The sequence below is a fragment of the Metapseudomonas resinovorans genome, from assembly GCF_002003485.1.
GTDB classification, from domain to species: Bacteria; Pseudomonadota; Gammaproteobacteria; order Pseudomonadales; family Pseudomonadaceae; genus Metapseudomonas; species Metapseudomonas resinovorans_D.
In genome coordinates this window covers 1-104,373 of the sequence record NZ_BDMA01000014.1, presented here as the reverse complement: position 1 = coordinate 104,373, position 104,373 = coordinate 1, and the positions used below count along the sequence as shown (strand labels likewise).

General features: G+C 64.4%; 87 protein-coding genes, 1 tRNA gene and 2 pseudogenes. 45 read left to right on the top strand and 45 right to left on the bottom strand.

Annotated elements, in window-relative coordinates:
• Positions 1 to 95 precede the first annotated feature (95 nt).
• Together MnOB_RS04300 and MnOB_RS29500 are read left to right on the top strand one after the other, a co-directional pair.
• Positions 96 to 335 (top strand): annotated as a pseudogene (locus MnOB_RS04300) (SOS response-associated peptidase family protein); the annotation flags it as partial.
• On the top strand, positions 280 to 666 hold the full coding sequence (locus tag MnOB_RS29500) for a DNA cytosine methyltransferase (protein WP_107504025.1): 387 nt from the start codon (positions 280 to 282) through the stop codon (positions 664 to 666). The pseudogene MnOB_RS04300 and the gene MnOB_RS29500, both read left to right, overlap by 56 nt.
• Positions 667 to 747: 81 nt before the next feature.
• On the opposite strand, the gene MnOB_RS04290 is transcribed toward MnOB_RS29500, so the two are convergent.
• A complete protein-coding gene (locus MnOB_RS04290) occupies positions 748 to 978 on the bottom strand; it encodes a hypothetical protein (RefSeq protein ID WP_077522370.1) in 231 nt (76 codons plus the stop codon).
• Positions 979 to 1,516: 538 nt separating this feature from the next.
• Between MnOB_RS04290 and MnOB_RS04280 the strand changes: the two genes are divergently transcribed.
• The gene (locus MnOB_RS04280; protein WP_077522366.1) at positions 1,517 to 1,810 is read left to right on the top strand and encodes a hypothetical protein; all 294 of its coding nucleotides are present in this window, start codon (positions 1,517 to 1,519) and stop codon (positions 1,808 to 1,810) included.
• A 462-nt stretch (positions 1,811 to 2,272) separates the two neighbouring features.
• On the opposite strand, the gene MnOB_RS04275 is transcribed toward MnOB_RS04280, so the two are convergent.
• A complete protein-coding gene (locus MnOB_RS04275; RefSeq protein WP_077522364.1) occupies positions 2,273 to 2,566 on the bottom strand; it encodes a hypothetical protein in 294 nt (97 codons plus the stop codon).
• A gap of 164 nt (positions 2,567 to 2,730) precedes the next feature.
• Here MnOB_RS04275 and MnOB_RS04270 point away from each other — a divergent pair, with 164 nt between their 5' ends.
• The 16 genes and pseudogenes from MnOB_RS04270 to MnOB_RS04200 all read left to right on the top strand — a co-directional run bounded on the left by MnOB_RS04270 (position 2,731) and on the right by MnOB_RS04200 (position 19,561).
• Entirely contained in the window at positions 2,731 to 2,961 is a 231-nt protein-coding gene (locus MnOB_RS04270; RefSeq protein WP_199824463.1) for a hypothetical protein, read from the top strand.
• Positions 2,962 to 3,528: 567 nt separating this feature from the next.
• Positions 3,529 to 3,666 (top strand): annotated as a pseudogene (locus MnOB_RS28985) (DNA-binding protein); the annotation flags it as partial.
• A 23-nt stretch (positions 3,667 to 3,689) separates the two neighbouring features.
• Positions 3,690 to 3,869, top strand: coding sequence for a hypothetical protein (locus MnOB_RS29140; RefSeq protein ID WP_077522358.1), 180 nt, complete (start codon positions 3,690 to 3,692; stop codon positions 3,867 to 3,869).
• A 99-nt stretch (positions 3,870 to 3,968) separates the two neighbouring features.
• Positions 3,969 to 4,799, top strand: coding sequence for a phytanoyl-CoA dioxygenase family protein (locus MnOB_RS04255; protein ID WP_077522356.1), 831 nt, complete (start codon positions 3,969 to 3,971; stop codon positions 4,797 to 4,799).
• A gap of 14 nt (positions 4,800 to 4,813) precedes the next feature.
• A complete protein-coding gene (locus MnOB_RS04250; RefSeq protein ID WP_077522354.1) occupies positions 4,814 to 5,230 on the top strand; it encodes a RidA family protein in 417 nt (138 codons plus the stop codon).
• Positions 5,231 to 5,270: 40 nt separating this feature from the next.
• Positions 5,271 to 5,567, top strand: a complete 297-nt coding sequence (locus MnOB_RS04245; protein WP_077522352.1) for an EthD family reductase — start codon at positions 5,271 to 5,273, stop codon at positions 5,565 to 5,567.
• Positions 5,568 to 5,723: 156 nt separating this feature from the next.
• The gene (locus MnOB_RS04240) at positions 5,724 to 6,428 is read left to right on the top strand and encodes a TetR/AcrR family transcriptional regulator (protein WP_077522350.1); all 705 of its coding nucleotides are present in this window, start codon (positions 5,724 to 5,726) and stop codon (positions 6,426 to 6,428) included.
• Positions 6,429 to 6,698: 270 nt separating this feature from the next.
• Entirely contained in the window at positions 6,699 to 8,186 is a 1,488-nt protein-coding gene (locus MnOB_RS04235) for a flavin monoamine oxidase family protein (protein ID WP_077522348.1), read from the top strand.
• The gene (locus MnOB_RS04230; protein WP_077522376.1) at positions 8,186 to 8,863 is read left to right on the top strand and encodes a c-type cytochrome; all 678 of its coding nucleotides are present in this window, start codon (positions 8,186 to 8,188) and stop codon (positions 8,861 to 8,863) included. The genes MnOB_RS04235 and MnOB_RS04230 overlap by 1 nt, the downstream gene beginning before the upstream one ends.
• 186 nt (positions 8,864 to 9,049) lie before the next feature.
• On the top strand, positions 9,050 to 9,211 hold the full coding sequence (locus tag MnOB_RS28755) for a hypothetical protein (RefSeq protein ID WP_158713767.1): 162 nt from the start codon (positions 9,050 to 9,052) through the stop codon (positions 9,209 to 9,211).
• 53 nt (positions 9,212 to 9,264) lie between these two features.
• The gene (locus MnOB_RS04225) at positions 9,265 to 10,815 is read left to right on the top strand and encodes a flavin-containing monooxygenase (RefSeq protein ID WP_077522346.1); all 1,551 of its coding nucleotides are present in this window, start codon (positions 9,265 to 9,267) and stop codon (positions 10,813 to 10,815) included.
• Between the two features lie 2 nt (positions 10,816 to 10,817).
• Positions 10,818 to 12,455 (top strand): 3-(methylthio)propionyl-CoA ligase, encoded by a 1,638-nt coding sequence (locus MnOB_RS04220; protein WP_077522344.1) that lies wholly within the window; start codon positions 10,818 to 10,820, stop codon positions 12,453 to 12,455.
• A gap of 9 nt (positions 12,456 to 12,464) precedes the next feature.
• Entirely contained in the window at positions 12,465 to 13,418 is a 954-nt protein-coding gene (locus tag MnOB_RS04215) for an alpha/beta hydrolase (RefSeq protein ID WP_077522342.1), read from the top strand.
• Positions 13,419 to 13,476: 58 nt separating this feature from the next.
• Entirely contained in the window at positions 13,477 to 15,057 is a 1,581-nt protein-coding gene (locus MnOB_RS04210) for a GMC family oxidoreductase (RefSeq protein WP_077522340.1), read from the top strand.
• A 314-nt stretch (positions 15,058 to 15,371) separates the two neighbouring features.
• Positions 15,372 to 16,463, top strand: coding sequence for an efflux RND transporter periplasmic adaptor subunit (locus tag MnOB_RS04205; RefSeq protein WP_077522338.1), 1,092 nt, complete (start codon positions 15,372 to 15,374; stop codon positions 16,461 to 16,463).
• The gene (locus MnOB_RS04200; protein ID WP_077522336.1) at positions 16,460 to 19,561 is read left to right on the top strand and encodes an efflux RND transporter permease subunit; all 3,102 of its coding nucleotides are present in this window, start codon (positions 16,460 to 16,462) and stop codon (positions 19,559 to 19,561) included. Before MnOB_RS04205 ends, MnOB_RS04200 begins: the two co-directional genes overlap by 4 nt.
• A 110-nt stretch (positions 19,562 to 19,671) precedes the next feature.
• Here the strand turns inward: MnOB_RS04200 and MnOB_RS04195 are convergent, their stop codons facing one another.
• The 13 genes from MnOB_RS04195 to MnOB_RS04135 all read right to left on the bottom strand — a co-directional run bounded on the left by MnOB_RS04195 (position 19,672) and on the right by MnOB_RS04135 (position 36,402).
• Positions 19,672 to 20,616, bottom strand: coding sequence for a SphA family protein (locus MnOB_RS04195; RefSeq protein ID WP_077522334.1), 945 nt, complete (start codon positions 20,614 to 20,616; stop codon positions 19,672 to 19,674).
• A 395-nt stretch (positions 20,617 to 21,011) separates the two neighbouring features.
• Positions 21,012 to 22,436: a coniferyl aldehyde dehydrogenase gene (locus MnOB_RS04190; RefSeq protein ID WP_077522332.1), complete on the bottom strand. Its 1,425-nt coding sequence runs from the start codon at positions 22,434 to 22,436 to the stop codon at positions 21,012 to 21,014.
• Positions 22,437 to 22,454: 18 nt separating this feature from the next.
• On the bottom strand, positions 22,455 to 23,117 hold the full coding sequence (locus tag MnOB_RS04185) for a hypothetical protein (RefSeq protein ID WP_077522330.1): 663 nt from the start codon (positions 23,115 to 23,117) through the stop codon (positions 22,455 to 22,457).
• Positions 23,118 to 23,138: 21 nt separating this feature from the next.
• Entirely contained in the window at positions 23,139 to 23,792 is a 654-nt protein-coding gene (locus tag MnOB_RS04180; RefSeq protein WP_077522328.1) for a c-type cytochrome, read from the bottom strand.
• Positions 23,793 to 23,801: 9 nt separating this feature from the next.
• Positions 23,802 to 25,295: a flavin monoamine oxidase family protein gene (locus MnOB_RS04175; protein WP_077522326.1), complete on the bottom strand. Its 1,494-nt coding sequence runs from the start codon at positions 25,293 to 25,295 to the stop codon at positions 23,802 to 23,804.
• Positions 25,296 to 25,381: 86 nt separating this feature from the next.
• Entirely contained in the window at positions 25,382 to 26,098 is a 717-nt protein-coding gene (locus MnOB_RS04170; RefSeq protein WP_077522324.1) for a hypothetical protein, read from the bottom strand.
• A gap of 73 nt (positions 26,099 to 26,171) precedes the next feature.
• A complete protein-coding gene (locus tag MnOB_RS04165; protein ID WP_371578908.1) occupies positions 26,172 to 27,497 on the bottom strand; it encodes an NAD(P)/FAD-dependent oxidoreductase in 1,326 nt (441 codons plus the stop codon).
• A gap of 359 nt (positions 27,498 to 27,856) precedes the next feature.
• The gene (locus MnOB_RS04160) at positions 27,857 to 28,732 is read right to left on the bottom strand and encodes a crotonase/enoyl-CoA hydratase family protein (protein ID WP_077522320.1); all 876 of its coding nucleotides are present in this window, start codon (positions 28,730 to 28,732) and stop codon (positions 27,857 to 27,859) included.
• 3 nt (positions 28,733 to 28,735) lie between these two features.
• On the bottom strand, positions 28,736 to 29,707 hold the full coding sequence (locus tag MnOB_RS04155; RefSeq protein WP_077522318.1) for an NAD(P)H-dependent flavin oxidoreductase: 972 nt from the start codon (positions 29,705 to 29,707) through the stop codon (positions 28,736 to 28,738).
• A gap of 201 nt (positions 29,708 to 29,908) precedes the next feature.
• Complete coding sequence (locus MnOB_RS04150; protein WP_077522316.1) at positions 29,909 to 30,874, bottom strand: WD40/YVTN/BNR-like repeat-containing protein; 966 nt, start codon at positions 30,872 to 30,874, stop codon at positions 29,909 to 29,911.
• Between the two features lie 10 nt (positions 30,875 to 30,884).
• Positions 30,885 to 33,299 carry an efflux RND transporter permease subunit gene (locus MnOB_RS04145; RefSeq protein WP_077522314.1) on the bottom strand — a complete coding sequence of 805 codons (2,415 nt, stop codon included), beginning with the start codon at positions 33,297 to 33,299 and terminating at the stop codon, positions 30,885 to 30,887.
• Positions 33,300 to 33,307: 8 nt separating this feature from the next.
• Positions 33,308 to 34,954, bottom strand: a complete 1,647-nt coding sequence (locus MnOB_RS04140) for a DUF1302 domain-containing protein (protein WP_352230887.1) — start codon at positions 34,952 to 34,954, stop codon at positions 33,308 to 33,310.
• Between the two features lie 23 nt (positions 34,955 to 34,977).
• On the bottom strand, positions 34,978 to 36,402 hold the full coding sequence (locus MnOB_RS04135) for a DUF1329 domain-containing protein (RefSeq protein WP_077522310.1): 1,425 nt from the start codon (positions 36,400 to 36,402) through the stop codon (positions 34,978 to 34,980).
• A 417-nt stretch (positions 36,403 to 36,819) separates the two neighbouring features.
• Between MnOB_RS04135 and MnOB_RS04130 the strand changes: the two genes are divergently transcribed.
• Together MnOB_RS04130 and MnOB_RS04125 are read left to right on the top strand one after the other, a co-directional pair.
• Positions 36,820 to 37,419, top strand: coding sequence for a TetR/AcrR family transcriptional regulator (locus MnOB_RS04130; RefSeq protein ID WP_077522308.1), 600 nt, complete (start codon positions 36,820 to 36,822; stop codon positions 37,417 to 37,419).
• A 197-nt stretch (positions 37,420 to 37,616) separates the two neighbouring features.
• Positions 37,617 to 39,797, top strand: a complete 2,181-nt coding sequence (locus MnOB_RS04125) for a putative bifunctional diguanylate cyclase/phosphodiesterase (protein ID WP_077522306.1) — start codon at positions 37,617 to 37,619, stop codon at positions 39,795 to 39,797.
• Positions 39,798 to 39,900: 103 nt separating this feature from the next.
• Here MnOB_RS04125 and MnOB_RS04120 read toward each other — a convergent pair whose 3' ends face one another.
• The 3 genes from MnOB_RS04120 to MnOB_RS04110 are packed head-to-tail and all read right to left on the bottom strand — an operon-like array spanning position 39,901 to position 45,635.
• Positions 39,901 to 41,313, bottom strand: coding sequence for an efflux transporter outer membrane subunit (locus tag MnOB_RS04120; protein WP_077522304.1), 1,413 nt, complete (start codon positions 41,311 to 41,313; stop codon positions 39,901 to 39,903).
• A gap of 5 nt (positions 41,314 to 41,318) precedes the next feature.
• Complete coding sequence (locus tag MnOB_RS04115; protein WP_077522302.1) at positions 41,319 to 44,450, bottom strand: efflux RND transporter permease subunit; 3,132 nt, start codon at positions 44,448 to 44,450, stop codon at positions 41,319 to 41,321.
• A 27-nt stretch (positions 44,451 to 44,477) separates the two neighbouring features.
• A complete protein-coding gene (locus MnOB_RS04110; RefSeq protein ID WP_077522300.1) occupies positions 44,478 to 45,635 on the bottom strand; it encodes a MexC family multidrug efflux RND transporter periplasmic adaptor subunit in 1,158 nt (385 codons plus the stop codon).
• Between the two features lie 167 nt (positions 45,636 to 45,802).
• Between MnOB_RS04110 and MnOB_RS04105 the strand changes: the two genes are divergently transcribed.
• The gene (locus MnOB_RS04105; RefSeq protein WP_077522298.1) at positions 45,803 to 46,354 is read left to right on the top strand and encodes a TetR/AcrR family transcriptional regulator; all 552 of its coding nucleotides are present in this window, start codon (positions 45,803 to 45,805) and stop codon (positions 46,352 to 46,354) included.
• 47 nt (positions 46,355 to 46,401) lie between these two features.
• Here MnOB_RS04105 and MnOB_RS04100 read toward each other — a convergent pair whose 3' ends face one another.
• From MnOB_RS04100 to MnOB_RS28750, 3 genes are all read right to left on the bottom strand, one after another.
• Positions 46,402 to 47,184: an SDR family NAD(P)-dependent oxidoreductase gene (locus MnOB_RS04100; protein ID WP_077522296.1), complete on the bottom strand. Its 783-nt coding sequence runs from the start codon at positions 47,182 to 47,184 to the stop codon at positions 46,402 to 46,404.
• A gap of 209 nt (positions 47,185 to 47,393) precedes the next feature.
• A complete protein-coding gene (locus MnOB_RS04095; protein ID WP_077522294.1) occupies positions 47,394 to 49,505 on the bottom strand; it encodes a 3-hydroxyacyl-CoA dehydrogenase NAD-binding domain-containing protein in 2,112 nt (703 codons plus the stop codon).
• Between the two features lie 61 nt (positions 49,506 to 49,566).
• Positions 49,567 to 49,713 carry a hypothetical protein gene (locus MnOB_RS28750; protein ID WP_158713766.1) on the bottom strand — a complete coding sequence of 49 codons (147 nt, stop codon included), beginning with the start codon at positions 49,711 to 49,713 and terminating at the stop codon, positions 49,567 to 49,569.
• Positions 49,714 to 49,933: 220 nt separating this feature from the next.
• On the opposite strand from MnOB_RS28750, the gene qhpR reads away from it, so the two are divergent.
• On the top strand, positions 49,934 to 50,992 hold the full coding sequence (qhpR, locus tag MnOB_RS04090; protein WP_077522293.1) for an AraC-like transcriptional regulator QhpR: 1,059 nt from the start codon (positions 49,934 to 49,936) through the stop codon (positions 50,990 to 50,992).
• Between the two features lie 6 nt (positions 50,993 to 50,998).
• Positions 50,999 to 52,060, top strand: a complete 1,062-nt coding sequence (locus tag MnOB_RS04085) for an AraC family transcriptional regulator (protein ID WP_077522290.1) — start codon at positions 50,999 to 51,001, stop codon at positions 52,058 to 52,060.
• Between the two features lie 169 nt (positions 52,061 to 52,229).
• Here the strand turns inward: MnOB_RS04085 and MnOB_RS04080 are convergent, their stop codons facing one another.
• The 7 genes from MnOB_RS04080 to MnOB_RS04045 form a co-directional block, all read right to left on the bottom strand.
• The gene (locus MnOB_RS04080) at positions 52,230 to 52,658 is read right to left on the bottom strand and encodes a hypothetical protein (RefSeq protein ID WP_158713765.1); all 429 of its coding nucleotides are present in this window, start codon (positions 52,656 to 52,658) and stop codon (positions 52,230 to 52,232) included.
• Positions 52,659 to 52,940: 282 nt separating this feature from the next.
• Positions 52,941 to 54,896: a methyl-accepting chemotaxis protein gene (locus tag MnOB_RS29765; protein WP_077522286.1), complete on the bottom strand. Its 1,956-nt coding sequence runs from the start codon at positions 54,894 to 54,896 to the stop codon at positions 52,941 to 52,943.
• A gap of 907 nt (positions 54,897 to 55,803) precedes the next feature.
• Positions 55,804 to 56,241: a GlcG/HbpS family heme-binding protein gene (locus tag MnOB_RS04065; RefSeq protein WP_077522374.1), complete on the bottom strand. Its 438-nt coding sequence runs from the start codon at positions 56,239 to 56,241 to the stop codon at positions 55,804 to 55,806.
• A gap of 5 nt (positions 56,242 to 56,246) precedes the next feature.
• On the bottom strand, positions 56,247 to 57,608 hold the full coding sequence (locus MnOB_RS04060) for a metal-dependent hydrolase family protein (protein WP_077522282.1): 1,362 nt from the start codon (positions 57,606 to 57,608) through the stop codon (positions 56,247 to 56,249).
• 109 nt (positions 57,609 to 57,717) lie between these two features.
• Positions 57,718 to 58,641 carry a LysR family transcriptional regulator gene (locus MnOB_RS04055; RefSeq protein WP_077522280.1) on the bottom strand — a complete coding sequence of 308 codons (924 nt, stop codon included), beginning with the start codon at positions 58,639 to 58,641 and terminating at the stop codon, positions 57,718 to 57,720.
• Positions 58,617 to 59,042 carry a Rieske (2Fe-2S) protein gene (locus tag MnOB_RS04050; RefSeq protein ID WP_077522278.1) on the bottom strand — a complete coding sequence of 142 codons (426 nt, stop codon included), beginning with the start codon at positions 59,040 to 59,042 and terminating at the stop codon, positions 58,617 to 58,619. Before MnOB_RS04050 ends, MnOB_RS04055 begins: the two co-directional genes overlap by 25 nt.
• Before the next feature lie 58 nt (positions 59,043 to 59,100).
• Complete coding sequence (locus tag MnOB_RS04045) at positions 59,101 to 60,162, bottom strand: aromatic ring-hydroxylating oxygenase subunit alpha (protein WP_077522276.1); 1,062 nt, start codon at positions 60,160 to 60,162, stop codon at positions 59,101 to 59,103.
• A gap of 181 nt (positions 60,163 to 60,343) precedes the next feature.
• Here MnOB_RS04045 and MnOB_RS04040 point away from each other — a divergent pair, with 181 nt between their 5' ends.
• Entirely contained in the window at positions 60,344 to 60,952 is a 609-nt protein-coding gene (locus MnOB_RS04040) for a TetR/AcrR family transcriptional regulator (RefSeq protein WP_077522274.1), read from the top strand.
• Positions 60,953 to 61,036: 84 nt separating this feature from the next.
• Here MnOB_RS04040 and MnOB_RS04035 read toward each other — a convergent pair whose 3' ends face one another.
• Positions 61,037 to 61,990 (bottom strand): PDR/VanB family oxidoreductase, encoded by a 954-nt coding sequence (locus tag MnOB_RS04035; RefSeq protein ID WP_077522272.1) that lies wholly within the window; start codon positions 61,988 to 61,990, stop codon positions 61,037 to 61,039.
• Positions 61,991 to 62,081: 91 nt separating this feature from the next.
• Positions 62,082 to 63,206, bottom strand: a complete 1,125-nt coding sequence (locus MnOB_RS04030; protein WP_077522270.1) for an FAD-dependent oxidoreductase — start codon at positions 63,204 to 63,206, stop codon at positions 62,082 to 62,084.
• 190 nt (positions 63,207 to 63,396) lie between these two features.
• Here MnOB_RS04030 and MnOB_RS04025 point away from each other — a divergent pair, with 190 nt between their 5' ends.
• A complete protein-coding gene (locus tag MnOB_RS04025) occupies positions 63,397 to 64,320 on the top strand; it encodes a LysR family transcriptional regulator (protein WP_077522268.1) in 924 nt (307 codons plus the stop codon).
• 3 nt (positions 64,321 to 64,323) lie between these two features.
• On the opposite strand, the gene MnOB_RS29760 is transcribed toward MnOB_RS04025, so the two are convergent.
• On the bottom strand, positions 64,324 to 66,306 hold the full coding sequence (locus MnOB_RS29760) for a methyl-accepting chemotaxis protein (protein WP_077522266.1): 1,983 nt from the start codon (positions 66,304 to 66,306) through the stop codon (positions 64,324 to 64,326).
• Between the two features lie 330 nt (positions 66,307 to 66,636).
• Between MnOB_RS29760 and MnOB_RS04015 the strand changes: the two genes are divergently transcribed.
• The 3 genes from MnOB_RS04015 to MnOB_RS04005 all read left to right on the top strand — a co-directional run bounded on the left by MnOB_RS04015 (position 66,637) and on the right by MnOB_RS04005 (position 70,459).
• A complete protein-coding gene (locus tag MnOB_RS04015) occupies positions 66,637 to 67,794 on the top strand; it encodes an alpha/beta hydrolase family protein (protein WP_077522264.1) in 1,158 nt (385 codons plus the stop codon).
• A gap of 22 nt (positions 67,795 to 67,816) precedes the next feature.
• A complete protein-coding gene (locus MnOB_RS04010) occupies positions 67,817 to 68,752 on the top strand; it encodes a VOC family protein (protein ID WP_077522262.1) in 936 nt (311 codons plus the stop codon).
• Positions 68,753 to 69,043: 291 nt separating this feature from the next.
• Positions 69,044 to 70,459: an MFS transporter gene (locus MnOB_RS04005; RefSeq protein WP_077522260.1), complete on the top strand. Its 1,416-nt coding sequence runs from the start codon at positions 69,044 to 69,046 to the stop codon at positions 70,457 to 70,459.
• A 121-nt stretch (positions 70,460 to 70,580) separates the two neighbouring features.
• Here the strand turns inward: MnOB_RS04005 and MnOB_RS04000 are convergent, their stop codons facing one another.
• From MnOB_RS04000 to MnOB_RS03940, 13 genes are all read right to left on the bottom strand, one after another.
• A complete protein-coding gene (locus MnOB_RS04000; protein ID WP_077522258.1) occupies positions 70,581 to 72,218 on the bottom strand; it encodes an arylsulfatase in 1,638 nt (545 codons plus the stop codon).
• A 15-nt stretch (positions 72,219 to 72,233) separates the two neighbouring features.
• Positions 72,234 to 73,022 (bottom strand): cyclase family protein, encoded by a 789-nt coding sequence (locus tag MnOB_RS03995; protein WP_077522256.1) that lies wholly within the window; start codon positions 73,020 to 73,022, stop codon positions 72,234 to 72,236.
• A gap of 11 nt (positions 73,023 to 73,033) precedes the next feature.
• The gene (locus tag MnOB_RS03990) at positions 73,034 to 74,008 is read right to left on the bottom strand and encodes an NAD-dependent epimerase/dehydratase family protein (RefSeq protein ID WP_077522254.1); all 975 of its coding nucleotides are present in this window, start codon (positions 74,006 to 74,008) and stop codon (positions 73,034 to 73,036) included.
• Entirely contained in the window at positions 73,999 to 74,991 is a 993-nt protein-coding gene (locus tag MnOB_RS03985; RefSeq protein ID WP_077522252.1) for a fumarylacetoacetate hydrolase family protein, read from the bottom strand. The genes MnOB_RS03990 and MnOB_RS03985 overlap by 10 nt, the downstream gene beginning before the upstream one ends.
• On the bottom strand, positions 74,988 to 75,560 hold the full coding sequence (locus MnOB_RS03980; protein WP_077522250.1) for a cupin domain-containing protein: 573 nt from the start codon (positions 75,558 to 75,560) through the stop codon (positions 74,988 to 74,990). The genes MnOB_RS03985 and MnOB_RS03980 overlap by 4 nt, the downstream gene beginning before the upstream one ends.
• Before the next feature lie 11 nt (positions 75,561 to 75,571).
• Positions 75,572 to 76,348 (bottom strand): SDR family NAD(P)-dependent oxidoreductase, encoded by a 777-nt coding sequence (locus MnOB_RS03975; RefSeq protein WP_077522248.1) that lies wholly within the window; start codon positions 76,346 to 76,348, stop codon positions 75,572 to 75,574.
• Positions 76,345 to 76,935: a malonic semialdehyde reductase gene (locus MnOB_RS03970; RefSeq protein WP_077522246.1), complete on the bottom strand. Its 591-nt coding sequence runs from the start codon at positions 76,933 to 76,935 to the stop codon at positions 76,345 to 76,347. The genes MnOB_RS03975 and MnOB_RS03970 overlap by 4 nt, the downstream gene beginning before the upstream one ends.
• A gap of 18 nt (positions 76,936 to 76,953) precedes the next feature.
• Complete coding sequence (locus MnOB_RS03965) at positions 76,954 to 78,153, bottom strand: MFS transporter (RefSeq protein ID WP_077522244.1); 1,200 nt, start codon at positions 78,151 to 78,153, stop codon at positions 76,954 to 76,956.
• A gap of 134 nt (positions 78,154 to 78,287) precedes the next feature.
• A complete protein-coding gene (locus MnOB_RS03960) occupies positions 78,288 to 80,747 on the bottom strand; it encodes an efflux RND transporter permease subunit (protein ID WP_077522242.1) in 2,460 nt (819 codons plus the stop codon).
• A 4-nt stretch (positions 80,748 to 80,751) separates the two neighbouring features.
• Complete coding sequence (locus MnOB_RS03955) at positions 80,752 to 81,840, bottom strand: WD40/YVTN/BNR-like repeat-containing protein (protein WP_077522240.1); 1,089 nt, start codon at positions 81,838 to 81,840, stop codon at positions 80,752 to 80,754.
• 56 nt (positions 81,841 to 81,896) lie between these two features.
• On the bottom strand, positions 81,897 to 83,261 hold the full coding sequence (locus MnOB_RS03950) for a DUF1329 domain-containing protein (RefSeq protein WP_077522238.1): 1,365 nt from the start codon (positions 83,259 to 83,261) through the stop codon (positions 81,897 to 81,899).
• Between the two features lie 11 nt (positions 83,262 to 83,272).
• A complete protein-coding gene (locus MnOB_RS03945; RefSeq protein WP_077522236.1) occupies positions 83,273 to 84,952 on the bottom strand; it encodes a DUF1302 domain-containing protein in 1,680 nt (559 codons plus the stop codon).
• A gap of 362 nt (positions 84,953 to 85,314) precedes the next feature.
• Positions 85,315 to 85,785 (bottom strand): MarR family winged helix-turn-helix transcriptional regulator, encoded by a 471-nt coding sequence (locus tag MnOB_RS03940; RefSeq protein WP_077522234.1) that lies wholly within the window; start codon positions 85,783 to 85,785, stop codon positions 85,315 to 85,317.
• Between the two features lie 296 nt (positions 85,786 to 86,081).
• Here MnOB_RS03940 and MnOB_RS03935 point away from each other — a divergent pair, with 296 nt between their 5' ends.
• The 15 genes from MnOB_RS03935 to MnOB_RS03865 all read left to right on the top strand — a co-directional run bounded on the left by MnOB_RS03935 (position 86,082) and on the right by MnOB_RS03865 (position 103,160).
• Entirely contained in the window at positions 86,082 to 87,035 is a 954-nt protein-coding gene (locus tag MnOB_RS03935; RefSeq protein WP_077522232.1) for a PDR/VanB family oxidoreductase, read from the top strand.
• A 41-nt stretch (positions 87,036 to 87,076) separates the two neighbouring features.
• Positions 87,077 to 88,153 carry an aromatic ring-hydroxylating oxygenase subunit alpha gene (locus tag MnOB_RS03930; protein ID WP_077522230.1) on the top strand — a complete coding sequence of 359 codons (1,077 nt, stop codon included), beginning with the start codon at positions 87,077 to 87,079 and terminating at the stop codon, positions 88,151 to 88,153.
• A gap of 85 nt (positions 88,154 to 88,238) precedes the next feature.
• A complete protein-coding gene (gene fdhA / locus MnOB_RS03925) occupies positions 88,239 to 89,438 on the top strand; it encodes a formaldehyde dehydrogenase, glutathione-independent (protein WP_077522228.1) in 1,200 nt (399 codons plus the stop codon).
• Positions 89,439 to 89,648: 210 nt separating this feature from the next.
• Positions 89,649 to 90,983 carry an MFS transporter gene (locus tag MnOB_RS03920; RefSeq protein WP_077522226.1) on the top strand — a complete coding sequence of 445 codons (1,335 nt, stop codon included), beginning with the start codon at positions 89,649 to 89,651 and terminating at the stop codon, positions 90,981 to 90,983.
• A 36-nt stretch (positions 90,984 to 91,019) separates the two neighbouring features.
• Entirely contained in the window at positions 91,020 to 92,297 is a 1,278-nt protein-coding gene (locus MnOB_RS03915) for an OprD family porin (protein WP_077522224.1), read from the top strand.
• A 244-nt stretch (positions 92,298 to 92,541) separates the two neighbouring features.
• Positions 92,542 to 92,916: a hypothetical protein gene (locus MnOB_RS03910; RefSeq protein WP_077522222.1), complete on the top strand. Its 375-nt coding sequence runs from the start codon at positions 92,542 to 92,544 to the stop codon at positions 92,914 to 92,916.
• 402 nt (positions 92,917 to 93,318) lie between these two features.
• Positions 93,319 to 94,533, top strand: a complete 1,215-nt coding sequence (locus MnOB_RS03905; RefSeq protein ID WP_077522220.1) for a CmpA/NrtA family ABC transporter substrate-binding protein — start codon at positions 93,319 to 93,321, stop codon at positions 94,531 to 94,533.
• Positions 94,534 to 94,553: 20 nt separating this feature from the next.
• On the top strand, positions 94,554 to 95,132 hold the full coding sequence (locus MnOB_RS03900) for an ANTAR domain-containing response regulator (RefSeq protein ID WP_077522218.1): 579 nt from the start codon (positions 94,554 to 94,556) through the stop codon (positions 95,130 to 95,132).
• 490 nt (positions 95,133 to 95,622) lie between these two features.
• Complete coding sequence (locus MnOB_RS03895; RefSeq protein ID WP_077522216.1) at positions 95,623 to 96,906, top strand: CmpA/NrtA family ABC transporter substrate-binding protein; 1,284 nt, start codon at positions 95,623 to 95,625, stop codon at positions 96,904 to 96,906.
• A gap of 14 nt (positions 96,907 to 96,920) precedes the next feature.
• Positions 96,921 to 97,778 carry a nitrate ABC transporter permease gene (gene ntrB / locus MnOB_RS03890; protein WP_077522214.1) on the top strand — a complete coding sequence of 286 codons (858 nt, stop codon included), beginning with the start codon at positions 96,921 to 96,923 and terminating at the stop codon, positions 97,776 to 97,778.
• A 79-nt stretch (positions 97,779 to 97,857) separates the two neighbouring features.
• Entirely contained in the window at positions 97,858 to 98,649 is a 792-nt protein-coding gene (locus MnOB_RS03885) for an ABC transporter ATP-binding protein (protein ID WP_077522212.1), read from the top strand.
• 347 nt (positions 98,650 to 98,996) lie between these two features.
• Positions 98,997 to 100,244: an alginate export family protein gene (locus tag MnOB_RS03880; RefSeq protein WP_077522210.1), complete on the top strand. Its 1,248-nt coding sequence runs from the start codon at positions 98,997 to 98,999 to the stop codon at positions 100,242 to 100,244.
• 330 nt (positions 100,245 to 100,574) lie between these two features.
• Positions 100,575 to 101,561, top strand: coding sequence for a methyl-accepting chemotaxis protein (locus MnOB_RS03875; RefSeq protein WP_234358195.1), 987 nt, complete (start codon positions 100,575 to 100,577; stop codon positions 101,559 to 101,561).
• Positions 101,558 to 102,235, top strand: a complete 678-nt coding sequence (locus MnOB_RS03870) for a hypothetical protein (protein WP_234358194.1) — start codon at positions 101,558 to 101,560, stop codon at positions 102,233 to 102,235. Before MnOB_RS03875 ends, MnOB_RS03870 begins: the two co-directional genes overlap by 4 nt.
• Before the next feature lie 310 nt (positions 102,236 to 102,545).
• Positions 102,546 to 103,160, top strand: a complete 615-nt coding sequence (locus tag MnOB_RS03865) for a site-specific integrase (RefSeq protein WP_352230885.1) — start codon at positions 102,546 to 102,548, stop codon at positions 103,158 to 103,160.
• A gap of 109 nt (positions 103,161 to 103,269) precedes the next feature.
• On the opposite strand, the gene MnOB_RS03860 is transcribed toward MnOB_RS03865, so the two are convergent.
• A tRNA-Ser gene (locus MnOB_RS03860) sits at positions 103,270 to 103,359 on the bottom strand.
• 268 nt (positions 103,360 to 103,627) lie between these two features.
• Between MnOB_RS03860 and MnOB_RS03855 the strand changes: the two genes are divergently transcribed.
• Positions 103,628 to 104,317: a crotonase/enoyl-CoA hydratase family protein gene (locus MnOB_RS03855; protein ID WP_077522204.1), complete on the top strand. Its 690-nt coding sequence runs from the start codon at positions 103,628 to 103,630 to the stop codon at positions 104,315 to 104,317.
• Positions 104,318 to 104,373 lie beyond the last annotated feature (56 nt).

Sequence of the window (104,373 nt, the reverse complement as noted above, 5' to 3'; positions counted from 1 at the left end):
AGCGCATGGCCTACGGCTATCGGGACAGCGACTTCTTTTTCATGAAAATCAAAGCCGCCTTCCCCGGTAATCCGTGAAGAACCTTTTTATTCAGGGGCTTCGTGAGCATCACCGCGGACAGCCAGGGCGGCATGGTCGACATCCACGACCGCCGGCCGGTGGTGTTCTCTCCTGCCCTCGCCCGGGAATGGCTCAGCCCCGCCACGCCGAAGGAGCTTGCCGAAGCGATGATCCTGCAGCAGGGTGAGCCGTCCGAGGTGTTCGAGTGGTACCGGGTGGATGTGGCCGTGGGCAACGTGCGGAACGACTACCCCAACCTGGTCGAACCGGCTTGACTCACCAGGCAACAAAAAGCCCGCGATCTGCGGGCTTTGTTGTATTTGGGCGTCTATCCGCCTGCGCATGCTGAAGCCCCGCGAGCTGTACCGCACCCAGGGCTTCCCGGACAGCTACATCATCGACCGGGGGCATGATGGTCGGCGGTTCAGCCCGTCGGAGCAGGTGCATATGTGCGGGAACAGTTTCAGCCCGGGAGCTATGGCGGCGATCGCGCGAGCCACTGATCCATGGAAAGCGCGCCAGCGGCAGGCAATCGCAGCCTGGCCCACCCTGCCCGGCCGCCATTCTTGCCCGATGCGCGGCCGGCGGGTGTTAGGCGAAGCGTAACAAGTCGGTCTCGGGCACCACGTAAAGACTTCATAAACCGAGCCAAGAGTTTCGCCCAGGGCTTGTGCCGATGGTGGCTGTCTAGCCTCCGGCGCCCATTCCGCCACCACTACCACCGGTCAATGACTCCTCGTAGTGCTCTTTCAACGCATCAGCAGCAACAAGTGCTTTGCACTGCAACTCCCAGTAGTCCACCCGGACATCTTCGTCGCTGAGGTCTGGCTCGGAATCAATGAAGTCCACGATCGCTCGGAAAGCGATTTCCGCTTCGCGCGAAAGTCGCCCAGCCTTCTGCCAGTAGGTTTCCGCCATGCTCTGATCCTCCCGCAATAGGGACAAGAGAGTTAGGCACGGTAGAGTGCGGTGCGCCACTCTCCCCGGCCTCGCTGGTTGGAGAGTTAGTCGATTGCCCTATTCCGAGCACATCCTAGAATGCTCTTCAGCCCATCGGTGCAGCACATCCTCCGGGATGCAGTGGGGCGCTTCTACGCGCGCCTTCCACTTCTCCGCGAAGGAGACGGCCGATGCTTGATTGTTGAACGACACTGCCATCCCACAGGCTTCCACTTGCCATACGTCTCGTCCCTGGTCGGTGAGCCGCTGAACCGCTATGTCCATGGACATTCTCCCAGGAGAAAGGCCAATCAGCCTTATGAGCCCCGCTAAACAGCGGGCAAAAAAAAGCCAACCGTTCAGGTTGGCTTGATTCACTCAGTATGGGCACCCACGGTGCATCTGGCACCGCAGATACGACTAAAGTCTGAGCTCGCAACGTGATTCTTTCACGACGGGGAATCTGGACGGAATCGAAGGGCTGCTCAGAATTTTGTTTATTTATCCAGAATTCGCCATGCACTTCGACATCCGCCGCCTCCGCTTCAAGGGCAAGTCCATCGAAGACCGAAAGCTCCGCAACGTCCAGCCCATTCGCGGTGACCTGTACATCCGCATGGCTAACAACTCACCGATGGATAGGCCTTCCCTGATCGCCGAAACCCTGAAGACCACCGGGGACACGAAGACGCTACCGCCCCTGTACGACGTGCAGATACACGGCATGGCCACCCTCGGCATGGTGATCACCGGAATAGAAATCATCGACGGGGTGGCCTATGCGCAGTCGTGGCATTGCAGGGTGGAATAGGGTCTAGATCGGTTCGCCACCAAACAGGCGCTCTCGAGTCACCTTCATGGCTTCTCGATAGAAGCGATGGTCCTGCGCTCTGTGCAATAGCACTCGCCGGATTTCATGGTTATCACCAAGACCAAAAACGCTCAGTGACCAAGAAAAACTCCGCGAATCCTCGTCTTGCTCAAGGTAATAGGTGAAGTCATCGGTCGAGTGACTGTTCCCACGAGTGCCCAGGACGATTCTCAGCGACATAATTTCACCTCAAAGTGCCCAGAAAACATCGAGGTCACTAATCTTCGGAAACTCGTCTGGGCGGGCTTCGCGGCGGCGCTCCAGCCACGCCCTTGTCTGTTTCACGTCGAAACGGCGCCCCTTGTTGGTCGCCAGCAGAGTCCCGGAGATACCTAGTTCGCCACACTCCACGCAGTTGAAGTGCAGGCCATCAAAGCCTCAGCGGTGCCGTGGCGGGATTGGTCAGTCGTTCTTGATCTGGCAGACACCGTTCGCCTTCCCGGGGCCGGTGTAGGAAACGTCGGGCGAGCCATCGGGATTGATGCTCAGTGAGATCGTCACGTCGCTGCCCTTGGCCTCGAAGTAGTTGTCGTTGAACTTCTTCAGTTTGCCCTCCTTCCCGTTGATGTAGATCGGGCCGCCCTGGTCGGCATGAACCTCGATGTTTCCCGGGCAAGTTGCATTCAACAGCGGTATCCCTGCGTTCACCGCGCCAGACGCAGCGAGCAACGCAACTGCCAGCAGTGCCTTCTTCATTTCCTTGATCTCCTGAAACCGGCGAATGCCGAAATTCCAGCAAAGACCAGCTCAACCTGTAGCGCCATTACGGCGAAGGAAGGAATCCCCTATGCCTGAAGAAAACAAATGATCGCGGCTACTGCTGGAAGCTGGAGAGTGCCGGGCGTTACGAGGAGGCGGACGTGCTTGCCCGTCTCGGCTACTACAACAGCGGCTGCTCGAACATCGCTGTGCCACTCAGTCTGGTCGAGAAATTGACTTGCGAGATGGAGTACGACACCAGTGAGTTCGGCATCCGCCTGCCCAACAACGCCACCACCTGGAAGCAGTCGATCGCAGCAATCATCAGGCCGCCCCAGTACAAGCCCGACCCGGAGTACCGCGGCGCGCGGCGGCAGAAGACAGCCACCTGAACCTGTCACTCCTTCCCCGGAAACCTATTAGCCGATTTCGGAAACTCTTTTCCGCTTATCTGGCGAGGGAATTGCTGACGCCAAACTACTTCCCTAAGGGCGACTGGTGCATTGATCCCCTCTTCATCCCCAGCCGGACATACACGCATAGCCATATCCAGAGGAGTACAAAGGCTCCTTTCGCTGTAGCCAGGAGCGCAGCGCGATCCAAGGCAAGAATGCCTTCGGCGAATCTAAGGAAGGAGTGGCCATCAGGCAGGAAGGGTGACCCAATCTGCCACACCAACAAGACAGCCCACCCAATGCTGACCAGCAGCAGAGCCATCCCTAGCGAGCTTTCAACAAACACCAGCTGAGCCTTGTTCATCGCGCAGTCCTTTGCTGTGAGCTTCGGAACAGCTTAGTCCCGAAATCAGAAGCCACCCATGACTCGACCTATCTTCTGTCGCCACACCGGCAAGCCCATGCCCTGTGGCTGCCTGAACTGCATCCCCGCTCCACCCAAGTCCTGGTCCATCCCTTCCCTCCCCACCAGCTGCCGGCGAGATTCGGCGGAGAGGTAATGCCATGTCCGCGGCAGAGAAACTCGATCTCCACATCTCCCCGGGCGCCTGGTTCCGCCAGGAACTGCTCTTCCACACCTTCGGCATCTCCACCGAGGCGGCGCGCAAGTACCGCAGCGGAGGCCTCTGGCTGGAGGGGAGACCATCCGGAAGCAGGACATCACGATGATCTTCTTCGACTGCTGGTCGGGCATGTCGCTTTCGGAGTTGATTGCGCTGGGCTGGGATGATGTGGATCTGGAGGCAGGGACGGCCAAGGCGGTCAATGCAATGCCATCACTCATTCGCTGTACCCACTCCCTATCCGGAAACTACACATCGCTAGCCACTCAAGGAATCGATTGACCAGGCCTCAGATCTTTTAACATAACAATCGTTGCGTTAATTGTTTCGCGTTGCTAGTCTCCGACTCACCCGAGAGCAAACCTCCGAGGAGACAGCACCGTGAACGACTCTCTGCGCAAGGCGTTTCTGGAAGACGGGGCGGTCCTGATCAAGGGCCTGTTGAATGCGGATCAGTTGGCAAGGTGCCGCGAGGCCTTCGATTGGTCCGTGGCGAACCACGGCCCTCACGCTACCCGGATGTTCAACGGAACCGAGCAGCAATCCCACGTCGACAACGCCAACCCATTAGCCAAGGAACGCCTGGAAGAGCTGGTAGCTTCCCTGCCATTGGGCCAGCTGTTCGCGGACATCTGGGGATCGGAGAATGTCTGGTACTTCGCCGAGGAGGTATTCCTCAAGGCCGGCGGCCATGGCTCGCGCACCCTCTGGCACCAGGACACCTCCTACCTCCCCTGGGCCGGTAACCACTGGGGCAATGCCTGGATCAGCTTCGAGTCCGTTCCCCGGAAGAATGCGCTGGAGATCGTTCGTGGCTCCCATCGCGGACCGCGTTACGACGGCACCACCTTCCGCGATCCCAATGACCCGACCCAACCCCTGCATGGCGGCGACCTGCCCCGCCTCCCGGATGTCGAGGCCGAGCGCCGACTGAACCCCGACGCCTACGAGATCCTCTCCTGGGCCACCGAGCCAGGTGACGTACTGCTCATCCACCCAGGTTCGTTGCACGGCGGCGCACCCGTCGATGCGGACTTCCCGGATCGCCACACCTTCGTCTTCCGCTTCTTCGGCGACGACGCCACCTTCCACCCGCTGCCGGAGCACAGCGATTCGGGCTATCCGAAGCAAGGCGTCCTGTTTACCGAGCAGTTGTCGACCCTGAACGCCGGCGAACCCTTCCGCCACCCGACCTTCCGCCAACTCGTTTGAGAGGAGCACCGCCGATGAGTCCCCAGAACCTCAAGCGACAGTCCATCAATCCGCCACCGACCCAGGTGTTCTACGACAACTTCCACTTCTCCCAGGCTACCCGCGTGGGCGACATGATCTGGGTCTCCGGGCAGGTGGGCATCGACGGTGCCATGAAGCCCGGCGAGGGCGTCGAGGAGCAGGCGCAGCTGGCCTTCCAGGCCCTGAAGTCTGTCCTCGAAGCAGCCGGCGCCAGCCTGGCCGATGTGGTGGAGCTGATGACCTTTCACACCGAGATGCAGACCGACATGCCGACCTTCGCCAAGGTCAAGGACCAGTACTTCCCCGACCGCTATCCCTCCTGGACCGCTATCGGCATTTCGCAGCTCGCACTTCCCGAACTGCGAGTGGAGATCCGCGCCGTAGCTGTCGCCGGCTGCGGCGACGCCTGAATCCAGGAACCTACTTCCACAACAAGCACAAGGACCACCTATGGCTACGCTGACCGTGAGTTACCCACTGAGCGCCGGCGCCACCTTCGACCGGGACTACTACCTGTCCACCCACGTGCCACTGGTACAGGCCGCCTGGGCCGAGTTCGGCCTGCAATCGGCGGAGGTCCTGTTTCCCGCTGCGGGCCCCCAGCCCCTGGCCGGCCTGGTGCTCCTGCGTTTTGCCGACCAGGCCGGAGTCGATGCCGCCCTGGCCTCTCCCAGGACGCGCGAAGTCATCGGCGATGTGCTGAATTTCACCAACATTTCACCGGTCATCTTCCGCGCCGACGACTGATGGGCCTTCTGATCGGGAGGACGGAAATGCCCCGTTCCGGAGCCGGCCCATCGTGGGTGCTTTATTCCAACAATTTCCCTATGCTGGGCCGCACCCCGGAGAGCTGCTGCCAGCGGCCCCCCTTTCCAACTGACCTGACGATGTTCCCGAGTCCTCATGCCTGACGCCAAGAACCGCCCGCAATCCACAACCCAGCACGCGAGCGAAACCGAGTCCGAGCCCGTTGCACGCAGGGGGCGTCCCGTCGGTGACCACAATGCCAAACGTGCCGAGCTGCTGGCGGCGGCGATCGCGGTAATCGCCCAGGAGGGCTACGCCGGTGCATCGATGCGCCGGGTAGCGCAGCATGCCGGATGCACGACCGGCGCCGTGACCTACTACTTCGCCAACAAGGAGGAAATGGTCGGCGCTGTCGCGCAAAACCTGTTCGACCGGGTCGACGCACTGCTGGAAACCAATCGCGAACAGTTCGACATCAAGTCGCTCATCCAGCAGTGGCTGGAATGGATCAGCTCCGACGAGCCGGACAATTGGCTGGCCTGGCTGCAACTGCTCACCCACGCCCGCCACGAGCCCGCGTTCGGCGGGGTCATCAAGCAGCGCTATGCACGCTTCCGCCAGGTGTTCACGTCGGTGCTGGAAGAAGGACAGCAACAGGGCAAGATTCGCGACGATATCCCCGCCGAGCTGCTGGCCGACCAGCTCAGCGCCATCAGCGATGGCTGGCTGATGATGCTGCCGGTCGAGCCCGAGCGTTTCAGCGCGGAGCGCGGGCAGGCCCTGATCGATGCGCTGATCATCCTGATTTCCCCGCCCAAGGCCACCAAGCGCCCGTCCAGGGCCAAGGCCGCAGCACAGTAATCCGCCCCCCCCAACAGGCCCGGCACCAGGCCTGTCTTCCCCCCTCACCCCGCCTCTCATTCTTCTTCCATGCGCGTCACAAGCGAGTGCTTCGTGCTGGCAAGTCGGAGCTTCCGTGGGAGCTTGCTCGCGAAAGATCTCGCTCGGGCTGTTCGCGAGCAAGTCCGCTCCTACCTCCCGCCATTCTTCCCTTTGCACGGCGTACATTCTGGAGTAATTTAGATAACGTCAGTTATTTTAATTAAAACAACAGAGTTGACCGAGGCGAAGATGGCATCTGAAAACCATGATTTATCGCTGACTGCACGTCGGCGGCGCCTGCTTCTGCAGGCGATGGGCGGCGCGGCACTGGTGGGCGGGATAGCGCTCAGCGGACGCGTGACAGCCAACGTGCTGCGTGCGGGCGAGGACGATGTCCTGGACGTGGCGATCATCGGCGCGGGCCTGGCGGGACTGACAGCAGCCCGCGACTTGCACAGGGCGGGCTGTGAGTCCTTCGTCGTGCTGGAGGCCCGGGACCGGGTGGGTGGGCGCACCTACAACCATGACCTGGGCAACGGCGTCATCTCCGAGGCCGGCGGCCAATGGATCGGTCCAGGCCAGACCGCCATCTTCGACCTGGCCCGCGAACTGGAGGTCGATACCTTCCCTTCCTACTACCAGGGCAAGAACGTGTACCTGGTGGGCGGCGCCCAGTACGAGGAGGACCTGTCCGATAGCCAGGGCTCAGGCTCTCCGATCACGGAAAAGCTCAACAAGCTGGCGCGCAGTATCCCCAGCAAGGAACCCTGGACCGCGGCGGACGCGGCGGCCATCGACAAGCTGTCGGTCGGCCAGTGGCTGGCCCAGCAAGGAATCGACAACGTAGCCAGGCTCAGCTTCGATTCCTCCATCGGACTGACCACTGGCACGCCTCCTTCGAACCTGGCGCTGTTGCACTACCTGTCGCTGGTCAACTCCGCCGACTGCAGCATGGAAAAGCTCGAGGGGTTCAAGGGCGGCGCCCAGGAAACCCGCTTCGTTGGCGGCTCGCAGATCCTGAGCACGCGGATGGCAGAAGCGCTGGGCGACAAGGTCCGGCTAGCCTGCCCGGTACGCAAGATCGTCGGCTGGGACAGCGAAATCGTCGAAATTCATACCGACCAGGGCATCATCCGCGCCCGCCAGGTCATCGCCGCACTGCACCCGTCGCTGTGCAACCAGATCACCTTCGACCCGCCGCTTCCCGAGGGGCGCGCAGAGCTGAATCGCCTCTGGCCCTCCCATGCCCCCATGCGCAAAACGGTGCATGTCTACCCGCGTCCGTTCTGGCGGGAACAGGGCCTCAACGGCCAGATCACCCAGGCCGACGGGCCTCTGATCCTCTCCTACGACAACTCGCCTCCGGACGGCAGCGTCGGCGTCCTCAGCGCCTTCGTCAGGACCGCACAGCTGCCCCAGGATCCCAAGCGCGCCGAGAGCACCCTGTCGGCCATCTACGCCGAGGTACTGGGCGACGAAGCGCTGCACCCCACCCAGTTCCACGACCATGACTGGGGCAAGGTCGACCCCTGGACCCTGACCTGCGTCGGCTCCATCCCGCCGGGCTTCCTGACGAAATGGGGCAAGTACCTGAAGCCCTCGGTCGGTCGCCTGATCTGGTCGGGCACCGAAACGGCCGATATCTGGGCCAGTGGCATGGACGGCGCAGTGCGCTCCGGCCACCGGGCGGCACTCGAGGCACTCCAGGCGCTGGTAAACGTGCGGAGGGGCGCATGATGAAACGAGCTCTTCTCATCGGCACCGCAGTGGTAGTGGCAGGTCTCACGACGGCGACAGCCATCGTTGGACCGGAACTGCTGGCCGGTTATCGCTTCATGGACGCCCTCGACCGGTACTACGCCAGCTACGAAGCCAATGGCGGCGCCTGGCCGCAGATCCAGGATTCCTGCGCGCTCTGCCATGGCGTCAACGGCCAGCCCCGGGATGCGCAGTACGCAGCCCTTGCCGGTCAGCCAGCGTCCTATATCGAGGCCCAGTTACACGCCTTCGCCGAGGGGCGGCGCCACAGCGCGCAGATGGGGCCGTTAGCGGCGAACCTGAGCGACGTCCAGATCAAGACCCTGGCGGACTACTTCTCCCGCCAGCCGCCGGAAACGACGGAAGCACCTGAGCAGGACGACGCCCTGGCAAAGCGTGGCGAGGCAGTTGTCGCGGCCAGAGGATGCATCGCCTGCCACGGCGAAAGCCTCTCCGGCGGCCCCCTCGGGCCTCGCATCGCCGGCCAGGGTGAAGGTTATCTCTCGGACCAGTTGAAAGCCTTCAAGCACGGCCAACGCCAGGACCCCAGCCAGGCCATGAACGCCATGGCCAGCTCGCTATCGGATGAGGAGCTCAAGGCCACCGCCCACTACCTCTCCGGCCTGGCGCCAGCGCAGCCCCGCAGCGCCCACTGACCCACTGGCGAGCAGGGACGCTCGCCATCGCCCACCAGACCAACACCCCCTGGAAAACTCGCACGCGCCTGCGACCGCAGGTCGGTCTTATTTTACGTAACGTTTTATTTGCATAACATCTGTTGCGTAAATACGTGCAGCGCATTACAGTCCGGCAAAACAACAAAAGCTTCAGGAGCTCAGCTCATGAAAGACGCCGCAAACCTTCTCCATGCCGACGCCGGCATCTCCAACCCCCTTGCCCTACCCAATGCACCTGCCACCACTTGCCCGAACCGTTCGGGCAGTGCGCACCTCGCCATTGGAGCTCATCGAGCATCGCTGTTCATGGGACGCCTCGCGGGCTAAGCCGACTTCATCAATCAATTGCCCTGCTTACCTCGATGAGCACGGAGATGCATATGAGCAACAACCATTTCGACATCCTGATCATTGGCGCCGGCTTGTCGGGCATTGGCACTGCCTGCCATCTCACCAAAGAATTCCCGAACAAGAGCCTGGCCGTTCTGGAGCGCCGCGAGCGTATCGGCGGGACCTGGGATCTCTTCCGCTACCCGGGAATTCGTTCCGATTCGGACATGCTCAGCTACGGCTACAAGTTCCGCCTCTGGAACAGCCCGAAGATACTGGCCGACGGCGCCGAGATTCGCCGTTACATCCAGAACACCGCAGCCGAGTTCGGCATCACCGACAAGATCCAATATGGCCTGAAGGTCACGCGCGCGAACTGGTCCAGCGAACTGCGCCTGTGGCAGCTCACCGCCCTGCATGAGCCCAGCGGCACTGTGCGCACCTACAGCTGCAAGCAGCTGCTGTGCTGTACCGGCTACTACAACCAGGAAGACGGTTTCCTGCCCCAATTCCCCGGGGAGGAAAGCTTCAAAGGCATCAAGATCCACCCGCAGCACTGGCCGGAAAACCTGGACTACAAGGGCAAGAAGGTCGTTGTGATCGGTAGCGGGGCTACCGCCGCGACGCTGATTCCAGCCATGGCGAATAACGCCAGGCACATCACCATGCTGCAACGCTCGCCCTCGTACATCTATGCGCTGCCGTCCAACGACGTACTGACGCTCGCGCTGTCTCGCATCATGCCGAGTGAGTGGGCGCTCAGACTGGCCCGTAAACGCAACATCCTGATGTACCGCGCCATCTACGCGGTCTGCCGGCGCTGGCCCAAGCTGATGCGCAGCTTCCTGCTATCCCACGTGCGCAAGCAGGTCGGCCCGGACGTCGACATGCGCCATTTCACGCCCAAGTACATGCCCTGGGACGAACGCCTTTGCGCCGTGCCCGGTGGGGACATGTTCAAGGCCATTCGCGATGGCAAGGCCTCGGTCGAGACCGACCAGATCGAGCGCTTCACGAAGAAGGGCATCCTGCTGAAATCCGGCAAGGAGCTGGAAGCGGACATCATCATCACCGCGACCGGCCTGCAGCTTCAGTTGCTCGGCGGCATGGAGCTGTCGGTAGACGGCGCACCGCGCGTCATCGGCGACGGGATGACCTACAAGGGCGTGCTGCTGGAAGACCTGCCCAACATTGCCTGGCTGTTCGGCTATACCAACGCGGCCTGGACCCTGAAGGTCAGCGTCTCGGCGCAGTACCTGTGCCGCCTGTTCTCCTACATGGAAGAGAACCGCCTTGAAGTCGTCATCCCGCACGACAACGGCGAGAACTCCACCCCCAACAGCATCATGCACTCGATGAAGTCGGGCTACATCCAGCGCGATCAGCAGTTCCTGCCGCGCCAGGGGAAAACCTATCCCTGGCAGGTCGCCATGAACTACGGCCCTGACAAGAAGATGCTGCTGAAAGACGCCGTCGAGGACAGCCGCCTGGAGTTCCTGCCCGCCAGAAAAGCGAGCACGCCCGCCCCCAATGTCACGCCATTCGCCCTATCGCGAGACGCGAAGCCCGTGATCATCACTCGTGAAGCTCAGGGGGAGTAAACATGCAAGGTCAAATGATGACGCTGCCGCTGATCGTCTCCTCCCTGCTGGAACATGCAGAGCGCTATCACGGCGACACCGAGATCGTCTCCCGCACCGTCGAAGGGACGCTTCACCGCTACACCTATGCCGAGGCCCATCTGCGCGCCAGGAAAGCCGCCAACGCGCTGAAGAAGCTCGGCGTTCAGCAGGGTGATCGGGTCGGCACCCTGGCATGGAACGGCTATCGCCACTTCGAGCTGTACTACGCAATCTCGGGCATGGGTGCGATCACCCACACCATCAATCCACGCCTGTTCCCGGAACAGATCACCTGGATCGCGAACGATGCCGAAGACAGCGTCGTGTTCTTCGACCTGAGCTTTGCGTCACTGGTCGAATCCATCGCAGCGCACTGCCCGAGCGTCAAGTTCTGGGTCGCAATGACCGCCCCTGCGCACATGCCGGCCCTGAGCATCCCGAACCTGCTCTGCTATGAAGACCTGCTGGCCGAAGAGTCAGATGACTTCGCCTGGCCGCAACTCGATGAGCATTCAGCCGCCGCCCTTTGCTACACCTCGGGAACCACGGGCAACCCCAAAGGCGTGCTCTACTCCCACCGATCGACCCTGCTGCACGCCCTGTCCAGCTTGCAGCCGGACGCCCTGGCCCTCTCCGGGCGTGACGTGATCGCACCTGTGGTGCCCATGTTCCATGTCAATGCCTGGGGCCTTCCATACTCGGCGCCGCTGGTGGGCGCCAAGCTGGTGTTTCCGGGGGCAGCGCTGGATGGCGAAAGCGTCTTCGAGCTGTTCGAGAACGAGGGCGTCACCTTCTCCGCTGGCGTACCCACCGTGTGGCTGGCCGTGCTGCAGTACATGCAGAAAAGCGGCTCGGCACTGTCGAGCATCAAGCGCATGGTCGTCGGTGGCGCGGCTTGCCCACCGGCCCTTATGAAGAGTTACGAGAAAGACTTCGGCATCAAGATTCAACATGCCTGGGGCATGACGGAAATGTCGCCGCTCGGCACCGTCAGTACGCTCAAGGAATCGCACCTCAAGCTGAGCGACGAGGCGCGCTTCGCCATTGAGGTCAAGCAGGGCCGCCCGCCGTTTGGCATCGACCTGAAGATTGTCGATGACCATGGCAACGCCCTGCCCCGTGACGGCAAGACTTCCGGTGCGCTGCTGGTCCGTGGCCACTGGGTTCTCAACCAGTATTTCCGCAAGGACGACAGCCCGCTGCTGGACGGCTGGTTCCCGACAGGCGATGTGGCCACCCTGGACCAGGACGGCTTCATGCAGATCACCGACCGCTCCAAGGATGTCATCAAGTCCGGCGGCGAGTGGATCAGCTCCATCGAGCTGGAAAACATCGCCATGGGCCACCCGGCAGTCGCCGAAGCCGCTGCGCTTGGCATCGCTCATCCGAAATGGGATGAGCGTCCGTTGCTGGTGGTCGTGAAGAAAGCGGACCAGGGCGTCAGCCGCGAGGACATCCTGGCCCAGTATCCGGGCAAGGTCGCCAGGTTCTGTATTCCCGATGACGTGGTGTTCGTCGACGAAATCCCGCACACCGCGACCGGCAAGATCAGCAAGGTCCAATTGCGTGAACAACTGCGCGAGTACCGCTGGCCGACCGCCGACCAGGTGCAGGCCTGAGGTGGCGCCATGACGACTCACGTGAAAACCTTCACTCGTGTCATCCATCCAGCGAAGGGCCGCTGGGCAGGCGAGCTGCTCAATCTGCTACTGCGCATTACGGTGAAGTCGCGGCATGGAGTGCAGATCGACATTCCGAAACTGCGTGAAAAATTCCGCCAGCTGAATCGCCAGGCCCCCCGTGTCCTGGCTGACGTGCAACGCGAAAGCGTGGATTGCAACGGCGTTGCTGCCCAGTGGCTGTCGCCCAAGGGTTGCCGCCAGAACCGAGTACTGCTCTATATCCATGGCGGCGCATTTGTGGCTTACACGCCCGATGTGTACGCCGCCATGGTGGCGTCCTGGTGCCAGCCCCTGAAGGCACGGGCGCTGATGCTGGACTACCGCCTGGCTCCCGAGCACCCCTATCCCACTGCACTGGAAGAATGCCTTGCCGCCTACCAGTGGTTGCTGGATCAGGGCATCAAGGCCAAAGACATCGTCATCGCTGGCGATTCCGCTGGTGGCAACCTGGTCATGGCCACGCTGCAGCACCTCAAGGCTGCCAACCAGCCGCTGCCTAGCTGCGCGGTACTTCTCTCGCCCTTCCTGGATTTCACCCTCAGTGGCACGAGCGCGTTGGGAAATGCGCCGCACGATCCGATCTTCAACCTGGCCTTCGCGGTTGGGATCCGTGGTTTCTACGCACCCGCCGAGACCTATTCGCAACCATCGGTATCGCCCCTGTTCGGGGATTTCAGCGGCCTTCCACCGCTGCTGTTCCAGGTGGGCAGCACGGAAATGCTGCTGGATGACTCTGTGCGGGCCGCCGCCAGGGCCGACGCCGCCGGCGTCCCGGTGCAGCTGGAGATCTGGAAGCGGCTTCCCCATGTCTTCCAGATGATCGCTGCCCTGCCCCAGGCCCGTGCAGCGGCCCAGCGCATCCAGCGCTTCGTCAACGACCACACGGACTGGGATGGCTAACGGGCCGGCAATCAAGCTGCCCACCTCCTTCCTGGCCCCCTATTCGAGACCCGCAAAGATGGAATTCGACTACATCATCGTTGGCGCCGGCTCTGCCGGCTGCGTCCTGGCTAATCGTCTGAGCGCCAATCCGGATACCCGCGTCTGCCTGCTGGAAGCCGGCCCCGAAGACAAATCCCCACTGATCCATATCCCGGTCGGCATGGCGGCGATCCTGCCGACCCGCCACGTCAACTGGGCGTTCAAGACCGTCGCGCAACCCGGACTGGGCGGGCGCCTCGGCTACCAGCCGCGCGGCAAGGTACTGGGTGGCAGCAGCTCGATCAACGGCATGATCTATATCCGCGGTCACCAGAGTGACTTCGACGATTGGCAGACGCTGGGCAACGATGGCTGGTCCTTCGCCGATGTGCTGCCCTACTTCCGCAAGAGTGAGATGCACCACAGCGGCAGTAGCGAATACCACGGCGGTGACGGCGAACTCTACGTCAGCCGAGCCCATCGCCACGCCGCCACCGAGGCCTTTGTCGAAGCCGCGATCAACGCCGGCCACCGCTTCAATCCCGACTTCAACGGCACGCAGCAGGAAGGTGTCGGCTACTACGACGTGACCATCCGCGACGGCCGCCGTTGGAGCACCGCCACGGCCTTCCTCAAACCGATCCGTGAACGTAGCAACCTCACCGTGCTTACCGGTGCCCACGCCGAGCGCGTCCTGCTCGAAGGCAAACAGGCCGTCGGTGTGCAGGTCCTGGTCAACGGCGTGCACCTGCAACTGAAGGCGCGCAAGGAAGTCCTGCTGGCCGCCGGTGCCTTTGGCAGCCCGCACCTGCTGATGCTCTCCGGCATCGGTCCGGAGGCGGAACTCAAGCCCCAGGGCATTGCCGTGCAGCATGAGTTGCCGGGCGTCGGCCAGAACCTGCAGGACCACCCGGACGTCGTGCTCTGCTACAAGAGCAGCGACACCTCGCTGCTGGGCGTGTCGGTCAGTGGCACTCCGAAAATGAGCAAGGCGCTGTTCGATTACCTGCGCCGCCGGCGTGGCCCGCTATCCAGCAATTGCGCCGAAGGTGGCGGCTTCCTCAAGACCGATGCGAACCTGGCGCGCCCGGATATCCAGCTGCACTCGGTGATCGGCTCGGTGGACGACCACAACCGCAAGTTCCACTGGGGGCATGGATTCAGTTGCCACGTCTGCGTGCTGCGGCCCAAGAGCATCGGCAACGTGGGACTGGCCTCCGCCGACCCGAGCGCGGCACCGCGTATCGACCCGAACTTCCTCGGCCACGACGATGATGTCCGGACCCTGCTCAAGGGCTATCGCATGGCCCGCGAGATCGTCAGCCAGTCCCCCATGGCGCGCTTCGGCCTCAAGGATATCTACAGCGAGGACCTGCACAGCGACGAGCAACTGATCGAGCTGTTGCGCAAACGTACCGACTCCATCTATCACCCGGTCGGTACCTGCAAGATGGGTCAGGACGAAATGGCTGTGGTCGACAGCCGCTTGCGCGTGAAAGGCATCGAGGGCCTGCGGGTTATCGATGCCTCGGTCATGCCGACGCTGGTCGGCGGCAACACCAACGCCGCGTCCATCATGATCGCCGAGCGCGGCGCCGAGTGGGTCGCCTCGGCTTGAGGCACCGGCAAGGAACCGCGTCATGACGGACTAGGCTGGTTAGTAGCGTGTGCCTTGTTCACGTTCATTAGAGGAGAGCCCATGCCGAGACCAGCCCTCAGCAATGCGCCGCTCTCCCACAGCCGTGGCCGCATCCCCCCGCAAGGGGCGGCCCGGTATCTCTGCGCAGTATCGCGACTGCCCACGGCGGCGACTCACGCAACCCGCATGTTCACCTTCACAGTTCGCAAGTTCGATTTCAGCGGCGCACGCACTCTCGGCCGAGAGTGCGTGCGCCGCTTTGTATTGCTCGTTCCAGAGCGAGGAGACCACACATGAAACCACTCAAGACGCTCCTGCTCTGCGGCTATGCCTGCAGCCTGACGCTGGCCCTCACGGGCTGCCAGGAGGAAACGCAGACGGCGGAACCTCCACGCCCCGTCCGCACGGTTATTGCCAAGCCCGCAGCCATTGGCGAGGAGGTCGCCCAGACAGGCGAGATCCAGGCGAATGTCGAGACCAATCTTGGCTTCCGCATCGACGGCCGCGTCGCGACCCGTACCGCAGAGGTCGGCATGAACGTGGTCAAGGGGCAGGTTCTGGCGACACTCGACCCGAGCGATGTCCAGAACGAGGTGCTGACCGCCGAGGCCGAGGTGAAGAGCGCCGAGGCCGCAGAGGGATTGGCACGCTCGGAGCTCGATCGCCAGCGCACCCTCTTCAAGAAGCAGTTCGTCGCGCGCGCTCGGGTCGAGGAAGCCGAAGCCAACTGGCGCGCCGCGAACGCCAAGCTCAACGTCGCGAAAACGGGGCTGCAGACTGCACGCAACAAGTTGACCTACACAGAGCTGCGTGCGCCCGACGACGCCGTCGTCAGCACTGTCGCGGTCAATGCCGGACAGGTTGTCGATGCCGGCCAGCCAGCGATCACGCTCTCCTCGACCCACGAACGTGACGCCGTCTTCAATGTCTCCGAACGGATCTACACCACCGTGCCGCTCGACGTGCAGGTCGAAGTGGCACTCGTGTCCGACCCCACGATCAAGGTCATCGGCCCGATCCGCGATGCGAGCCCGACAGCGGACCCGGCGACCCGCACCTACCGCGTCCGTATCGCCCTGCCCGGCGCCCCCGACGCCATGACGCTGGGAGCCACTGTGACAGGGCGCATCATTCTGCCCGGCAAATCCCTCATCGTCCTCCCGGCCTCAGCCCTGACGAGCGAGAACGGCAAGCCGGCGGTCTTTGTGGTCCAGCCCGCCACCCAGGAACTCGTCCGCAAGCCCGTCGTGGTCGCCCGCCATACGGCGACGCAGACGCTGATCGAGTCCGGCCTCAGCGAGGGCGATGCGGTGGTCACCGCAGGCGTGAGCAAGCTCAGACCCGGCCAGAAGGTCACCTATAACGCGGCAGAGGTGACCAAATGAGTGCGAACAACGCATCCCCGGACAATCAGGGTGGCTTCAACCTCTCGGCCTGGTCCATCAGCCAGAAGCCGCTGATTTTCTTCCTCATGCTGATCACGCTGATTGGCGGTGCGCTCAGCTACACGAAGCTGAGCCGCAACGAGGACCCGGCCTTCACCATCAAGACCATGGTGGTGGCCGCCCGCTGGCCCGGCGCGAACATCGACGACACCACGAAGCTCCTGACCGACCGCCTGGAGAAGAAGCTGGAGGAGATTCCCTATCTCGACCGGCTCGACAGCTACACACGCCCCGGCGAGACCGTGATCATGGTGAACCTGCGCGACGATGCGCCGGCAAGCATCGTCCCCGACGCCTGGTACCAGGTGCGCAAGAAGATGGCCGACATCGCCACGACGCTCCCGAATGGTGTGCAGGGACCCTTCTTCGACGACGAGTTCGGTGACACCTATGGCCAGATCTACGGGTTCACGGCCGAGGGGTTTTCGGATCGCGAACTGCGCGACTACCTCGAAGGCGTGCGAGCCGAACTGCTGCGCCTCCCGGGCATCGGCAAGGTACAAGTCCTTGGCGTGCAGGAGGAACAGATCGCCGTCGAGTTCTCACCCGGCAAGCTCGCCGCCTTCGGGCTCGACGAAGAGGCCGCACTGCGGGCCCTGAAGGCGCAGAACGCAGTCAGTCCGACCGGCACGGTGCGTTCGGCCGACGACAAGATCGCCCTGCGCGTCAGCGGTGGCTTCGTGTCCGAGGAAAGCCTGCGCAACATGACCCTGCGGGCGAACGATCGTTTCGTGCCGCTGACCGAACTCGCCACGGTGCGGCGCATTCCAGCCGACCCACCGGCCCCGCAGTTCCGGGTCAACGGCGAGAAGGCGCTCGGCCTCGCCATCTCCATGGCCTCGGGCGGTAATCTCCTCGAGTTCGGCCAGGCGGTGCGAGACCGCATGGACGAAGTGAGGATGGCGCTGCCCCACGGTATCGAGATGCTTCAGGTAGCCGACCAATCGACTGTGGTGAAGCAGGCGGTGAGCGGCTTCCTCACGGTACTGGCCGAGGCGATTGCGATCGTGCTCGCGGTCTCGTTCCTCTCACTCGGCGTCCGGGCCGGGCTCGTCGTCAGTATCTCGATCCCCTTCGTCCTGGCATTGACCTTCATCGGCATGGAGCTCACCGGCATCGGCCTCCAGCGCATCTCCCTCGGCGCGCTGATCATTGCCCTCGGCCTGCTCGTCGACGACGCGATGATCACGGTCGAGGCCATGGTCGGGAAACTCGAAGAGGGCTGGAGCCTCGGGCGAGCGGCGAGCTTCGCCTACGATTCGACAGCCTTTCCGATGCTGACGGGCACCCTCGTCATGATCGCCGGCTTCATCCCGGTCGGCTTCGCCGCTTCAAGCGCGGGTGAGTATTGCTACTCGATGTTCATGGTGGTGTTGATCTCGCTGTCGGCGTCCTGGGTCGTCGCCGTCCTGTTCTCGCCACTGCTCGGCACCCTGATCCTGCCGAAATCGCTGCCGAACCACGGCCATGGCGGCGGCCGGATCATGAGTGCCTACGAGCGTGTCCTGGCCTGGGTCCTCGGTCATCGCGCCATCACCCTCACGGTGGCGGTCATGGCCTTCGTGGTATCGCTCAGTACCTCCGCCTACCTCGAGCAACAGTTCTTCCCGCCCTCCGACCGGCCCGAGCTCCTGGTCAGCCTGACGCTGCCGCAGAACGCGTCGCTGGAGGCCACGGATCGGGAGGCACTGAAGCTCGAAAAACTGCTCAAGGACGACCCTAACGTCGAGCGCTTCTCGACCTATGTCGGCTCCGGCGCAATCCGTTTCTACTTGCCGATGGAGGTGCTGCTGCAGAATGACAACGTCACCCAGACGGTGGTGATCGCGAAGGGCATCAAGGAGCGCGACGCTCTGCAGGCCAGGCTCGCCGCAACGTTCAAGACCGAATTCCCGGGCCTCATCGCCCGCGCGACGCCACTGGAACTTGGCCCGCCGGTCGGCTGGCCGCTCAAGTACCGAATCACCGGCCCCGATCAGACCAAGGTGCGCGACATCGCCGGGCAGCTCGCCAACCTCCTCTCGGCCAACCCGGACACGCGGGAGGTGCACCTGCTGTCGGGCGAACCGCAAAGGAGCGTCCTTGTTGCAATCGACCAGACCCAGGCACGAGCGCTGGGGCTTTCGTCCGAGGAGGTGGCGAGCAACATGGCGGCGATCTTCTCAGGCACGACGGTGACGACCGTGCGCGACCAGGACCGGCTCGTCGACGTGATTGTGCGAGCGCAAGTCGGTGAGCGCACCGATCTGGCGACTCTCGCCAATCTGCAGATCCGCACCGCGCAGGGTCATACCATCCCGCTTTCCCAGATAGCCAAACTCAGCTACGGCGTTGAGGATCCGATCGTCTGGCGGCGGCAGCGTCTCCCGCTTGTCACCGTCCAGGGCGATGTCCGCGAGGGCCATGAAGCAGCGACTGTCGTACATGCGCTCGCGCCCGCCGTGGCTCAATTCGCCGCCGGACTGCCCAAAGGCTACAAGGTCGAAACGGGCGGCGCGGTCGAAGAGGCGGCCAAAGGCAGTCACTCGCTCGCTGCCGTCCTGCCGGTGACAGCACTCGTGATGTGCGTGCTGCTGATGGTCCAACTGCGCAGCTTCTCGCGCATGTTCCTCGCCCTCGCGATGGCGCCATTCGGACTGATCGGTGTCGTCCTGGCGATGTTGCCAACCGGAACGCCCATGGGCTTTGTGGCGCAGCTCGGTGTCATTGCCCTGGTCGGCATGATCGTCCGCAACGCGATCATCCTGATCGAGGAAGTGGACATCAATGTCGGTGCGGGCCGGTCGCCACGCGACGCCATCGTGCACGCCGCGATGCACAGGGCACGCCCCATTGTGCTGACGGCATGCGCGGCGATCCTCGGCATGATTCCGATCGCGCCGCAGATCTTCTGGGGGCCGATGGCCTTTGCGGTCGTCGGCGGGCTCGCCGTCGCGACGATCGTGACCCTCACGGTCCTTCCCTGCGCGATCTCCCTCCTGCTGCACTGGGAGAACCGCGAGCGAACGCCGCAGTTGAACACTTTGCCTGGTAACTGATGATCGCTCGAGCCGGCACAGCGACGCCGGCCTGAGTGTGCCCACCCCTGAGCGAGTCGGTGCTGCTGCAGCCTGGTGCCCTGCCCGGGCTGCTGGCCCCTTCCGGAATGTCAGAGCTCGAATGGAATGCTGACTTTGGCCCACAGCATGTCGCCCTCCGGGCGGTTCTCCACATCGAACTCCTTGGCCCAGCGAATCTCGGCGCTGCAGTACTCGAGGAAGGTGTAGTGCAGTGCCGGGCCGACGGCGAAGACCTGGCCACGCATGCCGTCGTCCACATCCTCGCCGAAGAACTGCACGGTCCTTCCATGCTGTTTGTCGTCGGTGGTCTGCTTCAGGTAGTAGCCGTTCAGGCCCAGGCGCAGGTTGTCGGTCACCCCGTAGCTGGCCGAATAGTCGAAATGGAAGATCTGCCCGGAGCGATAGTCGGTGTCGTCGTTCTCCTCGTTGAAGCTGTAGGTAGCCTTCAGCGACAGCTCGGTACGTTCCGTGGGAAGCCAGGTAAAGGAAAACAGCGGCTTGTAGGTGTAGAAGTTGGTGCTGGTGTTGGCCAGCCGGTCGGCATCGTAATGGCCGGTGGGAATGGTGATTTCAAGCGCGGCGCCCAACGTGAGGGTCTTGCCCATGTCCCAGAGGATGATCGGGGCCAGGGTGGTGTCACCGATGCTGTTCCGCTCGTCGTTCAGGCCGAAGGCGGAGACCCGCTGCCGGACGTAGGGTACGGCGATGTAACCCCCCAGTCGCCCGCCGAAGACCCGCAGCGGGCCCACGTAATCCAGACGCGGGGTGATCGAATCCGAGGTGATCTCGGCGCCGGGCACCTTGCCTCCCTGCGAACTGATGTTCAGCTTCTTAGCCTTGTAATGGTTGTAGTAGAGGACGAAGGCGAACAGGTGGTCGGGCAGGTTGTTCACGTCCAGGGGCAGGGTGAAGAAGCCATCGGTTCCCGGCGCGATGTTGTCCACGCCGTTCTCGGTGGCGTGGGCGGAGACGCTGAGGGCCAGGATGAAGCACGCCGCCACGCGCAGTGGCGTATGCGCAAGAGTCGAATTCATGTTTGCGCTCATTATTATTGGATAAGGGGTGGCGGGCTTTGGCCCTGCCTTAGGTATAGGCGAATTGGCTATCGGGGTAAGGGAATTGGCGGTCAGCGAGGGACGATCGGTGGCCCAAAAGGGGACAGACCGAAAAGGCCGAAAAGGCCGAAAAGGCCGAAAAGGCCGAAAAGGGGACAGATTTATTTTCTCTACTCTAAACGCCCGCTCTGGCCGAAAGCCGTCTCTCACAATCGGATGCTCTCGGTCGAAAGCTGCCACTTGTCAGACGGGGCCCCCTGGGCAATTTGGCATCACACTCGGCACTTCTCCCTCACAGAAAAAAGACGCCCCGAAGGGCGCCAAAACGGAGAATCTTGACCGGCTCCTGCGCCGCCGGGCGCAGAGTGGAGGCGTCAGCGCAGCAACAATCGCAGCAATCCCTGGGTCAGCCGCCCATAAGGCGGCTTGAGCAGGAAGCTGCCGTTGAACCGAGCCTGGTAGAAAATCGGCCGCATCTTGCTGAAGGTCTGGAAACCTTCTTCGGCGTGGTAATGGCCCAGCCCCGAATTGCCTACGCCGCCAAACGGCAGGTTTTCCTGCAGCACGTGCAACATCACGCTGTTAACCGAGACACCGCCGGAAAGCGTCTGCCGCAGTACCTGCTGCACACGCCCCGAGTCATCGTCGAACAGGTACAGCGCCAGTGGCCGTTCATGAGCATTGATGTAGTCCACGGCCTCTTCCAGCTGGCGATAGCCGAGCACGGGCAACAAGGGGCCGAAGATTTCCTCCTGCATGATCTGCATGTCGTCGCGCACGTTGAACACCAGGTGAGGCGCCAGCTTGCCAGCACGACGCGCCTCTTCGACATCGGCCAGCGCCACGACCCTGGCGCCCTTCTCGCGGGCATCAGCCAGCAGGGCCTCGACTCGCGTCAGCTGGCGGACGTTGATCATGCAGCTGTAGTCCGGGTTGGCTCCCAGCGGCTGCGGGTAGTAGCGGGCCACGGCAGCTTGGGCATGCTCGATGAATTCGGCCTCGCTGCCTTCGGGCAGGAACAGGTAGTCAGGGGCCACGCAGGTCTGCCCGGAGTTCAGGCACTTGCCCCAGAGAATGGTCTCGGCAGCGCCCTTCAAGGAATATCCCGGCGCCACCAGGGTCGGCGACTTGCCGCCCAGCTCCAGGGTCACCGGCGTCAGGTTCTCGCTGCAATTGCGCATGATCTGCCGGCCGACTTCCGGTGACCCGGTGAAGATCAGGTGATCGAACGGCAGGCGGGAAAACTGGTCGTTGATTCCGGGTCCTGGCTGAATCACGGCCACCAGGTCCTGGCTGAAACGCTGGCCGAGCAGGCGCGCCAGCAGCGCCCCATAACGACTGGAGTCGCTGGCGATCTTGATCATGGCGCGGTTGCCGGCGGCCAGGGCTCCGCAGAGCGGCCCCAGGGTCAGGTAGAGCGGATAGTTCCAGGGCGCGGCAATGCCGATCACCCCGAGCGGCTGGGCGAGCAGCGCGGCGCGTCCGGGCTGGAACCAGATCCCGACCCCACGGCGCTGCGGCTTCATCCAGCGCTTCAGGCACTTGAGCGCATGGTTGATTTCGCTGACCAGGCCAAAGATGTCCAGCAACTTGGTCTCGTGCACGGAGCGGTGGCCGAAATCGGCTGCGATCGCGGCGGCGATTTCATCGGCGTTATCCAGCACCACAGACTTCAGGGCCAATAGATTGGCGCGACGGGTCTGATACGACGGATAGCGTTCACGGGCGAAGGACGCGCGTTGACTGGCAAAGACCTGGCGCACCTGCTCGACGGCCGGCCCGACTTGTTCGATCGACATGGGAAGGACTCCGGCGTTTCAGCGAATGCGGACCGCTTTGGCTCGTTCGAAAGCGAAATAGGAGTAGTACAGCTGGACCATCATGTACGACCAGCTCACCAGGGCAATCGTCAGGAACACCACCTTCGTCTCGTCACCGGGGATCGGGAAGAAGTCATAGATGCAGGCAACCATCAGCCCCAAGGCGCCCCCGAGGGTGACGCCCAGCGCATGCCACTTCTCTCCAACACCCGCCAGCTTCCAGATGAAGTAGGCGAGGTAGAGGGTATATACCCCCCACATGATCACGTAGTAATAGGGAAGCGGCTTGACCATGAAGTCGGCTTTGATCAGGACGAAGGTCGCCGCAAAGGTGACCACGAATATCAAGGCGTCCTTGAATGCCGAGGGTTTGAAGCTGTGGGTGACGGCCATCAGACCGAGGACAGCGACGATGGGGATGCCAAAGCCACGGGAGAAGGCGTCGAGAAAGTACGAGATGCTGTAGTTGATCTTCGCCAGCCCCGGCAGGTCGGTCTGGATCAACATCCAGAGCAACAGATTGGTGCCGGAGAACGCGACGATCATCCACTCGAAGCCGAGCAGGTAATTACCCCGTCTGACGAACTTCGCCCCGTAGATGTATCCGCACAGCACCAGCAGGACGCAGGAAAGCAGCGCCAAAGTCTCTTTGATATCCATGGTAATAGCCTCTGATCTTGGTTACTTCGCCGCTGGAGCGAGTGCTGCCAGGTAGTGGGAAAGTGCCTTGCGATCGTCCGGGGACAGGTTCGCGGTGACGGCCTTCATCGAGCCGGTCGGATCGGTTCGCCGGCCCTCGGCGAAGGCATCCAGCTGCGCCTGGAGGTAGTCGACCCCCTGCCCCGCCAGACGCGGGAACTGCGCTTGCCCCATCAACGTCGCCCCGTGGCAGGCCGTACAGGCCCCGGTCGCCACAAGCGCCTCGCCTTTTTCCCGCAGGGCGGGATCGGGCTGGAACCCGTGGTTCTCGATGGCAGGCTGGCGGGCGAAGTAGTCCGCCAGACGCGAGATCTCGTCCTCGCTCAGGGTCTTTGCAAGCGGCTCCATGTTCGGGAAGCTCCGCTGGCCATTGGCGAAGCTGTGGAGCTGTGCCGTCAGGTAAGCGGCGGGCTGCCCCGCCAGACTCGGATAACGCTGGTGCAGGGAGCTGCCGTTGGCGCCGTGGCAGCCGGTGCAAGCATCGGCCACCTGCGGCCAGGCGCCTTCGGCCTCATAGGCCTTGGTGGTGGTTTCGATATGATCCAGCAGGTAGTAGAGGCCGACCAGGTCGCGCCCGAACAGCGCCAGCAGCGCAACGAGTAGAACGCCAATACCCAGCAGTAGTTTCTTCTTCATCTCCGCCCCCTATGCCTGGCGCAACGAACTGAGCGCCTGCAGCGCGCTCTGGTGACCCGAGCGCACGGCGCCGTCCATGTAGCCCGCCCAGATCTCGGCGGTCTCGGTGCCCGACCAGAAAAGGTTGCCGCAGGACGGCCGCAGGGATTCACCATGGGTGGTCCAGAAACCCGGCGGGATCGCGGAGACGCAGGTAATGCTCCAGGGATCGGCCTGCCCCCAGTCATGCTCGTGATAGGCAACCGGGCTCAACGCCTCGTCGCCGAGGGACCGCGCATAGACCTCCGTCAGAACCCGCTGCGCGGCCTGATGGTCCGAAGGCACCTGGGCATTGACGATGAAGGCATTGATGACGCCGATTTCCCCTCCAGGCGGCGAGTTGTCCCAGGCCCAGAGCACCGGTCCCTTGACCTGGATGGTGTGCCCGTTCAGGCCCTTCTCGCGCCAGAACGGCCGCTTGTAGACCATCGCCGTCTTGCGTGCCGGACTGTGGGCTGGCCAGGCACGCTGCAGGGCTGCGCGCCCTTCCGGTAGCGGCGGATCGAAACGGACCTGATTGCACAGGGCAGGATGGATCGCCACGATCACCCGGCGGGCGCGGATTTCCCCCTGGTCTGTGTGCAGCGTGACTACATCGGTATTCCAGCCGGAAATCTCACGGACCGGGCACGACAGGCGCACCTTGTCGCCAAGCTGCGCAGCCATCCTAGTGCACAGAATCTGCGACCCGCCAACCAGCCGGGTCCCCTGGGCACTGTCCTTGATCGAGTCGAGCTTCATGTAGTCGCAGCTCGCCGAATTGACCATCGACAGGAAATGCAGCAGTCCCATCTTGGCCGGCGGCACGCCACAGGTGAGTGTGAAGCTGGTATCCCAGCCCGAGCGGTCCTCGGGCTTGATGTTCTGCTGCGCCAGCCAATCGCCCGCCGAGAGCTTGTCCAGCTCGGCGGCCCGCGAGGACTTCCAGGGCGAGCCGGAAGGCACGTCGCGGGACAGATCGCTGAGCTTGGCGGCGACAGTCTCATCGGTGCCGAAAGTGCCCTTCAGATCGATCGCCAGGCGCCCTTTCTCGCCACCCAGGATGACGGTTTCCCCCTCGCAGTAGGTCGGGAAGGTGCCCACCTCCAGCTCGCGGGCGAGGTCCGCCACGGCCGTCTGGCCTGGCCCGATCCATTGACCGCCCACTTCGGAGATGTAGCCCGAGCCCAGGTCGTGGTTGAGCACCCGGCCTCCGACCCGGTCCCGCGCTTCCAGGACCACGAAGGAATCGCAGCCCGCCTGTTGCAGGTCGCGAGCCGCAGTCAGCCCGGCGATCCCCGCACCGATGATGGCGATGTCGAGCACGCCATCTGCGTCGTCACGGGCGCCTTGCGGACTCTCGCTGGCGCCCGCCAGCCCCGCGTGCAGGCCAAGACCGCCCACGGCCGCCGTGGCACCGGCGAACTTCAGCAGCTGCCGCCGATTCAAATCGAAGGATGAAGATGAGGTGGGCTTGTCAGCCATACAAGGAGCCTCACGCAATTGTTATTTGGATTCGTCACTCGCCGGAAACGGCAGTGCGGCTTCGGGCAAACAGCGACAAGACTGGTTCAGGCGCCGAGTGGGCTGAGGACCGACCTGCGCCGCAACTGCACGCCGAACATGACCATCCACAGGGGGAAGATCAGCACGACGACAACCAGCAAGGCAGCGGTGAACGCCTCCAACTCCCGGAAGAACCCGGCTACGAAGTAGAGCCCGAAGCACCAGCCGACAATCTTCAGCGGCAGCAGTATCGAAGCTCCCCAGCCCGCTCTCTTCAGGTGGCCACCAACGACGAGCCCCCAGAACAGAACGACAGGCCCTTCGCACCACCACAGGCCCCGTTGGCTGCCGACCGCGATGGTCGTCCAGGCAGTTTCGGCGGCAGCCTTCGCAGCCTCCCCGCCTGCGGCATGGAGTTCCGCAAGCGGATTCAGCACGGCCAATTGCAGCCCCGCCCCGACCACGCCCAGCACGACATAAGTGGTGATCGCCAGAACCGCCATGTCACCCAGGGCGCCCGCCTCGCTGCGGAAGCGGTTCCAGAGGTAGCCGCCGATCGCCAGCAAAGGCAGATAGAAGCCCAGAACGTCGGCGAACATCGACAGCCGGAAGTACTGCCTCGCCTCGGCGGACAAGGTCAGCATCGAGGCGCCGTGCAGCGTCAACGCCATGTCGCCGTGCGTCACCATGACCATGAAGCCCACGTTCAGGTAGGCGAAGATGCCGCCCAGGATCGCGGCCCAGGCCGTCACGCGTACGGCCTCGTTCGAGCAGGTATTCATAGGTACTCCATGAGTTGAAAAAGATGGCCGAAGCCGGGGCCCTGGCCAGGGCAGCGACCGCCGGCGTTGGCGGTCAGTCGATGGCGGTGCCACGCACCCTGCGATTCACGTAGCGGTCCATTGCGTTCGCCCCCATCAGCGCAGCCTTGATGGCGCACCACTGCAGCGGTTCGGGAAGCGCGGAAGGCGTCTTGTGGCGCAACGCCGCGAGCAGCGGGTGTTCGATGCCGCCGATCCGCTCGGCCAGCAGATAGCCAACCAGGGACTGGGTACCGACGCCGTGCCCCGAGCAACCGGCGGTGTAGAGGATGTTTTGCTGCGGCCCGGTTTCACCCACCACTGGCAGGGCGTCGTACGCCAGGCTGATGTAGCCGCTCCAGCACGCACGGATGGAAATGCCCCGCAAGGTCGGGAAACGGTCGTCCAGGGCCTGCACCAAAGCGCCATAGGCCGCCGTGTCCGGCCGGTTCGGCGTTTGCGAGCCATAGGCATAGCCAAGCTGCTTGGTCGTGACGAGCAGCGTGTCGCGCGCCGTCAGGCGGTGGCTTTCCATGGTCCAGTGGGGTGTCACCACGCCCTCTCGTCCCGCCCAGCCGAGGGAGGCCAGTTGCGCATTGGACAGCGGCTCGGTTTCGATCGCAGAGACCCGCAACGGCGCCACCTTGTCGCGGAGCAGGCCAAGCTGCGGCGTATAGGCATTGGTGGCGAGCACCATGAATGGCGCGCTGGCGGTGCCCCGCGCGGTCTTGCAGGTGATGGTCGGGCCTTCGCTGTAAGACAGCAGAGGGGTCCGCTCGTACAGCTTCACGCCGGCCTTCAGCGCCGCGCGCCGCAACCCCATCACGTACTTGCCGGGGTCCAGCGTGCCGCCATGCTGCACGCAGCCGAACAGGAAGGCCGGCGGAATACCCCGTGCACGCATCTCAGCGGAATCCACGAAGCGGGTGACGGAACCCAGCTCCGCACCTTGGGCCATGCTGTGCCGCAGCCTCTTTTCCTGGGACGGATGCACTACCGCGCGGATGAGCCCGCTCGGGTTGTAGTCGCAGTCGATGGCGAGTTCGCGCAGCCGTCTTTCCACATAGGTCACGCCCTCGTCGTAGAACTTGACGATCCCTTTGGCCTGCTCATGGCCCACGCGCTTGAGGAAGAGCTCGAACTCGACGCCCATGCTGCCGGCGAGGTAGCCCGCATTTCGCCCGCTCGCACCGAAGCCGGCGAACTCCTGTTCGAGGACGATGACCTTCGCCCCCAGGGCCGTGAGTTCCAGTGCAGTGGACAGACCAGCAAAGCCGGCACCGACCACGATCACGTCGGCGCTGACATCACCCACCAGTTCCGGCTGCAGATCGTCAGGCTTTTCCACCCATCCGCCAATGAGACGAAATCTCTCGGCCAAGGGACTTCCCTTTGATTCTTCTGCAAGACGAGTCGCAAACATGGAGGTGTCTCCTGGGAAGCTTTTGTTGTTTTGTCGAACTCTAACGCTGGAAATACTTTTACGCAACAACTGTTATTTTAATTTATCGCGAGACGAATTCATCCCCCCGACGCAACGCCGAAATGCGCCAGTTATTGGCCGTTCCAGGACGAAAATCGCCTGTTTGAAAGACGGGAAGCCCCCAGCAACGGGGGCTGCCGCGATACGAGACTCCGACCAGGGAGAGGCATCACCCGATGCGGAGCACGGAGAGCCATGCCTGACTGCAAATGGCCGGACGAGCGGGCCTCAATAACAGGCGCCGCGATCCAGTCTGATCACTCCCACGGATAGAACGGCGGCATGCTGGAAGCCCGCCCGGAAAAGCTCGGCACGCGCTTCTCGATGAACGCCCGCACGCCTTCGCGCCCGTCCGCCTGGCTCGTGTAGAACATGGCCAGTGACTCAACCTCATGTGCAGCCATGGGAGAAGGCTGAGCACTGTTGCGCCACAGCATCTGGCGAATCAGGCCGATAGATACCGGTGAACGGTCTTTCACCAGGGCTGCGGCGAATGCACTGGCCTCCTCCACCAGCGTTTCTGCCGGCAGAACTGCGCGGATCAGCCCCTTCTCAAGCGCTTCGTTGGCGTCGAAGATTTCCGCCCGGTAAAACCACTCCATAGCCTGCTCCAGGCCAACGATGCGAGGCAGGAACCAGCTCGAGCAGCCCTCTGGGGTCACCCCGAGCTTGCCGAACACGAACCCGAAGCGGGCCTTGTCCGAAGCGAAGCGAAAATCCATGGGCAGCAGCATGGTCGACCCGACACCAACCGCCGCACCATTGATCGCGCCAATGATCGGCTTGAGACACTCGTACATGGCCAGTACCACGCGCCCGCCGGTGTCACGCACGCCATGCAGGATCTCCTCGCTCTCCCCCCGCTCACGTACGTCTTGCAGCGTTGGCGTCAGGGACTCATTCAGGCCGAAGACATTGCCCTCGACCGACAGATCCATGCCGGCGCAGAAAGCACGCCCCTCGCCCGTCACGACGATGGCGCGCACCGAATCGTCCAGGCTGGCGCGGCGGTAGGCATCGACCAGTTCGTCACACATCTGGACGGTGAAAGCGTTGAGCTTGTCCGGACGCGACAGGGTGAGGAGCAAAATGCCCTCGTCGTTCACGTCATAGCGAATCGTCTCGTAAGACACGCCTCAATCTCCCGTCAGCGTTACGCCACGGGCGATGGCCAGGCGGCAGTCCGTCACGATGCGCTTAACAAGCTCGGCGCAAGTCGGCACATCATCGATCAGGCCGATGGTTTGCCCGGCCCAGACCAACCCACCGTTCACATCCCCGCTTTCCAGGGCGGCACGCCCACGCGCGCCGGCCACCAGTGGTCTGATGTCCTCGAAGGTGGAGCCCGCCTGACGCTCGATCTCGACCACTTCTTCCGACACAGCGTTGCGGAACACGCGACCGGTGTTGTTGAAGGGCCGGAAAATGAGCTTCGTGTCCCGCTCATTACCCGCCGCAAGCGCGGCCTTGATGTCCTCGTGGATCGGCGCTTCCTTGGTCAGCATGAAGCGTGTGCCCATGTTGATCCCCTCTGCGCCCAGCATCAGGGCTGCGGCCATCCCGCGGCCATCGGCGATACCGCCCGAGGCGATGACGGGAATGCGCAGGGCGGCACTGGCGGCACGTATGAGCACGAGCCCCGGCACGTCATCCTCGCCGGGATGCCCTGCCGCCTCGAACCCATCGATGCTGATCGCATCGACGCCGGCGCGCTCTGCCGACAGCGCATGGCGAACCGAGGTGCACTTGTGGATGATCTTCACCCCGGCCGACTTGAATCGCTCGATGAAATCGGCAGGACTGCGCCCAGCGGTTTCCACCACCTTCACGCCACTCTCGATGATCGCCGTCACGTAATCCGCGTAGGGAGGCGGAGTGGTAGTCGGCAGGATGGTGAGGTTCACGCCGAACGGCTGGTCCGTCAGGGAACGGCAGCGCGCGATCTCCGCCGCCAGGGCGTCGGGCGTCGGCTGAGTCAGTGCGGTCAGCACACCCAGCGCACCTGCGTTGGAAACCGCGCTTGCCAGCTCGGCTCGCCCCACCCATTGCATGCCACCCTGAATGATCGGATAGCGCGTTCCCGTCAATTCCGTAACTCTCGTATGCATAAAGACCCCACCAGGCTGTCATGTAAGTTGTTCGAGTCGCACGTATCCGTCCGCGCCGAAGCGGCCCGGATACAGGTCATCTACTTTAGATAACGTTAGTTATTTTATTTTTCGTGAACCACCGCTGCAAGGACCGTTCAACCCGGAGCCGAAGCTCCGGGTGAAAGGCAGCGGCAATCGTGCCAAAGACCAGACCTGTCCTTAAGGCGCCTGCACCGGGATGACACCGCGTCGGGAGAACAGCAGCGGAGCGTCCCGCCCGGTGAAGAGCGCCGCCGTCAGCGAAACGCCATCGGCGGTCCGCTGTTCCTCGAAGGTGCGGCCGCTATCGGGGCTGTTCACCATCAGGCCATCGAGGCCGACCGCGACCACGTGCGGTCCAGACACCGCGATCGACGTGATCGAGCTCTTGCCCTCCAGGGCGACGCGCTGCCAGGACGCACCGTCCGCCGAACCGTGCAGCAGGGTGCCGCGTTGACCGCCGACCAGCAGGCTGCCGTCGGCCAATACCGCCCCGCTCCACAAGGTGCCCTCGTAGCCGGTGTCCAGGTAGCGCCAGGTCTTGCCACGGTCATCGGAGCGCAGCAGTTGGCCCCGCTCGGCGGTGGCGTAAAGGCTGCCGTGCCCATCGGCGAACAGGCCCATCAGGTTGAGATCGGCGCGGCTGTAGCCAGGCGGCGCTTCCAGGGTCTGCTCATTCCAGGTCTTACCGCCGTCCTCGGTGGTCAGCACCAGGGACCAGAGCCCCACGGCGACGCCCTGCCGCGCATCGAAGAAATGCACGGCGAACAGCGGCCGGTCTTCTTCGCTGGACAGGCGCTGGATGTCCCAGGTCTCGCCACCGTCGGCGCTGGCCAGGATCGTCCCCCACTGGCCCACCGCCCAGCCGTGATTGGCGTCGGCAAAGCTGACGCCGGTGAGCAAGGTCGACACCGGTACGGACCGTGCCTGGCGGAAGCTCCGCCCCTGATCGTCGGACAGGAGGATCATGCCGTGGTCACCCACCGCCACCAGCCGATCCGCAGCGCGGGAAGCGCCCAGCAGCATGGCCTGGGCGGCAGTCGCCGAGGGAACCGCCGCCACCGGCGGCAGCACGGCGCCCTGCCCGGAGGCCAGGGGCAATAGGCCCGCCAGCGCGGCGGCCAGGAGTGTGTTCAGGTATCCCATGTTGTGCTCCTCAATGCGCCAGCGCGCCGATCATGCGCACCGGGCGCTTGCGCGGGAACACCCGCTCCAGCCACACGGCGAAGGCCGGCAGCACCGTCATGGCCATGACCATGTTGACCATGAACATGAAGGCCAGCAGCTTGCCCATGTCAGCCTGGAACTTGAGGTCGGAGAAGGCCCAGGTGGCCACGCCGACCGCCAGGGTGATGGCGGTGAAGATGGTCGCCACGCCCACTTCCAGCAGCGAATGCTCCACCGCCTTGACGATGGGCTGGCCGTGGGCCTGGTGCAGCTGGATGCGGTTGTAGATGTAGAAGGCGTAATCCACGCCAATGCCCACGGCCAGGACCATCACCGGCAAGGTGGCGATGGTCAGGCCGATCTGCAGCTCCTTCATGAACCAGTAGCCGATGAAGGTGCCGATGGTCAGCGGCAGGCAGCACACCAGCACCGCACGCAGGTCGCGATAGACGACGAACACCAGCAGGGCGATGGCGGCGTAGACGTAGAGCAGCATCGGTGTCTCGCTCTTCTCCACCTCCTCGTTGATGGCTGCGATCACCCCGGCATTGCCCGAGGCCAGCCGAACCGCGATGCCCGGCATGGGGTATTCGCTGCGGAAGGCCTTGGCGGCCTCGATCACCCGGTGGATGGTGGTGGCCTTGTGGTCCGCCAGGTACAGGTGCACGGCAGTCATGCTGCAATCGCCACGCATCAGCCCCGGAATGCGCGCCACTTCGGCAGCCAGGGAGGAATAGTTCATCGGGTCGATGGGCACCGCACTCATCTTCGGGTTGCCTTCGTTGTAGCCCTCGTTGAACTGGCGCATCGCGGTGGAGAAAGAAGCCACCGAGAGCACGCCGGGCACGCCCTCCATCGCCCAGACAAAGCGGTCCTGGTACTGCCCGAGTGCAACGTCTTCGCAAGCTACCGCGCCGCCCTCCCCGGCCTCCTCCGGGCGGGCCTCGAATACCACGCTGAGCCAGTCGAGGCCGATGTCGTAGTTGCTGGCGATGGCCACCGCGTCCAGGTTGAAGCGCGAGTCCTCGCGCAGCTCCGGCGCACCCGCCTGGAGGGAGCCGACGACGCGGTCGTGGCTCTGCCAGACCGCCGTGGCGAACACCAGCAAGGCAACCACCAGAACCAGACGCGCCTTTCGCCATTCCGCCAGTTTCGCCAGGCCGTGCAGCCAGCGGGTGCGCCGCTCGCGGGACTTCTCCTCGGCGGCGGCGTAGTTGCCGTCGACCTTCAGCATCGAGGCCACCAGCGGCAGCATCACCAGGTTGGTGATGATCTTGAAGGCCACGCCCAGTGACGCGGTGATGGCCAGCTCACGCACCATCGGAATGGGGATCAGCACCAGCGTCACGAAGGAGACGAAGGCCGTCACCAGCGCCAGGGTGCCGGGAATCAGCAGACCGATGAAGCTGGAGCGTGCCGCCGCCTCGACGCTCTTGCCGACTGCGATTTCGCGGACGATGAAGTTGATCTGCTGCACGCCATGGGAGACGCCGATGGCGAACACCAGGAACGGCACCAGCACCGCCAGCGGGTCGAGGCCGTAGCCCAGCAGGCGCAGGCTGCCGAACTGCCAGACCAGCGAGGCCATCGAGCAGCCCAGGGCCAGCAAGGTGAAGCGCAGTGAGTGGCAGTACCAGTAAACCGCCGCCGCTGTCAGCAGCAGGGCCAGCAGGCAGAACTCCAGCACTGCCGAGGCGCCGTCGGCGATATCGCCGATCTGCTTGGCGAAACCGATGATCTGGATTTCAAAGCCGGCGTCCTCGAACTGCTGGCGAATCTGCTTCTCCAGCACCCCGTTGTAGGCCACGTAGTCCAGGCGCTCGCCCTTGGCGTCGTACTCGTTGAGCTCGGCGGTGATCATCGCGCTGGTCTGGTCGCGGGACACCAGGGTGCCGATGAAACCGCCCTGGGCGGTGGAGTTGGCAATCCTGCCGATGATCTCGGCGTCCAGGCGTTCCGGGGTTACCGTTCCCGGCACCAGCGGATCGGCGCGAAAGCCTTCCTCGGTGATCTCGTTGACGAAGGCGTTGGGCGTCCACAGGGAACGCACGCTGCTGCGCGAAACGCTGGGCAGGAAGATCACCGCCTGGGTGACGTCGTACAGGCGCTTCAGCGCCGCCTCGGTCCAGATATTGCCCTGGCGAGCCTTGACCACAATGGTCAGGCGGTTCGCCCCCAGCAGGTCTTCGCGGTACTGCTCGAAGGTGTCCACGTACTCGTGGCCGATGGGCAACTGCTTCTCGAAGCCGGCATCCATGCGCAGTTGCACGGCGAACCAGGCCATGCCCAGGGTGAAGAGCGCGAGCACCGCCAGCACCAGCCGGCGATGCCCGAACAAAGCGTCCTCGATGCGCGGCAGGACGCCGCGCACCGGGATTTCCGACAGCTTTACAGAACTGTTCACAACAGGCCTCACAGAGAACGCGAAATCACGACGCCAACATAGTCACGGTCACGCAGCAGCTGGTCATAGGGCGTGTCGCCCCCCATGAACTTCGCGTAGTTGAAGTTGACCTGCCAACTCGCGGGGTTACGCGCGAAATTCAGGTACAGGTTCATGCTGCTGGAGTCTTCGGTGAAGGTCATCGCCAGGTTCGGCGTCCGCCCGCCCAGGGACCGCGAATAGAAGATCCCCGGCGTGACCTGCCAGCCCGGAATCAACGTACCGTCATAGGTGAGGCTCAGATCGAGGTTGATGCCCTTGGACGTCTTGTCACCCTTGGCCGTGGGCGGAGTGGCTGGGTCCAGCTGCCAGGTGTAGGCACCCGGTGCGACGGGTTCGCCGTCGAACTCGTCATGCAGGCCCGGGTAGTGGATCACCACCAGCTCGGTCAGCAAGGTGCCGGTGCTCGCGCCGGTGAAATCCAGCAGCGCGGGCGAGTTGGAGGGCGTCATGCTGTAAAGGCCGGTCAGGTGCCACTGGAACTTTTTCTCGTCCTTCCAGCATTCACCGCCATTGTTGGCACAGAGGTCGACAGCGGCGTTGAGCGGCACCGCGTCCTTGGGTCGGTAGGAGAGTTCCGTGCCGACGGCCCAGTCGCCGATCGGCATGTTAGCGCTGATGCCGTAGAGCATGCGGTCTTCCGGATAGACCCATTCCTGTGCCACCGAGAAGGTGTCGGGGTCCAGCAGCTGCATGGTCAGCGACGGCAGTTTGTCGTGGTAGCGCATCACATAGAGGCCGTAGTTGACGTCACTGTCCTCCGGCTGCCAGCGCAGCGAGACGCCCCACTGCCCGCTGTCGCGCGCGTCCTCGTCGACGAAACCGTAGGATTCCATGCCCTTGCCCAGGGCCTGGGTCGTGGACCAGTAGCTGCCAACCGGCGGCACTTCACTCTTGTTCCAGCCGAACTGGTAGTAGGCCTCGACGTTCAGGCCGGAGCCCAGGCCCGAGGCGACGCTGAGCATCGGGGCCGGCAGCACGGCCTCCTTGAGCTGGACGCCAGGGCGCGCGAGTGCCTGGTAGTCGTAGGCGTTGGTGGCGTTGATCCCGCCCACCACGAACAGGCTCTCGCCCCAGTTGATCACCTGGTTACCCAGGCGCGCGCGGACTCGCTGGTCGCCCACATCGAAGCTCTTGCTCACCCACAGGTCGAGCAGGCGCGCCTTGAATTCCAGGTCATCACGAGCCGCGTCGGTCAGCCCGTCGCTGCCGACACTCGGTGGCGTATTGAACGACAGCGCGCCAGTGGTATCGCTGGCAGCGAAATCGCGAATCCAGCTACCACGGGCCATGAAGGTGAAGTCCTCGGGCAGCTTCAGCAGCAGCTCGTGAGTGCCCTTGAGGTAATTGGTGAACAGGTCGCCCTTGTCATAGTTCAGGTTGCCCTGGTCACCGATGCTGGAGGTTTGCGCCAGGCAACCGGCGGGCGGATGGTGCCCAGTGGCGCCTTCATTGATCAGGTTGCAGCCCTGGGACTCGGTACGCAGCCCCATGCCGTAGGAAATGGTGGAGTCGAACGAGCCCCGGATGTTTTCGGTTTCAAAGGTGAACCCCATCGCCAGGGGAGTCACGCACGCAATAGCAAGGCCTGAAGCTTTTGTGATTGTTCTTTTCATGTTGGCTCTCGATCGGCAAGGACTCAGCGTTCGCTGATGGCACGCAGGTTGTCGGAGGTGTAGAAGTCGCGCTTCAGGCGGGGATTACCGGCGTTCTCGGTGAGCCAGCGGTGGTCTTTCTTGCCCACGCCGATGGAGGTCATGTCGTAGAGGTAGCGGCCGTCCACCAGGTTGTATTGGGCCTGGGCTTCCATGTCGCAGGTGCCGGTCTCGTACACGGGGATGGTGTAGCCCTCACGGACCTTCCAGATCTGACCTTGCTTGTCGTAATCGACCGCCATCAGGCCGTTCCAGCTGTCTTCATCGATGTAGAACACGCGCTTCGGTGCCTGGTGGCGCATGCCCTGGCGCACATTGGCCTCGACCACCCAGACACGGTGCAACTCGTAGCGGCGGTATTCCGGTGCAATGGCGTCCGGCTTGGCCACTTCCTCGATCTTCGCGGAGGCGTCATAGGCGCCGAAGGCGTTGTAGGGCACCAGCAGCTCCTGCTTGCCCACCAGTTTCCAGTCGAAGCGGTCCATCGGCCCGAAGAAGATGTTCGATTCGTCGATGGTGTACTGGTTGTCGAGACCGATCTGCGGGGCGTCGTAGGAGTACGACGGCATCCGGCGCACGCGACGCTGGCCGGGGAAGTAGTAGAAGGTGGTCGCCTGTTCGCCGGCCTTGGTGGAAATGACGCCGGACTGGCCCGCCAGGGCGGCGGGTTCCATGTAGGAGAAGTAGGTGGAGCTCTCCAGTCGATCGACGGAGGAGAACAGCTGGCTGCCCTTCTCACCCCAGGGCGTGTAAATGAACCAGTCGGTGGAGGTCCGCAACCAGTCCCCGCCGCCCTTGCGTGGCGATAGCCCGGATACGGTCTTGGACATGTCGAAGCCAACGCCGCGATAACGCATCTTCATGTTCCACATCACCTCCGCACCGGTGGTGGGCTGCGGGAACGGGATGCCGGGGACGTGGGCTTCCTCGAGGGCAACGCCGCTGGCGTCGAGCTTGGCGAAGCCGACGTTCTTCTTGGTGTTTTCGGCCACGAAATCCGGCACGCCGCAGCTGCGACGGGTCGGGTACACGTCCATGCGATAGCCCGGGATCTTCTTGAACAGTTCCAACTGGCCGGGGGACAGCTTGCTCGCATACTGCGCGACGTTGTTCCCATCGATGCTGTAGAGCGGCTTGTCGTCCTTGAACTTCCAGTGCTGGCCGCGCACCTGGCCGTAGCTCCAACCCGAGTCCTGCTGACCGGGCGGCGTCCAGGCCGGGATCACCCCATCGGCGCTCGCCGCAACCTCTCCGCCCAACGGTGTCAGCGTGGCGCCCAACCGGGATGCATCGCTCTCCGCAGCCTGAACCGAACAGAAGGCGGCCGATGCCGCGAGCGCTACCAGCAGTTGCCTGACTCCACCCGCGGTGGAGTTGCCGATATCGGGGCGCTGAATCACGTCTTTCATTGGAAGGTCCTCATGGGGCTTTAACCGGCGACCGGAGCTTCCTGGAAGGAAGAATCGGGCTGTGCCAGACTTCTGGTCATTCGACTTGGTCAAATGACCAAGTCAGCCGATCAAAGCAATCCATGTGCCAACCAAGTAAAACTTATATTTGTCCTTTAATATCAGCTAGTTATCATTTTTATAACAACTGTAACGTGATACTTGACAACCCAGTCGTGCACCAGCTTCTTTCAGGTACACGCACCAACATGGGAATTTACGAAACGATTGTTACCGTATTTCTCCAAGCCAGGTGGAGAGACGCCATCACCGGATACATATCGCTCCATGACGCCGCGAGGGGGCATGGGGTAGCATCCGCCGGCGCTGCCCCAGCCTGGGCATCAGCGGCGTAGCGACAGGAACGGAGAATCTTTCATGGCCAGAGTGGGCGCCGAACTACGCAGACAGGACTTCGTGAAAGCGACGGTCAAGGTGATTGCCGAGCACGGTGTGGCCAATGCCACCACGAGGCGCATTGCTGCCGCCGCAGGATGTCCCCTCGCCTCGCTCCACTATGTATTCCGCACCAAGGACGAGCTCCTGTACGCGGTTTACGAATCGCTCTTCAGCCTGCCGCAGCAGTCCCTCGACCAGGTACCCGCTGGCACCACTGCGTCAGAGACGGCGGCCGGAATGTTGCGCCAAGTGGTCAACTGGTTCTCAACCAATCCGGATCTGGCCCGGGCGCAATCCGAGCTCTTCATCTGGGCCATGCGCAACAGACCCGAGATGGCAAGCAAGATCTACTCGGTGAGCACCGAGGCAACGGAACATGCCATCGAACGTGCCGTTGGTGAGCAGCTCGACAAGACTGCCTTGAAAGCCATCAGCCGCCTGCTCATCCAGCTGTTCGATGGCCTGCTCGTCGCCTGGTCCGCCCATGGCGACCGGGAGCGACTGCAGGCGGAAACGGAGACCGCCTGCCGGGCGCTGGCCTTTCTGGTGAGCAGCCACTCCCTCACGCCCGCGCCATAGTCAGGCGCCGGATATTTCCCGGAAGGGGTGAACCTGCCCCCGCCCCACCGCAGGGTGCGCTGCGGGATCGGCTCCCGCGCAACTACACTGATTGCTGGACCCTGCCCATTGTCCCTCCACGGACAGGGTGTCCAGCGGCGGTAAGTCTGGCGAGCTCGCATTCGAACCCGCGCTGACCCGAGGGGAGGAGCCGGGAAATGACCGTTCGTCAGACACGTGCAAACCTTGACCCCCGACCCGATCCGGAACTCGACGGCTACCTCAGGCTGGCAGCCATCGCCTGCCAGGTTCCGATCGCCCTGCTCGGCTTCCTCAATGCCGAGCGGGAATGGTTCGCGGCCCAGTACGGGCTGGAATGCGGCGAGATACCACGACAACTTTCACTGAGTACCGCCGTGGCAGAAGCTGGGCAGCTATTGCATGTGCCCGACGCCCGTACCAGTGAACGGTTGAGCCATTGTCGCCTGGTGACCGGCCCACCCCACGTCAGGTGTTTCGCTGGTATCCCGATCGAAGTGCCCGAACAGGGCATTGTCGGCGTCCTCTCGGTCGCTGACACCCAGGCCCGAGACCTCGATGCGACAGGGATCGAGGCACTGCGGATTCTGGCTGACCAGATCAAGGCCCTGCTCCACCAGCGCAATTGCATGCGCAGTCTGCTGGATGCTGCTGCCAGCCGGGAGTCCAGTGCCCTCGATGATCTTCGGGAAAGCCAACGTACACTGCAGACGCTGGTGAGTAATCTGCCGGGAGTGGCCTACCGCTGCCGCAACGATCTTTCCTGGCGCCCCGAAATCGTCAGCGAGGGCTGCCTGCAGCTAACCGGATATGCCGCCTCTGATCTCGTCGACGGCACGGTGAAGATGCTGGACATCATTTACCCGGACGACCTTCCCGAGCTCCAACGCAAGGTAGCCAGGGCCTTGCAGACCGGGAGGCCGTTCCAGTCCACCTACCGTATCCGCACCGCAACGGGCGAGGTCCGCTGGGTCTGGGACAAGGGCTGCGCAGTCTACTCCGCCCAAGGGCAAGTCATTGCGCTGGAAGGCTTCTTCACTGATATCACCGAGCGCAAGCAAGCCGAGGAGTGCATCCGGCGCATGGCCTATTTCGATGAGCTTACTGGCCTGCCCAATCGGCTTTCCATGAGGAATGCCCTGAGCACAGCCATCGCCACGTCGGGAGACGCCCACACGCCCTTCGCCTTGCTGCACGTCGAAGTCGACAACGTCCGCGACATCAATGAAACCCTGGGTTACCACCAGGGGGACCGGCTATTGCAGGAAGTCGCAACAACGCTGCGGGATACGTTGCCTCCCCGAGAGACAGTCGCCCGCATTGCCGACTCATCGTTCTCGATCCTGCTTCCAGGTATGGATGCCAGTCATGCCGTGCAGACCGCACGCAAGGTCATGCAGGCGCTGAGTACGCCCCTGGAACTGGACACCCTGCTGGTATCCGCCGACTGCAGCACGGGGATCACTCTGTTCCCCGGGCATGGCAGCGACCCCGATGCGCTGTTGCGCCGGGCGAATGTAGCCCGCTATGGCGCCAGTCGCAGCACGGAAAAACTGGCGGTCTACGCGGGTTCGCTCGATAGCGACAACGCCCAGCGGCTGATCCTGATGACTGACCTGCGCCGAGCCATCGACGGCGACGAGTTGCTTCTGCTGTTCCAACCCAAACTACGGATGCACTCCAGACGCGTAAGTGGTGTGGAGGCGCTGATTCGCTGGAAACATCCTGAACGAGGCTTGATGAGCCCGGGCCAGTTCATCGGTTTCGCCGAGAGCACAGGCCTGATCACGCGGCTGACTTACTGGGTGCTGGCGGCCGCCGTTCGCGAAAGCCATTCGTGGCATGGTTCAGGCCAGGCAGTGCCGATCGCCATCAATCTGTCGCCCCATGACATTCGCGACCCGCAGCTGTTCGAGCAGATATCGAGCGCGCTGGAAACCTGGGGAGGCTCCCCGGACTGGATTCAGTTCGAACTGACCGAAAGCGGCATCATGGAAGACCTGTCGGCCGCCCAGCAGGTACTCATGCAACTGCGCAAAGAGGGCTTCAAGTTGTTCATCGATGACTTTGGAACTGGCTACTCATCCCTCTCCTACCTCAGGAAACTCCCGGTCGACTACATCAAGATCGACCAGTCATTCGTGAAGGATCTCGACAACGACAGGGAGTCAGCGGCCATCGTCGAATCCATCATCAAGCTTGCCCATAGCCTGGACATCGAAGTGGTCGCTGAAGGAGTCGAGACGGCAGCGACAATGGAAATGCTCTCGAACTGGGGATGCGAGGAAGCCCAGGGGTATTGCATCAGCAAGCCGATCTCCGGACGTGACTTCCAGTCATGGAGCAAGGCCTATGCGTGAGAAAGAGCCGAGCTCATCAGCACACTGACAGCAAAAAAGAAGGGGCCAGGCGTCGATCGACGACGGGGCCCCTTAAAGGTCGCAGTCACAACTCGCTATCGCGTTACAGCTCCGCCATCCCGGTCCAGCCGCCGCCAAGGGCGCGGAACAGGTCGACAAGGGCGATCTGCCGTTCGGTGCTGGTTTCAATCAGCGCCAGTTCATTGATGAAGCTGCTGCGCTGGGCATCCAGGTAGCGCAGATGGCTATCCACCCCGCCCTCGTAACGGGCCCTGGCCAGTTTCAGGGTCTCGCTACTGGTGTCTGCCAGCGCGCGGCGGGCCGTTTCCTCGCGGCGCAGGGTATCGGTTGCCGCCAGGGCATCGGCCACGTCACGGAATGCGGTCTGGATACTGCCCTCATAAGCGGCCACGGCGGAGTCCTTGCGCACCTCGGCCAGATCCAGGTTGGCGCTGTTGCGGCCGGCATCGAAGAGCGGCAGCGTCAGGTTGGGCACGAAACTCCAGGAGCGCGAGCCACCGTCGAACAGCCCGGACATTTCCGCGCTGGAACTGCCGAAGCTACCGGTCAGGGTGATGCGCGGGAAGAACGCCGCGCGCGCTGCGCCGATGTCGGCATTGCGTGCCTTCAGGCGGTGCTCGGCGGCCAGGATGTCGGGGCGTCGTTCGATCAGTTCGGACGAGGTACCGGGGGCGATGTCCTGCAACACCCGCAACCCGTCCGGTGACGCCGCCGGAATCGCCGCAGCCGCATTTGGCGTGCCCAGCAGCAGCACCAGGGCGTTGAATGCCTGCTGCTTCTGCCGCTGGTTGCGCTCCAGTTCGGCGCGGGACTGTTCCACCAGCCCCAGCGCCTCCTGATAGTCCAGCGCGGTGGCGGCACCGGCGCTGCGGCGCTGCTCGATCAGTACGAAGGAATCCTCGCGGCTGGCCAGGGTGCGATGGGTCAGTTCCAGGCGCTGCTGCGCGCCGGCATAGGTCAGGTAAGCCTGGCTGACCTCGGCCACCAGGGCGATCCGCGCGCTGCGTCCGGCCTCTTCGCTGGCCAGGTACTGCTCCAGCGCCGAGTCGGTCAGGCTGTTCACCCGACCGAACAGGTCCAGTTCGTACTCGGGCAGGGTAAGGCCGACCTGATAGCTGCTGCCGACATCCGTCGCGCCAGTCGTGGACAGGTCCCCCGGCAGGCGCTGGCGATTGCCCGAGGCGCCGGCGGCAAGGCCCGGCACCTGGTCGGCACGCTGGATACGGTACTGCGCGCGGGCCTGCTCGATGTCCAGCAACGTCTGGCGCAAGGAACGGTTGTTGTCCAGGGCGACGCCCACCAGGCGGCGCAGCTCGGCGTCGATGATGAAAGCCTGCCAGTCGAGGCCACCGACCTCGGCGCCGGCCTGATCGCTGGCGGTATTCCAGGCCTGGGCCACGGGTGCTTCGGGACGCTCGTAGGTCGGCGCCAGGGAACATCCACCGAGGGACAGGGCGAACACCAGCGCCGAAACGATAAAGACGGAATTGCGCATGGCGATCACTCCAAGGCCTGGGCCGGTTGTTCGACGGCGGTGGGTTTGCGTCGTAGCAGCGACAACACCCAGACAAAACAGATGGGCACGAAGACCACCCCCAACATGGTGGCGCCGAGCATGCCGCCGATCACCCCGGTGCCGATGGCGCGCTGGCTGGCGGCACCGGCGCCCGTGGCCAGGGTCAGCGGCACCACGCCGAGGATGAAGGCCAGGGACGTCATGACGATGGGGCGGAAGCGCAGGCGAGCGGCTTCGATGGCGGCCTCGCGCAGGCTGCGTCCCTGCTCCCAGAGCTCCTTGGCAAACTCGACGATGAGGATCGCGTTCTTCGCCGCCAGACCAATGATGGTGATCAGGCCAACCTTGAAGTACACGTCGTTGGGCAGGCCGGCGACTATCACCGCCAGCACTGCACCCAGCGCACCAATCGGCACGATCAGCATCACCGTCAGTGGGATCGACCAGCTCTCGTAGAGCGCCACCAGCACCAGGAATACGACCAGGATCGCCAGGGCGAACAGCTGCGACGCCTGACCGCTGGCGACCTTTTCCTGGTAGGAGAGTCCCGTCCACTCGTAACCGATACCGGCCGGCAGCTGGGCTACCAGACGCTCCATCTCGGCCATGGCCTCGCCGGTGCTGACGCCGTACATGGTGTCTCCGGCGATGCGGATGGACGGGTAACCGTTGTAGCGCACGATCTGCACCGGCCCCTCTTCCCAGTGGCTGGTGACGAAAGTGGACAGCGGCAGCTGCTCACCCTTGGCATTGGGCACATATAGCTGGAGCACGCTCTCTGGAGTCATCCGCGCGCCCTGCTCCGCCTGCACGACCACGCGCTGCTGGCGGCCCGAGTTGGAGAAGTCGTTGATCACCGCCGAACCGAAGGCGGTGGACAGGGTGGCATTGATGGAATCGAAGCTCACGCCGTGAGCGCGGGCCTTCTCGCGGTCGATATCGAGGCGTAGCTGCGGAGCCTCCGCCAGGCCCTCCATCATGGCGTAGAGAATCTTGGGGTTGCCGTTGGCCTGGCCGAGCAGTTGGTCACGGGCGGCCAGCAGGGCCTCACGCCCCAGTCCGCCGCGGTCTTGCAGGCGGAGGGCGAAACCACCGGAGTTGCCCAGGCCATCGATGGGCGGAGGCATGACCGCCATTACGGCCCCGTCGCCCGGTACTGCGAAATGCTCGTTCACCGCGGCTGTTTCCGCCTCGGCGGATTGCTCCTTGCCGCGCAGGGACCAGTCCTTGAAGGTGGGGAACGCCAGGGCGGCGTTCTCACCCATCCCGGAAAAGCTGAAACCCATCACCAGGAAAGTGGAGGCGACCGCCTCGCGGGACTGCAGGAAGCGCTCTAGCTCCTGGGCAGTGGCGTCGGTGCGCACGCGGGAAGCCCCGGGCGGCAGCTGCATGTCGACGATGTTGTAGCCCTGGTCCTCCACCGGCACGAAGGATTCCGGTAGGCGGAGGTAGAAAAAGCCCAGCAGCGCGACGATGCCCAGGTACACCAGCATGAAACGCCCTGCCCGCTGCACCAGCCCGTGGTTGAGCAGCGTGTAGCGCTCGGTCAGGCGTTCGAAGGCACGGTTGAAAGCGCCAAAGAAGCCGCCCTTCTCGTGGTGCCCCTGGGGAATTGGCTTGAGCAGCGTGGCGCACAACGCCGGAGTGAACGTCAGTGCCAGGAAGCCGGAGAACAGGATCGATACCGCCAGCGACAGCGAGAACTGCTGGTAGATGACGCCCACGGAACCGGCCATGAAGGCCAGCGGCAGGAAGACCGCCGCCAACACAACGGTGATCCCGATGATGGCGCCGGACACCTGCCCCATGGCCTTGACCGTGGCAGCCACCGGGGACAGCCCCTCCTCCGCCATTATCCGCTCGACGTTCTCGACGACCACGATGGCATCGTCTACCAGGATGCCGATGGCCAGCACCATGCCGAACATGGTCATCATGTTCACCGAGAAGCCCAGCAGGTACATGATCGCCAGCGTGCCCAGCAGGCACACCGGCACCACGATCGACGGGATCAGGGTGTAGCGGACGTTCTGCAGGAACAGGAACATCACCAGGAACACCAGCACCATGGCTTCGAGCAGGGTGTAGATCACCTTCTCGATGGCCACTTCGACGAAGCGCGAGGTGTCGTAGGGAACCGAGTACTCCACATCGCTGGGGAAGTTCACCGACAGCTCGACCAGGCGCTGCTTGACCGCTTCGGCGGTCTGGATGGCGTTCGCCCCCGGTGACAGCTGGATGGCGCCGGCAACTGCCTGCTTGCCGTTCAGACGGGAAGAGAAGTTGTAGCTCTCGCTGCCGATCTCGATGCGAGCCACATCGGCGAGGGTGACCGTGGAGCCATCGGCGTTGGCTCGCAGGACAATGCGACCGAACGCCTCCGGGCTATCCAGGGTGCCCTTGACCGCGAGCACCGCCGTAAGCTCCTGCTGAGCGCTGCCGGGAGAACTGCCGAAGCTGCCGGCGGGAACCTGCACGTTCTGCGCGGCGATGGCCTGGTTCACATCGTCGATGGACAGGCCGTAGCTCACCAGTTTCTGCGGATCGATCCATACCCGCATGGCGGCTTCGGAGGAGAAGAACTGCAACTTGCCGACGCCGGGTACCCGACGCAGTTCGTTGTTGATGTTGCGCGCAACGTAATCACCCAATGCGGTGGTGTCGACGTGCTCGGAACCTTCCTTGTAGTTCAGCGCGTAAATGAGCAGGAAACCGGCGCTGGTCTGCTCCACCTGGATCCCCTGGGTCAGCACGGGCTGCGGCATGCGCGCCTCGGCCTTCTTCAGCCGGTTCTGCACGTCCACCTGGGCCAGTTGCGGGTCGGTGCCCGGCTGGAAGGTGACGACGATTTCGGCAATCCCGTTGGAGTTGTTCGTGGATTCGAAGTAGAGCAGGCCTTTGGCGCCATTGAGGGACTCTTCGACCACACTGGTCACGGACTCCACCAGCACCTTGGCAGAAGCGCCCGGATAGGTTGCTGTGATGGTGATCTGTGGCGGTGCCACATTTGGGTATTGGGCCACCGGCAGCAGCGGAATGACCAGCAGCCCTGCCAGGGAGATGAACAGCGCCACAACCCAGGCGAAATTGGGGCGCATGATGAAGAACTTGGACATTGAACGATCCTCGCGGCGTATCCGCCCTTACTGACGTGCGGCCTGTTGCGCCTGCGGCTCTTGCTCCTGATGCGCGACCACCTGGGCACCTGGCTGCAGGCCGGTCATACCGCTGACGATGATCTGGTCACCCGGCTGCAGCCCTTCACGGATCTGCCAGCGGGAGTCCTGCATCGCGCCGGTCTTCACACCGCGCACTTCGGCCCGTCCGTCTGCGCCGATCACCAGCACATGAGCGGCGCCATCCGGCCCCCGCTGCACCGCGCGCTGTGGTACCAGGATCGCCTGCTGATCGAGCCCTTGGGGGGCACGCACGCGCACATACATGCCCGGCAGCAGGACACCCTCCGGGTTGGCGAACTTGCCACGCAAGACGACCTGGCCCGTACTCGGGTCTACCGTCACATCGGTGAACATCAGGGAGCCTTTGGCCTCGTACTGAGTGCCCTCGATCCCGAGGTTCAGCATCTGCCCCTCGCTGGAGCCGAGGCTGCCGTTGCGCAGGGCCTCACGAAGCCGCAGCACCTCGGCGGCGGACTGGGTGAAGTCGACATAGATCGGGTCCAGTTGCTGGATGCGCGCCAGGAGCGTGGCATCGCCCTGCCCCACCAGCGCACCCTCGGTCACCAGAGCCCGGCCGATACGTCCGGAAATCGGCGCACGCACCGCGGCATAACCCAGGTTCAGGTGCGCGGTTTCCAGGTCGGCCTGGGCCGTGCGCGTAGCCGCCTGGGCGCCACTCAGGTCGGCCATGGCGCTGTCGAAATCCTGCTGACTCACGGCCTCGATCTTCACCAGGGGTGCATATCGTTTGACCCGTGCCTGAGCCTCGTACAGAGACGCCTTGGCACGTGCCAGCTCGCCCTCCGCACGCGAAACTGCCGCCTTGAGCGGCGCCGGATCGATCTGGAACAGCAGGTCGCCGGCCTTCACGTCGGCACCTTCCTTGAAGCGCTTGGCCAGCACGATACCGGCGACCCGCGCGCGGACTTCGGCGACGCGCACCGGTTCGACCCTGCCTGGCAACTCCGACATCAGCATCAGCGGTTCGACAACCGCCGTCACCACAGCGACCGGACGCGGCATCTCGGCGGCAGCCTCCGGTGCATCCGCCTGGCCGCAGCCGGCCAATGCCATCGACGCCACCAGGGCACCCACCATCCCAATCACTCGTAAATCACCCATGACTCACCCACGGCTTTCTGGAAACGGCGCGAATGATCCGTTCAAAATCAAAATGAGTCAATATTGTCTCATTTGATTCTTTTGTGATTTAGTTCGTCATCATCTTTTGAAGCGCATGGGTTTTCTGCACAATGCGCGCATTCCAAAAATCGATCCGAGATCCGCTGATGTCGCTGACCGCCCAAGAAGAACGACTTCTCAAGGCCCTGGCCGTAGCCATCGTCAACCGCCCCCGCGCCACGCTGAAGGAACTGGCGGAATCTGCGGGCGTGAGCAAGGCGACGCTGCACCGCTTCTGCGGTACTCGCGACCATCTGGTGGAAATGCTGGAGCGCTATGGAGAGGCGGTGCTCAACCAGATCATCGTCTCCGCCGACCTGGAACAGGCCGAACCGCTCGATGCACTACGCCGCCTGATCGGCGATCACCTGATACACCGGGAACTGCTGGTTTTCCTGATGTTTCAGTACAGTCCCGAATTCCTCGCACCGGAGAGCGGCGGCGCACGCTGGCGATCCTACATGGAGGCCCTGGACACCTTCTTCCTGCGCGGTCAGCAACAAGGTGTCTTCCGCATCGACATTGGCGCGGCGGTATTCACCGAACTGTTCACTACTATGGTCTACGGCATGGTCGATGCCGAGCGTCGTGGCCGCGCGGCCAGCGCCGATTCTGCCAGCGTGCTGGAGCGGATGTTCCTGCACGGCGCCGGGGTCTGACCGGCACCGCAAGGAAAGGAAAGGAAAGGAAAGGAAGGTACGTAGTGTTACATGCTGGAGACCAGATGCCCCCCATCGACCGCCAGGACACTACCGGTCATGAAGGAGCCGGCCTCACTGGCCAGCAACAGGAACGGTCCTTCCAGCTCCTGCAGCTCACCGAGACGACGCATGGGCACCGTGGAGCGGATGTAGCTGTCGCCCTTGTCACCCTCGAAGAAGGCCTCGTTCATCTCAGTCTTGAAGTACCCCGGAGCGATGGCGTTGACCCGGATTCCATAGCGGGCGAATTCCAGCGCCAGCGACTTGGTCAGTTGCACCACGCCTGCCTTGGCCGCGCAGTAATGGCTGTACCCCGTCGCGACACGCAGCCCGAGGATGGACGCAACATTGACGATGCTTCCGCCGCGCCCGCTGCGAGCCATGCGTTGCGCGGCCACCTGGGCCACACGCCAGACACCGTCGAGGTTGGTCGAGAGCATGGCACGCCAGTCTTCCTCGCTGATTTCCAGCGGCCGCTGACCGCTTCCGATACCCGCGTTGTTGAGCACGACATCGACCACTCCGAAATGCGCTTCGGCCGCATCGAAAGCCGCCTCAACGCTGGCCCGACAGGTGACATCTAGGCTAACCGGCAGCACTTGGCCGTGCTCCCACTCGATGTCCGCTGCCACTTGTTGCAATCGCTCGAGACGCCGCGCAGCCAGCACCACACGGGCACCGGCACGGGAGGCCAGCCGCGCCAGGTGCGCACCGATTCCGCTGGAGGCGCCGGTAATCAGCACTACGCGATCAGCGAGGGAGAAGTTTCGGGTGTAGGGGTGAGTCATGGGAGAACCTCGAACAGATAGGACTGGCAATCTCTCTGGCCGACGAGCGAGCCAGGCGGGATGCCGGGGCGAAGATGAAGTGGGTACTGGACGCATTGCGTCGTGCAGTGATCAGCCACATCAGGCTCCCCGCCTTCCCCGGAAACGGTGTCGTGCAAGGGCTGGCGTGGTCACCCTCGTACGAACCCATTTCCGGAGCAGGGGAACCCTCAGAAGCGCTCTATGCGCTTCCTGCCGGCAGCCACCAGGCGCTCCAGCAGTGGTGCCGGTTTGAACCACGTCTCGCCGTATTCGCCCAAGGTCTGGCGGTAGCGCTGGAGGCCGACCAGCAGATTGCCGAGGCCCAGTTGCTCGGCGTAGTGCATTGGGCCACCCAGGTGGGCGGGGAAGCCGTAGCCGTTGATCCACACCAGGTCGATATCGCCAGCGCGCAGGGCAATGCCCTCATCCAACAGTTGGATGCCTTCGTTGATCAGTATGAACAGGCAGCGCTCCAGGATTTCCTGGTCGTCCATTGGGCATCGGGGAATTCCCAGCTCGCCCGCGAGACGCTCGGCCAGCGCGATCACCTCCGCGTCGTCCGTGCGGTTCCGACCTTCATAGAGATAGAAACCTCGCCCGCTCTTCTGGCCGTATCGCCCCATGGCATGCAGCTCTTCGCCCAGGCGGCAGTAGCTCGCGTCGTGGGAAACGTCAGTCCGGTTGGCATCGCGTTTCAGGACATTCACATCGATGCCGATCAGGTCGAGCATGCTGAACACACCCATGTTCAGGCCCAGGTCGGTGAATACTCGATCCACCTGCGCCGGTGTTGCGCCTTCCAACACCAAGCGATGGGCCTCGCGAGCGTACGGCTCGAGCATGCGGTTGCCGATGAAGCCGAAACCAGCGCCGGAAATCACCGGCAATTTGCCAATGCGTTTGGCGATGTCCAGGGTAGTGGCCAGCACGTCGGACGTCGTGACCTTGCCCCTCACCACCTCGACCAGGCGCATGGCATTGACGGGACTGAAGAAGTTCAACCCCACGACATCCTGCGGGCGCCCCACGGCCGCCGCGATGGCGTCCACGTCCAACGACGAGGTGCTAGTCGCCAGAATCGTGCCCGGCTTGCACACCTTGTCCAGGGTGCGGAACACCTGCTGCTTGACCTCCATCTTCTCGAAGACCGCTTCGATCACCAGGTCGGCCCCAGACAGGTCCGCGTAGTCAAGGGTGCCGAAGATCAGGTCCATGCGTGCCTCCACCTCCTCGGGGCGGAGCCTGCCACGTCGAACGCTTATCTCGTAGTTGCCGCGAATCTGTGTCAGGCCTCGGTCCAGGGCCTTCCCATCGTTCTCCAGCAGGGCGACCGGGACACCGGCATCAGCGAAGCTCATCGCGATCCCACCACCCTTGGTGCCGGCGCCTATCACCGCAACTCGCGTGATTTTGCGCAGCGGCAGATCGCCACAGATACCTGGAATCCGGGCCGCCTCGCGCTCGGCAAAGTACACATGGCGAAGCGCCTTCGACTGACGAGATGACTCTGCCTGCTTGAACAGTGCCAGCTCTCTCAGAAGCCCCTCATCGAGCGGCAGCAGACAGGCCGCCTCCAGGGCCGACAGCACCAGTCGCGGCGCAAGGCGGCTTTTCCAGCTCGGCTCGTGCTCCGCGCGATAGCGGGCGAGAAAGTCATCTGGCAGGCCCTCCCCCGGCTCCGGCCAAGCTTCCACTGGCCGCGCCGGCGCACGACAGGCGATCAGCTCATACGCGTACTCACGGGCTTCATCCAGCAACCGCTCCGCACTGGGGGCGATGCGGTCGAGCACGCCCAGAAGTCGAGCATTTTCAGCATCGACAAGACTGCCCGAGAGAATCAGGTTCAGGGCGGACTCAGCGCCGATCAGGCGCGGCAGACGCTGGGTACCGCCGGCCCCTGGCAGCAACCCGAGGTTGATCTCAGACAGACCGACACGCAGGTTCGGTTCTCCAATGCGGTAGCCGCAGGCCAGGGCCAGTTCCAGTCCACCACCCAGCGCCACCTTACCCAGGGCGGCGATTATCGGTTTGTGAATGGCGGCCAAGCGCATCAGCATGCTGGGCAGGTCCGGCTCGGCAGATGAGGCTTCGGTGCCGAACTCCTTGATATCAGCCCCTGCGCTGAACAGCCCGCGCTCGCCATGGAGAATGATGGCCTTCACCCTCGGGTCCGCTGCGGCACGCTCACAGGCGTCGGACAGCGCCGCGCGAAGGGATTGATCAAGCGCGTTGACCGGCGCAAGGTCCAGGCCGACCAGGGCCAATCCCTGTTCGAGGCGGTAATGGATCAGGTCGTTCAATGGAAATCCTCGGGTTGCCAGGCAGTCAGAGCGCGCCGGGAGGACGCATCACCCTGGTGGCTCAGAAATGCCTGAACACATCGCCGATACTGGCGATCGGCAATGCCGTCGAAGGGCCTGCGAGGGTGACCAGGATCGGGGCGTTGATCGAATGAATGGCAGCGGCTGCCAGGAGCACGACCAGGCAAGAGAGCAGGAGTCGACGCATGGAAACCTCCGTCAGCCGGCGGGAGCCGAATGCAGTGCCTTGTTGTTTTAGGTAGCTTGAGTCTGGGCGCTGACTCGCACTAAAGCTTTGCAATTAACGCCAACAAATCGGTAATTAATGACACGCAGGGTGCGTGGGGATGCGAGCTCGGGGCCGTGGTGTAGGATCGCAGCGGAAACGGCAGCCATCAGGTTCGCCATGATTCATTCAGGCATTCGCAATGACGTCATTTGTTCGCGGCATCGCCCTGCTGGGTTTCGATGAGTTCGCTCTTGGCCAGGGCCTCGATTCGAAGGCCCTTCTGGTCGAGACAGGACTCCCCACCGATGACCTCGACGGGCTGATTTCCGGTGTGAAGTTCAACGCCCTGCTCGAGCTGTGCGCCAGGCGTTCGGGGAATCCGCTGTTCGGGCTGCAGCTCGGGCTACAGCAGGGCTCCCAGGCGCTTGGCAGTCTGCTCTACCTGATCCAGAGCACCCGAACCGTGGGCGACGCACTGCAGGCGCTGGTGCAGTACTTCCACGTACACAGCAGTGGCGCCGAACTCCATCTCGAACACCAGGGTGACCAGGCCCGGTTCCTCTACGAGGTGATCGACGGTGATGCCACCTCGGTGCGGCAGACCGTGGAACTGGCCATGGGCCTGGGCGCCCAACTCATGCAAAGCCTCCTTGGCCAGGCCTGGAAACCAAGCGCTCTCTGGCTGCGCCACCCGGCGGCGAGCGAGTCCGGTACATACCGGCGTCTGCTGGGCGTCACGCCGCGCTTCGATGGTCCGATAAACGCTTGGGCCTTCGATGCGGCATTGCTGAAAACGCCCCTCAGCGCCACCGATGAAAGGTTCCAGCAGTTCGCACGGCGCCACTTGGATGAGCTGGCCCGCATGAGCGTCCAAGAGCTGCCGGCCTATGTTCAGAAGCTGTTGCGCCAGGGGCTGCCCGAGGGCCGTATCAGCATCGAGCACGTCGCCGAGCACATGCAGCTCAGCCCGCGGACGCTGCAGCGCTACCTCCAAGCAGAGGGCACCGGGTTTCAGGAGCTGCTGGACCAGACACGCCAGGCAATGGCCACGCGCTACATTTGCGACTCGTCCATCAAACTGACGCAACTTGCCGCGCTACTGGGCTACGCCGATCTAAGCGTGTTCTCCCGGGCCTTCACCCGCTGGTACGGTGTCAGTCCGCAGAAATGGAAACAGCGCGTCAAGCAGACCCAACAGCTAGCCGAGTCCGTCGCCGCCCCGGCTTCCCCTCACCAGCCACTTGCGACCCGACGGTAGCGAGGCATGGCACTCAATCCGTTCGTTCGTGCCCTGAGCCTTGTCGGCTTCGATGCATTTGCCAGCGGCCAGGGTCTCAATCCTGCGGACATGCTGAGGCACGCTTCCCTGCCGCAAGACAGCCCGCGCCAGCAAGACGGCATCATCCCCTATCGACGCTACTGCGAGCTGCTGCAGCTGTGCACGGCACAGTCGGGCAATGCCTCGTTCGGCCTGCTGTACGGACTGTTTCAGGGAATCGATGTCTTTGGCGAGCTGTTCTATCTGATTCGCAATGCCGGCACCGTCGGTGACGCGCTGGCCGAGCTGCGCGCCAACTACTTCCTGTACAACGGCGCCGCCGATATCAGCTTCGAGCTTGACGGCGACATCGCCCGTCTCGGCTACCACGTCAATGATTGCGAAATTCCCGGAATACGTCAGGCGGAAGAACTGGCCTGCGGTGTCGGTGTGCAGCTACTGCGTGCCCTGGCCGGTACCGGCTGGCGACCGAAAACGGTCCGATTCCGGCACCCGCCGCTGGGTGATGAGGCGGTCTATCGTCGTGCGTTAGGTGTGCGACCGGTCTTTGCCGCCCGTTGCACGGACCTGGAATTCGACGCCTCGGTGCTTTCACTGCCCCTGGCCGCGGCCGATGCAAGGCTGCACCAACTGATCGCCGAACACATCGCAATAATGGAGCGGCTGCCAGCCGACGAGCTTCCCGGCTATGTCCGGCAGTTGCTGCGCAGCCTACTGCCCAGCGGTCGCGCCTCCCTCGAGAAGGTTGCCGACTGCATGGCAGTCAATCCGCGCACGCTTCAACGCCGACTGGAACAGGAAGGCACCTCCTTCCAGCGTTTGCTGGATGAGACCCGACAGGAAATGGCGCGTCGCTACCTCGACGACCCGTCCATAAGCATGGCGCAGGTAGCAGGGCTGCTCGGCTACTCGGACGCCAGCGGATTCGACCGGGCATTCAATCGCTGGTTTGGCGTCAGCCCCCGGAAGTGGCAGAAGAGCCACTCCGCGAACAGGCAACCGCGCCTGCTGCGCAGCCGCCACCAGAACCTCCCGAGTCAGGTGTGATTTGCGGCAGCTGTGGCATTGGAAGGTGGATGTAAAACCAATCCACAAGGAGATGCCGTGCATCCAGGTGCATGCATGTGTGCATGGGCCTTGCTACCAGAGCCAGCTGAGCGAAACGTAGTCGCGGCCGCTTCGGGATCGATCTGAAACTACGTCGATGGCTTTGAGCTCAGTTGCTGTCTTGCAGTGCAAGACCTGATGCACGAATGGCTTCATCGCAGCGGGTGGTGTCCTCGGTCCACCGACGCTGCATGTAGCTCATCGTCTTGTCCTTGTACACACCTTGAGCACAGGTGTAGGCATAGCTCTGGACGTCCACCATGGACTGGCGACAGGCATGAAATGACGACAGGGCCTGGCCGTTCTGATGATCTGGCCATGCATCCAACTGCTTCACTGCATCTTCAGCTGCTTCATAGAGCAGACCCGTGGCGCTCGAGTCTGTACAGATTTCAGTGACCTTGGCATGCAAGGCATAAGCTTCCTTGATCAGCAATTGGGCCTTATTCGCCGCCTCTGAATCGGGGGGGACGACTTCAACTTGCGCCGAAACAAGCGCCGGCCATGCCAATGCAAACACCAGATGTAAAGCTTTCATCACTCAGCGTCCCCCGTGTAGAAGTAAGCCCTGCGCTGGGCAAGGCGTGGTTTTTCCCATTTCTTGTAGAGCTGCCCTGGCTCGGTATCAGGCCGGACCACAGCGATTGGCCCCCCTGCTTAGCGAGCAAGGACGCGTGCACCGCAAGTAGGTCGCCACGGGTCACGCCACAAGCAGCGTCCGAAAGGCGCTGGGAATGAAGAGCGTCGACACCCGCTAGATGATCTTTCCAGGCCGCCTCGACCTGGGAAAACCCGCCAAGAGGTGCTTCTTCTTCCCCGCCTAGGTACGGAACTGTGCGACCAGGTCCTGCAACTCGCCACCCAAGCGCGCCAGCTCGGCGCTGGAAGCGGCGGTCTGCTGGCTGGCGCTGGTGCTCTGTTCGCCGATGTCACGCACCCGGGTCACGCTTTCGCTGATGTTTTCTGCCACCGAACTCTGTTCCTCGGCGGCAGCGGCGATCTGCTGGTTCATCTGCTCGATGGTGCTCACCGCCTGGGTGATGCGCGCCAGGGCATCGCCCGCCTGTGCAGCCAGATCGACCGTGCGCTGGGTCAGGCTGCGACTGCTGCCCATTTGCTCCACCGCGCCCCTGGCCATGCGTTGCAAGCCGGCAATCAGGCCCTCGATTTCCTCGGTCGAGTCGTGAGTGCGCCGCGCCAACGCCCGCACCTCGTCGGCCACCACGGCGAAACCGCGCCCCTGGTCACCGGCCCGCGCGGCCTCGATGGCGGCATTGAGTGCCAGCAGGTTGGTCTGTTCGGCAACGCTGCGGATCACCTCCAGCACGCTGGTGATGCGTTCGCTCTCATGGTTCAGCGCGGCGATCGCCTCGGCCGAACGCTCCACTTCGGCCGCCAGTTCGCCAATCTGGCTCACCGCCTGCTGCACCACCTGGTTGCCCTGCTGCGCCTCATGATCGGCCTCGCGCGCCGCCAGCGAGGCCTCCTCGGCGTTCTGCGCCACCTCCTGCACGGTGGCGGCCATCTGGTGCATGGCGGCGGCGGCCTGGTCGGTTTCCAGCTTCTGGTTCTGCACCCCGGCGCTGGTCTGCGCGGTGACCGCCGACAATTGCTCGGCCGCCGCGGCGATCTGCCCCACGCCGCCGCCGATCCGCCCCACAAGGGTTCGCAGGTTGCCGGTCATGTCCTGCATCGACGCCATCAGTTGGCCCAGTTCGTCACGCCGCTGTAGCGGAATATCCTGGCTCAGGTCTCCCCCGGCGATGCGCTGAGCCACAACCACGCTCTGGCGCAAGGGCCCGACGATCGAGCGGGAAATCAGTAAGGTGGCGAGCAGGCCGAACACGACGGCGGCGAAGCCCATGCCACCGAGCTGTATCAGTGCCCAGTCGCTGGCATCCGTCATGTGTTGCCGCTCCCTGATTTGCGCCGCCTCGGCAAGGCCCAGCACCGAGCGAGCCTGCTCGATCATCGCCTTCTCGCTGCCACGGCTCTGCTCGCGGATCTGCTGGTAATGGCTGAAGGATTGCTGGTATCGAGTCAAAGCTTGCAATGCCGTGCCGATCACGGCCTTCTGCTCATCGGTCAATCCGGTCACCATGCTGTCGGCGACGCCGCGCAGGTCTTCGCAGACCAAGGCCCACTGCTTCAGGGCCTCGGCCGAGCCGTCGATGATGAACAGGGTCTCCTGACTGCGCAGGTCGAACATGGACTTGCTCAGGCTCGAGGCGGTCTCCGCCAGACCAAGGGGGTCGTTACCGGAAAGAGGGTCGCTCTGCTGGAACTGCTTGCGCACGCTGTCGTACATTTCCAGCTCGACCGCCTCGAACTGGTCGCGGGCCTCGGCGGCGGCTTTGCCCATGTCCTGCCGCGCTGCACGCGCCTTGCCCTGCAACTCGACATAGCTGACGAATTGATTCAGGTACCCGATCACCGCCTCCTGCATCTCCTGAACACGCTGCTGCTCGGAGGGTACAGCGTCCTGCGCCAGATCGGCCAGTAGCTCCTGCACCCGGAGCAAACTCTCGCGCACCTGCCCGGCGCTCTCGGCGCTCTGCTCGACGGCGAAGCTGCGCTCCAGCTGCCGCGCCTGCAGGATCTCCACATTCACCGCTGCCAACTGATCGACCAGACGATGGCCCTGCAGCACCGCCCTGACCGCCAGGAAGCCGCTGACGGTGACTGCGACGGTGAGCAACAACACCAGGCCGAAACCACAAAACAGCTTCTTGCCCACGGTAAGGTCCACGAACAGGCGGGTGGCGGCCTGTGGCATGCGGGCAACTCCATTCTTGTTATTGGGAAAGCCGGCGCGCGGGCGGCAGCTGATCGACCGCGCTGCCCGCCGCCCGAATGCTAGGATCAAACGAATCGAAAAAGCTTGGCTTTTCACGCCAACAATTTGATTGTCAATGCCCCCATGTGCCTGGCGATATCAGCTCAACCGGCGCACCTGAACTTAGGTAGCGTCGCAGTTCAGGGACCGGATGAACGCCCCGCGGAACGATCACACCTGGCGTGACGCCTGTTGCATCAAGGGGTGGGTGTGATCACCGAGGGCTCGGACGTCGACCGCCACACCTACTCCGATGAGCTTCTCCCCCCATGAAATCCGTGGGCCAGTTCACCGACTTGACCGCGCTGACCTGGCCACCGGAATGGAAGACGACCGAGAAATGGCACGACTTCCGCGCACTTCTCTGCGCCACAGAGAAACGCCGCAGGCCGTCGCCCTTTCGGTGTCGGAGCTGACTGGTCTGGGGTGGGAGGACAAAGCCACTTTGCTCACTTAGAAGTAAGCCCTGCGCTGGGCAAGGCATGGTTTGTCCCATTTCTTGAAGAGGCCCCGTAGGCCGGTATCAGGCAAGACCACGGCGATTGGCAAGCAACCACCAGCCACCCTGCTCAGCGAGCAAGGACGCGTGCGCCGCGAGAATGTCATTGCGGGTCAAGCGACAAGCGGCTTCCGACAGGCGCTGGGAATGAAGAGCGTCGACACCCGCCAGATGATCTTTCCAGGCCGCCTCGACCTGGGGAACGCCTCCAGCCATACCAGTGGAGTGGGTGGCGCGCGTACCGTCCCGACTCCAAAAGCGGCCTGTAAACCGGACGGGCCGAAAGCCGACGCGAACGCGCCGACCATAGGGCCCGTCTGGCTGGAGCATTACAGCTAAACATGCAGATCAGGACTCGCCGGTATCCGGCACCAGGTGCGCCGCCAGCACGCCAGCGATGGCGCAGCGTTCGTCGTTGTCGGAGGTGTCGCCGCTGATGCCGATGGCGCCGAGGATCTCGCCGCCGCCATTGCGCACCAGCACGCCCCCCGGCACCGGCAGCATCTGCCCACCGGCCAGGTCGCTCAGGGCGTTGAAGAAGGCCGGCATCGCCGCCGCGCGGCGCGCCAGTTCGCGGCCGCCGAAACCCATGCCGAGCACCGACGCCGCCTTGCCGCTGGCGATCTGCGGCCGCAGCAGGCTGGCGCGCTCGTCGCGCTTGAGCGCCAGCGGGTGCCCGCCGGAATCCAGCACTGCCACGCACAGGGGCTGCAGGGCCAGCCGTCGGCCTTCGGCGAGGGCAGCATCGACCATCAGCGAGGCCAGTTCCAGAGTGAGTCTGCGCATGCCGGTCACCCCCGCGCCGGGACGGGACGCTTGCCAGCCGCCACCGCACGCTGCCGGGTATGCAGTTCGGCCCATTTGACGGTGTTGAAGTCGCTCACCTTGTAGGGGTCGTAGCCCGGCACCTGGGGCTCCATACGCCGCCCGCCGAGGTAGACGCCGCGAATGCGCTCGCGCTCCTGCAGGATCGCGACGTTCTCCAGGGGCGAGCCGTCGACACGGATGAAGTCAGCCCGCCGCCCCACCTCGATGGCGCCCACCGGCTGCGTGGCCGGCAGCATGCGTGCCGAGACCGAGGTGGCGGCGCGCAGCGCCTCGGCTGGGGTGAAGCCCAGCCAGTCGACCAGTATCTCGATCTCTCGCGCATGCCATTCGCCGTAAGGCGTGATGGCGAAGCCACTGTCGCTGCCGGTCATGAAGGGCACGCCGGCCTCCCGCGCGCGGCGCAGGTTGCGGCAGCCGATGTCGATCACCCGCTGTTGCATGGCCGCGTATCCGCTGCGGGTGGAGGGCTCGTAGTCTTCGGCGAACTCGACGTTGTTGGCCAGCATGGTGAAGGTGGGCGCCAGGTGGCTGCCAGATTCGAGCATCGCCTCGATGCAGGAGTCGTCGAGGAAGAACGCGTGGAAGATCACGTCTACCCCGGCGCGGGCGGCGTAGAGCACCGCTTCGCGGCCGTAGGCGTGCACCGCCACCTTCTTGCCGAGGCGATGCGCCTCCTCGACCATTGCGCGGGTCTCCGCCTCGGTGAAGGCGGCGATGTGTTCGCCATTGGCCCGGCGTTGGGTGCCGTCCATGGCGATCTTGATGAGGTCGACGCCATCCTTGGCCTGGCGGCGGATTTCGGCGATCTGCTCGTCACGGGTGGCGCACAATCGCCCGGTGAAGTATTCCGGCGTGCCGACCCAGCTCGGGAACCAGTCGTTGAGGCTCTGGCGGTTGGCGATCACGTTGCTGCTGGCGGCGATGCGCGGGCCAGCGAACAGGCCGGCGTTGATGGCGTCGCGCACCGCGATGCTGCACTGGCCGGCGTCCCCGGGCACCACCACCGAGGTGTAGCCGGCGGCTAGCACGTGCTGGGCGAAGAACAGGCCGCGCAAGGCGCGGAATTCTGCGGAGACGTGGAGGTCGATGTCCTCCTCGCTCTTGGCGTTGCCGAACACTAGGTGGGTGTGGACATCCACGAGGCCGGGCATGACAAAGTGCTCGCCGGTGTCGATCAGGGTTTCACCCGGCAGCGGCTGCGGGGCACTCACGCGGGGGCCGACATGGCTGAACAGGCCGTCTTCGATGATCAGCGCCTGGTCGCGTCGAGCCTGGTCTTCCAGGCCGGTAAACAGAGTGTTGCAGTGGACGTGGAGTCTGGGCATGGCGGTCTGGCCTCTTGTTGTCGTGCCATCACGCTACCCAGCGCCCCCGGAGTGCGGGAAGTGAAGTTTGCTGCTGGCCGGGCATGAAGGAAATTGATGGCCGCGCCCGTCAGGCGGCCACTTCCGCCAATAGTCCGCGCAGCCAAGCCAGAGCCGGGTCGCCGTCCTGGCAGGCGTGCCACTGCAGCACCTGGCGGGTGGCCGGGAATGCCAGCGGCGGCACCAGCAGCCGTAGTGGGAAGCGCCGTGCGTAGAGTCGCGCCAGGCGGCTGTGGAGGGTCGCCAGGCACGGGCCACCGACGACAAACTCGGGGATCAGCCCGAACTGTTCGACGGCCACCGCGACGCGCCGGTCCAGGCCCTGGCTGGCGAGGAATTCCGCCTCCATGCTGCCCTGGGCGCCGGCTCCCGTCTCGCGCACCACATGGGGCGCCGCCAGGTACAGGTCCAGCGTCAGGCCCTCGGCCAGCGCCGGGTTGTCTGCGCAGGCGATGACGCTGAAGCCATCCTCGAACAGGGACTGTCGCGGATGGCGTTCGGAGCCGTGGGCATGGGGCAGGATCACCAGGTCGCAGTGCCGTTGCTCCAGAGCCTCGTCCACCAGGCCGCCGGCCTCGCCGCCGCGCTGCGGGACCAGACTGAGCAACTGCAGGTCCACCCCGGGCGCCACCTGGGCCAGGCGCTGGCGCAGCGCCGGCAGCAGCACCGCCATTACATAGTCGGAAGCCATAATGCGGAAGCGTCGCCGGGTCTCCCCAGGCTCGAAGCGGACATTGGCGAAGGCGATCCCGCGCGCAGCGTCCAGCACCTGGTGGATGTCCGGCTGCAGGCGCTGCATCAGCGCGGTGGGCAGCATGCGCCCACCCACGAGGACGAACAGCGGGTCCTGGAAGTGTTCGCGCAGCCGGCCCAGGGCGGCGCTCACCGCCGACTGGGTCAGGTGCAGGCGGTTGGCCGCCCGGGTGACGTGGCGCTCGAGAAACAACGCATCGAGCACCACCAGCAGGTTCAGGTCGAGACCGTGGAAGCGCACGCCGGCTCCTCCGTATCGGCAAGCCCCTCCAGCCACAGGCCGCCCTCGGCGTCGGTCGTTACCGCAAGGGCCTGCAGCGACTGGCCGAGGCACGGGCCGAGCACGCAGAAGCCGTTGTCGGGACGGAACAGCGCGCCATGGGCGAAGCACACGATGTGCTGTCCATCGCCGGACATGAAGCGGTCCTTGCGGTACTGCATGGCCACGTCCAGGTGCGGGCAGAGGTTGCGGTAGACCCGCACTTGGCCGCGCCAGCGCAGGGCGAGCACGGTGTCACGGCCATGACCCCAGGGGTCGAACCCACGGGCACGGCCCTCCTCCAACTGGTCGTCGTGGCAGAGGTAGTTCAGATCGTCGGGCACGGCCGGTCTCGGAAATGCTGTTGGGGCGCAGGCTGCCATGGCGTGCCGGCCCCAACCAATCGCGAGTGGCGATGCGAGGTATCGCCCGCCGGGATACTCAGGCCTGGACCGCGCGCACGTCGATCCGGGCCGCCTGCTCGTCGGCGATCAGCTTGTCCAGCACACGGCGGGCGCGCACCGCGGCTGCATCGCCGTGCAACAGGACCGGCTTCAGGGACCAGAAATCGGCGTCACCGATCATCCCCTGCTGGGCTTCGAGCATTGGCAGGTCCTCCGTGCTGAACGGCTGGTTGAGGGCGGACACCTGCTCCTCGGCGATGCGCTCACCCAGCTCGCCCATCTCGCGAGGGATGGGGAAGGAGAACCAGTAGTGGGTGGTGGTGTCGGTCTCCGGGGTGAACAGGTGCGGCAGCGGGGTTTCCCGGCCCTCGGCACGCGGCTGCCCGGTAGGCACCGCGCCGGCCAGCAAGAGCATGTTGGCCGGGGCGTCCCAGCGCACGTCGATCCAGCGGTCCACCGGCGTGCCGTGGGCGATGCCCATGGCGCCGTAGAGGAAGTCCGGCATGATCTCGGCGACGGTCTGGCGGTACGACCAGATCGTCTCGCCCTGCTGCTCGACGCGGGTGATGGCCTGGCTGACATCACTGCTGCCGAGGGTGCTCGGGTGCAGGTATTGGATGTGGGACAGGTCGAGGATGTTGTCCGACTCCAGCACGTAGTTGGCCCGCGCATGCAGGTATCGCTTGGCGACGTAGTAGCGCGTCGGGTCCATGCAGCCGAAGTCCGGGATCGATGCCTCGTCCGCCGCCTCCACATCTCCCATCCAGATCCAGATGACGCTGTGTTTCTCCACGACCGGGAAGGCCCGTACCCGCGCCGCCCGGGGGATGGCGCCATCGCCATGGGGATTGCGGGTGCAGGCGCCGCTGCCGTCGAACTCCAGTCCGTGGTACGCGCAGCGCACCTGGCCGTCGCACAGCGTGCCCATGGACAGCGGCGCGAAACGGTGCGGGCATCGGTTGTGGATGGCCTGCACATTGCCGGCCTCGTCGCGGAAGAAGAGCACGGACTCGTTGAGCAGGGTACGGGCGAACAGTTCGCCGGCCTTGACCTCATCGTCCCAGGCGGCGACGTACCAGGTGTTGCTCAGGAATTTCATCTTGTTCTTGTCCTCATGGGCGTTTTGACAGGGTTGCCTGCATCGAGCGCCCGTCCCCCTGATATGCTCGCGCCTTCCCGCCGTGGCAGCGGCGGAACAGGCTCGCGGGACGGTCGATCGAGCAAATGTAAGCACCGCTCACATTAGTCATCCCTTCAACTCCGGTCAATGGTCAATCGGCATGAACGAGACACGTGCGTACCACCATGGAAACCTTCGCCAATCCCTGATCGACGCAGCCCTGGAGGCGGTCGAGCAACAGGGCTACCAGGCCTTGTCATTGCGCGACCTGGCCCAGGTGCTGGAGGTTTCCAGGGGAGCGCCCTACCGGCATTTCGCCGATCGCGATGCGCTGTTGCGCGCCTGCGCCTGTGAAGGTTTCCGCCGGCTACTGGACGCCCACGGCGAGACGGCGCAGGAAACCGGCACGGCCGGGGACAGGGCACGAGCGGCCTGCCGCGCCTTCCTCTCCTTCGCCGAGGCGCAACCGGGGCTGTTCCTGCTGATGTACGACTCGGGCCTGCTGCAACAGGCGGAGGATGAAGATGAGTTGGGCGCCGTGCTTCACCAGATCTACACCGGCATCGCGACCACCCTGCGCGAAGCCCTGGAGGAGTCCGATGACGATCGCCTGCAGGGCCGCCTGATCGCCATGTGGTCGACCCTCTACGGCTACGCGCGTCTGCGCCAGAGCAACATGCTCAAGCCGTACATGCTGGGCGCGCTGAGCCGCGAGCAGACCGAGGCGGCAGTGATCACCGCCGCCGTGGGCCCGCTGCCAGGCATGTAGGACGCGCGCAGCTGGCGGTGCGCGCGGCGCACCCTACGGCCGACTGTACTGTGGGAGCGAATTCATTCGTGATTGAAATCCCTCCTACAGGTCCAGCACCAGCCGAGGGCTACGCGAGCGCGAACAACAAGGGGTGAACTGGTCGTTTTGCGCCCGCTCGGCGGCGGTAAGGAACATATCGCGGTGTTCCGGTTCCCCCTCCAGCACGCGGGTCAGGCAGGTGCCGCAAATGCCCTGCTCGCAGGACAGCGGCAGGTCGATTCCCGCCTCCAGCAACACGTCGGCGACGCTGCGCCCCGAGGGCACCTGCAAGCAACGCCCGTCCCTGGCCAGCTGCACCTCGAACGCCCCCTCCTCGCCTCCGACCACGGGCTCGGCGGCGAAGTACTCGCGGTGCAGGCCTGCTTCCGGCCAGCCGGCCCGGCGGGCCTCGCCGAGTACATGGTTCATGAAGCCGCCGGGGCCGCACACGTACAGGTGGTCACCGGCCCGGTAGCCGTCCAGAAGCTCGAACGCACGCAGGCGCTGCGCATCGCCCTGGTCGTCGAAGTGGAAGACCACCTGGTCGCGGAAGGCGGAACGGCGAATACGTTCGACGAATGCGGTCCGCGCCTGCTCCCGGCTGCAATAGTGCAGTTCGAAGGGGGCGCCGCTCGTGGCCAGCCGCTCGGCCATGCAGAGGATCGGCGTGATCCCGATGCCGCCGGCGAACAGTAGCGTCCGCCCGGCCCCCCGCTCCAGCGGAAACAGGTTGCGCGGCTCGCCGATGCGGATCGTCGCCCCCTCCGCCACCTGCTCATGCATGGCCCGGGAGCCGCCCCGGGAGGCAGGGTCCAGCAGCACCGCGATCAGGTAGCGATGGCGTTCGTCCGGGTGGTTGCACAGGGAGTACTGGCGCACTTGGCCATTGGGCAGGTGTACGTCGATATGGGCGCCCGCGCTGAACGGCGGCAAGGGGCCGCCGTCGGCACGGGCCAATTCGAAACTGCAGACGCCTTCGGCTTCTCGCAGTTTGCGCGTGACCGTGACCTCGATCATGGATCGCTGACCTCATGGATGAGACAAGGCCGCGCATCCGCGGGTGCGGATACGCGGGGGAGTGGAACGGGGTTCGGGACCGGCCGTGGGCTCAGATGGGCTCGGCGGTGCGCGCCAGCATGGCCTTGGTCAGACCGATGCGGTCGAAGCTGGCGTCGTGGGCCATCTCGCGATCCCCGGCGAGGATGGAGTTCTCGCTGATGTATTTGCAGCGCTCGAAGCGGCGCGCCATGAAGCGCTCCAGGCGTTCTTCCAGCGAACCGCCGCCGGCCAGTTCCAGGCTCAGCACCAGGGCGTCCTCAATGGCCATGCCGGCGCCCTGCCCCAGGTGCGGCGTGGTGGCGTGGGCGGCGTCGCCAATCAGCAGGACGCGCCCCTTGAACCAGGGCTCGTCGACGAACACCACCTCCATGGGCTTGTACACCACCTGGCTGCTGTCGGTGATCTGCTCGCGCAGCTCGCCCACCAGGCCGCCGATGTGCTTGATGCGGTCGCGCATCAGCTCGGCGAAATGCTCCGGCTCGTACCAGGGGTTACCCGGCTCGTGGGAAGTGGAGAACATGTACATCAGGTTGTCGGCCAGTGGCACCAGGCCGGCGTTGCCCTCGGCGCCGGTGTAGCTGGCCAGGTGGTCGATCGAACTGTGCCGGGGGAAGTTGTAGCGCCACACCGCCTGGCCGGTGAAACGCGGCGTGTAGGTCTCGCCGAAGAGCATGCCGCGGATCTTCGAGTAGACGCCGTCGGCGCCCACCACCAGGTCGTAGCGGCCGGTGCTGCCGTCGGTGAAGGTCACGTCGACGCCCGTGGCGTCCTGTTCGAAGGACTCCACCGTGAGCCCGAGGCGCACCTGGGCGCCGAGTTCGATGGCTGTGCCGCTCAGCACCTGGTGCAGGGCCAGGCGCGAAATACCGACGTTGGCCGGGTACTCCGGGCCCGCCAGTCGCTGGCCGGGAATCCGTACCCGGGCGTTGCCCTGCAGGTCGTAGATGCCCACGTCGTCGAAGGCATAGGCGGCGTCCAGGTAGCGGTCGAGCACGCCGAGACGGGCCATTTCACGCACCACATTGCTCTGCTGGATGATGCCGACGCCGTAGACAGTCCACTCGGACTTGATCTCCACCAGGTCCACCGGGATGCCCTGGCGGCGCAGCGCGATGGCCGCGCAGAGACCACCGATGCCACCACCGACGATGAGTACCTTGCTGATATCGCTCATGGATGAATCCTTGTTCTTGTTGTGTGACGCACGGGACATCGCGAGCACGGCGGCCCGGGCGAGCGTTTTCGGGAAGGGGGACCGCCGGGCGGTCCTTGGAAGCACAGGCTAGGAAGGCGGGAACAATTTGACTAATCGTTAGTCGGGATGCAGGGTATCGCGAAAATAAATACAACAAGAGACGCCTGACATGCGCTTCAAGCACCTGGATCTGAACCTCCTGGTGGCCCTGGATGTACTGCTGGAAGAACAGAACATCACCCGCGCCGCCGCCCGCCTGCACATGACCCAATCAGCCACCAGCGGCGTGCTGGGACGCCTGCGCACCTACTTCGAGGACGACCTGCTGGTTCAGGTGGGCCGCAAGATGATGCCCACCCCATTGGCCAAGGAACTGGAGATCCCGGTACGCGAGGTCCTGCTGAAGATCCAGACCTCCATCACCGCCAAGCCGGTCTACGACATCTCCGAGAGCAAGCGGCACTTCCGCATCATGGCCTCGGACTACCTGATCAGCGTGCTCTTCGCCGAGGTAATCCGCGAGATCAACCACGAGGCGCCCCAGGTCACCTTCGAGCTCATCAGCCCCGGCGAGACCGCCGTCGAGATGCTGATGCGCGGCGAGGTGGACCTGATGATCGCGCCGGAGCATTACGTCGTGAAGGAACACCCTTCCCAACTCCTGTTCGAGGAGCAGCACGTGTGCGTGGTGTGGGACCAGAACGCCAGCGTCGGTGAGCGCCTGACCCTGGAGCGCTACCTGGAGCTGGGGCACGTCAGCGTCGCCTTCGGCCGCAGCCGTACGCCGGGCATCGAGGAGTGGTTCATGTCCCAGTACGGCTGCAAGCGCCGCCTGGAAGTCATTACCCACGACTTCAACACCCTGCCCCAGCTGGTGATCGGCACCGAGCGCGTCGCCACCATGCACAGCCGCCTGGCGCGGCTCTACGCGCGCAATCTGCCGCTGCGCATCCTGCCACCGCCGGTGGAGTTGCCGGCGATGCAGGAGTACATGAGCTGGCACCGCAGTCTGGACCGCGACCCCATGCTGCGCTGGCTGCGGGAAAAGCTGATCGACATGCTCCAGCGACCGGAGTCTCCGGTCTCGCCCTAAGCCTCAGGCACCCTGGCTCTGGTGGAACGCCCCCACCGCTCCGCCGAGGCTGGCGCTGAGCAGCTGCAGGCTGTCGGACGCCGCCTCCAGCTCGGCGCAGTCCCGCGCGTTCTGCTCCACCACCGCGCCCACCTTGCCCACCGACTCGTCCACCCGACAGACCATTTCATGCTGCTGGGCGGCGGCCTGGGCGATGGTCAGGCCGGTGCGTTCGAGTTGCCCCATGGCTTCGGTGATGGAGGCCAACACGCCGCTGGCGCGACCGGCCAGGTCCACGCCCACGGCGGTCAGGCACTGGCTGCCGCGCAGCCCTTCGGCGGTTTCCCGGGTCAGTTGGCCGAGCCGCTGGATCATCGCCTCGATCTCGCCGGTGGAGCTGCGCGTGCGCCCGGCCAGGGCACGCACCTCGTCCGCCACCACGGCGAAACCCCGGCCGTGCTCACCCGCGCGAGCCGCCTCAATGGCGGCGTTCAGGGCCAGCAGATTGGTCTGCTCCGCCACCGAACTGATCACGTCGAGCACCGCGGTGATGGCCTCGCTCTGGGCTTCCAGCACCTGCATGGACGCGGCGCTGCCGCTCACTTCCCGTGACAGCCGCTGCAGGCTTTCGCTGGCCTCGCGCATCAGTGCGTCGCCCTCGCGGATCAGCGTTCCCGCGTCCGCCAGGGCGGCCTGACTGCCGTCCACCTGGGCGCTCACCTGGGCCGCCGAACGGGTCATGTGGCGCATGGCGTCGGCAACGCGGTCGGCCTGCTGGCGCTGGGCATCCACCCCCTGCCCGGTGCGCTCGACCATCCCGGCCAGGGACCCGGCAGCCTGGTCGAGCCGCGCCACTTCCGCACCTATCCGCCCGACCAGGGCGCGCAGCGCCGAGAGCATCTGGCCGATGGCTTCGCCCAACTGGCCCAGTTCATCTCGCCGCGCAGCGGGCAGCGGCCCCTCCTCCAGGTCGCCGGCCGCGACCCGCCGGGCGAGGCCGAGCATCTGCCGCAACGGTGCGACGATGGCGCGGCGGATCGCCAGGCAGGCGCCGACGCTCGCCACCAGCGCCAGCAGCACCATGGCCAGCAGCTGCAGGTCGAGGCGCTTGCGCATCGCGCCATCGGCCTCGGCGCGCAGCGTCCGTTCCCGCTCCAGCAGGGTCGTCAGCTGCAGGGCGGCGCTAGCCATGCCGGCCTGGGCGGTGGCGGCGGTTTCACCGCTGGCGGCAAAGCGCAGGAACGCCTGGCGATACTGGTCCAGCGTGCGACTCGCCTCGTCGAGCGAACCACGCCGCTCGCCGTCCAGGCGCGAGGCCAGGCTGGCCAGGGCGCTGCCCAGCTCGCTGACCCGATTCTCCCAATCATCCCGGTAGCGCTTATGCGCCTCCAGGGAAAAATACAGTTCGGAGTCCCGCAGGTGGGCCAGGCGCTCACGCAGGCTGGCCGCCTCTTCCAGCAACTGCATCTGCTGCGGCTCCACCACGGCACCCTGCTCCAGCGCGAGATTGATGTCATCCGCCTGGTCGAGGAACAGCCCGCTGAAACGTTCGCCGGTGTCCTCCGCCAGACCCTGCATGCGCAACCGAGCGTCCAGCGCCACGCGGCGAGCGTCAGCATAGCCCCGGAAGGCCTCCAGATAACCCTGGGCGCTGGCCTCCAGGGCCGCCCGGAAGACGTCTCCGGAGCCCACCCGTGGGGCCTCGTCACGCAGCCGGCGCAACCCGGCCTCGACCTCCCCTGCTGCGCCCGCCGACGGCGCCAGGCCATACGCCCGCTCCGCCAGACGCGCCTCCGCCAGTGCAGCCTGGAGGTGGTCGAGTGCACGCAGCTGGGCCGCACTCGCCTGAGTGAGCTGCAGCGCCTGCCAGGCGGCCACGGCCATGCCCAGGGTGCAGGCCAACACCAGGCCGAAGCCCAGAGACAGCTTGCCGCCGACGCTCAGGTGGCCGAGCCAGCGCCACAGCGAGGTGGCGATTCTTTCGTGTCGTGGAGTGGTAACGGGCAAGGGCATCCTCCTCATCGGATCGGGCGCAGGAAGCGCGGCCGCGTACCCTAGCCAGCCCGGCTGCAAGCCAACCAATCGAGACTGGCGATGCGAGGCATCGCCGTTGGCCATGGTTGCCGCAAGGTATCTCGCCGGCAGATAGCTGGCATCCGAACAAGCGATTTGTCCAATTCCTACCCCCATGCGAGCTTGCCAGGGCCGCCCCAGCCGGGTGGTCGACGCCCGTATCACTGCCTGATGCGGGAGCAGTCATCCAGGGAGCGCCCGCCCTGCGCCCAGCGCCAACCGCCGCGAAGGCGCGCCCCGGATCAGAAGAAGGAAAACAACAACATGTTCCGTTACTTCCCTACGAACTACGTCTGGAATCTCTCGGTGGACCTGGCCCTGGAAATGGGCGCCCGCATCGGCGAGATCGTCGAGATGTGCGAACCCCTGCAGGACGCCGCCAAACAACCCGACGCCGCCGGTACCCGGGCCTTCCGTGAAACCTGGTCGAAAATGGCCGACAAGCTCTGTGACCTCGCCCGCGAGGACGAAGAAAAAGGCCGCCTGCTCTCGGCCGGCGAGAAGTACAACCGCGCCGCCACCTACTACCTGACCTGTGAACGCCTCCAGGCCCACGGTGCCCCCGGCCGTCTGGAACTGTACCAACGCTTCCTCGACACCTTCGCCCGCGGCATCGCCCTCTCTGGCGAGAACTGCGAACGGGTGGAGATACCCTACGAGGGCAAGGTCATCTCCGGCCTGTACGTTCGTGCCGAGGGTGTGGAAGGCCCCGCACCGCTGCTGGTGCAGCTAAACGGCCTGGATTCCACCAAGGAAATGAAATACCGCGTCGGCCTGCCGATGTGGCTGGCCAAGCGTGGCGTGTCCTCGTTGCTGATCGACCAGCCGGGCACCGGCGAGGCCCTGCGCCTACATGACCTGAAGGCCCGCTACGACGCTGAGCACTGGGGCAGCCGCGTCTTCGACTGGCTGGAGACCCGCGAGGACGTGGACGCCAGCCGCATCGGCTGCGAAGGCGTGTCCCTCGGCGGCTACTACTGCCCCCGCGTGGTGGCCTTCGAACCGCGCTTCGCCTGTGGTGTGGTCTGGGGCGCCAACCATGACTGGCGCGACGTGCAGAAACGCCGTCTGGAGCGCGAGGGTAGCTTCCCGGTGCCGCACTACTGGGAGCACGTGCGCTGGGTCTGGGGCGGCAAGGACGTCGACGAGTTCATGACCATCGCCGAGAACGTCCACCTGGACGGTGTGGTGGAACGCATCAAGGTCCCCTTCCTGGTCACCCACGGCGAACAGGATTCGCAGATCCCGCTGAAGTGGGCCCACCGTACCTACGAGCAGTTGGTGAACAGCCCGAAGCGCGAACTGAAGATCTTCACCCCGCGCGAAGGCGGTGTGCAGCACTCCAGCTTCGACAACTCCATCAATGCCGGCCAGTACATCGCCGACTGGGTCGCCGAGACCCTCGGCGGCCGTACCGCCTGATTGCCAAAACGAGAATCCGACCATGAAGATCATCGGACCTGATTACCTGGTGTTCGGCGTCGACGACGTTGACGCCTGCGTGCAATACCTCACCGACTATGGACTCAAGCCACGCGGTCTCGACGCAACCGGCGGCTACCTGGAAGCCCTGGACGGCACCGGCGTCGTCATTCGCCATCGCGACGACGCGCGCCTGCCGAAGGCGATGGAAACCGCCAGCACTCTTCGTGAAACGGTCTATGGCGTTGCCGACGAAGCGACTCTTCAGGCCATCGAGGCCGAGCTGTCGAAAGATCGCGACGTAGTCCGTGGTAAAGACGGCGTTCTTCGCGTGGTGGATGACATGGGCTTTGCCCTCGGTTTCCAGATTACCTGCCGACGCACTCTCGACCTGCCCGGCGAGATCAGCAATGCGCCTGGTTCCAGCTTCAGCCGCGAGGTCAATACCCTGGGCGCCAGCGACGAGCTGGCCGCCCTGCCCCGCAGCCTGTCCCATGTCGTCTACTTCGTCCCTGACTACGCCAAAGCGGAAGCCTTCTACCAGCGCATCGGCTTCGTCTGCACCGACCGCTTCACCGATGTCGGGCCGTTCCTGCGCCCGGCCGGCACCCTGGACCACCACACCCTGTTCCTGATCCAGACACCTCCGTTCATGAAGGGCATTGAGCACTTCACCTTCCACATGGGCGGCCCCACCGAAGTGATGCTGGCCGGCACCCGTCTGGTGGAGCAGGGCTACGAGTCGTTCTGGGGCCCCGGCCGCCACCAGTTGGGTTCCAACTGGTTCTGGTACTTCAACAGCCCCATGGGCTGCCACGTGGAGTACGACGCCGACATGGACTTGCACGACGAAAGCTGGACTGCCCGAGAGGCTCTGCCCGGCGCGGACAATTCACAATATTTCCTGTTCCACTACCAGGAAAAATGGGCACCGGGTGGTCCGCCGCCCAAGCATTGACGCGCTCCGTCGTCATCGGCAGGCACACCCCCGGAGCCGCACGCCCCGGGCAAGGGGAACCTGCCGCCTCAACTCCCGGGAGCCGGCTGGCCCGGGAGTCTTTTTGCGCCCATGGCATGGTGACGATCAGTCACTTCGCCAACGCCACGGACCCCGCCCACAAGGCATGGCCCCGCCTTTTTCATCCCCTCGGACCGGTGTTCCCCATGGCGACAGGCTGTAAGGGACATCGGTCAATCCCTTAACCTGTACGCCATTCGTCACGCCACCGACCTCCCGCCAAGGAATTCGATGAACGCGCCACCCCGCCACCTCCCCGCCGGCCATGCGCAATTGCGCAGCCTGCTGCCCGGCCTGATGCTGGGCCTGTTCATGGCCGCCCTCGACCAGACCATCGTGGCCGCCGCCCTGCCCGCCATAGCCCGCCAACTGTCCGGTGCCGAACTGCTGGCCTGGGTGGTTTCCGGTTATCTGCTGGCGATGACGGTGGCCACGCCGCTGTTCGGCAAACTGGGCGACCAGTTGGGTCGCCGGCGGATGCTGGCCGTCGCCCTGCTGCTGTTCGTCCTGGCCTCAGTGCTTTGCGCGCTGGCCCGCGACATGGGTGAATTGGTGGCTGCCAGGCTGCTGCAGGGCATCGGCGCCGGCGGCCTCATGGCCACTACCCAGGCCCTGGTTGGCGACCTGGTGGAGCCCGCCGAGCGCGGCCGCTACCAGGGCTGGTTCAGCAGCATGTTCGCCCTGGCGAGCCTTGCCGGGCCAGTGCTGGGTACCGGCCTCAGCACGCGGCTGTCCTGGCACTGGGTGTTCTGGCTGAACCTGCCCCTGGGGGTACTGTGCTTCCTGTTGGCGCGCCCAGCGCTGAAGTCCCTGGTGCAGCAGCGCCGGGACTCACCCATCGACTACCTGGGCGCCGCCCTGCTGTCCCTGGGCCTGGCCTCCCTACTCTGGCTGGTTGGCCGTGTCGGCCACGCGGTGGATCCTCTGGACGCCGGCAACCTCACCGCGCTGGGGTTGTGCGCCGTGGCACTGCCGCTGTTCGTCGCCAGCCAGAAGCGCGCCAGCGATCCGCTGATCCCCCTGCCGCTGTTGCGCATCGCGACGGCACGGGGCGGCTGGCTGCTGCTGTTCTTCGCCAGTTTCCAGGCGATTGGCCTGGCCGTGCTGATTCCCCTGCACGCCAGTGGTCAGGGGCTTTCCAGCAGCACCGCACAGCTCACCGCTATCGCCTTCGGTGCGCCCCTTGGCGCCTACCTGGGGGGACGGCTGAGTGCCCACTGGGGTCGCTACAAAGGCCTGCTGGTCACCGGCAGCGCACTGCTGCCGTTGGCCTTGTTGGCCTGGGCCTGGCTACCGCTGTCCGCCGGCGGTCATCTGCTGGTGCTGCTGCTTTGTGGCGCCGCCCTCGGCATGCAGTTCCCCACCTCCCTGGTGGCGGTGCAGAACGCCGTGCCGACCGAGCACCTGGGCGTCGCCACCGGTCTCTGCGGCCTCGCGCGCGGCCTCGGCGGTGCACTAGGGGTAGCAGCATTGTCCAGCCTTTACTGGCTGCTCTCGCCGGAAGCGCCGAGCGACGCCCTCGAACTGGCCGGCGGCGCACTCGCCGGCGAGGCCTTCCGCCAGCTGTTGCTGCTGGACAGCCTGGTCGCCCTGCTACCGCTGCTGATCGCCCTGCGCCTGGAGGACCTGCCGCTGCGCCGGGCGTAGGGTGCGCTGCGCGCACCGCCCGACCCATCCGACGAACTGGCTCCAGCCCGTAGGATCGGTCGAGGAACGAAACCCATCGCCTCGTTTGAATCCAGGGCGATGCAGCACAGGCGCTTCGGCCTCATTGCACCCCTGCAACCGGCGGCGCGACCACCCCGACCCGGCGCGCATAGTCCAGCCAGGCCCCCTTGAGGCGCTCCAGGGTTGCCGGCTGTTCAGCTGCCAGGTCCCGCTGCTCGCCGCGATCCCGGGACAGGTCGAACAGCTGCCAGCGGAGCGGCGGCGGAACGTCACCGGGCTTGCCCCAGGGCACCAAGCCGAGCAGTTTCAGGTTGCCTTCGCGGTAGTAGCGGCTGCCGAACAGCTCCCCGGCCATGACTGGTTCGGGGCGGCCCTGGCCTTCCAGCATGGCCAGCATCGAACGGCCGGTGATGGGGTGCTTCGGCTGGTCCTTCCAGCTGTCACCCGGATCGGGCAGACCAGCCAGGGCGAGGAAGGTCGGCGCCAGTTCATCCACCCGCGCGACGCTGCGCTCCAGTCCCTGGCGACGGAGGCTGGCTGGCAACAGCACGATGGCCGGGACGCTGATACCGCCCTCGGCGGTGCTGCCCTTGAACAGCCGCAGGGGCGCCGCGCTCACCTCGGCCCAACGCAGACCGTAGTCGATCTGCGAGCCGCGCCGACCAAGGTTCGCCAGGCTGTTGTCGGTGTCGGGACCGGCCGGGTAGAACTGCTCGTGGCGCTCGCCAGCGGCGCCATTGTCGGAGATGAACACCACCAGGGTGTTGTCCAGCTGGCCGCTCTCGCGCAGGTAGTCGAGCAGGCGACCGACGTTGTGGTCGAGGTTGTCGACCATGGCCGCGTAGATCTCCATCTTGCGGGCCTCGACGCGCTTCTGCGCGGCGTTCAGGTGATCCCAATCGGGCAGTTGCGGGCTCGCGGGCAAAGGCGCGGCACTCTGGAAGTCCGCGGGCAGCAGGCCCATGGTCTTCATTCGCTCGATTCGCCCCTGGCGGATTGCGTCATAACCGCCGTCGTAGCGACCCCGGTACTTGTCCAGGTAAGCCTCCGGCGCCTGTAGCGGCCAGTGTGGCGAGGTGTAGGCGGCGTAAGCGAAGAACGGCTTGCCGCTGCCTTCCCCCGCCTTCAGGTAGCCGATCAGCCTGTCGGTGTAGAAATCCGTGGAGTAGAAATCCGCCGGCAGCTCCACCGGGCGACCGTTCTCACGGTAGGTGACCTGTTCGAGCTTGGTCGCGGCGCCCGCCGTCGGCTTGAAGTGCACGGCGCCGCCCTCCAGCAGGGTGAAAGACTGCTCGAAGCCGCGCCGGTCGGGCCCCTGCTCCGGGGCTAGGCCCAGGTGCCACTTGCCTACCATGCTGGTGCGGTAGCCACCACCCTGCAGCAGCTCGGCGATGGAATGAGCCTGCTGGTTGAGGTAACCCTCGTAGCCCGGCTTGCCGCGCTGGAAGGGCTGGATCGCCTCACCCATGGTGCCCAGCCCGGCCAGGTGGTTGTCGGTGCCGGACATCAGCATCGCCCGCGTTGGCGAACAGGTGGGCGCAGCGTACATGTTGGTCAGCTGCAGGCCGCTTTCGGCCAGGCGGTCCAGATTCGGCGTGGCGATCTCGCCACCGAAGGCGCCCAGGTCTGAGTAACCCAGGTCATCGGCGACGATCAGCAGGATATTGGGCCGCTCGGCGGCACCGGCATGAAGCGGCGCCAGGCAAGCCAGGGCAGCCAGCAGCAGGGAAAAGCGCACGGGGAACTCCTTTTCTCATTCTTCGAAGATGGCTACGGCGCGGACGAAGCCCGCCGAGGCATGCTTGATCTTGTAGGGGAAGCAGGACACCAGGAAGCCGCTCACCGGCAGGCTGTCGAGGTTGGCGAGCTTTTCCATCTGGCCGTAGCCGATGTCGCGCCCGGCCTTGTGCCCTTCCCAGATGATCGAGGCATCCCCCGATTCGGCGAAGCGCTCGCGGGTGTACTTGAACGGCGCGTCCCAGCTCCAGGCGTCGGTGCCCACCACCCGCACGCCGCGCTCCAGCAGGTAGAGCGTGGCCTCGCGGCCCATGCCGACACCGGCTTCCAGGTAGCCCGACTGGCCGAACAGGCTGCCGGCGCTTGTGTTCACCAGCACAATGTCCAGCGGTTGCAGCTCGTGACCGATGCGTGCCAGTTCGGCTTCCACTTCGGCGGCAGTGACCACATGGCCGTCGGGCAACTGGCGGAAATCCAGCTTCACCCCCGGCTGCAGGCACCACTCCAGGGGCAGTTCGTCGATGCCGAAGGCCGGCTTGCCGCCATCGGTGGTGGAGGCGTAGTGCCAGGGCGCGTCCATGTGGGTGCCGCTGTGGGTGGTGATGGCCAGGCGCTCGGCGGCCCAGGATTCCTTGCCCGGCATCTGGTCGATGGACAGGCCGGGGAACATCGCGGCCATTTCCGGCCAACCCTGCTGGTGGTCCATGTAGTCGATCCTCGGCAGAAGCGGCGGCGGATCGGTGTAGGGGTTGTTGTCCAGGGTGACGGAAAGGTCGACCAGGCGGCGTTTGCGGGCAAGGGTCATGGCGGCGGTTCTCAAGCGGTTCGTTCAATGGCGTGGGTACGCCGGGACGTGGCACTCAGCGCGTTGCGCACCAGGGCCTGGGCCGAGCCGTCGTGGCGGAAGCCCAGGGTCCGGGCCAGTGGCGTACGCAGGGGTGGATAGCGACCGAACAGGGCCTCCAGGCCGGCGTCGGGCTGGTAGCTGACCAGCTCCCGGCGGTCGTCGCCGAAGGCTTCGGCCAGTGCCTCGACCACCTGGGCGACGGATAGCTGCAGCACCGGCAGTTGCCAGATGGGTTGCGCCCCGGGGTTGTCGAGTTCGGCGGCATGCAGCAGGTTGTCGACGCAGCAGCGAGCCGACATCCACCAGGCGGTGGCGCTGGGAGACACCGGGCACTCGTAGGCTTCACCTGCAGCCAGGGCATGCATCAGGTCGCTCATGAAGGCCGAGCGCAACCCATTTGGCTCGCGGGGCCGTGCGACGATGCCGGGCAGCCGCAAGACGCGGCCATCCACTTCGCCACGGCGGGCCAGGTCGCTGATCTGGGTTTCCACCATCAGCTTGTGGGCGCCGTAGGACAGCGCCGGGCGTGGCATCAGCCCCTCGTCCATGCGCTTGGGCAGGTCGGCGCCGTACACCGCCACGCTGCTGGCGTACACCAACACCGCTGGGCGTGCCGTGCGGCGCAGCTGATCCAGCAGCTCCAGGCTGGCTAGCAGGTTGACCTGGTGACCCAGGCCATACTCACGCTCCGCGGCGCCACCGGGGATGCTCACCAGGTGGAAGACCACGTCCATGCCGTCGGCCAGGGCCCGGCGCAGCAGTGTGGGATCGGTGATGCTGCCCTCCAGCAGACGCAGGCGGTGGTCCGCCGCGAAGCCGTCGAGGCGCTGGTCGAGCAGTACCAGCGCCTCAATCCTGTGGCCGCGCAGGCTGCCCGACTCCAGCAGGCGCTGGACCAGTTGCCGGCCGAGAAAGCCCCCGGCCCCGGTGACCATCACACGCATGGCGAACCTCCCTGAATCACCCGCTGGTCGATGGCGCCGAACAGCACTGATCCGTCGCTGTTGCGCGCCTCCATGCGCACCCTGTCGCCAAAGCGCATGAAGCCGGTGGCTGGCGCCCCCTGGGCGATCATTTCGATGGCGCGGCGCTCGGCGATGCAGGCCGAGCCGACGCTACGATCGGCGTTGGAAACGGTGCCCGAACCCAGAATGCTGCCGGCGGCGAGGCGGCGGGTCAGGGCCGCGTGGGCAATCAACTGGTGGAAGCCGAAGTGCATGGCACCGCCATGGGGATGGCCGAACCACTGCCCGTTCCATTCGACGTTCAACGGCAAGTGCACACGGCCGTCGCGCCAGGCGTCGCCCAGCTCGTCTGGGGTCACAGCTACCGGAGCGAAGCTGGAGGAGGACTTGGCCTGGACGAAGCCGAAGCCGGTGTTCATTTCCCGGGGTGCGAGGGCCCGCAGGCTGACGTCGTTTACCTGCAGCACCAGGCGGATATGGCCCAGCGCCTGCTCCGCGGTGCAGCCCATGGGCACCTCGTCCACCAGCACGGCGAACTCACCCTCGAAGTCGATGCCATGGGCCTCGTTGGGCAGCGGGATGTCCTGGCGAGCGCCGAGGAAGTCGTCACCAGCACCCTGGTACATCAGCGGCGTAATCTCCACGCCTTCGATAGGATCGAGGTTGAACGCGCGTTGCATCAGCTCGCCATGGCTGAGGAAGCAGGAGCCGTCCAGCCATTGCCAGGCCCGGGGCAGCGGCGCCAGGACGTCGGCTGGATCGAAGTCAAAGGCGTCCTCGAGTTCGCCCCGGTTGAGAGCGTCGTAGCGGCTGCGCAGGTCCTCCTCCAGGCTCCACCAATGATCCACCGCCGCCTGCAGCGTGGGAGCGATATCGGTGGCGTCCACCGCGCGGGTCAGGTCGCGGGACACCAGCAGCAGGCGCCCGTCGCGGCTGCCATCGGCCAGGGTGGCGAGCTTCATTTCAACACCTCCGCCAGCGCCGGTGCGTAGCGGCCGTCCAGCAGGATGAAGACCATCCGCGCCATGGCCTCGGTGCGGTTGCTCCAGGCGTGGTTGGTGCCGCGCTGGACCACGATGTCGCCGCGCTTGAGGTGGATTTCCTCGCCATCCAGCACCAGCCAGACCTCCCCCTCGGTGACGATGCCGTAGTCCAGGGTCTCGGTGCGATGCATCAGCTTGTGCTTCGAATCAGCCTTGCCAGTGCCGGCGTGGGCTTCACCGATCTCGGCAAAGACGGCGGCCGCGTCTTCGGCGCTGACCTGGTTCTGCACGCTGTCCGGCGGGATATCCACCACGCGGATCACGCTGCCCAGGGCGTCGGGAGACAGTTGCAGTGCCTTGGCGGTGGGGTCGTCGCCGTTGTCCAGGGTTGCCGGGCTAGTGGTGCTGTTCCACACCTCGTAGAACAGGGTGCCGGGCACCGCTTTGAGCGGGAAGTTGTTTGGCGTCGGGCCAGCCATGGCAACCACGGCCTGGCCTGTGGCGTCGTGGCCGGTGACCACGCGTTTGAAGGGGGGAAGTGCGTGCATGGAAACTCCTTTCAATTGCCGTCGCCGATGGTGGTGCCACCGTCGACGATGATGTTCTGTCCATTAATGAAGGCGCCGCCCGGGGCGGCCAGCAGCAACGCCAAGGCCGCCACCTCTTCCGGCCGGCCGACCCGGCGCAGGGGAGTCAGCTCCAGGCGGCGCTGCATCACTTCGGGGTTGTCGGTCAGGGGCCGGGCGAATTCGGTCTGGATCACACCGGGACTGATGGCGTTGACGCGAATGTTGGCCGGGCCCCACTCCACCGCGAGGTTGCGCGCCAGCTGGACCAGAGCTGCCTTCGACAGGCCGTAGAGCCCCAGGGCCTTGTTGCCGCGTACGCCGGCGATGCTGGCCATCAACACCAGGCTGCCGCCGCCCTGCTCCGCCATCACCGGCAACAGCTCGTTGCTCAGCCACACAGCGCTTTCCAGGTTGATCCCCATGGTCAGGCGCCAGGCCGCTTCATCGGCGCTGTGCAGCGGGCCGAAGTGCGGCGCCACGCCGGCATTGCACACCAGCGCATCGATCCGCCCGTACTGGTCGAGCACCTGCCGTGCCAGTGCGCGGACCTCGTCCGGCTGGGCGAGATCCGCGGCAATGCTGGTCACGACGAAGCCTTCGCCGCGCAGCTCGGCCGCCACGCGCTGGCAGTCGTCGGCGTTCTCGCTGCTGATGGCCAGGCTCGCACCGGCGCGACCGTATTCACGGGCGATGGCCAGGCCGATACCACGGGTTGCGCCAGTGATCAGCGCGACCCGGCCTTCGAGGGAAAACAGCGAGCTGCTCATAGGATGCGGCACCCCTGCTCGAAGGACAGGCGCGGTCCGGACGGGCGCAGGCCCGTGTCATCGCCATAGCCCAGGCAGCAAAGAAAGTTGCTGCGCCAGCGGCCGTCCGAGAAGAAAGTGGCGTCCACCTGGGCGTTGTCGAAGCCGGACATGGGGCCGCAGTCCAGGCCCAGGGTGCGCGCTGCGAGGATCAGGTAGGCGCCCTGCAGGCTGCTGTTGCGCAGCGCGGCGGTGAACGCCGCCTGCGGATTGTCACGGTAGGCCGCGCCGGCGTCATAGATCGGGAACAGCTCGGGCAACAGTTCGAAGAAGCGGCTGTCCCAGGCGACGATGACGGTCACCGGCGCCTGCAGCATCTTGTCGCCGTTATGGCCCTTGAGGGCCGGCAGTAGCTTTTGCTTGGCCTCCGGACTGCGCACGAAGACGAAGCGTGCCGGACTGCAGTTGTTGCTGGTGGGGCCCTGGCGCAGGGCCTGGTAGAGCTGGTGAATCAGTGCCTCGGGCACCTCGCGGTCCTGCCAGAGGTTGTGCGAGCGGGCCTTGAGGAACAGTTGGTCGACAGCGGCGGAATCCAGAGGATGGGCCATGGGGTACTCCGAAAAGGTTCAGGACAGGCTGGTGGCCGGCGCAGCCAGCGGGCGGAACAGCCAGGGCAGTGCCAGGCAGGCGACGGCCAGGAACAACTGGGCGATGGCCACCAGAGTCAGGGCCGCCGGCAGAGCACCGGCTTCGCCGTGGGTCAGGGCCAGAACCACCAGCGGGCTGATGAACTCGCCGGCGAACAGGGCGGCGGTGAAACCGCCGGTGGCCCGTCCGCGCTGGGCGAAGCTGACCTGGCTCATCACCCAGGTGATCAGGGTCGGCAGCAGCAGGCCGATGCCCAGGCCATTGACCAGCACCGCCACGATCAGCAGGGCATGGCTGGCGGCACTGGCCATGAGCCAACCGCCGAGCCCTGCGGTGGCAAAGGCCAGCAGCAACAACAGCGGGCGGCGCAGCCCCGCCAACAGGCGGAAGCTCAGGGCCCCGGCCAGCACCCCCAGCTGATTGGCGCCCATGGTCATGCCTATTTGCTGCGGCGCATCCACATGCAGCAGGGCCAGCAGGAAACCGGCCTGCACCGGCACGATGAACAGGCTGATACCCGCCAGCACCGTTAGCCCGTACAGCGGCAGCAGCGCGCCCCAGGGGAAGCGCCCGGCTTCACTGACATGCACGTCGCCGACGCTGGGCGTGGGTTCCCAGAGCAGCGCCGCCATCAGCGGCATGAACAGCAGACCCACGGCGTAGAGTACGAACGGGGTTCGCCAGTCGTCCTGCCCCAGGGCACCGCCCAGGGCGATGAACACGGCGGCCGACAGGGAAGTGGCGACCATCTGCAAGGCGAACAGTCGCTCGCGGCGCGCGCCTTGGTAGTAGTCGCCCATCAGGGTGGTGCAGCAGGTCATGATGCCCGCCTCCGCCAGGCCCAGGCCGGCGCGGCTGGCGACGATCGCCGGCAGCGAGTCCAGCCACAACGGCAGCAGGCCGCAAAAGGCATAGAGCAGCATCGAGGCGAGCAGCAGCGGCTTGCGCCCAAGGCGGTCGACGATCATGCCGGCGAAGGGCGCCAGCAGGGCGATCACCAGCGCTGGGATGGTCAGGGCAATGGGCGCCAGCACCGCGGCTCCCGGCGTTTCCGCAAAGTGTGCCTGCATGCGCGGCAACACCGGTGCCAGGAGCACCGCACCGAGCACTGGCAGGCAGCTGCCGATCAGCAGCAACAGCGATTGCGGCAGACCCGCCTGGCGTTCAGCGACGCTCATAGCGCACCTCCGGCATGAAGCCATAGGCGCCTTCGGAGTAATGCCCGACAGCCGCAGGCAGGGTTTTCCAGATACTTCGCAAGGTGGTGATCAGTCGTGTCATCGCGATCGGCTCTTGTTGTTGTTCTGTGGTTTCAGGAATTCACGGCATCCAGCAGCAGCGCCTGGTCGGTACGCGCCTCGCGCCGTTGCGCCGGCAGCGCCGAGTCTTCGGCTAGTGCGTCACCAAGGCGGGTGGCCGGCAGCAGGAAGTAGGCGAGCGCCGGCAGCAGGACCAGGGCGCCGACCATGTTCCAGACGAACATGAAGGCCAGCAGCACGCCCATGTCGGCCTGGAACTTGATGGGCGAGAAGATCCAGGTGCCGACGCCGATGGCCAGTGTCACCCCGGTGAGCATCACCACCTTGCCGGTGGAGACCAGCGCCCGGTAATAGGCCTCGGAGAGGCTGGCGCCCTGACGCAGGTGGCCGAGCATGATGCTCATCACGTAGAGCGCGTAGTCGATGCCGATGCCCACCCCGAGGGCGATCACCGGCAGCGTGGCCACCTTCACGCCGATGCCGAGCCAGACCATCAGCGCCTCGCAGAGGATCGAGGTGAGCATCAGCGGAATCACCGCGCAGAGGGTCGCGCGCCAGGAGCGGAAGGTGATGAGGCAGAGCAGGATCACCGCGCCGTAGACCCAGAACAGCATCTCGCGGTTAGCTTCCTTGACCACGATGTTGGTGGCGGCCTCGATCCCGGCGTTGCCGGCGGCCAGCTGGAACTTCACCTCGTCCGTGTCGTTGGCCGCGGCGAATGCTTCGACGTGCTCCACCAGGCGGGTCAGGGTCTCGGCCTTGTGATCAGTCAGGTAGACGTAGAGCGTCAGCAGGCTGCAGGACTCGTTGTACAGACCGCGCGGTGCGCTGGCGGTGATCATGTTGAGCATCGCCTGGTTGTTCTGAAGCTCGTACCACTTTGGGCTGCCTTCGGAGAGGCCCACCAGCATGCGGCGGTTGAGCAGCGCCAGGGAGTTGGTGGAATCCACCCCCGGCAGGCTGCGCAGCTGCCAGTCCAGTTCGTCCACCTTGCGCAGGATGTCGTAGCGCGCGCATACGCTGTCCGGCGTGCGCACCATGATCGCGAAGAGATCGCTGCTGGCCCCGTAGCTGCGGGTCATGAAGGCGTCGTCCTGGTTGTAGCGCGAGTCCGGGCGCAGCTCGGGGGCGCCGGCGTCCAGGTCGCCGATGGCCAGGTGCAAGCTGACCATGAAGCCGAGCACCGCCATCACCAGGCTGACGCCCACGCAGATCGCCGCCCAGGGCTTGCGGGTGAAGAGGTCGAGGAAACGCCAGAACGGGTGCCTAGCCTGGCCGCCCTGCTCCGCTCGCTCACTCTTCAGGCTGAGTTCGGCGGCACGCGGGCTGACGCCGACATAGGAGAGCAGCACCGGAAGCAGGATCAGGTTGGTGAAGATCAGCACGGCGACGCCGATGCTGGCGATGATCGCCAGGTCCTGGATCACCTGGATCTGGATGATCATCAGCACGGCGAAACCGACCGCGTCGCAGAGCAGCGCGGTGAGGCCGGCGAGGAACAGGCGGCGGAAGGTGAAGCGCGCCGCGACCACGCGGTGCATGCCGCGGCCGATGTCCTGCATGATGCCGTTCATCTTCTGCGCGCCGTGGCTCATGCCGATGGCGAACACCAGGAAGGGCACCAGCACCGAGTACGGGTCCAGCTCGTAGCCCAGCAGCGGCAGCAGGCCCAGTTGCCAGACCACCGCCACCAGCGAGCAGAGCACCACCAGTACCGTGCTGCGCACGCAGCGGGTGTAGCCATAGAGCACCACGGTGGTGATGAGGATGGCGACAGCGAAGAACAGCAGGATCTGCTCCAGGCCTTCGATAAGATCGCCCACCTTCTTGGCGAAGCCGGTGATGTGGATGTCGACGCTGTCGCTCTCGTACTGGCCGCGCAGGGCCTCCAGATGGTCGGCCAGCGCCCGGTAGTCCAGCGGCTTGCCATCCGGCGTACGCGCCAGCAGCGGCACGTAGATGATGCTGGAGCGCTGGTCGAAGGCCACCAGTTGGCCGATCTCATTGGACAGCTGCACGTTGCGCCGCAGATCGGCGAGGGACGCGGCGCTGCCGTCGTACTCGTCCGGAATCACCGGCCCTCCGTCGAGCCCTTCTTCTGTCACCGACACCCAACGCGTGGCCGGCGTCCATAGGGACTTCATATAGGCCCGGTCGACACCTGGCAGCAGGTAAATCTGATCACTAAGCGCCTGCAGGGTGCGCAGATAGTCGGCGTCGTAGATGTCGCCATTGCGGTGGGCGACGGCGATGCGCAGGGCGTTGCCCAGCCCCGACAGTTCCTTCTGGTTGGCCAGGTAGTTGGCGATGTACGGATGTCCGGTGGGGATCATCTTCTCGAAGCTGGCGTTCAGTTCCAGGCGGGTCGACTGCCAGCCGAGTAGCACAGTGGTCACCAGGCATAGCAACAGCACCCAGTGACGGTGATTGAACAGGGCCCGTTCCACCAGCGAGCCGGAACGGGGATCGAACGCGTCCTGGCCGGACGGAATGGCTTGGCGAGCGGAATTCATGAACTCACTCCAAAGCGGAAACGGCGGACTGCGGCAGGCGCGACAGGCCGGTGAAACCAGCGAGGACCAGGCTGCCGTCGGCGGCCTGAATGATTCCCGAAACCGGTTTGCCCAGAGGTTTTGTGGCCGGGGCGAAGTGGCCTGACGTGCTGGCGAACAGGCCGCCGGCCTGGTTGGCCAGGAGCACACGACCGTCATCCAGGCAGATGGCGTCGCTGAAGGACAGCGGCGCCATCATCGGCAACGCTTCCGCGCTGTCGGCGTCTTTCGCGAGGAGGAAGGCGTGTCCCTTGAGCCCGCCGATCAGCAGCGCCCCGTCGGCACGGCTTGCGAGGGTGAACAGGGTGCCGGCATAAGGGCTCTCCAGTTGCTGGAACTGCTGGCCATCCGGCGAACGCGCCAGGTAGCCCTGCTCGCCGGCAAGGAACCAGGCCACGCCCTGACGGGCCACGGCGTAGAGGTGCAGGCCCATGGGGTTGTCGATGGCGCCCATCACCGAGCGCCAGGTGGTTCCGCCATCCTCGGTGCGCAGGGCAAGGCCGTAGGCCCCCACCACCAGCCCACGCTCGGCGTCGCTGAAGGCCAGGGCCAGGAGGGGCTTATCTGCGCCCTCCTCCACCAGGCGTTCGGCGGTCTGCACCCGAGTCTCGGCAGCTTCGGCGTCCGCCGCAGCCGGCAGTTCATGGCGCGCGGCATCCAGTTCCAGCTGCGCGGCGCGACGGCCGTCGAGCTGCAACGCCCAGTTTTCGCCACCGTCGGTGGTCGCCAGAACCACGCCGGCATGGCCGACCGCCCAGCCATGGCTGGCGTCGACGAACTGCACGGCGGTCAGCCCCACCGACACCGGCACCTGGGCCTGGCGCCAGTGCTGACCGTTGTCGTCGGATAGCAGGACCAGGCCCCGCTCGCCCACCGCCACCAGGCGATCACCGGCGCGGGCCAGGTCGGTGAACACCGCGCGCTCGGCATTGGGCACCTGCATCGCGGGGCTTTCCAGTACATCGCCGACGCCCTTGGCGTCGGCCAGGCAAGGGGCCGCGATCGGCAGGGCGAGGGCCAGCAGCAGGCCGCTCACCTGACGCAATCTGTTCATGTTCTACCTCGAATTCAGCCAGACCCGGGGAGGGCTGGCGCCCTCCCCTAACTTCATCAACGCACGCCACGTCCCGCCATCGCCGCCGGGGAGAACTCCGCCGGCTTGTAACGCTCGACCAGGCCGTACTGCTGGTCCTTGCCGGCGTAAAGGTTCTGGATGAACCAGGCACCGGACACCAGGTCGTAGAAGCCCGAGGACAGTTGGGCCACGGCGGGCAGGTCCGGCATCACAGCCGGCAGCGACCAGAGGGTCTTGGCCAATTGGCCATTGGCATCCCAGCGGTCGCCCAGAAGCGCCTGCCAGGTGTCCTCGTCGAGGTAATAGCGGCCCTTGGGAAGCTGGTGGCGCTTGCCGGGGGCGAGGTCGGCTTCCACTACCCAGACGCGGTGCAGTTCCCAGCGCACGTAGTCGGGGTTCAGGTGATGCTTGTCGAACAGGTCTTCCGGCTTGGCGGCGGTCTGCACTTTGTTGGTGTTGTAGGGGATGTACATCTCCTGCTTGCCCACCAGCTTCCAGTCGAAGCGGTCCATGCGGCCCTGGAACACGCTCAGCTCGTCGAAAGACATCACCCCGGCGGTAGCCGGAGTCGGTGTGTCGCAGCAGGCGTTGGGCAGCTTGCGCACGCGGCGCTGGCCGGTCAGGTAGACGTGGGCCTGGGACTTGTCGCCGTTGAGGTTGGTGCGCCCCATGATCTGCTCGCCGGCACGCAGGGGCGGGCCGACGTTGAGCAGGCGGAACAGCCAGTAGTCACCCTCGAAGGTGGCGGCGCTACCGTCCTGGTAGTAATAGGGCATCTCCTGCACGGCCTTGCCATCAGTGGTCATAACCTGCGCACCATCGGCGGTCATCAGGTAGTGGCGGAAATCCATCGCCACCGAGGTGCCGCGCCAATTCAGCAGGTGGTTCCACATGGCCTCGGCGCCGCTCTTCGGCACCGGGAACGGGATGCCGCCAAAGGCGCCTTCCGGTACCGGGCCGGCGCTGCTGTCCACCAGCTTGGCGTTCTCTGCGTTCTTCAGGGTGTTGTCGTAAACCCACTGCGGCGCCGCAGCGCTTCGGCGTGTGGGGTAGACGTCAATGCGATAGGTTTCGGGGTAACGCTTGAACATGGCCTTGACGCCATCGCTTAGCTTGTCGGCGTACTGGTCCAGGTTCTTCGCGGTGATGCTGTACAGCGGCTTGTCGGCGGCGAAGGGATCGCCGCGCTTGCCACCTTCCTTGAACGACGGGTCCACCTTGGTGTAGCCGCCATCCCAGGCCGGGATGCTGCCGTCGCTGTTGCCGGCGCGCTCCGCGCCCAGCGGGGTCAGGCTCTTGCCCAGGTCATCCACGCTGGCGGCGAGAGCGGGTTGCAGGCCAAGGGCGGCGGCGCCAACCAGGGCCAGACAGAAGCTCTTGAGAGTGAACGGGATAGTCATGCGCAAGTCCCTCAGAAGGTGGTTTTCACGGAGAAGGCCAGGTAGTCCCGGTCCTTCAGCGACTGCTTGAAGGTGAAGTGCGAAACGGAGTCGAGGTTGGTGTCCTCCGAGCCATAGAAGTGGGTGTAGGTCAGGCCCAAGGTGACCCGGTCGAGGTAGGTGGCGCTGACACCGATGTTGAAGTCACCCCCGTTGTCCGGACCGAAGCTTCCCACCACCGACGACTTGCCCAGAGGGAAGTAGCTGATGCCCATCGGCACGCTGAGGTCGACACCGGGGAACACTTGGCGGTAAGTCGGGGTGTAGACCAGCTTCAAGCCGAGGCCGTCGTCGGTGGCACCCGGGTCCAGCGCCGCACGGTTCTTGCTCACGCTGAGCAGGCGGTTCCAGGCGATCTCGCCCACCAGGCTGGCCTCGTTGGAGATGAGCGACGGACCGAGGGAGGCAAGCATGTTCAGGTTGACGTGGGCGGTGCGGCCCACCGCGTAGAGCGGGTTGTCATTGTTGTCGGCGACCACGCCGGGCAGCACTGTCTGGCCGTTGGAAACCAGCGGCATGTTCCAGCGCATGGAGGCCTCACCGGCGAAGCTGAACTCTTCCACCGTAGTGGTGAAGCTCGCGCCCAGCGCGCGGATGTCTTCCGGGTAGACCCAGTAGAACTGGCCCACCTCGCCAGTGGCGAAGTTCGGCCCGGTGGTGCTCGGCTTGAGGTACAGCTTCGGCGTCTTGTCGTGGTACTGGATGGCGTAGAGGCCGTACTCCACGGTGTCTGCGCTGTAGCGCAACTGCAGGCCGCCCTGCCCCGAGCTCCTGGCTTCCTTGTCGTTACCATGGAAGAAGGCTGCAGGGCTGCTCGGGTTGCCACCGAGGAAGGCCGGGAACGGCGCGCCAACGATCAGGCGTTCGTTGCCTTCGCCGAGCACATCACTGACCGAGAAGTAGCTGCCGGCTGCCGGCAGTCGGGTCTCTTCCCACTCGAACTGGTAGAAGGCGCCGAGGGAGACGTCGTCGGTTAGCTGGTAGGTCGTGGACAGCTGGCTGACTGGACGGGTGATCTCCTTGAACTGCGTGTTCGGCACGGAGATGGCCTTGACCACATCCACCGGGGCCATGCCGCCGGCGATGCCGTTTGCACCGAAGAACAGGCTCTCGCCCCAGATCAGGCCGTGGCGGCCGAGGCGCACGGACAGGCTGCGATCCGCCAGATCACCGTTCCAGTAGACGAAGGCATCCAGCAGCTCGCCATCGCCACCGTGAAGGTGGCGGGTGTCATCGGTGAATTCGTTGTAGGCGACCGAGCGTGCGTTGGCGCGGGTCGGATCGTCGTTGTCGTTGTCGTTCTGGTACTCGGTGTCGAACCAACCGGCACCGCTGACTCGGGCACCGAAGTCACGGTAGCCGATGTCCAGTTCGGACAGGATGTCGAGGCGGTTGGAGATCAGCCCCTTGTCGAAGGCGCGGTCGCCGTCGTCCTGGTTCAGGGCGACCTGCCCTTCGGTGAGCTTGTTGCTCTGGTCCTTCAGGCGCCAGGCGGTGCTGTACTTGAGCGTGTTGTCCCAGCGCAGACTCAGGTCCGGATTACCGGTCTGGATCTCGAAGGCGTGGACGGAGGGGACACCGCATACCAAAGCCGCGGCGAGCGTCAGGGTGAACGGCGCACACCGCGATGCGGCGCTATAGCGTATAGCCATCAAACGAACCCTCTTATTGTTCTTGTTGGCGAACTTCTTTAGGCCACACCGACCAGATCAAGGCAGTCCGGACCGGTGTGGTCGAAATGCCGGAGTGGCATCGCGAGGCGGGAATGACCCGGCGATGGCCAAAGGTTGACGTGGCTCGTGGTCTCTGACTAATCGCTTGTCAGGATGCGACCTATCGCGCTTCGCGATACCTGAGGAATGCAGATGGGACACGACACAAGGACCGGCAAGAGGTGAAAGCCTCTGTCCAGAACTGGGGCCCGAAAGGGAAAGGAAGGAGCGAGGGATGGGGTATTGCGCAGCAATACCCTCAGGTGTTTCTAGCGATCGGCAGCAAGCGAACCTTGGTGAAATCAGTCGTCTTCAGGGTCGTATTCATTCACGTTGTTTACCTGGGTATGCAACCGCCCCAGCAATGCAATGAGCGTGTCCACTTCCTCAGTTGACAATCCACTGAGTAACCGGCGCTCGCGCTCGAGCGCCACCTTCAGCACCCGATCATGCAGCTCCCGCCCGCTGGCGGTGAGACTCACGGTATTACGCCGATTATCTTGCGGGTCCACCTGGCTGCTGACATGCCCGGCCGCTTCCAGCGCTTGCAGCGATCGGCTGACGGCACTCTTGTCCAGGCCGATCACTTGGCAGATGCGATTGGCCGTGATGCCGTTCTCCACTGCAAGCATGGACAGCATCCGCCACTCCACGACGCCGATCCCGAAGTGTTTGCGATAGCACTGCGAGGCCCCGGTGGCGAGCTTGTTGGCAAGGAAGGTGAGCAGTGCGGGAACGTAGCGGGCAAGGTTCAGCTGAGAATCGGTGTGCATGGACGAAGCGCCTTACTGACGAGGTGCATGATCAAATTGGTTGACACCGCAACCAATTACTCCGAGGATTACCTCCATCGAAGCGGCGCGGGCATTCGTCCGCATGATATGCCGCCGCGGAACCACACAAAAATAATTATCAGGTCCTTGCCATGAACCACCTCGATTACGCCTACCCCTCCCTGCACTTCCGCCGCAGCGCCCTCCCCGTCTCGTCCTCGGACTAAGCCAGCACCCACACCGGGTTCTCAAATTCCACTTTTTGCAAACACCACTTCAGTGTGGAGGGCCGCGTCATGCTCCAGGTTCGTGTAACCCGAAAAACCCAAGAAGCCGAAGGTATCTGCAGCTTCGAGCTTTGCGCCGCCGATGGTGGTGAACTTCCACCGTTCGAGGCCGGCGCCCATATCGATGTCCACATCGGCGCCGGACTCATCCGCCAGTACTCCCTCTGCAATCATCCGGAGGAACGCCATCGCTACCTGATCGGCGTCCTCGACGACCCCGCCTCGCGCGGCGGCTCCCGGGCGATGCACGAGCGGGTGGTGCAAGGGCAACTGCTCGATATCAGCGAACCCCGCAACCTCTTCGCCCTGGATCACCAGGGCACCCGACATCTGCTGTTCGCCGGTGGCATCGGCATCACACCGATGCTGGCGATGGCCTGCGAGCTGTCCCACCGGGGGGCGGACTTCGAGCTGCATTACTGCTTCCGCTCGCAGGAGCGCGCCGCGTTCATCGAGCAGCTCCGGCACTCGCCCTTTACCGGACGCGTGCACCTGCATGACGACAGCGGCGCCCAGGCGCAGAAGCTGGATGCCGCCGCGCTGCTGGCAAATCCGGATGCCGGCAGCCACCTCTATGTCTGCGGCCCGGGCGGGTTCATGGGCTACATCCTGGGGGCCGCGGATAACGCCGACTGGCCCGAGGCCCAGGTGCACCGCGAATTCTTCGCGGCGACGCCCACCCAACTTGGCACGGATGCCCCCTTCGAGGTCGAGCTGGCCAGCAGTGGCGAGGTCTTCCACATACCCGCCGACCGCAGCGTGTTCGAGGTGCTCGACGAAGCCGGGTTCGCGATCGAGACCTCCTGCGAACAGGGCATCTGCGGTTCCTGCATCACCCGTGTCCTGCAAGGCGTCCCGGATCACCGCGACCAGTTCATGACGGCGGCCGAGCACGCGTGCAACGACCAGTTCACGCCGTGCTGCTCGCGGGCGAAGTCGCCGCGCCTGGTCCTCGACCTCTGAATCCCTATCCAGAACAACAACCGTGAACCATGGAGATCACCATGAGTGCATCCGCTGCTGAATCGCTCGCCTACGAGGCCAGCTCCCCCTCCGTACCCAGATTCCCGCTGGACCAGTGGTACGTGGCGGCCCTGGGCTGGGAACTGAAGGACCAACCCCTCGGCCGGACCCTATTGAACAAGCCCGTGGTGCTGTTCCGCACCGCCGATGGCCAGGTCGCGGCACTGGAAGACCGCTGTTGCCACCGGGCGCTGCCCCTGTCCAATGGCACCCTGGAAGAACGTGGCGTGCGCTGTGGCTACCACGGGCTGCTGTTCAACGCCGAGGGCAAATGCCTGGAAATCCCCGGCCAGGACAAGCTGCCCAGCAAGGCCAAGGTACCGGCCTACCACGTTCGCGAGCAGGACCGGATCGTGTGGATCTGGTTCGGCAGTGAGGCCCATCCGCAGCCCACCTGCGAACCGCCGGTGTATGACGTCCACAGCAGTGGCAAGTACCTGTTCGATGGCGACGTCTACCACTACGACGCGCCCTATCAGCTCATCCATGACAACCTGATGGACCTCAGCCACCTAGGCTATGTCCACCTGCACACCATCGGCGGCAATGCCAGCATCCACATGAATGCGCAGATGAAAGTGGAAGAGGTGGGCGACGTGGTCCGCGTCGTTCGCCACATGCCGGACTCGGTGCCGCCACCCACCTACACCGCCGCCTTCCCCTTCAAGGGCAATGTGGATCGATGGCAGGAGATCGAATTCCACGTCAGCCACCTGCGCATCTGGACCGGTGCGGTGGATGTGCGCACCGACGCCCTGGACGACCCGGATCGTGGCGGTTTCCACATGCGTGGTTTCCATGGCGTGACCCCGGAGACGGAGTCCACCAGCCACTACTTCTGGACCATGGCCACCAACCCGAAGAGCGACCCGGAGGCGGTCAAGGCCAAGGTCATCGAGCAAACCATCCTGACCTTTGACGAAGACAAGATAGTGGTCGAGGCGCAGTACCGGAACATGTGCCGCTTCGGCGGCCGCCCCATGCTCGACATCCACGTCGACGCAGGCGCCAACCGCGCGCGGCGAATCATCGAACAGCTTCGCCACTCCACCCGTTGAGTGCACGGCGGGTGTTCCCGGCTGGATGAGCCCCGCCCCTTTTTTCCCGATTCGCGCAAATCCCATGCGCATCCAAGGAGGTCTCATGTCTGATAATCGTGGTGTCGTTTATCTCGGAGCGGGCAAGGTCGAAGTCCAGAAGATCGACTACCCCAGAATGCAGGACCCTCGCGGCAAGAAGATCGAACACGGGGTCATCCTGAAAGTCGTCTCCACCAACATCTGCGGCTCGGACCAGCACATGGTGCGCGGCCGTACCACCGCCCAGGTCGGCCTGGTGCTCGGCCACGAGATCACCGGTGAGGTGATCGAGAAGGGTAGCGATGTCGAGAACCTGAAGATCGGCGACCTGGTTTCCGTGCCCTTCAACGTGGCCTGCGGCCGCTGCCGCTCCTGCAAGGAAATGCACACCGGCGTGTGCCTGACCGTCAACCCGGCCCGTGCCGGCGGCGCTTACGGCTATGTCGACATGGGCGACTGGACCGGCGGCCAAGCCGAGTACGTGCTCGTCCCTTACGCTGACTTCAACCTGCTCAAGCTGCCGGATCGCGACAAGGCCATGGAGAAGATCCGTGACCTGACCTGCCTCTCCGACATCCTGCCCACCGGCTACCACGGCGCGGTCACCGCCGGCGTCGGCCCAGGCAGCACCGTGTATGTCGCTGGCGCCGGCCCCGTCGGTCTCGCCGCTGCCGCCTCCGCCCGTCTGTTGGGCGCTGCCGTGGTCATCGTGGGTGACGTGAACCCAGTGCGCCTGGCCCACGCCAAGGCCGTCGGCTTCGAGATCGCCGACCTGTCCCTGGACACCCCGCTGCACGAGCAGATCGCCGCGCTGCTGGGCGAGCCAGAAGTGGATTGTGCGGTCGATGCAGTGGGCTTCGAAGCCCGTGGTCACGGCCATGAAGGCGCCAAGCACGAGGCCCCGGCCACCGTCCTCAACTCGCTGATGCAGGTCACCCGCGTGGCCGGCAAGATCGGTATCCCCGGCCTCTACGTCACCGAAGACCCGGGCGCGATGGATGCCACCGCCAAGATCGGCAGCCTGAGCATCCGCTTCGGCCTTGGCTGGGCGAAATCCCACAGCTTCCACACCGGCCAGACCCCGGTGATGAAGTACAACCGCGCGCTCATGCAAGCGATCATGTGGGACCGCATCAACATCGCCGAAGTGGTGGGCGTGCAGGTCATCAGCCTGGACGACGCACCGCGTGGCTACGGCGAGTTCGATGCCGGCGTACCGAAGAAATTCGTCATCGACCCGCACAAGACCTTCAGCGCGGCCTGACCGCTGAACCGGGCCGATTCGGACAGGTCACCCGCCCCGAACCGGCCCATCCCTCGGACCTGCTGGCCAGGTCCGAGTCCCCTTGCATGCACGACTGACAACAACAAGAAGGTATCGACATGTACATCCTGCTCTCCCTCCGTTGTGGGGCGGTTTCGGCTGCCCGTCGTTTGAATCCCCTTCCCTTCCAGTACCAGGGAGCCTGATCACATGAGCCAGACGATTGGGCAACAGATGGATGAAAAACCCATGGCCGGGTTTCAATGGGGCGTCATCGCGCTCTGCTTCCTGATCAACATGCTCGACGGCTTCGACGTGCTGGTGATGGCCTTCACTGCCGCATCGGTGGGCGCCGACTGGGGCCTGAGCGGCACCCAGCTCGGCTATCTGCTGAGTGCGGGACTCGTGGGCATGGCGATCGGTTCACTGTTCATCGCGCCCTGGGCCGACCGCTTCGGCCGCCGCCCGCTGATCCTCGCGTGCGTGAGCATTGCCGGACTGGGCATGCTGGCGTCGTCCCGGGCAACCTCGCCGGAGATGCTGGCGGCCCTGCGCCTGATCACCGGCCTCGGCATCGGTGGAATCCTGGCTAGCAGCTACGTCATCGCCGGCGAGTACGCCAACAGCAAATGGCGGGGCCTCGCAATCAGCCTGCAATCCACCGCCTATGCCCTGGGCGCGACCGTGGGCGGCATCATCGCGGCGCAGATCATCCCCACGCTGGGCTGGCGTTCGGTCTTCTTCTACGGCGGCATCGTGACGCTCCTGACCCTCCCGTTGCTCGCGCTGTGGCTGCCGGAGTCCCTGGCCTTCCTGGTGTCCCGCCAGCCAGCAGGTGCGCTGGAACGCATCAACCGGTTGCTGAAGCGTGTGGGGCTCGCTCCGGCGACGCAACTGCCCGCCACCCAGGAGGCCTCGCGCAAGCCCCTCAAGGAAAGCTTCGCCGAGCTGTTCTCCCCGCAGCTCCTGCGCTCCACGCTGTTGATCTGGGCGGCGTTCTTCCTGGTGATGTTTGGCTTCTACTTCGTGATGAGCTGGACGCCTCGCCTGCTGGTCGCGGCCGGCCTGTCGAACCAGCAGGGCATCACCGGCGGCGTGCTGCTCAACGTCGGCGGCATCTTCGGCACGGCCCTGGTGGGGCTCCTGGCCGCACGCTTCCGCCTCCCTCGCGTGCTGATGGTCTACCTGCTGGTGAACGCCGTCCTGTTAGCCGCGTTCGTGCAGTTCACCCACAACCTGGACCTCGCCTTCGTCGTGGTGCTGCTGATCGGTGTGTTCGTCAACGGCTGCGTCGCCGGCCTCTACGCGCTCACCCCGTCCATCTATGACGCGGCGCAACGGGTGACCGGTCTCGGCTGGGGAATCGGCATAGGCCGCATGGGCGCCATCCTGTCCCCCCTGGTGGCCGGCCGCCTGATCGATGCGCAGTGGCAACCCGCCGACCTGTACGTCCTGTTCGCGCTGGCATTCGTCCTGGCGGCGCTGGTGATCTGGTTGCTGAAGCCCCGAAGGGCCCTGCAGCTCCGCTCCGCGACCAGCGCCTGAGTCGACACCCGCCTACAACAAGAACAGGACAGACCCATGCACATTCCATCCAGACGCCTGGGGCTCGATGCCCTGGGCGTAGCGGCATCATTCGCCGCGGCCAACGCTTTCGCGGGCTTCGTCGACGACGGCAGCCTCACCCTCACCTCCCGAAACTACTATCTGGATCGGGACTACAAGGGGGCCACCCCTTATCCGGCAGCTCGTGAGTGGGCCCAAGGGTTCATCCTGCGGGCCAACTCCGGCTTCACCGAGGGAACTGTGGGCTTCGGCCTGGACCTCACCGGCATGCTGGGCATCAAGTTGGACTCCTCGCCGGACCGCGCCGGCACGCAGCTGCTGCCCCTCGACCCGCAGACCCGCGAGGCCAAGGATGACTATTCGGAACTGGGGGCAACGCTGAAGGCGAAGCTCTCGAAAACCCGTCTGTCGGTGGGCACCCAGTTCCCCGCCCTGCCAGTCATCACCGCAAGCCCGGCCCGGCTGCTGCCGCAGTCCTTCCGTGGCGCCTATGTCGTTTCCGAAGACATCGACCGACTGACCCTGCACGCCGGGCGCCTGGACCGTATGAACCTGCGCGACTCGACCAACTATCAGCCCATCGCGCTGGCCTCCCCCAACGGGCGGTTCAAGGTGGGTGCCAGTTCCGAGCGGTTCGACTTCATCGGCGGCGACTATCGCTGGAGCGACAGCCTAACCTTGCGCTACTACCACGCGGAGCTGAAAGACATCTTTGAGCAGGACTTCGCCGGCGCGATCCACCTCGTCCCCCTGGGGCCGGGGCGCTTGAAGACCGACATCCGGGTCTACGACAGCCGGGAGAACGGTCGCGCGGAAGCCGGCAGGGTCGACAACCTGAATGCCGGCGCCATGTTCAGCTACCAGCTCGGCGCGCACACACTGGGCGCGGGATACATGCATCTGACCGGCGATACCGCCATGGCATACCTCGCCGGTGGCGAGCCGGCGGTCCTCAGCGACGGCACCATGAGCGCCGACTTCGTCAACCCCAAGGAACGGACCTGGGTCGCCCGATACGACTACGACTTCGCTGCCGTCGGAATCCCGGGCCTGACCGGCATGGCCCGCTATCTCCGAGGCAGCAACATCGACTTGCCGAAACTGGGGGGAACAAACCTCAGCGAGTCCTCTAAGGATTTGGAACTGGCCTACGTCATTCAGTCAGGTCCGGCGAAGGGTCTTGCACTCCGCTTGCGTCATGCGGCTTATCGCAATGAACAGAGCGCGGCCTCGTCCTTCAGGAGTGACAATGAAACCAGGATCAATGTCGATTACACACTGAAAATCTGGTAGAGCGCAGGTTCGCACGTATCACTGCCATGAAAATGCGGAATCCCCAGGATCAATTCATCCATTAACTGGCCTGATCGTGGAATCGGCCGGTAGGTGCCCGCCATGAAGGGCACCTACCGGCCAAAAGCAGACGCTCAAAGCATCTAGAAAAGCAGGGAAGATTCACCTCCCCTCTCATTGCGTGGCTAACATAATCGCTAGGCATCGGGATGCGATTTCACAGAAATCACACCAGGAGAACTAAGTGATTGCACATCGCTATCTTTTTGCACTTTCCGTCTTGCTCTTCGCCTCCAACGGACAGGCCTTTGCGCAGTCGAGCGCCGAATCCCGAGTGGATAAGCTTGAGGAAACCGTTCGCATCCTGGAGCGTCGCGTAGACACGCTTGAGGATCAACTGCGCCAGCGAAATGCTGCTCCCTCCATTCCACCAGACAAAGTTAACTGGCGAAGGCTTCAAAAGGGGCTATCGGAGGCAGACGTGGAAAGGTTGCTCGGTAGCCCTACAAAGGTAGATGCGTTTGGCTCCTTCACGATTTGGCACTACGGCGATCAGGACGGAGGGGAGGTGGAATTCGATGCCAACAGCCGCACTGTCCAAGGCTGGCACGAACCGTGATGTGAATCGCAGAGACGTAACCCTTCATTCAACGGGACGCCTATTGGCCGGTTCAGGCCACCTGTGAGTGGGTGCAACGGGTCGGAAGCAGTCACTGGCGAACATCTGCTATTGGCCGGTTGCGGCCTTTCAAGAGAAGGTGCTCTGGGCTGTGCAACAGCCGATATGGAATGGCACCCACCAGCTAAGTAAAGGTCGTCCAACAAGCGAAGCTCCAGCGGCGCCCTCTTCCCGCCCTCCCTTCAGTTTCCTTGCTGAACGATGGCACACCACTTGCTGACACCAGCATTCCGAACTTCCTCCAACGGCGGAGACAGTTCATAGACGATGGCGTCGCTCCCGGTCACCAATCCCATGGTGACTGGGGCGGCGCCTTTTTCGTTCAGTGGTGGGACAAACAACATGACCGACAAGAGTTGCACCCGTAACGACAACCTCGCCTGGGTCGCGGGCAGCGATGCCCCGGAAAAGCGCACGGTGAACCTGGGCTTCATGGCCCTTTCCGACTCCGCCTCGCTGATCGTCGCGGCCACCCAGGGTTTCGCCCAGCCCTATGGCCTGACCCTGGAGCTGAAGCGACAGACCTCCTGGGCCGGCCTGCGTGACCGGCTGTTGAGCGGCGAACTGGACGCCGCGCACGCGCTCTATGGACAGGTCTATGGCACCCACCTGGGACTGGGTGGCGCCCCTACCGAAATGGCAATCCTCATGGGGCTGTGCCAAAACGGCCAGGCGATCAACCTCTCCGAACCACTGCGTCAGGCAGGCGTGACCCGTGCCGACACCCTCGCCGCCCGGGTAAGCCAACACGGTACAAAGTTGACCTTCGCCCAGACCTTTCCCACCGGCACCCATGCCATGTGGCTGCACTACTGGCTTGCGGCCCAAGGCATCCATCCGCTGGAGGACGTGAACACTGTGGTGCTGCCACCCGCGCAGATGGTCCAGCACCTCAAGACCGGGCACATCGACGGTTTCTGTGCTGGCGGTCCCTGGGGCGCATTAGCAGTGGATGAGAAACAGGGCTTCACCCTGGCCACCAGCCAGATGATCTGGCCCGACCACCCGGAAAAGGTGCTCGCCTGCACGCGCGCCTTCGTGGAGCAGTACCCCAACACTACCCGCGCCCTGACCATGGCAGTGCTGGAGGCCAGCCGCTTCATCGACGCCAGCGACGAGAACAAGCGCAGCACCGCCCAACTGATCAGCGGTGGCGAGTACCTCGATGCACCACTCTCGGCCATCGAGCCGCGTTTTCTCGGTTTCTACGAGGACGGCCTCGGCTACGCCTGGCGCGATGCTCACCCCCTGCGCTTCTTTGCCGGCGGTGAGGCGACCATGCCCTGGCTGTCCGATGGCATGTGGTTCATGACCCAGTTCCGTCGCTGGGGGCTGCTCAGGGACGACCCGGATTACTTCGGCGTGGCCCGTCGAGTCCACCAGCTTGCGCTCTACCGCGAAGCGGCCGAAGCGCTGGGCATAGCGGTACCCGAGCACCCCATGCGCAGCTCCAGGCTGTTCGATGGCCGGATCTGGGACGGCACCGACCCGGCCGGCTACGCCCGCAGCTTTGCTATCCACGCCCGCAGCGCCGCCACTACGGCCGCTTCCCTCTGACGCCAGGAGTTGACCACAGCATGCTCCGCATTCTCCTGATCGACGACACCCCGAAGAAAGTCGGCCGTCTACGCAATGCCCTCGTCGAGGCCGGTTTCGACGTCATGGACGAAACCGGCCTGACCATCAACTTGCCCGAGCGGATCGAAGCCGCGCGCCCCGATGTCGTACTGATCGACACCGAGTCCGCCGGCCGCGACATGATGGAACAGGTTGTGATGGTCAGCCGCGACCGGCCCCACCCCATCGTCATGTTCACCGACGACCACGATCCCGACCTGATGCGCCAGGCGATCCGGGCCGGTGTCAGCGCCTACGTGATCGAGGGCATTCACACCGAACGCCTGCGGCCGATCCTGGACGTGGCCATGGCACGTTTCGAAGCTGACCAGGCCCTGCGCGTCCAGTTGCTGGTACGGGATACCCAATTGGCCGAACGCAAACGCATCGAGTTGGCCAAGGGCCTACTGATGAAGATGAAAAGCTGTGACGAGGATGCGGCCTACACCTTGATGCGTCGCCAGGCCATGGGACGCCAACAACGATTGATCCAGGTGGCCGAGCAGATCATCGCCACGCACGAGATGCTCGGCGTCTGACGGACAAGTAGCACGATCGCCAGCCCCTACACGAAACCTGACCTGTAGGGTGCGCCATGCGCACCGACTCTCGCACCGGGACCAAGGTCCGCCCCAACTCAGGCCACGCTCGGTGCGCGCGGCGTACCCTACTGTTGCCACAGTCGCTTTGCATCCCGACACCCAGCGGCCGGACGAACCAAAACCGATCAGGCCGTTCCACCCTCGCACGCATATGGCCCAACCCTGCCGGTTCGCCCGTTTGCTCTCCCAACCACCAAGCTGCTGATTTACAAGGCATTCACCGGTCTTCGGCGTCCACCGCAACCGCGTTCTCAAGATGACTGGAGAATCTGGCAAGGCGTTTGCAATCTCACCTGCAGATTCTTGCGTAGCGCGCCAACGGCGGTGGGCCGCGGATCACGGACAACGGCGTCCGTCAGAGTTCCTTCCCCTATTGGGAGCTCTGGCGTACGCCGTTTTTGTTTTGCCCTCCATTCAGGACAACACCATGAGCGAACGTGATTCCAAAGACCCGGTGAACAACAGTCGCCGTAACTTCCTCAAGCAATCGATCGCCATTGCCGGCACGGTCGGTGGCGTGACCGCCCTCGGCCTCTCCGCCCCCGGTTTCTTGCGCAGCGCGGCCTGGGCCGCCGGCTCGGATGCACCGGAAAAGGCCGCTCTGAAGGTCGGCTTCATTCCCCTCACCGATTGCGCCTCGGTGGTCGTGGCCGCCACCCAGGGCTTCGCTGCCAAGTACGGCCTGTCCATCACACCCAGCAAGGAAGCTTCCTGGGCGGGCGTGCGCGACAAGCTGAACACCGGCGAGCTGGATGCCTCCCACGTGCTCTACGGCATGATGTACAGCTCCCAGCTCGGCGTCGCCGGCCCGCAAAAGAACATGGCCGTACTCATGGGGCTGAACCAGAACGGCCAGGCCATCACCCTCTCCCGCCAATTGAAAGAAGCCGGCGTGACCAATGGTGAGCAGCTCGCTGCCCATATCAAGAAAGGCGGCAACCCGCTGACCTTCGCCCAGACCTTCCCCACCGGCACCCACGCCATGTGGCTCTACTACTGGCTGGCCAGCCACGGCATCAACCCGCTGACCGATGTGAAAACCATCACCGTGCCGCCGCCGCAGATGGTCGCCAACATGCGCGTCGGCAACATGGACGGCTTCTGCGTCGGCGAGCCCTGGGGCGCGCGGGCGATCTTCGACAAGATCGGCTTCACCGCCACCACCACCCAGCAGATCTGGGCGGACCATCCGGAAAAAGTGCTGGGCTGCTCGCGCGACTTCGTTGAGCAGAACCCCAACACCGCACGGGCCCTGGTGATGGCCCTGCTCGACGCCAGCCGCTTCATCGAGGCCAGCGACGAGAACAAGAAGGCCACCGCCAAACTCATCGCCGGCAAGGCCTACGTCAACGCCCCGGTGGACGTCATCGAACAGCGCTTCCTCGGACACTACGAGGACGGCCTGGGCAACAAATGGGAAGACAAGCACGCCATGGCCTTCTGCAAGGACTGCAACGTGAACTTCCCCTGGCTCTCCGACGGCATGTGGTTCATGACCCAGTTCAAGCGCTGGGGCCTGATCAAACAGGATCCGGACTACGCCGCCATCGCCGCCCAGGTCAACCAGACCAAGCTGTTCAGTGAGGCGGCCAGTGCTCTCGGCCTGCCGGTTCCGGCCAGCCAGATGCGCGGCAGCACCCTGATGGACGGCAAGTTGTGGGACGGCTCGAACCCTGCCGCCTACGCCCAGTCCTTCGCCATCAAAGCCTGACCCGGGAGGTAACGATGAACGCTCCGGTAAATCCTCCGCTGCCGCTGCCGGCCAAGGCTGCACCCAGCTCGGCTCCACGCTTGGTCAGACCAGGCGCCGAGCTATTCAACAACCTGGCGAGGGCGCTGGTCCCACCACTGCTCGGCCTGCTGCTGTTCATTGGCCTCTGGGCCCTGGTGGCGGCGCGCAGCGAAGGGTTGCCGGGGCCACTGTCGACCTGGCATTCGGCGCTGGAACTCTTTGCCGACCCCTTCTACGACAACGGCCCCAACGACATGGGCATCGGCTGGAACATCCTGCATTCGCTGGGCCGCGTCGGCCTGGGCTTCGGTATGGCGGCGCTGGTGGGCATACCCCTGGGCTTCGCCATCGGCCGCTTCACCTTCCTGGCCGGGATGCTGTCCCCCATCATCAGCCTATTGCGCCCGGTGTCGCCGTTGGCCTGGCTGCCCATCGGCCTGCTGGTGTTCGAGGCCGCTGGCCCCGCGTCGATCTGGGTGATCTTCATCAGTTCGATCTGGCCGATCATCCTCAACACTGCCGCCGGGGTGGCCAGCGTGCCGCAGGACTACCTCAACGTGGCGCGGGTGCTGAAGCTCTCCGAGTTCAAGGTCCTCACCCGCATCCTGTTCCCCGCCGTGTTGCCTCACCTGATGACGGGCATCCGCCTGGCCATTGGTGTCGCCTGGCTGGTGATCGTGGCGGCGGAAATGCTCACCGGCGGCACCGGCCTGGGCTTCTGGGTGTGGGACGAATGGAACAACCTGAACGTCGAGCACATCCTCATCGCCATCATCATCGTCGGTCTGGTTGGCCTGGCCCTGGAACAGAGCCTGCTGTGGCTGGCCAAGCGCTTCGACTACAACAACTGACCATTCCTGTAGGAGCGAGCTCTGCTCGCGAACCGCATTGGCGAGCAAGCTCGCTCCTACGAAGAGCAGGAGAACCCTGATGAACAAGTTCGTCGAGCTGACCGGCGTCAGCAAACACTTCGATACGCGCAAGGGACGCTTCCAGGCCCTCAGCGACGTCAACCTGAGCATCGCCCGTGGCGAGTTCGTCTCGCTGATCGGCCACTCCGGCTGCGGCAAGTCCACCGTGCTCAACCTGATCGCCGGCCTGCTGGACGCCAGCACAGGTGGGTTGATCTGCAATGGCCGGGAAATCGACGGCCCTGGCCCAGAGCGCGCCGTGGTGTTCCAGAACCACAGCCTGCTGCCCTGGATGACCTGCTTCGGCAACGTCTACCTGGCTGTGGAGCGGGTCTTCGGCGCCCGCGAAAGCAAGGCCCGGCTCAAGGAGCGTACCGCCGCAGCGTTGCAGATGGTCGGCCTGGACCATGCGGCGCACAAGCACCCCAATGAAATCTCCGGCGGCATGAAACAGCGCGTGGGCATCGCCCGTGCGTTGGCGATGGAACCCAAGGTGCTGCTGATGGACGAGCCCTTCGGCGCGCTGGATGCGCTCACCCGCGCGCACCTGCAAGACGAGTTGCTGCGCATCGTCGGCGAGACCCACAGCACCGTGGTGATGGTCACCCATGACGTGGACGAGGCCGTGCTGCTCTCCGACCGCATCGTGATGATGACCAATGGCCCGGCGGCCACCGTCGGCGATATCGTCCAGGTCGAGCTGGCGCGCCCACGCGACCGCCTGGCCCTGGCCAACGATGCCCGCTATCACGAGTACCGCACCGCGGTGCTGGAGTTCCTCTACCAACGCCAGCAGCGCCCCGCCGCCTAGGTATCCGCCCTGCCCTTCGCGAAAGCCCGGCCCCGTGCCGGGCTTTCGCGTTTTCACTTCCCCGCATGCCCCATGCAAGGGCCCCCGAACCCGGCTTCGCACCCCACCAATGCAACCTTGCCCGCGCATGTGCATCACGTAATCGCCAAATGTTCTTGGCGCCAAACAAACATCATGTAAATCAAGTAGTTGAACAAACTGGCACAGTGCCTGCTAAGACCTTCCCCGGTCAGCACAACGGCGTGTCTGCCACTCAACCGACAACGACGTCGCGGAATCCCCTCTCCACCAGGAGCGCGGACACCGTGACGTTTTTTTTTGCGCTTTTCAGACCTAGGAAGACCGCTATGCACATGCTGAAACCCGCTCTGCTGTCGCTGGCCGTTGCCGGCACCAGTCACGCCGCCCTGGCCGCAGAGGACGTTAGCAACCTGTTCACTGGGGGCAAAGCCATCCTCGATGCCCGCTACCGCTTCGAGAACGTCGACCAGAACAACAACCTGCGCGACGCCAATGCCCAGACCCTGCGCACCCGCGTCGGCTTCCAGATGGGCAAGTGGTACGGCCTCTCAGGTCTGGTGGAAGTGGACAACGTCAGCCGCCTCGGCGATGCCGCCTACAACAGCACCCGCAACGGCCAGACCAACTACGCCATGGTGGTCGACCCCGACGGCACCGAAGTCAACCAGGCCCTGCTGCGCTATGACCAGGCCTTCGGCAGCGCCGTGCTGGGCCGCCAGCGCATCAACCTGGACAACCAGCGCTTCGTCGGCGGCTCGGCCTGGCGGCAGAACGAGCAGACCTACGACGCGGCTCTCGCTCAACTCAAGCCCCTTGATGGCCTGACCCTGACCTACAGCTACCTGGACAACATCAACACCATTTTCGGCCCGGAAAACGGCCGCTTCGATAACCGTACCAACCCCGCCAACATCGAAGGCCACAGTCACCTGTTCAATGCCCAGTACCTGGTGCGGCCGGAACTCGCAGTGACCGCCTACAGCTACCTGCTCGGCCTGGACAACATTGCGACCACTGCGACCTCCCCACTGGGCAGCCTGTCCAGCCGGACCAGCGGCCTGCGGCTGAACGGTGCGCTGGCCGGTTTCAGCTATGCGCTGGAGTACGCACGCCAGCAGGACTACGCCGACAACCCGCTGGACCTGGACAGTGAGTACTACCTGGCGGAACTGGGGTATGTCTTCAAGGGCGTACAGCTCAAGGGCGGCTACGAGGTACTGGGCGGCGACAGCGGCCCCGGCAACCGTGCGTTCCAGACGCCGCTGGCAACCAAGCACATCTTCCAGGGCTGGGCCGACCAGTTCCTCACCACGCCGGCCGACGGCATCGAGGATGCCTACCTGGGGTTCACCGCGCCATTGGCGGGCGGCAGCCTGCAAGCCTGGTACCACGACTTCGACACCGAGCAGGGCAGCGACAGCTACGGCAGCGAGATCGACCTGTCCTACGCCCATCCGATTCCAGGTGTGAAAGGTCTGGTCGGACTGCTCAAGTACGCCAGCTACGACTCGGATGATCGAGCCCGCACGGTCGATACCGACAAGCTCTGGGTGCAGGTGCAATACACCTACTGACAGTAACTGACGGGTACTCGGTGTGCGGGCGTCTTGCCCCACACCGATCCTGTCGGACCGTCCGCGAGGACGTGGCACAACCATGAACAACGGACAGTCTTCACTTCACGTGGGAATCCAACCATGAGCAATCTCGCTGACTCCCGTGTAACTGGAATCGACGGAGCGACCAGACTCGTTCAGGACCTCCAGCGAACGCCTCGGCAACGGACAACCTATCCGCCATTCGAGCCAGGTATCGCCCTGGTCGCCAGCATTCAACATGGTGCTTGGCTACCCATCGGTACCGCGCTTGGTGCTGCGGTCTGCGCGCATGCAGGTCAGCCCGCAATGGCCTTTGGGCTTGTTCTGGGAACACTCTACCTGGCCATCTCCCAGCAGCTTCACCAGACCCGCCAGCGCTACAGCGAGGCCTTCTGGTTCGACGAATTGGCACGCCTGCTCCGCACCCCATCCGCCAGCGATCAGGCGACCCTGTTGGTCGAGTGCAGTGAACGTCTGCGCGGCAATGATCGCCTGAACAGCGAGGTGCGCTTTGCCAGCCAGGCGCTGGAACAGTTGGCGCAGCAAGCCAATGTCCAGGGCAGCGAGCAAAGCCAGCGAGTGAACATGATCGCAGCCGCCAGCGAACAGATTGAACGCAGCCTGGCCAGCGTGGACGAAATGGCCAGCAGCGCCCGCTCGGATTTCGCGGCCGCCCATGCCCAGGGCGAGGACGGATGCCGGGCGGCGCGGGAACTGGGGACTGGGATGGCTGACATACGCAGCAGCCTCGGCGACACCGCCCGAGCGGTGACGCAATTGCTGCAGAGCACCGCGCTCGTCGAGCAGTCGGTACAGGGAATCCAGGACCTGGCTAAGCAAACCCAGCTACTGGCCCTGAACGCCTCGATCGAGGCGGCCCGTGCCGGCGAGCAAGGTCGTGGCTTCGCGGTAGTGGCGGACGAGGTTCGGCAGATGGCTACCGCTACCGACAGGACTACGCGCGACATCATCGCCGCCGCCACATCCATCTCTGGTGCTGTGAACCAGGTAAGCAAGGAAGTCGAACATCATCGCGAGCTGCTGGAGCGTGGTAGCGGCCAGAGCAACAGCCTCGCCGAGAGCCTTGACCGGCTGGCCCGCAAAAGCCAGGAGAACCTGCAGCGCTTCGACAACATGCAACAGGCGCTGGTCGAACATCACCAGGCGAACCAGGACCTCGGTGAGCAGCTGCAACAGATCAGTACCAGCCTTCAGGTGCAAAGCAGACAGACCCACGACCTGCATGACCTGACCCGCTACCTCACCCGACTCACAGGGGGAGCAACGCCATGATCATGCAGAGCCTGCCCACACTGGCCGTATTGGCCGCCCTGGCCACGTTTTGCATGGTCCTGTGGCTGGCCGATCGACGCCGACAGTTCCGCAAGCGAGAAGAGATAGGCGCGACGTTGCAGTTGGGCCTAGTACTCATGCAGGGCGTCCAGCGCCATCGTGCGCTAGGTGCTCAGGCCAGTGTTGAGGCCGTGCACCACCGCCGGAAGCTTGAAGCTGAACTGGAACATTCCTGGCGGGCCTGGACCGTGTCGGAGCACTATCGAACCTGGCAAGGCCTGCTGCGCACGCCTGAGGACTTCGATGGGCATTGCCGTTTGCTGGAGCAACTGCTCGCCCACATTCAGCAACTGGACTTGCAACGCTGCCACCTGCTGGCACTCACACCGGAGGTCGCCGAGCGGTGCTGGCAAGTCGAAGAGCTCGGCCGACTGCGCGGCCTTTCGATTCGCGCGGCAGCCCCGGAACACTGCCCGTTGGAGCTTCGTATCCAGCTGCAATACCTGCACGACCGGCTTCTCAAGGATGCGGACGGGCCCCTTCGCAATGCTCTGGGGCGCGTGTCCAATGAACTTCTGGGCGTACAACGAACCACGCTCCAGCCAGCCGATTTGTATGCCTTGCTCACGCCGCTGATTGACGCACGAATCGAAGCCATCCAACGCAATGTTTGAACTCCAAGACACCTTCTAACCTCGCGACCTGGTCCTTCAAAGGAAGCTTTGAGCAAACCGACCTGTTCGACTACATCCGCTTTTACAAACACCGCCACTACTCGACGCTGGACTATCTCAGTTCGATGCAGTTTGAGCGGCGCGATGCGGGCAAGAACTCTTAACTACCTGTCCACGAGTTCCGGGACAGACCAATAGCGACGGTCTCCTGAAGGCCAACCCTCTTGATCGAATCAAAAACATCGAGCGCGATCAGAATGACGATTCTGCTGACCCATTTACGCGGGAGGAGCTGGATCTGCTCACGAAGGTGAAAACTACCCGCCAGCAGGACATCAGCATGATCCTGTTCGATTGCTGGGCGGGATTGTCCCTATCAGAACTGATCGCGTTGGGCTGGGATGATGTTGACCTTGAAGCCGGCACAGTCTGGGTACGGCGCGCCAGGGTCGCGTCAGAGTACAAGGTTCCAAAGGAAAAAAGCCGGAACCGACTGGTCGAGCTGATTGATCCGGCCCTGGAGTACCTCCGAAGACACTTCGACGAAACCGGAAACCTGCCCGCCGTCACCATAGAAGTTGTGCAACGCGATAACGTGACGACGAAGACAGAGGACGTTCGCTTTGTATTCCGCAACGGGGTCAGCGGTGAACCCTGGCATGCTTCAAGCGTGGGCCGTTGGTTCGCAGGGCATTTGAAGCGCGCGGGTATCCGCCATCGCGGACCAAACCAGTGCCGGCACACGTTCGCAAGTCAGGCGCTGTCCAGCTACGTACCAGTGGACTGGGTGGCGCGCCAACTGGGACATACCGATACCACCATGGTGAAGAAACACTATGGCCGGTGGATCCCCTCGGACACTCGGAGCATGGCTGGGATCGTTTCGCAGATGATGGAATTCCGGGCGGACGAGAGCAGTGCCTAGCGGTTTGGAAGACGCCGTTTTTGCCCCAAATTTGCCCAAAACCCAAATCCCAGAAAGCAAAAACCCCTGACTTCGCTAGGAATATCAGGGGTTTGCTTGAATCGGAAAGTGGCGGTGAGGGTGGGATTCGAACCCACGATACGGTTTCCCGTATACACACTTTCCAGGCGTGCTCCTTCAACCGCTCGGACACCTCACCGGAATCTCTTCGAGGCGTTGGCCCCGTCGAGGTGCGCTAATTTAGTGGAGAGCTTTCTGGAATGCAAACACTTTTTTCATAAATTTCATGCGTTTATGAAAAAAGATTCGCATGCCAATTTCCATTTCCACTGTCAAGTGGCCAAGAAGGGGCTTCGGACGCGTTCGAGTGGGGGCGACGCGAGGGGTGACTCGCTGGTCAGTCTCAGTCCTTTACCTCCACGGTGGCGCTGAGTAACGTCGGTCCACTTCTTAACAAGGAACCTGCCATGAGTGAGCTGATCTCCTACCAACTCGAAGACGGCATCGCCACCCTGACCCTCAGTAACGGCAAGGTGAATGCCATCTCCCCGGATGTGATCGCTGCCTTCAACGCTGCGCTGGATCGCGCCGAACAGGACCGCGCCATCGTGATCATCACCGGCCAGCCGGGAATTCTTTCCGGCGGCTACGACCTCAAGGTGATGACTTCCGGTCCGCAGAACGCCGTTGCCCTGGTCGCTGCCGGGTCCACCCTGGCTCGCCGCATGCTGGCGCATCCCTACCCGGTCATCGTCGCCTGCCCGGGGCATGCCGTAGCCAAGGGTGCGTTCATCCTGCTGTCGGCGGATTACCGCATCGGCGTCGAAGGCCCATTCAACATCGGCCTGAACGAAGTGCAGATCGGCATGACCATGCATCACGTCGGCATCGAACTGGCCCGTGATCGCCTGCGCAAGTCCGCCTTCCACCGCTCGGTGATCAACGGCGAGATGTTCGATCCGCAAGGCGCGCTGGATGCCGGCTTCCTCGACAAGGTCGTGCCCGTCGAGCAACTGCAAGAGACCGCGCGTGCCGCCGCCCTGCAGCTGAAGAAGATCAACATGACCGCTCACCGCAACACCAAGCTCAAGGTCCGCAAGGCGCTTCTGGAAACCCTGGATGCCGCTATCGAACTGGATAAGCAGCACCTGGCCTGACGTCCGTGTCTAGTCCTGAAATAGGTTTACACCTATCAGGCTAACCTCCAGACCTC

What these genes read in the sequence shown, in the direction of transcription:
- MnOB_RS04105 (WP_077522298.1), top strand. Translation starts at nt 45,803, where the DNA reads ATGTCGCTGACCGCCCAAGAAGAACGACTTCTCAAGGCCCTGGCCGTA.
- MnOB_RS28755 (WP_158713767.1), top strand. Translation starts at nt 9,050, where the DNA reads ATGAAAGACGCCGCAAACCTTCTCCATGCCGACGCCGGCATCTCCAAC.
- MnOB_RS03970 (WP_077522246.1), bottom strand. Translation starts at nt 76,935, where the DNA reads ATGGCCCATCCTCTGGATTCCGCCGCTGTCGACCAACTGTTCCTCAAG.
- MnOB_RS04135 (WP_077522310.1), bottom strand. Translation starts at nt 36,402, where the DNA reads ATGAAAGACGTGATTCAGCGCCCCGATATCGGCAACTCCACCGCGGGT.
- MnOB_RS04080 (WP_158713765.1), bottom strand. Translation starts at nt 52,658, where the DNA reads ATGAAAGCTTTACATCTGGTGTTTGCATTGGCATGGCCGGCGCTTGTT.
- MnOB_RS03885 (WP_077522212.1), top strand. Translation starts at nt 97,858, where the DNA reads ATGAACAAGTTCGTCGAGCTGACCGGCGTCAGCAAACACTTCGATACG.
- MnOB_RS04005 (WP_077522260.1), top strand. Translation starts at nt 69,044, where the DNA reads ATGAACGCGCCACCCCGCCACCTCCCCGCCGGCCATGCGCAATTGCGC.
- MnOB_RS29500 (WP_107504025.1), top strand. Translation starts at nt 280, where the DNA reads ATGTGGCCGTGGGCAACGTGCGGAACGACTACCCCAACCTGGTCGAAC.
- fdhA (WP_077522228.1), top strand. Translation starts at nt 88,239, where the DNA reads ATGTCTGATAATCGTGGTGTCGTTTATCTCGGAGCGGGCAAGGTCGAA.
- MnOB_RS03935 (WP_077522232.1), top strand. Translation starts at nt 86,082, where the DNA reads ATGCTCCAGGTTCGTGTAACCCGAAAAACCCAAGAAGCCGAAGGTATC.
- MnOB_RS04115 (WP_077522302.1), bottom strand. Translation starts at nt 44,450, where the DNA reads ATGTCCAAGTTCTTCATCATGCGCCCCAATTTCGCCTGGGTTGTGGCG.
- MnOB_RS03875 (WP_234358195.1), top strand. Translation starts at nt 100,575, where the DNA reads ATGGCCTTTGGGCTTGTTCTGGGAACACTCTACCTGGCCATCTCCCAG.
- MnOB_RS04010 (WP_077522262.1), top strand. Translation starts at nt 67,817, where the DNA reads ATGAAGATCATCGGACCTGATTACCTGGTGTTCGGCGTCGACGACGTT.
- MnOB_RS03990 (WP_077522254.1), bottom strand. Translation starts at nt 74,008, where the DNA reads ATGCGTGTGATGGTCACCGGGGCCGGGGGCTTTCTCGGCCGGCAACTG.
- MnOB_RS03900 (WP_077522218.1), top strand. Translation starts at nt 94,554, where the DNA reads ATGCTCCGCATTCTCCTGATCGACGACACCCCGAAGAAAGTCGGCCGT.
- MnOB_RS04140 (WP_352230887.1), bottom strand. Translation starts at nt 34,954, where the DNA reads ATGAAAAGAACAATCACAAAAGCTTCAGGCCTTGCTATTGCGTGCGTG.
- MnOB_RS03945 (WP_077522236.1), bottom strand. Translation starts at nt 84,952, where the DNA reads ATGGCTATACGCTATAGCGCCGCATCGCGGTGTGCGCCGTTCACCCTG.
- MnOB_RS04030 (WP_077522270.1), bottom strand. Translation starts at nt 63,206, where the DNA reads ATGAGCGATATCAGCAAGGTACTCATCGTCGGTGGTGGCATCGGTGGT.
- MnOB_RS03950 (WP_077522238.1), bottom strand. Translation starts at nt 83,261, where the DNA reads ATGACTATCCCGTTCACTCTCAAGAGCTTCTGTCTGGCCCTGGTTGGC.
- MnOB_RS04230 (WP_077522376.1), top strand. Translation starts at nt 8,186, where the DNA reads ATGAAACGAGCTCTTCTCATCGGCACCGCAGTGGTAGTGGCAGGTCTC.
- MnOB_RS04180 (WP_077522328.1), bottom strand. Translation starts at nt 23,792, where the DNA reads ATGAAGAAGAAACTACTGCTGGGTATTGGCGTTCTACTCGTTGCGCTG.
- MnOB_RS04050 (WP_077522278.1), bottom strand. Translation starts at nt 59,042, where the DNA reads ATGGCAGCCTGCGCCCCAACAGCATTTCCGAGACCGGCCGTGCCCGAC.
- MnOB_RS04240 (WP_077522350.1), top strand. Translation starts at nt 5,724, where the DNA reads ATGCCTGACGCCAAGAACCGCCCGCAATCCACAACCCAGCACGCGAGC.
- MnOB_RS04125 (WP_077522306.1), top strand. Translation starts at nt 37,617, where the DNA reads ATGACCGTTCGTCAGACACGTGCAAACCTTGACCCCCGACCCGATCCG.
- MnOB_RS04085 (WP_077522290.1), top strand. Translation starts at nt 50,999, where the DNA reads ATGGCACTCAATCCGTTCGTTCGTGCCCTGAGCCTTGTCGGCTTCGAT.
- MnOB_RS03975 (WP_077522248.1), bottom strand. Translation starts at nt 76,348, where the DNA reads ATGAGCAGCTCGCTGTTTTCCCTCGAAGGCCGGGTCGCGCTGATCACT.
- MnOB_RS03920 (WP_077522226.1), top strand. Translation starts at nt 89,649, where the DNA reads ATGAGCCAGACGATTGGGCAACAGATGGATGAAAAACCCATGGCCGGG.
- MnOB_RS04155 (WP_077522318.1), bottom strand. Translation starts at nt 29,707, where the DNA reads ATGCATACGAGAGTTACGGAATTGACGGGAACGCGCTATCCGATCATT.
- MnOB_RS03905 (WP_077522220.1), top strand. Translation starts at nt 93,319, where the DNA reads ATGACCGACAAGAGTTGCACCCGTAACGACAACCTCGCCTGGGTCGCG.
- MnOB_RS04130 (WP_077522308.1), top strand. Translation starts at nt 36,820, where the DNA reads ATGGCCAGAGTGGGCGCCGAACTACGCAGACAGGACTTCGTGAAAGCG.
- MnOB_RS04045 (WP_077522276.1), bottom strand. Translation starts at nt 60,162, where the DNA reads ATGAAATTCCTGAGCAACACCTGGTACGTCGCCGCCTGGGACGATGAG.
- MnOB_RS03955 (WP_077522240.1), bottom strand. Translation starts at nt 81,840, where the DNA reads ATGAACAGATTGCGTCAGGTGAGCGGCCTGCTGCTGGCCCTCGCCCTG.
- MnOB_RS04215 (WP_077522342.1), top strand. Translation starts at nt 12,465, where the DNA reads ATGACGACTCACGTGAAAACCTTCACTCGTGTCATCCATCCAGCGAAG.
- MnOB_RS04210 (WP_077522340.1), top strand. Translation starts at nt 13,477, where the DNA reads ATGGAATTCGACTACATCATCGTTGGCGCCGGCTCTGCCGGCTGCGTC.
- MnOB_RS04185 (WP_077522330.1), bottom strand. Translation starts at nt 23,117, where the DNA reads ATGGATATCAAAGAGACTTTGGCGCTGCTTTCCTGCGTCCTGCTGGTG.
- MnOB_RS04190 (WP_077522332.1), bottom strand. Translation starts at nt 22,436, where the DNA reads ATGTCGATCGAACAAGTCGGGCCGGCCGTCGAGCAGGTGCGCCAGGTC.
- MnOB_RS03940 (WP_077522234.1), bottom strand. Translation starts at nt 85,785, where the DNA reads ATGCACACCGATTCTCAGCTGAACCTTGCCCGCTACGTTCCCGCACTG.
- MnOB_RS04110 (WP_077522300.1), bottom strand. Translation starts at nt 45,635, where the DNA reads ATGGGTGATTTACGAGTGATTGGGATGGTGGGTGCCCTGGTGGCGTCG.
- MnOB_RS03965 (WP_077522244.1), bottom strand. Translation starts at nt 78,153, where the DNA reads ATGAGCGTCGCTGAACGCCAGGCGGGTCTGCCGCAATCGCTGTTGCTG.
- MnOB_RS04280 (WP_077522366.1), top strand. Translation starts at nt 1,517, where the DNA reads ATGCACTTCGACATCCGCCGCCTCCGCTTCAAGGGCAAGTCCATCGAA.
- MnOB_RS04040 (WP_077522274.1), top strand. Translation starts at nt 60,344, where the DNA reads ATGAACGAGACACGTGCGTACCACCATGGAAACCTTCGCCAATCCCTG.
- MnOB_RS04170 (WP_077522324.1), bottom strand. Translation starts at nt 26,098, where the DNA reads ATGAATACCTGCTCGAACGAGGCCGTACGCGTGACGGCCTGGGCCGCG.
- MnOB_RS04275 (WP_077522364.1), bottom strand. Translation starts at nt 2,566, where the DNA reads ATGAAGAAGGCACTGCTGGCAGTTGCGTTGCTCGCTGCGTCTGGCGCG.
- MnOB_RS04025 (WP_077522268.1), top strand. Translation starts at nt 63,397, where the DNA reads ATGCGCTTCAAGCACCTGGATCTGAACCTCCTGGTGGCCCTGGATGTA.
- MnOB_RS03995 (WP_077522256.1), bottom strand. Translation starts at nt 73,022, where the DNA reads ATGACCCTTGCCCGCAAACGCCGCCTGGTCGACCTTTCCGTCACCCTG.
- MnOB_RS04235 (WP_077522348.1), top strand. Translation starts at nt 6,699, where the DNA reads ATGGCATCTGAAAACCATGATTTATCGCTGACTGCACGTCGGCGGCGC.
- ntrB (WP_077522214.1), top strand. Translation starts at nt 96,921, where the DNA reads ATGAACGCTCCGGTAAATCCTCCGCTGCCGCTGCCGGCCAAGGCTGCA.
- MnOB_RS03960 (WP_077522242.1), bottom strand. Translation starts at nt 80,747, where the DNA reads ATGAATTCCGCTCGCCAAGCCATTCCGTCCGGCCAGGACGCGTTCGAT.
- MnOB_RS04195 (WP_077522334.1), bottom strand. Translation starts at nt 20,616, where the DNA reads ATGAATTCGACTCTTGCGCATACGCCACTGCGCGTGGCGGCGTGCTTC.
- MnOB_RS04290 (WP_077522370.1), bottom strand. Translation starts at nt 978, where the DNA reads ATGGCGGAAACCTACTGGCAGAAGGCTGGGCGACTTTCGCGCGAAGCG.
- MnOB_RS04060 (WP_077522282.1), bottom strand. Translation starts at nt 57,608, where the DNA reads ATGCCCAGACTCCACGTCCACTGCAACACTCTGTTTACCGGCCTGGAA.
- MnOB_RS04205 (WP_077522338.1), top strand. Translation starts at nt 15,372, where the DNA reads ATGAAACCACTCAAGACGCTCCTGCTCTGCGGCTATGCCTGCAGCCTG.
- MnOB_RS04245 (WP_077522352.1), top strand. Translation starts at nt 5,271, where the DNA reads ATGGCTACGCTGACCGTGAGTTACCCACTGAGCGCCGGCGCCACCTTC.
- MnOB_RS03855 (WP_077522204.1), top strand. Translation starts at nt 103,628, where the DNA reads ATGAGTGAGCTGATCTCCTACCAACTCGAAGACGGCATCGCCACCCTG.
- MnOB_RS03930 (WP_077522230.1), top strand. Translation starts at nt 87,077, where the DNA reads ATGAGTGCATCCGCTGCTGAATCGCTCGCCTACGAGGCCAGCTCCCCC.
- MnOB_RS04220 (WP_077522344.1), top strand. Translation starts at nt 10,818, where the DNA reads ATGCAAGGTCAAATGATGACGCTGCCGCTGATCGTCTCCTCCCTGCTG.
- MnOB_RS03915 (WP_077522224.1), top strand. Translation starts at nt 91,020, where the DNA reads ATGCACATTCCATCCAGACGCCTGGGGCTCGATGCCCTGGGCGTAGCG.
- MnOB_RS03985 (WP_077522252.1), bottom strand. Translation starts at nt 74,991, where the DNA reads ATGAAGCTCGCCACCCTGGCCGATGGCAGCCGCGACGGGCGCCTGCTG.
- MnOB_RS04065 (WP_077522374.1), bottom strand. Translation starts at nt 56,241, where the DNA reads ATGCGCAGACTCACTCTGGAACTGGCCTCGCTGATGGTCGATGCTGCC.
- MnOB_RS04200 (WP_077522336.1), top strand. Translation starts at nt 16,460, where the DNA reads ATGAGTGCGAACAACGCATCCCCGGACAATCAGGGTGGCTTCAACCTC.
- MnOB_RS03980 (WP_077522250.1), bottom strand. Translation starts at nt 75,560, where the DNA reads ATGCACGCACTTCCCCCCTTCAAACGCGTGGTCACCGGCCACGACGCC.
- MnOB_RS04175 (WP_077522326.1), bottom strand. Translation starts at nt 25,295, where the DNA reads ATGGCTGACAAGCCCACCTCATCTTCATCCTTCGATTTGAATCGGCGG.
- MnOB_RS03870 (WP_234358194.1), top strand. Translation starts at nt 101,558, where the DNA reads ATGATCATGCAGAGCCTGCCCACACTGGCCGTATTGGCCGCCCTGGCC.
- MnOB_RS03880 (WP_077522210.1), top strand. Translation starts at nt 98,997, where the DNA reads ATGCACATGCTGAAACCCGCTCTGCTGTCGCTGGCCGTTGCCGGCACC.
- MnOB_RS04225 (WP_077522346.1), top strand. Translation starts at nt 9,265, where the DNA reads ATGAGCAACAACCATTTCGACATCCTGATCATTGGCGCCGGCTTGTCG.
- MnOB_RS29140 (WP_077522358.1), top strand. Translation starts at nt 3,690, where the DNA reads ATGATCTTCTTCGACTGCTGGTCGGGCATGTCGCTTTCGGAGTTGATT.
- MnOB_RS04120 (WP_077522304.1), bottom strand. Translation starts at nt 41,313, where the DNA reads ATGCGCAATTCCGTCTTTATCGTTTCGGCGCTGGTGTTCGCCCTGTCC.
- qhpR (WP_077522293.1), top strand. Translation starts at nt 49,934, where the DNA reads ATGACGTCATTTGTTCGCGGCATCGCCCTGCTGGGTTTCGATGAGTTC.
- MnOB_RS04150 (WP_077522316.1), bottom strand. Translation starts at nt 30,874, where the DNA reads ATGGGATACCTGAACACACTCCTGGCCGCCGCGCTGGCGGGCCTATTG.
- MnOB_RS04100 (WP_077522296.1), bottom strand. Translation starts at nt 47,184, where the DNA reads ATGACTCACCCCTACACCCGAAACTTCTCCCTCGCTGATCGCGTAGTG.
- MnOB_RS29765 (WP_077522286.1), bottom strand. Translation starts at nt 54,896, where the DNA reads ATGCCACAGGCCGCCACCCGCCTGTTCGTGGACCTTACCGTGGGCAAG.
- MnOB_RS04035 (WP_077522272.1), bottom strand. Translation starts at nt 61,990, where the DNA reads ATGATCGAGGTCACGGTCACGCGCAAACTGCGAGAAGCCGAAGGCGTC.
- MnOB_RS04015 (WP_077522264.1), top strand. Translation starts at nt 66,637, where the DNA reads ATGTTCCGTTACTTCCCTACGAACTACGTCTGGAATCTCTCGGTGGAC.
- MnOB_RS28750 (WP_158713766.1), bottom strand. Translation starts at nt 49,713, where the DNA reads ATGCGTCGACTCCTGCTCTCTTGCCTGGTCGTGCTCCTGGCAGCCGCT.
- MnOB_RS03895 (WP_077522216.1), top strand. Translation starts at nt 95,623, where the DNA reads ATGAGCGAACGTGATTCCAAAGACCCGGTGAACAACAGTCGCCGTAAC.
- MnOB_RS04250 (WP_077522354.1), top strand. Translation starts at nt 4,814, where the DNA reads ATGAGTCCCCAGAACCTCAAGCGACAGTCCATCAATCCGCCACCGACC.